The organism is Variovorax sp. HJSM1_2 (genome assembly GCF_049316285.1).
Classification (GTDB): Bacteria; Pseudomonadota; Gammaproteobacteria; order Burkholderiales; family Burkholderiaceae_C; genus Rhodoferax_B.
The window spans coordinates 57375-172717 of the sequence record NZ_JBMOXA010000010.1; the positions used below are offsets into that span (position 1 = coordinate 57375).

A 115343-nucleotide genomic window follows, 5' to 3' on the forward strand; every position below is an offset into this window, starting at 1 on the left:
AAAAGCGCACGCGCGAGGTGAATGCCATCCAGGACGTCACCATCCTGGCGATGGCGTCGCTGGCCGAAACACGCGACAACGAAACCGGCAACCACATCCGGCGCACACAGCACTATGTGCGGGTGCTGGCAAACGCCCTGAAAACCCACCCACGGTTTGAGAGCCATTTGTCGGACCACGTGATAGAGATGCTGTACAAGTCGGCGCCATTACACGACATCGGCAAGATTGGCATTCCGGACCGCATCCTGCTCAAGCCCGGCCGTTACGAGCCGCACGAATTCGAGATCATGAAGCGTCACCCGGCGCTGGGTCGCGACGCGATCCAGCATGCGGAAGACCAACTCGGCATGCCGGTGGAGTTTTTGCAGTACGCAAAGGAAATTGCCTACGGCCATCAGGAGAAATGGGACGGCAGCGGCTACCCGCAAGGGCTCGCGGGAGAGGCCATTCCGCTGTCGGCCCGCATCATGGCGGTGGCCGATGTGTATGACGCCTTGATCAGCCGCCGTGTCTACAAGGAAGGCATGCCGCACGAGAAGGCGGTCGGCATCATGCGCGAAGGCCGAGGCAGCCATTTCGACCCCGACATACTGGACACCTTTCTTGGCCTGGTGCAGGAGTTCGAGCGCATCGCGCAGCAGTTTGCCGACACCGACGCCGACATGGCGCAGAAGGCTGAAGACCTGGCGCTCGCCAGAGGTGACGACATTGTGCAGGGCTGAGCCCGCGCCGCCATCCGTTCGGGCGGCAGCCGAGCCGCCCAGTCAGAACAAGGACAGGCCTCATGATTGACCGTAGAAAGTTCCGCCAATGACGTCCCTGAAAAGGTATCTACAGGCCTCTTCGCTCAGCGCCAAACTGGCAGCGGCCTTTTCGGCGGTGTTGCTGCTCGCCATCGTTCTAGGGGGCTTGGGGATTCATGCCATCAACGCCGTCAACAACGAAATCCAGAACAAATATGGGAAGGAACTGCAGGGCATGTCAGATGCGCGCGCGGTGCAGTTCCACTATGCAAGTATCGGGCGCCACCTGCGCCAGTTGCTGTTGACCCGTGACGAATCCACGCGCAGCCAAGCATTGCGCCAACTCGAGCAGAACCAAACCGAGTTGAGCCGCGCGGTTGAAGATTTGCGCGTCCACATCTCTCGCGATGAAGACCGGCGCAACTTGCGCACCTTTGAGCAAGGTTATGCCAGTTACCTGCGGAATGTCGACGCGGTACTGCAACTGGCCCGCACGGGGAAGTTGGAGGAAGCACGGCTACGCGTGGCCAGCCCTGAGTTCGGTGTGATCGGTGAGGCCGTCGCCCAGGCCATGGAAGCCGTGGTCTCCACCAAAGAAGAAGGCGCACGCGAGTCCATCCGGACCGTGCAAAACATGGCGCAAGCCACCAAGCTGCGCGTCATCGCCCTGCTGTTGCTGGGGGGTGTGGGCTGCGGTGTTTTTTTCTGGCTGATTGCGCGTTCCATTCGTGTGCCGGCGGTTGAACTGCGCTCGGCTGTAGAGCGCATTGCCGCTGGCGATCTGCGGCAGGAAGTGCCCCATGTCGCCTACCAGAACGATGTGGGCGCATTGGCGCGTGCGGTGGCCGTGCTGCAGACCGGCGCGCGCGAGCTGGAGGACCAGCGTTGGGTCAAAAGCCACACGGCCGCGATTTCCGCCGAGCTGCAATCCACACGCACCTTTGTCGAGCTGGCCCAGCGTTTTTTCACCCTGACGGCAGCGCCTCTGGGCATTGGCCACGGCGTGCTCTACATCTATGAAAAGGATCAACAACGCCTGCGCCTGCTGACGGGGTTTGCCTACCGCGAGCGCAAGTCCCTGGACCAGTACATTGCATTGGGCCAAGGCCTGGTGGGCCAGTGTGCGCTTGAGCGCCACCCGATTACGCTGACCGAGCCGCCTGCAGACTATGTGCGCATTGGTTCGGCGCTGGGGGACGCCACGCCCAAAACCGTGAGTGTGCTGCCGGTATTGCGCGCCGACCAGTTGCTGGGTGTACTGGAGATCGCCAGCCTGGAGCAGATCACGCCCGCGCGCCAGGCCCTGCTCGACGCCTTGTTGCCGGTGCTGGCGGGCAATCTGGAAATTCTGGAGCGCAGCATGGCCACACACCGGCTGCTGGATGAAACCCGCGCCCAGGCCGAAACCCTGGAGACCCAGGCACACGCACTGGCTGCGCAGAAAGATGCCATACAGGCGACCGAGACCTGGTACCACAAGATCATTGAATCGTCGCCCGACGGCATGTTGATCCTCGACGTCAACGGCAAGATCATCCTGGCCAATCAGCAGACCGAATCCATCTTCGGCTACGAGCGCGGTGAGTTGCTGGGCCAATCGGTGGAAGTGTTGGTGCCGCAATCGGTGCGGCCACATCACGTCGGCTTGCGCAGCGGCTTCACGCGAGACAGCCGCGCGCGCCTGATGGGCTCCGGCAACGACAGGCTGCATGGCGTGCGCAAAGACGGCAGCGAATTCCCGGTAGAGGTGGGCTTGGCGCGTTTGCCCGATGTGGGCGGGCGTGGCGACTGTGTGTGTGCCGCCGTGCGCGACATCACCGAGCGGCGGCGTGCCGAAGACGAAGTGCGCCGCGCACGCGAGCTGGCCGAAGACGCCACGCGCGCCAAGAGCGAGTTCCTGGCCAATATGAGCCACGAGATCCGCACACCTATGAACGCCATCATCGGCATGTCCCACCTGGCATTGCAGACCACGCTGGACAAGAAGCAGCGCAACTACATCGAAAAGGTGAACCGCTCGGCCGAAAACCTGCTGGGCATCATCAACGACATTCTCGATTTCTCCAAGATCGAAGCCGGCAAGATGAGCATGGAGCAGATCGACTTCCGGCTCGAGGATGTGCTCGACCATGTGGCCAACCTCATAGGCATGAAGGCCGAGGACAAGAGCTTGGAGCTGCTGTTCAACTGCGCGCCCGAGGTGACAACCGCCTTGGTCGGCGACCCGCTGCGCCTGGGGCAGATCCTGGTGAACCTGTGCAGCAACGCAGTGAAATTTACCGAGCAAGGCGAGATCATCCTGGGCGTCGAACCCGTGCGCCAGGCCGGGACCGAAGTGGAACTGCACTTTTGGGTGCGCGACACCGGCATAGGCATGACGCCCGAGCAGTGTGCCAAGCTGTTCCAGTCGTTCAGCCAGGCGGACAGTTCCACCACGCGCAAGTACGGTGGCACCGGATTGGGTCTTGCCATTTCGCGCACGCTGGTGGAGTTGATGCAAGGCAACATCTGGGTGGAAAGCACACCAGGCGCTGGCTCTACCTTCCATTTCCACGCCAAATTCAAACCACAGGCAGAGCCCATGCCGCGCCGCATGTACCGTGCCGAAGAGCTGTTGGGCGTGCGTGTGCTGGTGGTCGACGACAACGGCGCAGCGCGCGAGATCCTGTCCACCATGGCGCGTCGTTTTGGGCTGGAGGTCGATGTCGCACGCGACGGCCAGGAGGGCCTGCGCATGGTGCAGGCCGCACACACGCAACAACTCCCCTATGAACTGGTGCTGATGGACTGGAAAATGCCGGTGATGGATGGTGTGGAGACCGTCAAGCGCCTGCAATCCATGCATGAGGGGCATGTGCCGGCGGTGATCATGGTGACCGCGTTTGGCCGCGACGAGGCCATGGGCGCGGCACAGAGCCGCGGTGCCCTGGTGAACGCGGTACTCACAAAACCGATAACTTCTTCGACTCTGCTCGAGGCCGTGGGCGAGGCCTTGGGCAAGACGCGTATTGCGCCCAGCCGCTCTGATTCAAAAGTGCAGGGGCAGCAGCAACACCTGGTGCGCTTGCGCGGAGCCCGTGTGCTGCTGGTGGAAGACAACGACCTGAACCAGGAACTGGCGCTGGAGTTGCTGCGCCAGGCCGGCATCGAAGCCGTGCTGGCCCAGAATGGCCAGGAAGCCCTGGACGTTTTGGCGCGTGATGCCGCCTTTGACGGTGTGCTGATGGATTGCCAGATGCCGGTGATGGACGGTTATGCCGCCACTCGCCACATTCGTGCCCAGCCGGCGTTACGCAAGCTGCCCATCCTCGCGATGACGGCCAATGCCATGGCCGGCGACCGCGAAAAGGTGCTGGAAGCCGGCATGAACGACCACATCGCCAAACCGCTACGCGTAGACGATATGTTTGCCTGTATGGCGAAGTGGATCACGCCGGCCAGGGCTTCAGGTGGCGGCGCTGCTGGTGCGGCCCCTGACCCCGAGTTGGCAGCGCCAGCACTTTCTACCGGATTGCCGCCTTTGCCTGGAATCGATGTGGACGCGGGTTTGGCCACGGCGCAGCACAACCAGGCGCTGTACCTGCGCCTGCTGGTCAAGTTTGCTGTTGGCCAAGCCCATTTCGGCGCGGACTTCACACAGGCGCAAGAAGATACCGATGAAACGGCCGCCACGCGTTGCGCCCACACGCTCAGAGGTGCGGCGGGCAACATAGGCGCCCATGGTGTGGCCTCGGCTGCTGCGGCGCTGGAACAGGCTTGTGCACAGAAAGCGCCATCCGCTGCGCTGCAGCCTCTGCTGGCGGCCACTCTGCAGGCCTTGCAACCGGTGATCACCGCCCTGCAGCAGCTCCTGCCGGCTGCAGCCTCAGCCCAGGCCGCAGCGTCCCCCGCGGGCGCGGTGCAGTCAATGCCGCTGTCGACCGAGGTCAGCGCCCTGCTGAGCCGGCTGCGCAAACTGCTGCAGAGCAACGACGCCGAAGCCGGTGATCTGCTTGACCTGGTGCAGGACAAGCTGACGGCCGAAGGCCATACGCTTGCCAAAGCCCTGGCGCCGGTTGCGCGCGCCATCGAAAACATCGACTTTGACGGCGCGCTGCAGAAATTGGATGCCGCCGTCGCCCCGCTGGCAGCCGCATGAAGCTCACCATGCACGCCTTTGGTCTTTTCGCGGGGTGCCTGGCGTTGTTGCTGAGCAGCATGGGCAGCGCCCAGGGCCGAACGCTGCAAGACATTCGCCGCGACGGCGAGCTGCGCATTTGTGTGGCCGGATCGAGTGCCCCGTTTTATCAAGTGAACGGCGAAGAGTTTGCGCGCCATCTTGGTGTGCGTGGCAAAACCACGTTGCTGCCGTCCTGGGACCACCAGTTCCACAATGCGCAGGGCGTGACACTGATGGATGCCCGCTACGAAGCCGCACTGCTGGCCAGCGGCCAATGCGACCTCTACCCCAACGACCTGCACATGACGGCCTGGCGCCTGAACAAGATGGCGCTGGTGCCTTACTTCACCACGCGCAACGTGGTGGTCGCCAGGCCGGAAATGCGTGACACGCTGCGTACGCCGCAAGACCTGGCGGGACATGTGGCCGCGGTGCAGGCCGGCACGGCGTACGAGAGCCTGCTGCGCGAACTGAATGCCAAAACGCTGGTCCAGCGCCCCATCACCATACAGACGGCCCCCACGGCGCAAAGCATGCGCCGCGTCGCCGAACACCAGGCGGACTTCACCGTGATTGCCGCAGAGTCGGCTTTCAAATGGGTGCGCGACGATTTGCAGAACCTGGATTTATTGTTCGCCCTGGGCGAAGGCACCGAGGTCGGCTGGGGTGTGGCGACAGACGCCGAGGACTTGCAGACGGCGTTGGCCGACTACCTGGCAGACAGCCGGCGTGTAGGCTCGCGCCTGGACCTTTCGTGGCGCAAGAACTACGACATCTCGCTGACAGAGTATCAATTGTTTTCCGCCACGTTCGACACCCGTGCCCAATTGCTGCAGTTATGGTCGCGCTGGGGGCTGCCGGCGGGCTTGGCGTTTGTGGGTGTCATGGGGGTGATGCTGTACTGGATGAGACGCTTGCGCCGTGAAGTCGCGCGACACAAGCTCGCCGCCGAGGCGCTGAGCAAAAGCCAGGAGGCGATGTCGTTGGAGGTGGGGCGACGCAAAGCGGTTTCCGAGTTGTTGCTGGCCTTGCAGCAGACCGTCACGCTAGAGGATTTCAGTCAAACCGTGCTGCAGCAGATCTCGCGGCATCTGCCACTGGGACAGGCCATTTTTGCGTGTGTCGATGCGCCCGATGGCGTCAAGGCGCAGGCCCACTATGCCGGCAGCGGCACCGATCCCATCGCCTCTTTGCGCGAGCTGCCCAGTACCATGCGCCTGATCGACCGCTGCGTGGCCACCAGAGAGCCGGTGCTGACGGTGCAACCCGGCGCCGACTACCTGCGCATCCGTTCCGGCCTGGGCCATGGCGCGCCGGCGGCCATCCTGGTCATGCCGATCCGCCACGCAGAGCATGTTCTAGGGGTGATTGAACTGGCGGTTCACCAGCCCTTCACGCCCAGCCAACGGCAATTGCTGGTCGAATTCGAGCCGATTGTGGCGGTCAGCCTGCGGCGTTTCTTGTCAGAGCCAGACTCCGAAATTCTGCAGGCGGGCAACACCGAGGCTGGCCACGCCACAACACACGAAAGGGCACAAGCATGAGCTATTTCAACAACCCAGATGGCCGTATGGTCGGCCGTGGCGTGTGTTGCCTGGTGGTCGACGACTATGACGCGATGCGCCGGGTCACCGTCAACCAGTTACGCCAACTTGGCGTCGACCAGATCCAAACGGCGAAGAATGGTGCAGAGGCGCTGCGCCTGCTCAAAGGCCAACGTTTTGATGTGGTGCTGTCGGACTGGAACATGCCGGTGATGACCGGGCTGGAGTTGCTCCAGGCCATGCGCGAAGACGAGGCACTTTTCAATATTCCGGTGATTTTGATCACCGCAGAGGCCGAGCGGACCAAGGTCGAAGAGGCCATCGCACAAGGCGTCACCTCGATGCTGCTCAAGCCTTATTCACCCAAGCAACTGATGACCCGGCTGGAGCGCGCCTTGCAGTGGAAACCGCGCGCACCGAGCATGCCAGGGTACGGCGAGCTACCGGCCCATGGTGGCGTGGGCGGCCGTGTGAAGCGCAGCAGATTGCCAGGCGAAGGGGCCGAGCAGCGGCAGACCATCCTCATCGTTGACGACACCCAGGACAATCTGCTTTTGCTTTCGGAGTTGTTCAAAGGCGAGTTTCGTGTGTGGTTGGCGCCGTCCGGTGCCAAAGCCCTGGAACTGGCAACGGCTGACGACCCGCCCGACCTCGTGTTACTCGACGTGATGATGCCGCAGCTCGATGGTTTCGAGGTGGCACGGCGTATGCGCGAGCATCCGGTTTCGCAGACCATACCCATCATCTTTGTCACCGCCATGACCTCGGCCGACGCGCGGCTGAAAGGGCTGGATCTCGGGGCCGTGGACTTCATCACCAAGCCCATAGACCCCGAGACGCTCAAGCTGCGGGTGCGCAACTTCATGCGTTACGTGAAGCTGCGCAAAGACCTGCAGGCCGAGTATGACGACATGGTCGCAGCGGCCGAGTTGCGCGCCGATGTCGAACGCATCACCCGGCATGACATCAAGGCACCGTTGGCCGGCGCGCTGGGCCTGATGCAGGTGCTGCTGGGCGACGACAACCTGGGGCGGCGGCAAACCGAGCACCTGCGGCTGATGGAAGAAAGTGTGATGCAGGTGCTCAACATCGTGAATCGCTCGTCTGAACTCTACAAAATCGAGACCGGGCGTTTTGAGCTGCATGCCGTGCCGGTCCCCGTGGGCGACCTGCTGCGGCGCATTGCGGAAATGGACCGCGTGACCTTTGTTGAAAAAAACTTGTCGATCTCGGTCGACGCCGACGTGCCGGTAGGCACAGAAATGCCGCAGGCGCTGGGTGACACGGCCTTGTGTTATTCGGTGTTCCACAATCTGCTGAAGAATGCTTGTGAAGCGGCCCCCGTAGGCTCCAAGGTGGCGATTCGGCTGCGCGACCAGAACCCGCTGTGCATAGAAATCCAAAACACCGGCACAGTCCCATCCACCATCCGTGGGCGCTTCTTTGATAAGTATGTGACCCTTGGCAAAAAGGGGGGCAGCGGCCTCGGCACCTACTCGGCCAAGTGTTTGGTGCAAGCGCAAGGCGGCGAAATACAACTCGCGGTTTCTGACGAAAACAATACAACGACGGTATCTGTGTTTCTGCCGCGGCATTCCCCCTGAGCGTCGGCTCCAGGGCGGTGCTGCAAAGCCAGCGACCAGCTTCAGCGTTTTCCACACCGCGCAGAGCACAAAGCCGCCAGGGCCGGTGAGCCAGGTCTGCGGGCGTGCAAGAATGATGCTGTCCTGGCCTACAAGAAAGCAGCATCGTGCCTCAGCAACCCAGCCATCCGCCGCGCATCTACCTTGCCGGACCGGACGTTTTCTTCCCGGAATGTGATGCTCTCTATACGCGCCTGAAAACGCTTTGCAGTCTGCTGGGCATGGTGGGTGTGGCGCCTACCGATAGCGAAGCCGCCAAGGGCTTCAGCGGCAGCGAAGATGCGCTGGCGCAACGCATCTACGAGGGCAATGTGGCCCTGATCGAGCAGGCCGATGGTGTGGCCGCCAACCTGGTGGCGTTCCGCGGGCTGGAGCCCGATTCGGGCACGGTGTTTGAGGTCGGTTATGCCATTGCCTTGCGCAAGCCCGTGGTGGCCTATGGCGTGCCCGCCGTGAGTTATGCCCAACGTGTGGCGGCGACGCTGGACTGCGCACCGGATGCCAGCGGCACACTGCGCGAAACGGCCACCGGCACCATGGTGGAAGGGCTTGGCCAGCGGCTGAATTTGATGCTGTCGCGCTCTGCACATCTGGCACCCAGTGCCGAAGCCGCCCTGGGCAAGCTGGCCGAGTTGCTGCTCCCCAAAGCTAGCTAATTTGATAGCTACTTACGCATATCCATATTGCTTGGCATGCCGATTTTCCTCATAGCTTTCAATCCACACCTTACACCCCACCTCTCACCACGATGAACCCGCTTTCTGAAGCCCAACAGCAATGCCAGGCCATGTATACAGCGCTGGCGGATCTACGCGGCGCGCCGCAGCAAACCCATGCCTTCTGCAACAGCGTACGCGGCTACTCCGTCCTGCTGGCGGCGTTGCCCGCGCGTTACGGCGAAGTGCTGCTCGGCTTGCTGGACCGGCTGGAGTCAAGCGCCATGTTCAGCGAGGAAAGCTGTTCGTTCAGCCAGCAGGATCTGCTGGCCAACCTGGCGCTGTGGCAGGAAAAAGCGCAAGCGCTTCTTCATCCGGAGATCACTGAATAGCGCCCGCCACCACGTTGATGCTCAGCGCCAGCACCACCATATTGAAGGCAAACGACAGCAGGCTGTGGCCCAGGGTGAGGCGGCGCATGGCGCGCGAAGTGACATCGACATCGGCCACCTGCGAGGTCATGCCCACCACCATGGCGTGGTACAGAAAGTCGAAGTAATCGGGCGCTTCTTTGCCGGGAAACGTCAGCCCCGGTCCCTCGCCTTTTTCCGGCCTGCCGCCCTTGGCCGGCTTTGCGCGGGCAGCGTCGTCGTCGTCAGCCGTCTGGTAATAGCGATGGGCGTAGCGAAACGCGAAACTGGTGTGGATCAACAGCCAGGAAGACGCCAGCGCCAGCATGGAGAGCGCGACGTAGACCGCACGGTCGGACAGCGACAAATCCTTCACGTGGTGCAGCATCTGCGCAATCGCCGCCACGCTTGCAAAACCGGTGACCAACAGCAGCACAAACAGCACCACACTTGAGGCATCTTGCTGCAGTGCACGAGCCCGGGTCTGCGCGGCGTCAAAGGTTTCGGCCAGCCACAGCGCCAAGCCGAGCAACACCCCCACGCCCACAACCCAGGCCAATAGCGCGCGGGCTTCAAAGCCAAAGGGCAGCGGCAACAGAAAAACCACCGTCCCCGCAAGCATGCCGTAGGCGATGCGCTGGGTGCTGGTGGTTTGTGAGAAGTGATGCGGCATGGACGGGCGCGTGGGTGCAAGAACCGGTGAAGGATCTCTTGGGTCCGCGCCCGCTGCAATGATCAGCCGCGCGCGTCGGCCTTGGTATCGGTGAAACGGCCGTAGCTTTGCAGGCGGTCGTAGCGTCGGTCGAGCAGTTCTTTCACCTTGAGGTCGGCCACCTGGCGGTAGGCATCACCCAAGGCGCGCTTCAGGAAAGCGGCCATTTGTTTGTGGTCGCGGTGCGCACCGCCCACCGGCTCGCTGACGATCTTGTCAACCAGGCCCAGCGCCTTCAGGCGGTGGGCGGTAATGCCCAGCGCGTCGGCCGCTTCCTGGGCTTTCTCGGAGGTCTTCCACAAAATGGAAGCGCAGCCTTCGGGGCTGATCACCGAGTAGATCGAATACTGCAGCATGACAACCTGGTCGGCCACCGAAATGGCCAACGCGCCACCGGAGCCGCCTTCACCGATGATGGTGGTGATGATGGGCACTTCCAACTGCGCCATCTCGAAGATGTTGCGGCCAATGGCCTCGGACTGGCCGCGTTCTTCGGCGTCGATACCAGGGTAGGCACCGGGTGTATCAACGAAGGTGAACACCGGCAGTTGGAACTTCTCGGCCAGCTTCATCAGGCGCAAGGCCTTGCGGTAACCCTCGGGTTTGCTCATGCCGAAGTTGCGCAGGCCACGCTCTTTGGTGTCGCGCCCCTTTTGATGGCCCAGCACCATACAGGCCGTGCCGTTGAAGCGCGCCAAGCCGCCCACGATGCTCAGGTCGTCGGCAAAATGACGGTCGCCGTGCAACTCAACGAAGTCTGTGAAGATTTCGCGCACATAGTCCAGCGTGTAGGGACGCTCGGGGTGGCGCGCAATCTTGGTGATCTTCCACGGCGTGAGATCGGCGTAGATGTCTTTGGTGAGTTGCTGGCTCTTCTTGCTCAGTTGGTCGATCTCTTCCGAAATATCGACAGCCGATTCGTTCTGCACATAACGCAGCTCTTCGATCTTGGCTTCAAGATCAGAAATAGGCTGCTCGAAGTCAAGAAATGTTCTTTTTGCCAACGTCATTCTCCTAGGATGGTCACACCCCATTGGGCTCGTGCGGTGCCGCGACGAACTCCAATGGCCGGACGCTCAAAAATTCAATACGGGGTCATCACCTGGCCGTCATCAGGCTAGTACGCCACCGGCAGGGGATCCAAAGAGCGCCAAATATACCAAGTTGCAACACTGCAATACGGCGCCCAGGCCGCAGCGACTTCGCGCGCGTCGCTTCGGCTGACCGGGTCGCCCGAAAAATAGCTCTGGCTGATGCCGCTGATCAGGCCCGCATCGTCCAGTGGCAGCACATTAGGCCGCATCATGTGAAAGATCAAGAACATTTCAGCCGTCCAACGGCCAATGCCACGAATCGCCACCAGCTCGGCGATGATGGATTCATCGTCCATCTCACCCCAGTTCTGCACGTGCAACGCACCCGACTGGAAGTGCAGCGCCAGGTCCACCAGATACTCAACCTTGCGTACGCTCAGGCCCGCGGCACGCATGTCGTCTACCTTGAGCTTTAGCACGTTGGCCGGCGTCATTTTGCGCGGCAGTTCAACAAAGCGTTCCCACACGGTTTGTGCGGCCTTGACCGAAACCTGCTGGCCCACAATGCTGCGCGCCAACGTGGTGAAGGCGTCGCCCCGGGTTTCCAGGCAGGCATCGCCAAACTGTGGAATCAGGCGGCGCATCACACGGTCTTTCTTGACCAGGTGTTTGCAGGCATCGGCCCAGTAGGCGGGGGTCCAGACCTGGACGGCGGCGTCAGCCGGGACAGGCTCTTCCACTATCTTTTTAGCAGCTGACATCGCATACCCCGTCTACACAAAACATTATTTTTATTACCATATTTTCAAGCCGCCGACGCCCAGGTGGTACCGCTGGGGCTGTCTTTCAGCACAATGCCCTGGGCCAGCAGATCCTGGCGAATGCGGTCAGCCTCGGCGAAGTTCTTGGCGGCTTTGGCGGCTGCGCGCTCGCCAATCAACACTTGAATGGCCGCATCGTCCAGCGCCACACCGGCACGCAAAAAGGCTTGTGGATCACCCTGCAAGATGCCCAGCGTGCCGCCCAGGGCTTTGAGCAGGCCAGCCAATTCGGCCGAGCGTGTGCGGTTGACTTCGCTGGCCAGGTCGAACAACACGGCGACAGCCTCGGGCGTGCCGAAGTCTTCGTCCATGGCGGCTTTGAAGCGTGCCGCGTAGGGCTGCGTCCAGTCGATTGCGGCCACAGCTGCGGGCCGGACCGCGTCCAACGTGGTGTACAAGCGGCGCAACGCGCCACGTGCGTCATCCAAATGGGCATCGCTGTAATTCAGCGGCGTGCGGTAATGCGTGCGCACCATGAAGTAGCGCAGGGTTTCGCGGTCAAACTTCTGCAGCACTTCGCGGATGGTGAAGAAGTTGCCCAGGCTCTTGGACATTTTTTCGTTGTCCACACGCACAAAACCGTTGTGCACCCAGAAACGCGCCAGGGGCTTGCCGGAAGCGCCTTCGCTTTGGGCAATTTCGTTCTCGTGGTGCGGGAACTGCAGGTCGGCGCCACCACCATGGATGTCAAAACTCTCGCCCAGGGTTTGGCAGCTCATGGCCGAGCACTCGATGTGCCAGCCCGGGCGACCGGCGCCGTAAGCGCTGTCCCACTTGGCTTCTGGCGGCTCTTCGGGCTTGGCCGACTTCCACAGCACAAAGTCCAGCGGGTCTTCCTTGCCGTCGAGCACGGCCACACGTTCACCGGCACGCAATTCGTCCAGCGACTTGCCCGACAACTTGCCGTAACCATTGAACTTGCGCACGGCGTAGTTCACGTCGCCATTGGGCGCACGATAGGCCAGGCCTTTTTGCTCCAGCGTCTGGATCATGTTGAGCATCTGCGGCACGTATTCGGTGGCGCGCGGCTCTATGGTCGGTGGTTCTATGCCCAGCGCGCCAATGTCCTGGTGCATGGCGGCGGTCATCTCGTCGGTCAGCGCACGGATGGTGATGCCACGCTCCAACGCCCGCTTGATGATCTTGTCATCAATATCGGTGATGTTGCGCACGTAAGTCACCTTGTAGCCACTGACCTTGAGCCAACGCTGCACCACATCGAACGCCATCATCATGCGCGCGTGCCCCACATGGCACAGGTCGTAGATGGTCATGCCGCAGACGTACATGCGCACATGGCCGGGTTCGATGGGAGCGAAAGACTCTAGGGCACGCGACAGCGTGTTGTAAATGCGAAGACTCATGAAAACTGTAGTTTGCCGTTCACACACACAGAAACGCGCAGCACGTTTCCGAAGCGGGTGCACCGGTCAATATTCGGTCAGGGGGTTGTTGCAGCCAAAGACTCCCAATTTGCCTCGACTTGGCACGTACGTCAATGCCAGTCGGGGTAAATATGGCGTGCAAAACCTTCAGGGAGGGGTTGCCGCTTTGGCAACACCAGGTGAGCCACGGGTCAGTTATGTCCCGTTTCACCCCAAACCCCTAGGCTACAATTCTTGGAAGTATATAGCCCCTGCCTGGGCCTGTTCTGGTAGACCTTAAGAGGCCTTATGACGCAAGTGACTTCCCGCCTTTTTTCTAGAGTTCGCCCGGTGGCTGCTGTTGCAGCGATGGGCTTGGCGCTGGCCTGCACACTCAGCACCCCGGCTCGTGCCGATGACTACACCGATGTTGGCCAATTGATCCGGTCGGGCAAGCTGGTTGAAGCCCAGGCCAAGGCCGATGCCTACCTTGCGGGCAAGCCGCGCGATCCTCAAATGCGTTTTCTCAAGGGCGTGATCCAGACCGAAGCCGGCAAGACCGATGACGCCATCGTCACGCTGAACGCGCTGACACAGGAGTACCCGGAGCTACCCGAGCCCTATAACAACCTGGCCGCGTTGTACGCCGGGCAAAATCAGTACGACAAAGCACGTACCGCGCTGGAGATGGCCATACGCATCAACCCGAGTTACGCGACAGCACACGAGAATCTGGGCGACGTGTACGCCAAGCTGGCCAGCCAGTCGTATAGCAAGGCCTTGCAATTGGATTCCAATAACAAATTGGCCGGGCAAAAGCTGGTGTTGCTGAAAGAAGTGCTGACACCCCCCGCAAAACCGACCAAGGGCGGAGCAGCCAAACCAGCCCCCGCTGCCAGCAAATAAAGTGCTCTCCCAGCCTTGGGGCTGGGAACTTCCGCCCACTCAAGTGCCTCAGGCACAACACGCGCCAATGACCTTGGCGTTATGGCGCGCCACCTTCTCTCTCAAGATCAAAGCTATGTTGCTTCAAAGCCCTTGCTCCCATGTACGGCGCGCTCTTCTGGCCGCCAGCCTCGTCGTCGTCGCCCTGCCCGCCTTGGCGACCACCGCGCCTCGCGTGAAGTTCTCCACCAGCGCCGGTGATTTCGTGGTCGAGGTCTATCCCGACAAGGCCCCCAAGACCGTTGAGAACTTTCTGCAATACGTCAAAGACAAACATTACGACGGCACGATCTTCCACCGCGTGATCGACAACTTCATGGTGCAGGGCGGTGGCTTCGACACCAAGTACAACCAGAAACCAACACGTGCGCCGGTCGAACACGAAGGCCAGGCCGCACTCGCCAAAGGCGGCGACCGCAACGTTGTTGGCACACTCGCCATGGCGCGCACCGGCGACCCCCAATCGGCGACGGCGCAGTTCTTCATCAATGTGAAAGACAATGCGTTTCTGGACCCCACGGTGATCCCGCCCGGCGACCCAGTCCCTAAATTTGAATACCAAGGCCGCGTGTACGAAAATACGCCACGCGACAAATTGGTAGGCGCCTCTCAGCTGTTCGGCTACACCGTTTTTGGCAAAGTCGTCAGTGGCATGGACGTCGTGAATAAAATGAAGTCCACGCCCACCGGCGCTGGCGGCCCCTTCCCCAGCGACGTTCCCAAGACACCTATCGTTATCAACTCGGCCACACTGGTCAAATAAAGCACATCATGAGCAATCCACAAGTTGAACTTCACATTGCCGACTTCGGCGTGATCACCCTCGAACTCGACGCCGAAAAAGCGCCCAAGTCGACCGCCAACTTCCTGACCTACGTCAACAGCGGCCACTACAACAACACCGTGTTCCACCGCGTGATCCCGGGCTTCATGGTGCAAGGCGGCGGTTTCGAGCCGGGCATGAAACAAAAGAGCACTGAAGCCCCGATCGACAACGAAGCCAACAACGGCTTGAAGAACAACAACTACACCGTTGCCATGGCACGCACGAATGATCCACATTCGGCAACCGCACAGTTCTTCATCAACGTGGCCGACAACAGCTTCCTGAACCACACCGCCATCTCCGCTCAAGGCTGGGGCTACGCCGTGTTCGGTAAAGTGGTTTCGGGCACCGAGGTGGTCGACAAGATCAAGGCCGTGAAAACGGGCCGCAAAGGCTTTCACGACGACGTGCCAAACGACGACGTGATCATCGAAAAAGCGGTTGCCCTTTAATTCCTTGAATCAAGGCCCGCGCCGGCTCCAGCACGGCCAGCGTGTGGCCTGAAGTCTGCGCCAGCGTGACAACACCCAAGATGTCGACCGTTCCCAACGTACAAGAGCTTGTAGCTTCCACCGCTTGGCAAACGGTCGAATTCATTTCCGACCTGCATCTGCAAGCCAGCGAACCCTTGACGTTTGCCGCGTGGCAGCAATATCTGGCGACCACCAAGGCAGATGCGGTGTTTATCCTTGGTGATTTGTTTGAGGTTTGGGTCGGTGACGATGCTGCGGCAGAACCCGGCTTCGAAGCTGATTGCCTCAAGGTACTGCGCACCGCAGCGCAACACACCGCGCTGTACTTCATGTGTGGCAATCGCGACTTCCTGATCAGTGATCAAATCATGCGGTCCTGCGGCGTCACGCTGCTCGAGGACCCCACCGCCCTCACCTTTCATGGCAAGCGCTGGCTGCTCAGCCACGGTGATGCCTTGTGTCTGGACGACATCGACTACCAAAAGTTTCGGCAGCAGGTGCGCAACCCACAATGGCAGCAAGCATTTTTGGCGCAACCGCTGAACGTGCGCCAGAACATCGCGCGGCAAGTTCGCACCCAAAGTGAGGCGCGTCACCAAACAGGTGGTCCGTATGCAGACCTGGATGACCAGGCCACCCGCGATTGGCTACGCAATGCCAACGCGCAGACGATGATTCATGGGCACACCCACAGGCCCGCGCAACACGCGTTAAGCGAAGGCTTCGAGCGTGTAGTCCTCAGCGACTGGGATTTGGCTGCAAGTTCGCCGCGCGCCGAAGTCTTGCAGTTGACGTCCAGTGGCCTTAGGCGCATTCCCTGGGCGCAATGGGCTTAAAACAACGATTGATCGATTGGGGGCGAAAACTAGGCGGCAGTCCCGAAGTTCCCGCTATACCTGACGCACTCTGGGACGGAGTTCTCGTCGATCTGCCGTTTTTGACCGAGCTCACTGAAGCTGAACAGCGGCGCCTGCGCGCCCTGACCGAAGTTTTCCTGAAACAAAAAGAATTCTTCGGCGCCAATGGTCAAGACATCACCGACGCGATCGCGGTTTCGATTGCGGCACAAGCCTGCTTGATCGTTCTGCACATGTGGCCGCTGGCGTCACCACCAGCCAAGGCCATGGCTGTTTTCCAGGATTTTGTCACCATCGTGCTTCACCCTGGGGAAGTACTGGCCCGTCGCGAATGGGTGGACGACATTGGCGTGGTGCACCGCGGCACCGAAGCCTTGACGGGCGAAGCCGCCGAAGACGGCCCCGTGACGCTGAGTTGGTCCGAAGTAAAGCGCGCAGGCAGCGCGGCAGCCGAAGGCACAAATGTGGTCATCCATGAGTTTGTCCACAAACTGGCCATGCAAGGTCCGCGTTTTGAGGGCGTACTCGCCGACTGTCCCAGACTCCCTCCCGGATTCATGGGCAGTCGATCTGCCGGTGAAGCGGTCGAGATCTGGTTCAGCGTTCTGCAACCGGCCTTTGAATCATTCCGAGACCAAGTGTCTCTGGCGGAGCGGTTTGGCCAACCACGGCCGTGGCTCGATCCCTACGGCGCCACTTCGATTGATGAGTTTTTTCCTGTCACCTGTGAAGCGTATTTCGTGAACAGGGAGCGTTTTCGGACGGCGTTTCCAACGCTGCTGAACTTGTATGACGCGCTGTTCCGCTCGGCAGTCCACTAGTTGTGTCTAGTCGTTTACTGCAGGCAGCAGCATTTCAAAGGGAAAATCTCGGAGTTGCTCACAGCATCAACTCAGACCGTTTTGAGGCCTGAGCCTGGGTTCCGCTTACGCGGCCTGCAGCACATGGCGCGCAACCGATGACGCTTGCGGCTGGAGACGGTCCCAGCCCGGTTCAGGGCCGAAACGGTTTTCCAAAAAGTCGAGCAAGGTGCGCATCGTGGCGGGTTGGTGGCGGCGCGATACATAAACGCCGTAAACCCCCAGGGGAAGCGGCTTCCACTCAGGCAATACTTCGACCAGTTCGCCGCTCTGCAACAAGTCGCCGACAGCATAAGTGGGCTGCACCGACAAACCTCCGCCGGCCCGCACGGCTTGCAGCAGGGCTGTCGCCTCATTCGCACTCAGGTTTCCCGAGACCTGAACCGAGGTCTCTTCATCTTGCCGCACGAAATGCCACTGACTTTTCTCGAAGCGCGAAGATGTCAAGCAGTTATGCCGAGCCAGATCTTGCACCGACTCAGGGGTTCCATGGCGGAGCAAATAACCGGGCGCCGCGCAAACAACTGAGCGGCAGGTGGACAACTTGCGCGAAATCATGTTGGGATCGAGTTCGTTCGTCACGCGTATGGCCAAGTCAATACGGTCTTCGATCAAATTGACCGGCTGATCGCCCAGCACAAGATCGACGCGCGTTCTTGGATAGCGCGCAAGGTAGTCCACCAGGGCTGCGCTCAGGTGCGATTGCCCAAAGGAGACGCTGGAGTAAACGCGAATCTGCCCATGGGGTTCGGTATCGCGCTGTCCCACCACTTGCTCCACATCATTGACCAATTCGAGCAATTGACGACTGCGTGCAATGCAGGCCTCACCCGCTTCGGTCAAAGACAAACGCCGCGTGGAACGCATCAATAAACGTGCACCCAGCCAACGTTCCAATTCAGCGATATGGCGGGTCACCATTGCTCGCGACATCCCCAGGGTGTTGGCTGCAGCCGTAAAACTGCCACGTGTCACAACTTCGCTGAACACACGCATTGCGGAAATTCGGTCCATGGCTTTGCTCCAAATTTGTTTGAATCAATACAAATGAATACTCATAAAGAATCTCATTTGATCATGAACAGTTAATTTAAAACAATATAAATGTGCACACTTATGGCAAAAATTATATTTTTGCATACACAAATACAAGCAACTTGGAAAATTCAGCCTATTCCGGGAGAAAACGGGCCATGCGCCCAGCAAAGAAACTTGGGAACGAAGCGTCGCGCAACCAAATTGGTGGCAACAACAAACCCTTTGCCAACTCAGCAAAGAAGAAGTTTTAGCCCATGAAAACACGCAGGAAATGCGTAGCACCGTCTTCCTGCGTTCCTGCGTAGTAGGAACACAGCTCGGCGACGAGAGGGGTTCGCCAGAAACTCGCCAGGTTTACAGCGGGATGTCGAGTGCGCTGATTTGCCGCTCGACCTGGTCCGCAGCATGTTGCGCCAGATGCGCAGAGAACCACGCGGTCTGAATGTCGCTGGGCATGGTCTTCTGAACCGCCGCCAGATTCGCATACATGCGGTCTGGGTCTACCCGCAAGCCTTCGCAAGCCTGGGCCATGGCGTGCACGCTGCCGTGTGTGGCCATCACCAGTTGTGGCCATTCGGCAAGCTCAACCTGCCAGTGGCCAAGCGAGCGCTCGTGCTCTCCGGCCATGGACTGCAATAGCGCCGCCACGCGTTGTGGCACGCGCTGCGCAGCGGCCAGCGCCACCATCGAACCAACCGGATTGCGCTTGTGCAACAGGGTGGAAGAACGGCCACGTTCCAAGTGGTCTGGCTCAGCCACTTCGGCGACTTCAAACTGGCTCATCAATGCAATGTCGCGAGCCAGTTTGCCCAGGCTCCCCGTCAGCAATCCTAGCTCGCAACCCAGCGCCACCCATTCATCTCGCTGCGACTGCCAGGATGACTCCGGCGTCAACAATCCGAGATCCTGTGCCATGTGTTGTGCCACGGCGCGACCATGCACGCCCATTTCAGCCAAAGTGCCTACCGCACCACCAAGCTGCAATTTCATGGCCTGCTGAGACAAGGTCAGCAGACGTCTCTGGCTGCGCACCAGCGGCGCAAGCCAGCCCACACATTTGAGGCCAAAACTCATGACCGAGGCCGGTTGCATCAAGGTGCGCGCCAGCATCGGTGTGCTGGCATAACGCCGCGCCAGAACCAGGAGAACCTGTACCACGCGCGCCAAATCGGTCTCGATCAACATCAGCGCCTGGCGCGTCACCAGCACCATGGCCGTATCAACCACGTCTTGTGCGATGCAGCCCACATGGGTGTGCTCCCGCGCCGCCGGATTGAACAGCCCGACGGCATCCTTGAGGCTCTTCACAAGCGGCACGGCAATGCTGCCCGCCGGACCACTTTCCCGCACCAATTTAGGCACATCAAACAATTCGACCTTGCAGGTGCGGATGATGGAGTCAGCCGAGCTTTGGGGGATCAGGCCTTGCGCCGCCTGCGCACTCGCGAGGGCGGCCTCAAAACGCAGCATCGCGCCAACGAACTGGCGATCGGCAAACGCATCCTGCGCCTCAGGTGTGGTCAAGAATCCGTCAAATATGAAACTCATGGTGGGGCATGCGGCGCGCTGCCAGCTTCAGACCCGGCGGAAGCTGGCCGCTGTTTCACACCGTCCGGTTTTGCTTCAAACGCATACGGTTGGGCAAGGGCACGGAGCGGCGCAGCACCTCTTCGCCCAGCCACAAGGCGGACTTGCGCGCGCGTTCCGCCACCACCGGCAGCGGTATCTGCTGATAGTCGTCATTAAAGACTTCAAAGCTGTAGTCGCCGCGGTAGCCCAAATCGTGCAGCGCCCGGACCAGCTTCGCCATGGCTTCGCTGTGCACACCCTCACCCGGAAACACCCGGAAATGCCGCGCCGTGGCAATCTTCTCCTCAACCGAGCGGACTTCGTTCCACATGAAATCGGCCAACTGCACCAGGAAAATTTTCGACGGATCGAGAATCTCCAACTCTTCCAGCGGTGTTTGGGTGGCCAGCAAATGGAAGGAATCGAAACCCAGCCCCAGATTCGGCGCGTCCGCGCGGCACACGATGTCCCAGGCGGTGGTGAATTCGTTGATGGTGCGGCCCCAGGACAAACCTTCGTAGGCCACACGGATGTTGCGTGGTACGGCCAGCATGGCCAGCTTGCGCAGGTCACGGGCGATCGCATCCAGGTCCGAAGTCGCATGCGTCGAGGTCGACGAACACACCAGCAGCAGGCGGCAATCCAGCGCGTGGCACATGTCCAGCATGGCCTTGGCGATGTCGATCTTGTATTCGTGCAAGTGGCCAGAGAGCCCTTCAAAATCACGCAACACCTGAAAACCGGTGACACGCAGCCCGCTGTTGCGCACCGCCGCGACCGCCGCATCCAGGCCATCGGCGTGGCCCACGATGTCGCGCGCGGACAGCATGATCTGGGTGAAACCGGCGCCCTTCACCGCGGCCAGCTTGGCCTCCAGCGGGCCGGCGAGCGAGATGGTGTCCATGCCGAAATCGTCGATGTTGCCGCCGACATGCTGCACGTCCTGCATGGACGGCGTTGAGCTGAAAGATGTGTGGTTCATAAAGCCGCCGTTCACACCAGCGCCCGTTTGTCGTGCACCAGTTCAAACATCACACCGCCCATGTAGGAACGCGTCAAAGCACCACGCGCCTCGGCCTGCGCACTCTTGGCTTCGACAAACTCCACACCACGTCGGCGCAGCTCGGCCACGGTTGCCGGCACGTCGGGGGTGCCCAGGCCTATGCGCTGCAGGCATTCGTCGTCTTCCACATCCAGCACACCGGGCTCAGGCTCGATCAGTTGCAAGTAAAAGCTAGCGCAGGGACTGCGCAGAATCCGGCCTTTGGGCAGGATGCCAAAACGTTCGCTGTTCGACAGCGCGGTAAAACCAAACAGTTCCTGGTAGAACTCGGTCCAATCGTCGGCCCGGTCGTTGCCGATGTACTGCACCACCCCGAAGAAATGCAAACCCGCCACCGCAGGTGGGCGTTGGTCCACCGTGGGAATGGGCGTGAAGTCCACGTCGTAGATGGAGAACTCTTTGTAGCGGTCGACAAAATAAATGCGGCTGGTGCCCACGCCGTGGATCGCCGGGATGTTCAGCTCCATGACTTCCACACGCGCCGGCACAGCCCAGGCGCCACGGTCGAGTGCCCGGCGGTAGGCTGCCGCAGCATCGCGCACACGCAGGGCCACGGCCACAATCACCGGGGTCTCGGTCAACGGCACGGTGTGGTCGCGGCCGCCCGAATGGGCGTTGACGATCACATTGATATCACCCTGCCGATACAGCAGCACTTCGCGCGAGCGGTGGCGCGCCACCGGCCGAAAACCCATGGTCTCCAACACCTGTCCCAACGCCTGTGGTTTGGAGGTCGCGTATTCGATGAACTCGATACCTTCCAGCCCCAGCGGGTTGGGGGTCACGCCGACCGCTTCGCGGTCTGCCAGTCCGGCGTGGTCGTATTGTGTGGATGCCATGTCGCTTACTCCTGAAAAAACCAATAATCAAATCGTGGCGGCATCCACCGGCGCTGCGGCCGTGTGCGCGCCACCCAAAAACAAGCGTTCAATGTGCGGGTCGGCCAGCAGTTCACTGGCGGGCCGCTGCAACACCAACCGGCCAGACTCCAGTGCAATCGCTTCATCTGAAATTTTCAGCGCGCTTTTGACGTTCTGCTCCACCATCAACACGGTGGTGCCGGCATCCGCCAGTTTACGCAACAACCTGAACACATCCTGCACCACGATAGGCGACAAACCAATCGACGGCTCGTCGATCAGGATCACCTTGGGTCTGAGCAGCAAGGCCCGGCCAATTTCCAGCTGCTTTTGCTCGCCGCCCGACAAGGCCGACGCCATCGAGTGCATGCGTTCTTTCACGCGCGGAAAGAACTCCAGCACCTCTGGGATACGCTCGTGGGTGGTCTTCATGCCCAGCGTGATGCCGCCCAGCTCCAGGTTCTGAAACACGGTCAGCTGGCCGAACAAATTGCGCCCCTGCGGCACAAAGGCAATGCCCTGGGCCAACAGCTGTTTCTGCGTGGCCCCGCCGACCTCGACACCATCGAGCAAGACCCGGCCCTGGCGCGGTTTCAGCAAACCAAAAAGTGTTTTCAGTACCGTGGACTTGCCCGCGCCGTTCGGCCCCAGCAACAAGGTGATGGAACCCCGGCGCGCCTTGAACGACAGGTTGTTCAGGATCATGAAGTCCTTGTAGCCCGCCACCACGTCGTCAAATTCGATGCAGGTATCGTGAAGATTGTTGGACATGGTCAGTTCCCCAGATAGGCGTCGAGTACCTGCTTGTTGCCGCGAATCTCCGCCGGCGTGCCTATGGCCATCACTTGGCCCTCCACCATCACCATGATGCGGTGGCACAGGTCCATCACGAAGTCCATATTGTGTTCAATCACCACAAAGCTGCGTTGCTTCGCGCCCGGCTGCTGGTTCAATTGCTTGAGCAATGTGGAGATGCCGCCCACCAGGCTGGGGTTGACACCGGCACACGGTTCATCGAGCAGCACCAGATCGGGCTCGCTCATGAAGGCCATGGCAATATCCACCAGCTTTTGCTGGCCGTAACTCAGCTCACCGGCCTTTTTGTCGGCCACGTGGCGGATGCGGAACTGGTCGATCAAGGCATCAGCCTTGGCGCCCAGGCCAGAATCACTGGGCGCGAACATGCGGCTGAACATGCTGCCCTTGTGCTCTTGCGCGGCCACCAGCAGGTTGTCGCGCACCGTCATCTTGCCAAACACCTGCAGCGTCTGGAACGTGCGGCCGACACCGCGCCGGTTCAACTCCAGCGGGCCCAGGCGGCTCACGTCCTCGCCGTTGAGCTCAATGCTGCCGCTGTCCGGGCGGATCTGGCCGAGCATGCTGTTGAACAGCGTGGTTTTGCCCGAACCATTGGGGCCAATCACACCGAAGATTTCGCCCGGCATGACTTCAAACGACACGCCGCCAACGGCCTGAATCGCGCCGTAGGCCTTTTTGAGATTGTTAACCCTTAGCAGTGACGCGCTCATGCTGCGGCCCCCTTGTTTGGTTGTTGGGCTTGCTGCGCGGCCAGGCCACTGGCCTGGCGTGCGGCGCTGGCTTCTTTCGCCAAGCGGCGGGCGCGCAGGCGTTCAGGAATGCTGAGCAAACCATCGGGCAGCCAGATCATCAGCAGCACCACCGCAGCGCCAAAGACGAACAAGTACCAGGCCTGGGCGAAACGCAGCCACTCGGGCAGCAGCACACCGACCGCCGAGCCCAGCACCGGCCCCAGGAAGTAGCCCGGGCCACCGACCACCACCATCAGGTACATCATGATCGACGCCCCGACCGTGAAAGGCGCCGGCTCAATGAACTGCACCAGGCTGGCAAACAGCGAACCCGCAATACCCGCATAAGCCGCACCGATGGCAAAACTCAACAGGGTGTAGCTGCGGGTGTCCACGCCCAGGCTTTCCGCCCGGATCGGGTTGTCGCGCAGAGCGGTGAAGGCTTTGCCCCAAGGGGAGCGCAACAAAGCCGCAAGCAGCCAGGCCAGCAGCACCGTACACAGCAGCACAAAGTAGTAGTAAGGCAGATTGCCTTCTAGCGAATAACCAAACAGGCTGGGCCGCGCAATATTGTTGATGCCAAAGGTGCCGCCGGTGAGCCATTCTTCGTTGCGCATCACCAGCCAGACGGCGGTGTTGAAGCCCAGCGTGGCGAACGCCAGGTAAATGGTCTGCACGCGCAGCGCCGGGAAGCCCAGGATCAGCCCGAGCACAAAACAGATCAGCGCCGCGGCCGGCAAACCGACCCAGAAGCTGATGCCGGCCTTCATCAGAATCGCCACCGTGTAGGCGCCGATGCCAAAAAACGCCGCCTGACCCAGCGACTTCTGCCCGGCATAACCCACCGTGAGATTCAGTCCCATGGTGGCTATGATGAACACCAGCCAGGTGGTGAGCAGGTAGACGCCGTAATTCTTCAGGAAGTTGGGCGCGATCAGCAGCAAGGCGGCGCTGACCAGGGTAACGATAAGCGTAGATTTTTTCATGATGTGTTCTCTGTGCAGGCAGGCCCGCTCAGACCTTTCGCTCAACTTTTTTGCCCAGCAGCCCCTGCGGCTTGAACAAAATCACCACCATGAAGATCACCAGCGCCACGGCATCCTTGTAGGCTGGCGAGATATAGGCGGCAGCCAGGTTCTCGCACACTCCCACGATCAGCCCGCCCAGCAAGGCGCCGCGTGAGTTGTTGAAGCCGCCTATGATGGCCGCGAAGAAGGCCTTGGTGCCCAGCGACTCACCCATGTCGAACTTGGCCAGGTAGGTCGGCGTGACCAACATCGCCGCCGCCACCGCCAGCACGGCATTGATGGCAAAGGTGTAGAAGATCATGCGCGGCACATTGATGCCGAGCACCGAAGCGCTTTCGGTGTTCTGCGCCACGGCTTGCATGGCGCGGCCGGTCACGGTCTTGGCAATGAAGGCCTGGGTCACCAGCACCAGCACCAGCGCAAAGGCAAAGGTGCCAACGTCGGACATGCTGATGGTCACGCCCGCGATGTTGAAAATCTTGTCCGGAAACAGACTGGGAAACGGATGCGCCTCGGCGCTGAAGCCGGCGCGCACGCCGTTGCGCATGGCGATAGACAAGCCTATGGTGGCCACCACGATGGGCATCATGCCGTACTTGAACAGCGGGTCGACCACGCCACGCTTGAACAGCCAGCCCAACACAACCACGGCCAACACCACACTCAGCGCAAAGCTCAGCAAAATCGGCGCGCCAAACGACATGAAGCCCAGCATCATGAACGCCGGCAGCATGACAAACTCACCCTGCGCGAAATTGATGGTGCCACTGGCCTGCCACAGCAGGGTAAAGCCCAACGCCGCCAGCGCATAGATGGCGCCAGTAGAGAGGCCACTGAAGAAAAGTTGAAGAAAGTCGGTCATGGTGTGCGGAGCTCGCGACGTTGACTGGGTGTGTCGTACCGGTTCGGTGCGCCCAAAGTCTGGAAAACAAAGAGTTCTATGCCAACTCAACCCGGCCTGGCAGCACCACGCATCGACGCCAACAACACCGCAGAACTGGCTTTGCCAGACCGCAGGTGTTGCCCCCAGCAAAGGGGGCTGACGAAAGCGACACGCCGTGCGCGCGGCCTGGGGTGAGCCAGTTACTTGCCCAAAGGTGGCACGACGGCGATCACCTCCTGCTTGCCGTTCTTCACTTCCACGATGAAGCTTTCGCGGTCCAGGTCGCCCTTTTCGTTGAAGCTCACGTCCATCAGCACACCGGCTTCTTGCGCGGTGGTGACCTTCAGGCTGTGCATCACCTTGGCCACGGCCTTGCGGTCGAGCTTGCCGGCCTTCTCAATCGCGGCCTTGAGCACGTACATGCCCGAGTAGCCCTTCATGCCGTTGTGGTCAGAGATCGACTTGTATTCCTTCTCGTACTTGGCACGGAAGGCGCGCACCGCGGGCAGCGGCGCGTCCACCGTCAGGCCAACGTGGGCGATGGCGCCGTTGGCCGCTTCACCGGCGAGTTCAATCACCTTCTGGCCGGTCAGCGTGGTCTCGCCGACCACCGGTTTGGTCCAGCCTTGTTTGCGCAGTTCGCGCAGCAGGCGGGCCGACTCTTCTTCATTGGTATAGGCAAAGATGCCGTCGGCATTGAGCTGCTTGGCTTTCAGCACGGCAGCCGAGAAATCGATCTGGCCCGAGTCGGTCGACACTTCGCCAATCACCTTGGTGCTCGATGGGGCCAGCGCCTTCTTGATGGAATCCAGACCACCCTTGCCGAAGTCGTTGTTCACGTAGATCACGGCCACGGTCTTGAGCTTCATGGTGTCGCTGATGTAGCGCGCCACCTTGGGCATGGCGGTGTCCTGCGTGAAGCTGGTGCGGAACACATAGGGGTTGCCCTGCTGTGTGATGGCGGCGGCTTCACCACCGGTGAAGTTGGGAATCTCGGCGCGGCGGCTTTCCGCCATGCTGACCATGATGGAGCCGGAAAACACCGGGCCGAAGATGGCAAACACATCCTGGTCCACGGCCTTTTGTGTCAAGCCCTTGGCCACGCCCGGATTGCTCTGGGTGTCGTTTGCGCTGTATTCGATCTTTTTGCCGAGAATGCCGCCGGCGGCATTGATTTCCTTCACGGCCAGCAAGGCACCGTTATTAAAAAACGTGCCCGACGTGGTGCCGGGGCCCGACAACTCAACGATGCCGGCAATCTTCACGGTTTGCTGCGCAAAACCAGTGATTGCGCTCACGGATAAAGCGCAAGCAGCTACTAATTTAAGAGCGAATCTTTTTTGCATTGAAGTCTCCTCAGGTGGTAAGAAAGTGTGACGAATGGAGTGGAACGTGTGCCTGGCGGTTTGGCTAGCGCGCAATCCCTGCCGTGGGCAGGTCGGGCGCCAGATCGCGGTAGATCTCGCCTGCCATCTCGACCGGGTAAATCGCTTCACGGATAAAGGTGGCGTCGCGCCGCACCAGCGTGGCGGCTTCGGTCAAACCAAAGAAATCAAGGTATAGATGGGCCTGCTGTATCAGCATTTCGAAGCCGGGCTGGGCATTCAGCCCGCGCGCCCGGCCAGCGCGCACCCAGGGCGTGGGCTGGTTCTTCATCAAGATGTCCATCAGCGCGGCCGTGGGTTTGACACGTGCAACATCACACGGCATGGGGTCGCCGCTTTGCAGGCCCAGTGGCGTGGCATTGACCACCAGGTCAAAACCCGCCGGGTCGTTGCTGGCGGCGGCAGACACCTGGGTCTGGCCCTGGCTGTATCTGGCCAGCCGCTGCGCGAGTTCTTGCGCCTTGCCCGGCATGGGGTCATAAAAAGCCAGTTCGGCCGCCGCCCCCAGCGCCACGGCCGAGCCCGCGCCTATCAGCGAGGCACCAATGGCCGCCGCGCCGCCGCCTGCGCCCAATACCAACACACGTTGGCCGGCGTAGGCCATGCCAAAGTAGTTCAGCGATGCCACCAGGCCTTCGCCGTCGAACAGGTCGCCCTCTAGCCCGCCGGCCGCGTCGCGGCGGACCGCGTTCACCGCACCCGCGACCTCGGCCAGCGCACCGCAACGCTGCAGCAGAGGCATCACCAGTGACTTGTGGGGAATCGTCAGCAACATGCTTTTGATGTTCTGACCGGTGAACGCCACCGGCACAAACCGGGTGACGTCGGCCGCCGCCACATGCACCGGCACCACCACGGCATTCATGCCCAGGGCAGCAAAAATCAGGTTGAAGGACTCCGGCGCCCGCACCTGCTCCACCGGATCGCCGAGGATCAGGTAGACCTGGGTTTTGCCGTCTACCAAAGGCATAGAAGCAGGCGCTGGGTGCATAAAATGATCGCTGATCGTTCGATAAAGGTGTATGCGGCTGGACTTTAGTCATGCAAAGCAGATATCAAAAGATTTTTCTGCGCACTATGATCAACAATCGCACAAATACGATCGATAAACGAACGCATCCAGGGTTAGCACCAAGTTCCCCCACCCGGCCCGCGTCGCAAGAATCACCCATGCCTGCCACCTCCCCCCCCGAAGGACTTGATAAACGCGACTGGATCGCCGGCCTGGAAAAAGGCCTGTCCATCATCGAAGCCTTCGACGAAGCCAACCCACGCCTCACCGCCAGCCAGACCGGCGTGCGCTGCGGGCTGACGCGCACGGCCGCCAGGCGTTATCTGTTGACGCTGGCGCATCTGGGTTATGTGCAGAGCGACGGCAAGCTGTTCTGGCTGACACCGCGCATCTTGCGGCTAGGCCAGTCGTATATGGAGTCGGCGCGGCTGCCACGCATCGTGCAGCCGTTTCTGCAACGCGTCACGGCCGGCACACAGGAGAACGCCTACCTGTCGGTGCTCGACGGCGACGAGATCGTCTACATCGCGCGCAACGGCACCAACCGCGCCATGAGCACCGGCTATGTGCTCGGTGCACGTGTGCAGGCCGAGGTGACCGCCGCCGGCCTGCTGCTGCTGGCCATGCGCGAACCCGCACAACTGGAAGCCTGGCTGGCCCAGCACACGCTGCGTTCGTTCACCTCCCACACCATCAATAGCAAGGAACGGCTGGCACTGGAGATGGCGCGCATCCGCGCCCAGGGCTGGGCCATCTCCGAGCAGCAACTGGAGCTGGGCACACGTGGCATCGCCGTACCGCTGCGCGACCGCCATGGCGTATTGGCCGGGGCCTTGAACGTCACCATGCCCATGGGCCATGAACCCACCGATGACGCGGTGAACCGCGTGCTGCCGGTGCTGCGCGAAACCGCACACGCCATGCGGCAACTGATTTGAGCCGTTACGATCTGGGCCCCAACATCCTCCGGGCATTATTTTGATTTCAGCCATCATTTTTGACTGCGACGGCACCCTCGTCGACAGCGAAACCATAGGCATCACCGCCGTCCACGCGCATGCGCAACCCTATGGCCTGTCTCTCGCCCTGGAAGAGATACTGGAAAAGTTTCGCGGCCGCAGCATGGCCGAAAACGTGGCCGAGTTGGGCCGCAACACCACACAGCCGCTGCCCGACACCTTCACCGCCAGCGCACGCGAAGCCATGGCGGTCGAGTTCAGCAAAGCTTTGCAACCCCTGCCCGGCGCGCTGGACCTAGTGCGCCAACTCAGCCTGCCCTGCTGCGTGGCCACCAACGGCCCGTTCGACAAAACCGAGTTCACGCTGGGCCTGACCGGCCTGCTGCCCTACTTCAAGGGCCGCATCTTCAGCGCCTATGACGTGGGCCACTGGAAGCCCGACCCGCAGCTGTTTTTGCATGCCGCCAAAACCCTGGGCGTGGCGCCAGCTGCATGTGCGGTGGTGGAAGACAGCCTGCCCGGCATCCGCGCCGGTTTGGCAGCGGGCATGCAGGTCTTCTCGCTGCACCCGGTCGAGCACACGCCGGAAGAACTGCTGCAGCAGATCCGCCCCATTCAACGCCTGGCCGACTTGGCGCCGGTATTGGGGCTGACGCTCTAATCCTCGTCATCCCCGTGGGCGCGCCAGACCGGCAGGCGTAAGTCGAAAGCCAACGCCACCAGCCGCAGCGCGGTGGCGATGATGGTGCCGGCGGCCAGCGCCAAACCCCCATAACCCGGCTGCGCCTCGACCAGCACCACCACCCAGCAACCGGCAAATGCGCAGGACGCGTAAGGCACGTGGTCATGGAAGGCGTGCGGAATCTGGTTGCACAACACGTCGCGCAACACACCGCCAAACACCGCACTGATCACCCCCATGATCACCGCCACCAGGCCAGGCATGCCGTTGGCCAGCGCAATCTGGGTGCCACTGGCCGCAAACAGGCCCAGGCCGATGGCATCCGGCACCTGCATGGCGCGCACCGTCAAGCGCAGCACGCGCTTGCGTAAAAACAGCATCGCCACGGCGCACAGGCCCAACAACAGCCACAGCCAATTGGCGTGGTCCACCCAGAAGAACGGGCGCCGGTCGAGCAGCACATCGCGCAGCGTGCCGCCACCAAAAGCGGTGACGCCGGCGACCACACAGACACCCACCACGTCGAGTTTTTTGCGCGCCGCTTCCATCATGCCGGACAGCGCAAACGCCAGCGTCGCCACGCCTTCGATGAGGGTGTGCGCCGTGGCCAAAGACGATTGTTCGAGCGGAATTTGCAACATGGGTGGCGGCGATTTAGCAAGGTTCGTGGCAAGGATACATGGGCTCACACACTCGCCCCCCATTCGTGTGCGCTGAACGCTCCACACGGCGGTGGTCTTACTACCATAGCGCTCTCAACTTGGAGGATTCATGAAACTTGCATTCACCACATTGGCGGCCACGGCAGCCGCCGTTCTGGCGGGTTGCGCCAGCAGCCCGGCCTCTTTCAACTACACGGTGCCCATCACACCCGAAGCCGCCTCGGGCTATACCGAAAAACCAGGTTGGGCCACCAAGACCTATGCCGTGGCCGCCGCCAACCCTTTGGCCACCGACGCGGGCCGGCAAATTCTGGCCGCCGGTGGCAGCGCGGTAGACGCCGCCATCGCCGTGCAAATGGTGTTGTCGCTGGTGGAGCCGCAGTCCAGCGGCGTGGCCGGCGGGGCTTTCCTGCTGCACTACAACGGAAAAACCGTGGAAGCCTTTGACGGCCGCGAAACCGCGCCCGCCGCAGCCGATGAAAAACTGTTTCTCGGCACCGATGGCAAACCCCTGCCCTTCATCGACGCCGTGGTCGGTGGCCGCTCGGTAGGCGTGCCCGGCGCCGTGCGTATGCTGGAGATGGCGCACAAGCAATATGGCAAGCTGCCCTGGGCGAGCCTGTTCCAGCCCGCCATCACGCTGGCCGAGCAAGGCTTCAAGGTCAGCCCGCGGCTGAACACCTTGCTCAATGGCGAGAAAAACCTCATCAAAGACCCGGTGGCCGCCGCCTATTTCTACAAACCCGATGGTTCGGCGGTAGACGTGGGCAGTGTGCTGCGCAACCCCGCCTTGGCCGATGTGCTCAAGCTCATCGCCAGCCAGGGCTCCAAAGGTTTGCTGGAGGGCGAAGTGGCCCAAGCCATTGTGCAAAAGGTGCAAAACCACCCCACCAACCCCGGCCGCCTGAGCCTGGCCGACCTGGCGGGCTACCAAGCCAAACAGCGCGGCGCCTTGTGCAGCGACTACAAGGTCGCGGCCAAGGAGTACCGCGTCTGCGGCTTTCCACCGCCGAGTTCGGGGGCCATCGCCGTGGGGCAGATTCTGGGCATGATGACCGTGGTCAACGCCGATAGATATCCACTGCAGAACGGCCTGCCATCAGCCGAGTGGCTGCACCTCTATACCGAAGCCTCGCGCCTGGCCTTTGCCGACCGTGCGCAGTACCTGGCCGACCCGGATTTCGTGCAGCCACCGGCCGGCAACTGGACCAGCCTGCTGGATCCGGCTTATCTGGCCGAACGTGCCGCCCTGATTCCGCAGGGCCCGGGCAGCATGTCGATGAAAACCGGCAAGCCCGGCACACCTGGCGGCGTGAAGATGGCCTACGCGCCCATGCCCGACCAAATCGAATATGGCACCAGCCACATCTCCATCGTCGACAAATATGGCAACGCGCTGGCCATGACCACCACCATTGAAGACGCGTTTGGTTCGCGCCAAATGGTCAAGGGTTTCCTGCTGAACAATGAACTCACCGACTTCAGCTTCGTGCCTGCCGACGCCAACGGGGTGCCCATTGCCAACCGCGTGCAACCCGGCAAACGGCCACGCTCTTCGATGGCCCCCACCCTGGTGTTCGACAAGGCCAGCGGCGAACTGGTCGCCAGCGGCGGCAGCCCGGGTGGCGCACTGATCATCCACTACACCGCCAAAACACTTTACGGCATGTTCAATTGGGGGCTGAACGCCCAGCAAGCCATCAACCTGCCGAACTTTGGTTCGCTCAATGGTCCCACGCTGCTGGAGCAGCAGCGCTTTCCGGCGGCCACGCTGGACGCACTCAAAGCGCGCGGCCACGAGGTGCGCGAGATGGACATGACCAGCGGGCTGCAGGCCATTCAAAAGACGCTAGGCGGCTTCTTTGGCGGCGCAGACCCGCGCCGCGAGGGTGTTGTGCTGGGCGATTAAATCTTACAAAAAAGAGAGCACCTTAGGCATTACTCATACGCTTGCAGTGCTCTTTTTTTGATCTTTATTAGTTCAAGGCCAAATGCAAGTAGTAACTATCGTTACTCGGAAACGAAGCACCTTTGGCAACAATTGAAACAAAAATAACTTGCCCGAAATGTGCCCGTAACAATGCGGCGGCATAGTCTGACGCGTCTCAACGTCAGCCCATCAGGAGAGTGTTGTGTCCAATTCGATCCCTAGCATGGAGCCGCGCGGGCCGGCCAGCGCAAACCATCTCCCCTTCTCCGATGCGGCCGAACAGCAACGCGAAGCACTTCACCACGGCGACCGACTGGCGCGCCGGCGCGGTCTGCGCGACTGGCTGCGTCAGCTTTGGCCCGGTGCTGGCCGAAGCCCTTCGACCCAAATGGCACGCATCCGCAACGCCATGCTGCAGGAGTTGGCGCAATTGCCTGTGGCCGAGACAGCAAGCGAAGCCGATGCGATCAAGGCAGCCCAGACCGCCAAATGGCGCTTCCTGGTGGCCCGACAGATTGCCGAAGCCAACGACGCCGAAATTCTCTGGCGCCTGCGTGGCAACCTCACACAGGCCATGGGCGCCTGCTACAGCCCAGTGGTTGTGCACCAGCGCATGGCCGAAATCAGCTTTATGTTCGCCGGCCTGCTGCACCGCCGTGCGCCTTGTGCCGGCGACAACGTGGTGCAGTTGCCCACCCGACCCAGCACCTACCACCTGCCGCCCGACAGGCCAACCTCGCCTTCCACGCGCCACCAGATCTAAACGCCTGACGATCCACCCTGTGCAGGGTTTTGTGCCAGGCACGGCCGGCCGTGGCGCAACTGCTACGACAATGGCCGGGTGAGCATCCCCAAAACATTCATCGACGAACTGATCGCCCGCGCCGACGTGGTGGAGATCGTGGGCCGCCATGTGCAACTGAAAAAAGGCGGCGCCAATTTCATGGGCCTGTGCCCATTCCATGGCGAAAAGTCGCCGTCGTTTTCGGTCAGCCCGACGAAACAGTTCTACCACTGCTTTGGCTGCGGCAAAAACGGCGATGCCATCCGTTTCTTGATGGAACACACAGGCGCCACCTTCGTCGAAGCGGTGACCGACCTGGCCCAGCAATACGGCATGCAGGTGCCTGAAGACGACACCTCGCCACAAGAGCGCGCACGCGCCGCCGAACAGCGCGAAAAACAGGCCACGCTCAACGATGTGCTGGAAAAAGCCAACCAGGCCTACCAAAAACAACTGCGGCAAAACACACGCCCGATCGACTATCTGAAGAACCGCGGGCTCTCCGGCCAGGTGGCCAAACAATACGGCCTGGGTTATGCGCCTGCGGGCTGGCGCGCGCTGGCAAGCGTGTTTCCCGAATACGACGACCCGCTGCTGGTCGAAAGCGGCCTGGTACTGCTGAACGCTGACGAAGACAGCGGCGAAGAAAAGCGCTACGACCGATTCCGCGACCGCGTGATGTTCCCCATACGCAATGTCAAAGGCGAATGTATTGGTTTTGGCGGGCGTGTGCTGGGGGACGAAAAGCCCAAATACCTCAACTCGCCCGAGACCCCGGTGTTCAGCAAGGGGCGCGAGCTGTATGGCTTGTTCGAGGCGCGCAACGCCGTGCACAACGCCGGTTTTGTGCTGGTCACCGAAGGTTATATGGACGTGGTGGCGCTGGCCCAACTGGGTTTCCCGAATGCGGTGGCGACCCTTGGCACGGCCTGCACCCCCGACCACGTGCAAAAGCTGTTTCGCTTCACCGATGCGGTGGTTTTCAGCTTTGACGGCGACAGCGCCGGCCGCCGCGCCGCGCGCAAGGCGCTCGACGGCGCCCTGCCCTATGCCACCGATGTGCGCAGCGTCAAATTCCTGTTCCTGCCCGCCGAACACGACCCCGACAGCTTCATACGCGCCCATGGCCGTGACGCCTTTGCCCAATACGTGGCCGAGGCCACACCTTTGAGCAAGTTTCTGATCGAGGCTGCGCGTGAAGGCTGCGACCTGTACACCGCCGAGGGCCGTGCCCACATGGCCAGCAACGCCAAGCCCTTGTGGAGCCTGCTGCCCGACGGCGCCCTGAAGCGCCAGATGTTGAGCGAGATTGCAGGCTTGGTGCAGTTGAGTTCTGCCGAACTCAACGACGTGTGGTTTGGCCGCGGCGCCACCGCGCCACGCTCTGCGTCTTCAGCAGAAGAAGCCCCCTCGGGCCAGCACCCGCCACAGTCGGGCTGGAAGAAGAACGACGACTGGAAGAAAAAGAAGGACACCTGGAAACCCAAGAAGGAATGGAGCAAGAAGTTCAGAAAGGATGAAGACGACGGCCCGCGCCAGACCGATCGCATCCAACCCGCCAGCCGTGCCGACCATGCCGTGCGCCTGCTGCTGGGCCACCCCGGCGTGTGGGACAAACTCACCGGCGAAGACCACACCATGCTGGCCGCTCTACCGGGCCAGTACGGTCCGCTGTTCAGTTGGCTCGAAGGCCAGTACCACGAGCACGGCCCGCAGCCTTGGGGTGTACTCAGCGAGCAACTTCAGGCACACAATCATTTTTTTGACGACCTGGCGATCCAGATCATGGCGCGCCCGGACGCAGCACCCGCGCCACCGCCCCAGCCAGATGCCGCAGGCATCACCCCCGACCCGGCCCACGAACTCGCCCTTGAGCTGCGCAATCTGCTCGACCTGATGCACATTGACTACTTGAACGAAGAGATGAATGCCCTGGTGCTGCTGATCCCCACGGACGCCGAAGCCCGTGCGCGCTACCACGCGTTGTCCGAGCGCCGCAACACGCTGCGCAGCAAAGGCAAAACCCTGCTTGAGTCGTAGTTTCTTGACAACCAAGGCCTGATCAGGCTTTTTCTACTTGAAATTTGAGCAAAAGGTTATAATCTGCGGTTAGCTTGCTCGGCAAGAGCGACAGCAACACCTCCGGACCCGGCCACACGGCGCCACCGCGCGCACAGCCACACCACCGCAAGGGTTGCATGCCAAATGTTCGCCCACACATCTTGCCAATGAGATTCATCTCCTAGAGATTCGTCTTGCCTAGCACCCGCGCCGGGAGTTGATGGCGCTTGGTTGCTGTTTCATCTGTCTTTGTCGTTCAAGGTTGATCCATGCCAGCACAAAAGTCCGAGAAGCTCGTCAAACCAGTTGCGGCCAAAACGTCCGCAGCCAAAGTTGCTCCCAAGTCTGCTCCCGCGCCTGTCGCCAAGTCCGCTTTGAAAGTCAAATCAGTGCCCGCATCGAAAAAAGAATCCGTTGAAGTTGTCGAGACTCCGGCCAAGAAAAAACCTGGTCGTCCGCCCAAGAGCGCAGCCGCCGACACCAAGGCCGTGGCCGTGAAGGTCAAGCCCCCGGGCGCCAAGCGCGGCCCCAAGCCCAAGGGTTCGATTTCGACCGAAGTCAACGAAGACGACCTGATTGACGTCGAAGAAGACGTGGCCGAAGAACCGGCCGTCACCCTCTCGCCCACGGGCGAGAAGGTCAAGCCGCTGCGCATGAAGATCAGCAAGGCCAAAGAACGCGCCTTGATGAAGGAATTCGGCCTCGACGAGACCGTGCTGTCCGAAGAAGACATGGCCAAGCGCCGCCTGCGCCTGAAGGCCCTGATCAAGCTGGGCAAGACGCGCGGCTACCTGACACACGGCGAAATCTCCGATCACTTGCCCGACAAGCTGATCGACGCTGAAACGCTAGAAGCCGTGATCAACACCCTGAACGACCTGGGTGTGGCGGTGTACGAGCAAACGCCCGATGCCGAATCGCTGATCCTGACCAACAACGCGCCCGCGGGCTCGACCGAAGAGGAAGCCGAAGAAGCCGCCGAAGCCGCCCTGTCCACCGTGGACAGCGAATTCGGCCGCACCACCGACCCGGTGCGCATGTACATGCGCGAAATGGGCACGGTGGAGCTGCTTACGCGTGAAGGCGAAATTGAAATCGCCAAGCGTATCGAAGGCGGCCTGATGCGCATGATGGAAGCCATCAGCGCCAGCCCCGCCACCTTGGCCGAGCTGTTCCGCCTGGGCGAAGACATCCGTGAAGGCAAGGTCGTCATCTCGACCATCGTCGACGGTTTCTCCAACCCCAACGAAGCCGACGATTACGTGGCCGAAGAAGACTTCGATGAATTCGACGAAGCCGATGACGACGACGGCAAGGGCGGCTCCAAAGCGCTGACCAAGAAGCTCGAAGAATTGAAGAACGAAGCGCTGACGCGTTTCGACAGCCTGCGCGACCTGTTCGAAAAGGTCCACAAGATCTACGACAAGGAAGGCTACGGCACGCCGCATTACGCCAAGGCGCAGGAAGCCCTCAGCACCGAGCTGATGACCATACGCTTCACGGCGAAGACGATTGAAAAGCTGTGCGATCTGCTGCGTGGCCAGGTCGACGACGTGCGCAAGAAAGAGCGTGAGCTGCGCCGCATCATCGTGGACAAGTGTGGCTACCCACAGGAAAGCTTCATCGCCGAGTTCAGCGGCCGCGACAAGATGGGCAACAAGATTGCATCGCAGTTGCTCAACCTGAGCTGGATCGAAAAACAATCCAACGCTGGCAAGCCTTGGAGCGCGATCATGGCGCGCAACATTCCGCCGGTGCAAGACCTGCAGCAAAAGCTGACCGACCTGCAAGCCCGCGTGGTGGTGCCACTCGACGAGCTGAAGGCCATCAACAAGCGCATGAACGAAGGCGAAGCCGCCTCGCGCGATGCCAAGAAGGAAATGATCGAGGCCAACTTGCGCCTGGTGATTTCCATCGCCAAGAAGTACACCAACCGTGGCCTGCAGTTCCTCGACCTGATCCAGGAAGGCAACATCGGTTTGATGAAGGCGGTCGATAAGTTCGAATACCGTCGCGGCTACAAGTTCTCGACCTACGCCACGTGGTGGATACGCCAGGCCATCACCCGCTCTATCGCCGACCAGGCGCGCACCATCCGTATTCCGGTGCACATGATAGAAACCATCAACAAGATGAACCGCATCAGCCGCCAGCACTTGCAAGAGTTTGGTTTCGAGCCCGATGCGTCCATCCTGGCCGAAAAGATGGAGATCCCGGAAGACAAGATCCGCAAGATCATGAAGATCGCCAAAGAGCCGATCTCCATGGAAACGCCTATCGGCGACGACGACGACAGCCACTTGGGCGACTTCATCGAAGACGGTGCCAACACCGCCCCGGTGGAAGCGGCCATGCAGGCCGGCCTGCGCGACGTGGTGAAAGACATTCTCGACAGCCTGACGCCACGCGAAGCCAAGGTGCTGCGTATGCGTTTTGGTATCGAAATGAGCACCGACCACACGCTGGAAGAAGTCGGCAAGCAGTTCGACGTGACCCGCGAGCGCATTCGCCAAATAGAAGCCAAGGCGCTGCGCAAGCTCAAGCACCCAAGCCGCTCGGACAAGCTGCGCAGCTTCATCGACACGCTGTAAGCGACTGCTTCTGGCTTAGCCACAATGCAAAAACGCCCCGGACGGGTTAACTGTCCGGGGCGTTTTTACTTCAAGAAAAATCAGGCTTCTGCGCTGGATGGCCATGCGCAGGCCGCTACGAAATCAGTAGTTCTTCACAGTAGTAGTTCAGCCTGCCGCAGACGCTGCCGTTTCACCCAGGTAAATACGTGCCAGCCCCTGGGTGATGGCCTGCACGATCTGCTCGCGGCGCAGGCTGATGTGTTCGGTCAAATGTTGATCAGCCGCCGCCGCATCGCGTGACTTCAGCGCATCCAGAATCATCTGGTGCTCGTGCTGCGTCGAGTCGCGGCCCACGTTTTCCATGTCGATCCAGCGGATGAAACGGATGCGCTCGTTCAAGCTGCCGAGCATGCGGCGTAGCTCACCATTACGCGCCATCGCGGCCAGTCGCATGTGGAATGCTTCGTCGAGTTCCACCAGCGAGCGCACCGGCGTGTCGGGCGGCACACTGCGGCTCTCTTCCAAAAACGCCAGCGCCTCGGCAATCTCTTCGTCGCTGCCGCGCTGCAGCGCCAGGCGCAGGCATTCGCGTTCCACGGCCACGCGGGCTTCGTATTGGTCCAGCGTTTCCTGTATGTCTAGCGGGCGGCGCACATAACCGCGCGTGGCGGGCAGCAAAAAGCCATCGGTCACCAGGCGGGTCAAGGCTTCGCGCACGGGGGTGCGGCTCACGCCAAGCTTCTCTGCCAATTCAATTTCACTCACACGTTCGCCGGGGCGCAACTCATAGGAGATCGCCATCTCGCGCAGCGTGTCGAACACACCCGAGCCACGCTCGCGCCGCACGGCAGAAATGGCCGGGGCATCAGCGGCAGCCTCGCTGTTTGCCGCGAGCAACGGCTTTAACGGTTTCAGCGCTTTCAATGGTTTAGAAATCACTTCTTGTCGCGGCATGATTTAAGTATACTTAATTGAATTCTTATTTTCCAGAGCCGATTTTCCAGCAGGAGCACTCGCACATGTCGAATCCAACACCCGCCCAACCCGCCACCACAACCGATACCTTCAACGGCGCCGACGCCATGGTGCGCATGCTGCAGCTCAACGGCGTGAAGCACATCTTCGGCCTGTGCGGCGATACCAGCCTGCCCTTCTACGACGCCATGGCCCGGCTCGACCACGGCATGGACCACATTCTCACCCGCGACGAACGCAGCGCTGCCTACATGGCCGACGGCTACGCGCGCGTCACCGGTCGCGTGGGGGTTTGCGAGGGCCCGAGCGGCGGCGGCGCCACGTATCTGTTGCCCGGCCTGGTCGAAGCCAACGAGTCGTCGATTCCGGTGCTGGGCATCACCTCGGACGTGTCGGTCGGCTCACGCGGAAAGTTCCCGCTGACCGAGCTGGACCAGCAAGCGCTCTACAAACCGCTGACCAAGTGGAACACCACCATTGACCGCGTCGACCAGATCCCCGGCGCCGTGCGCAGCGCTTTCCGCGCCATGACCACCGGCCGGCCCGGTGCCGCACATATCTGCCTGCCCTACGACGTGCAAAAACATAGCCTGGACCCGGCTGACGTCTGGGCCCAGCCCGGCCACGGCCACTTCCCGGCCTACCGCAGCGCACCCGATCCAGTCGAAGTGGAAAAGGCTGCCGAGCGCCTGGCCGCAGCCCGTGCGCCGGTCATCATCTGCGGCGGTGGTGTGGTGATTGCCGGCGCCTGTGAAGCCCTGGATGCACTCGCCACCCAGCTCAACGCGCCGGTGTGCACCACCGTCAGCGGCCAAGGCAGCCTGGCGGACAACCATCCATTAAACGCTGGCGTGGTCGGCACCAACGGCGGTGTGCCTTCCACCCGTGCCGTGGTGGCACAGGCCGACCTAGTGTTGTTCATAGGCTGCCGCGCCGGATCAACTACCACCGAACACTGGCACATGCCGGCGCGCAACGTGCAGATCCTGCACATCGATGTAGACGCCATGACCATAGGCACCAACTACCGCACCGATGTCGCCCTGGTCGGCGATGCACGTTTGGCCATAGAAGCGCTGAACACGGCCCTGCACGGCATGCTCAACCAGCCTGGCCACAAGCGCCCGGCCGAGCTCGCCGATGGCCGTGCCCTGGCGGCCCGCGCCCGCAGTGAAAAACAAGCCTTCTTCGCCCCGCTGGCCGCCTCGCTAGCCACGCCCATCAAGCCCGAACGTGTGGTCGATGCGCTGAACCGCCTGCTGCCCGCACGCGCCATCGTGGTGGCCGACCCCGGCACACCCTGCCCCTACTTCTCGGCCTACTTCAACGCGCCGCAATCGGGCCGCCACTTCATCACCAACCGTGCACATGGTGCACTGGGCTATTCGATGTCGGCCGCATTTGGCGCGGCCATAGGCCAGCCCGATTCGGTGGTGGTCTCGGTGATGGGCGACGGCAGCTTTGGCTTCACCTGTGGTGAGCTGGAAACCATTGTGCGCCGCAACGTGCCGCTGAAGATGATTGTGTTCTCCAACGCGGTCTACGGCTGGATCAAAGCCAGCCAAAAAACCGGCTACGACCAGCGCTACTTCTCGGTGGATTTCAACCGCACGCAGCACGCGCGTGTGGCCGAAGCCTTTGGCGTGAAGGCCTGGCGCGTAGAGAACCCCGCTGACCTGGACGCCGCACTCAAGGCCGCCCTGATGCACGACGGCCCGGCGCTGGTGGACGTGATCTCGCAAGAGCTGCAAGACACAGCCGTACCCGTGAGCCAGTGGATGGGTTAAATCCCTGCCATCGCTCCGATAAATCCATAAGCGCCCAAACAAGTTTCTCGCTTCGCGTTACCCTCCCCGTCGTCTCGTTCAGGAGTTGTTCATGCTGCATTCGCCCCGTCGCCGGCACGCCTTGTCTATGGCTGCTGCTACTGCCCTTGGTTTGGCTGCGCCCGCTTGGGCCGCCGACAACGATGCGCCCTTGCGCCTGGTCATCACCTTTCCGCCGGGGGGCAGCACCGACATCGCCGCGCGCATACTGCAAGATGAGCTTTCCAGGAAGGCCGGCCGCCCTGTCATCGTCGACAACCGGCCCGGTGCGGCCAGCCAGATCGCTACGCAATACGTGGCCAAATCAGCGCCCGATGGCAACACCGTGCTGGTGAGTTTTGACACCCACGCCATCAACCCCATCGCCAAAGCCAAGCTGCCGTATGACACGTTCAAGGACTTCGCCGGTGTCACCCTGGCACTGCGTTTCCCGCTGATCATTGCGGCATCGCCCAGCGTGCCCGGCAAAGACCTGCGCGGCTTCATTGACGCCGCCAAGGCCAACCCGGCCAAATACAGCTACGCCTCTACCGGCCTGGGTTCGATGAACCACCTGGTGATGGAAGACCTGAAGCGCCGCGCCAACATCGATGTCTTGCACGTGCCGTTCGGCGGCGGCGGCCCGGCCATACAGGCGGTGCTGGGCGACGTGGCCAGCCTCACACTGCTGAGCTACGCCGCCTTGCGCGGACAGATTGCGGCCGGCAAGCTCAAACCGATAGCCGTCACGGGCGCCAAGCGCCTGCCCGAGTTGCCAGATGTGCCCACCGTCATGGAGTCGGGCTTTCCTGGTTTTGAAGCCTATTCGTGGATTGGCATCTTTGCGCCGGCGGCCACACCGGCGGCCACGCTGCGCAAACTCACGGCCGATTTTCAGGCGACCTTGCAATCGCCCGACGTGCATAGCAAACTCACACAGGCTGGCTTTGAAGTCATGGCCACCGACGGTGCCGGCGTGGATCGCCACCTGCGCGAGGAATACGAGCGCTGGGGCAAGTTTGTGCGTAGCACCAACCTCAAGCTAGAAGAATAAAGGCTCGCCCAGCATGTCATTGCCGCTCGACCACATCGTCATCGCCGTGCACGACCTGGCGCAAGCCATGGCCGACTACCAAAAGCTCGGCTTCAACGTGTTGCCGGGTGGCCAGCATCCCGGGCGCACCTCGCACAATGCCCTGGTGGTGTTTGCCGATGGTGCCTACCTGGAACTCATCGCCTGGCAAGGCCCGGCCCCGCAGGAGCGCTGGTACAACACCTTGCAGGCACACGGCGAGGGCCTGGTGGACTTTGCGCTGCTGCCGCAGGACACGGCCATAGCGCTTGCCGAGGCCCAGGCACGTGGCCTGGACACGCTGCGCGGCCCAGTCGATGGCGGCCGTGTGCGCCCCGATGGTGAACGCCTGGCCTGGCAAAGCGCGCGCCATGACACACCGGACGTGCCGTTTCTCTGCGGCGACGTCACCCCACGCAAGCTGCGTGTGCCGGATGACGAGGCTGCGCACACCCATCCCAACGGTGCGACCGCTGTCACCAACCTGTGTGTGGCAGTGCACGACCTGGATGTCAGCCTCAGGCGTTACCAGGCCCTGCTGGGGCCCGATGCCAGCACCACCGCCCCCACCCTGCTCTCCGGCCTGGGCCTGCGCGTGGCCATCATCACACTGCAGGGTTTGCAGGTCGTGTTGATGTCTCCGGCCGAGCGCAAAGCCAGCCCGGCAAGTACCGACAGCCATTCCGCCCAGGCCTTGCGCCAACGGCTGTCCACCCGCGGCGAAGGCCCCTGCGCCTTCACGCTCGCAGGCCATGGCGGCACGGTATTGCGTGGCCTTGACGAAGACCTGAGCCATGGCGTCGCGCTGGAGCTCTGGGGCAAATAAGCCGTTCTGAGGCGGCTGTCGGCACGCAGTCTGACAGCGGCAAGAAACCTCAGCCCCTAAGCTAAGCCCCTAGGCTGTGCTTGAAAACACCGCGAGTGGCACCATTCTGGGTATTCGCCACAATTCTTTGGAGCCCCCATGAGCAAGGTTTACCGCAAAGACCCAGAGGCCATCGCGCGTTTGACACCCGACCAGCGCCGCATCACCCAGCAAAACGGCACCGAACGCGCCTTCACCGGCGAATACGACGATCTGTTCGAAGACGGCCTGTACGTCGACATCGTCTCCGGTGAGCCGCTGTTTTCGTCCAAAGACAAATACAACTCAGGCTGCGGCTGGCCGGCCTTCACCAAACCGGTGGACAACAACGTCAGCGAGTTGCGTGACCACAGCCATGGCATGGTGCGCACCGAAGTGCGCTCGGTGCATGGCGACAGCCACCTGGGCCATGTCTTTGAAGACGGCCCGCGCGAGGCCGGCGGTCTGCGCTACTGCATCAACTCGGCCTCGTTACGCTTCATTCCCAAGGCTGAACTCGAAGCCCAGGGTTACGGCAACTACCTCGTCAAAGTTTAAAAGGAGCACACCATGAGCAAGGAAACCGCAGTGCTGGCCGGAGGTTGTTTCTGGGGCATGCAAGACCTGATCCGCAAGCTGCCCGGCGTGCAAGACACCCGTGTCGGCTACGTCGGCGGCAGCAACGACCACCCAACCTACCGCAACCACCCGGGCCACGCCGAAGGTGTCGCCATCGTGTTCGACAACGAAGTCACCAGCTACCGCGACATTCTGGAATTCTTTTTCCAGATCCACGACCCTAGCACCAAAAACCGCCAGGGCAATGACGTCGGCACCAGCTACCGTTCGGCCATCTTCTATACCAGCGAGCAACAAAAGGCCGTGGCACAGGACACCATCCAGGACGTGGACGCTTCAGGTCTGTGGCCCGGCAAGGTCGTGACCGAAGTCGAGCCCGCGCCCACCTTCTGGGAAGCCGAGCCCGAACACCAGGACTACCTGGTGCAACACCCGAACGGCTACACCTGCCACTTTCCGCGTGCGGGCTGGACACTGCCCAAACGCGCTGCACTCTAAATCGAAGCTCACCAGCAAAAAGCGCCCCACGGTTGATTCAGTGGGGCGCTTTTTGTTTTGAGCATTGCATCCTGGCGAGTTGGCCAGCCGTGGAAGTCAAACTGAAACCGCTGGCCCAGCGCAGGCTGCGGCTCAGCCCTGCGTACGCACATGCAAACGCGTGCTTTGGCAGCGGTGCAGCGCGATGTAGTGTTCCAGCGTGCGGCCATTTGCCGCATAGGCGATCGACTCAATACGCAGCAACGGCTCGGTGCTGTCGATCTGCAGCAGCTCGCGCTCTTCTGCAGCTGGCAGCACGGCATCGATCCAGCGTTCGGCACGCGCCACCTGCAGGCCGTATTGGCGGCTCAGCACTTCGTAGAGCGACTTGTCTTCGAGCCGGATACGGTGCAGCTCGGGGGCCAGGTCGGCCGGCACCACGGTATCTACCAGCACGGAAATCGTGCCATCGACGCTGCGCAAGCGGCGCAGTGCCGTCACCTGTGTGCCGGCTTGCAAACTCAGCGCAGTGGCTTCGCGCGCGTCAGGCAGGCGCAGCGTCTGGTGCAACACCTGGGTACGCACGGCGCGGCCCTTGAGGCGCATTTCATCGGAGTGGGCCAGCAGCGTGGAGGCAAAATCATCCTCGCGTTTGGGTGCCGAAATAAAGGCTCCCTTGCCCTGGATCTTGTAGACCAGCCCGCTGCGCACCAGGTCGGCCAGGCATTCGCGCACCACGATACGCGAGACACCGTGGGCCGCGCCAAGTTCGGCTTCGGTGGGCAATTGCGCGTTCACGCCAAGCTGGCCGGCCACGATCTGCTGGCGCAGTTTGTCGCGCAATTGCTGCCACAGTGGGGTTTTGCTGTCGCGGTCAAGCATCGGTATGGATGAGGTTGTCATGCGGCGCGTTTCCAGGCGATGGGTGAAGTGTTGAGTCGCGCATGGTGCTTGCCGGTCAGCAAGGCCATGCAACGCGCGATTTCGTTTTGCTGCTGCTCCTCGCTCCAGTGCAGCGCTTGCGCAGCGGCCCGGGCCATCAGCGCGAGACTGTTTTCATCAAGGTTTCCAAGAAAGGCCAGCAGGCTGCGGTGCAGCACAAGGTCCGACAAATGCACCACTCCGGTTCGCTCGCAAAGTTGCTGCAGGGATTGTAGGTCGGTGCCATCAAACCCCAGGGGGGCAATAGCGCATCGCAGTCCGGCAGTGGCCTTCAAGCGCGGCTGCTTCAGCAGCCCCAGGACACTGTCCGTCGCTTCTTCGGCCAGGGCACGAAAGGTGGTCCATTTGCCCCCTACCAGGCTGATCACCGGCACCGCACGTGCACCCGCCGGCGGGTCCAGCACCACGCTGTGGTCACGCGAAATCTTGCCCGGCTGCTCGGCCCCCACGGGCCGGGCACTGGGAGCCGCCTGCGCCAGTGGCCGCACGCCCACGTAGGTGTAGACGATGTGTTCGCGCACAAACGGCAAACGCGGAAACACCTCGCGCAACACTGTCAGCAAATAATCGACCTCGTCGGCTTCGGTCACCGCCTCTTCAGGATCGGCAATTGGAATGTCGGTAGAGCCCACCAAGACACGCCCCAGAAAGGGGTAGACGATGCAGACGCGCCCATCGGCCGCCTCAAAATAAACCATGCGCCCATTCAGCGCGTCATGCAGCGCCTCGTGCGCCAGCACCAGATGTGAGCCCTTGGTGCCGGTGACGCGCCCCTTGGTCACCTGCAGCACATCGCTGAGTTGCTCGAGCCAGGCTCCCGTGGCGTTGACCACCACATCGGCCGTCACCTGCGCCTCGGCGCCCGTATCCACGTCGCACAGGGTCAGGGTGTTGCCCGCGCACGCGGTGAGCTGGCAGTAGTTGCTGACCAAGGATTGGGGCTGGTCGTGGTGCGCCTGCGCGATCAACTCGTGCATCAGCCGCTCCGGGTGGCTGATCCAGGCATCGAAGAAATGCGCGGTCCAACGCACATCCGGCGCCAGCAGTGCACGGTCTTCGGAACTCAACCGACGCAGCGCATGCTTGGGCAGCGTGCGCTGTGAACGCCCCATGAAGTCGTACAGGCACAAGCCCAATGCCACCGCCACCACGCCACGCGATTGCGCCGGTGGATGCCCCCCAAAAAAGCGCATGGCACTGCCAAACATGCCGCCAAACCACGAACGCAACGGAATCACGGTATGCAGCGGTTTCACCAGATGTGGAGCGATGGCGAGCAGGTTGTTGCGTTCGCTGGCGGCCTCGCGCACCAATGAAAACTCGGCGTTTTCCAGGTAACGCAGCCCGCCGTGGATCATGCGCGACGGCGCACTGCTGGCGCCGCTGCCCACGTCACCCTTGTCCACCAAAAGGCATTCCACACCCTGCAGGCACAGGTCGCGAAACACCCCCACGCCGTTGATGCCGGCGCCCACCACCACCACCGGAAAATGCCGGCTCGACAACGTTATGGGTCTTGTGAAGGGCGACTGTGTGGATTCGGTCATGGGTTTTGGGGGCATGGCAAAGGTTTCAGCGCTGATGAAGAAGATGGCCGACCACGGGTACAAGCTGCGCCAGCAGGTCGTCGAACTCCGCCAGAAAGCCCTGGTAAAAAGTGCGCGCTTGCGGCAATGGCTGCACCTTGTGGCAGCGGGCAAGCAAAACCTGTGTGGGCAGGCCCAAGGCCTGCGCGGCAAAGATGGCCGCACCGCGCGCGCCGGTTTCGTCGGCACCCGGGGTGTACACGGCTTCATTCAGCATGGTCGCCAGCAACCCGGGGATACGCACATCCGCCGCACCGCCGCCCAGCGCGAACAGTCGCGCACGCGGTAGCCCGGCATCACGCAATGCGTTCAGGTTTTTGGCGTGCAGCGCCACAACGGCTTCCAACACGGCACGCGCCATGTCAGCGCGGCTGTGAAAGGCGCGCAGGCCGACAAAGCCGGCACTCGCGTTACCCTGGCCGCCATTGATGAACGGCAGAAAACGCAAACCATTGGCACCCTGTGGCGCGGTGAAAGCGGCCGTCAACAAAGCTTCGCGTTCACCGCCAAAAACGGTCTCGGTCAACCACGCGAGATTCGCCATGGACGAAGCTCCGTTGTGCATGTACATGCGCGACAAGTCGGCGTTGAGCAGCACCGCATTGCTGATGCCCGGCTTGGGCAAAACCAACGAAGCCTCGCCTGCCTGGGGCGGGCCTGCGACGGTCGCGTTGACACACCAGGTGCCAAACACCGCCGCGGTGTCGCCGGGCTGTGTGCAACCGGCACCGGTCATGGCGGCAAACAAATCGATGGCCCCCATCACCACCGGCAGCCCCTCCGGCAGGCCCAGGCGTGTTGCCATGGCGGGCAATACCCGGCCCAGGCGCTGGCCGCTGTTGCGCAGTGGTGCCAGTGTCTCGGCGCTCCAGCCCGGCACCTCGCTCACTGCAAAGGCCAGGCTTGCGGGCCGCCCTGTGGCCGTGTCGAGCAGGCCTGCGGTGGTGGCATCGCTGTAGTCGGTGGCCATCTCGCCGCAAAGGCACCAGGCGAGATAGTCCTTGGCAAAAAACAAGGTAGGTGTGGCAGCAAGTGCAGCCGGCGTGCTTTGTGCGATGCCTGCGGCAATCATGGTGGGCTGGCCGGCCCAGGCACTGCAACCCACTTTCGCAGCCAGGTTGGCAGCCGCGCGCAGGTTCAGGCTCTGGGCAAGCGCGGCGGCACGCTGGTCGGTGGACGACACCGCCATACCGGCGGCCAGCGCACCATGGCCCGTCACCATATAAAGGCCGCCGCCGTGCCCGGCGCAGGCGATAGCCTGCACGTCACTAACCTGTGCCCCGAGTTGCGCCACCAGGGTTTGCAATACGGCTTGCAGCAATTGATCGAGCACCGCTTGCGGCACTTCGCAAGCACCCGTGGCACGGCGCTGCCACGGCACCAAACGGCCGGTCTGGGCCAACACCGCGCCATCTTCGGCACGGAAAACGGCGGCCTTGAAACTCGTGGAACCAAGATCCAAACCGATCAACAACGCACTCGACATGTCATTACATCTTTCGATTAAAAAATTATTGTTGTTATAACATCATAGGAGAAAATTCAAAACCACTAGGCACCACTTATTCTTTACCAAAGCTTCAATTTCGAGTCAATTTAGCTGCAAATTGACAAAATATGAAACCTAGGGTTTGCGATAGGCCAATTAAAACATCACCAACCTAGACTCCAACCTGTCATGACAACCATGGCAGCAAAACAGACTTGTCATGACTTCTTAAAAGGGAAGCAAGTGGTGAAGAAATCAACTTTGGGCGCGTCGGGATTGTTGTGTTCCCGCGTCGGGCTGGGCACGTGGGCGATGGGTGGATGGATGTGGGGCGGGACTGACGACACGGCAGCCATCGCCGCCATCCACGCCGCATTCGATGCGGGGAGCAACTTCATCGATACCGCGCCGGCCTACGGTCTGGGTCACGCCGAAGAGGTCGTGGGCCAGGCCCTGCAAGGGCGCCGCCACGAGGCCGTGGTGTCGACCAAATGCGGCTTGGTCTGGCACACCCAAAAAGGCACACATTTCTTCGACGAAGAGGGCCAGCAGGTCTACCGCTACCTCGGGCGCGACGCCATCGCTTTTGAAGTCGAGCAAAGCCTGCGCCGACTGCGCACCGACTACATCGACCTCTACTTCACCCATTGGCAAGACGCCACAACGCCCGTGGCCGAAACCATGGGCGCCCTCCTGGACCTCAAGGCACAAGGAAAGATCCGTGCCATTGGCATCAGCAACGCCGATGCCGCCACGCTCGGCGAATACCTGCGTCACGGCCCGGTGGATGCGGTGCAGGAACGCTACAGCCTGCTCGACCGCGGCATTGAGTCCGAACTGATGCCGCTGTGCCGCGCCCACGGCGTGGCCATACACGGCTACGGCTCGCTCGCCATGGGGGCTCTGGCTGGCCCGCAGGAAGCCAGGCGCGTTTTCACCGGAGACGACCAGCGACGCGACAACCCACGCTTTGCGGCCACAGGCCAGGCGCGGCTTGCCGCCTTCTTCCAGGACATCACCCCGCTCAAAGACGCCCATGGCTGCAGCTTCGGTCAACTGATGGTGGCGTGGGCCTTATCCAAGGTGGACGTGGCTCTGTGCGGCGCCCGCCAACCGGCACAAGCGATGGAAAACGCTGGCGCCGGCGACATCAAGCTCAACCCGACCGAGCTGCAGCAAATTGCCGCAGCCGCCAAACAACGTCTGGAGAACCTGTGAAAGACATTCGCCTACAACGCCTGTTCCAAAACGGCGGCTGCCTAGACATCGCTGTAGACCATGGCGTGTGCAACGAGCCCAGCTTTCTCGATGGCCTGGAAGACATGCCGGCCACCATTGACGCGCTGGTCCAGGCCGAACCCGATGCCATCCAGATGAACTTTGGCCAGGCCGATCTGCTGCAAAAGCGCCCCGGCCGCAGCAAACCCGCGCTGGTCATGCGCCTGGACATGGGCAACCCCTACAACGCCACCTTGCACCGCGTGATGTGGGCCGTGCTGCAAAACGAAAAAGACCCGGTGCTGCCGGCCGTGCAGATGGATGCGGCCTGCGTGGTGGTCAACCTGTTCATGCTGCCGGGCGAGCCCGACCTGTTTCGCCAATGTGTGGCCAACATCGCGCGTGTGCGCGCCGACTGCGACCGCTACGGCATGCCGTTGATGATAGAGCCGCTGGTGATGCGCCCGCATACCGAAAAAGGCGGCTACATGGTCGACGGCGATGCCGACAAGATCGTCACGCTGACACGCCTGGCGCGCGAGATGGGCGCCGACATTGTGAAAGCCGACCCCACCACGGCCGCCACAGACTTCCACCGCGTGGTGCAAGCCGCGCGTTGCCCGGTGCTGGTGCGCGGTGGTGGCCGTGAAGACCTGCGCCAAGTGTTTGCACGCTCGCGGGTACTGCTAGACCAGGGCGCCGTGGGCATGGTCTATGGGCGCAATGTTTATCAGCACCACAACCCGTCGGCGGTGGTGCGTGCTTTGATGGCGATGATCCACCAAGGCGCGAGTGCCGAGGCGGCGTGGGATCTTTATACCGGCGCCGAGGGGACTTGTTCAGCGTAGCCGCAGGCCAAATCGGTAAACGAGTTTGCCGAGCAAGGGTGAGTGATAGGTTTGGTGTGTTTCATGGGTTTCGTGAAGTTCTAATTTTTACAACGAAGGAGTCAACATGAGGCGTGATTTTCTGAAGTCGGCTGTCGCCGCCGGTGCCGGCATGGCATCTGTGGGCGCCATGGCGCAAGCCGCAGCCACCACGGCACCAGCCCCTGCAAAGGGCGCCGGCCTGCGCGGCAACGCCAACGATGTCTACGTCATGAACGTGATGGTCAGCGGCGTTGAATACTGGTTCCCGGTGTATGAAATGTTCAAGTCACTGGGCGCCACACTGGGCGTCAAGACACGCTACACCGGCACGCCCGAATACGACGTCAACAAACAGTTGGCCTCGTTCGAGCAGCAGCTCGCACGCAACCCGGCGGGCATCTTTCTGCACCCGATGAACCCCGATCCGTTCATCGAGCCCATCAACCGCGCGGCGGCCATGGGCATACCGGTCGTGACCTTCGCCGCCGACTCGCCCAATTCCAAGCGGGTGTCGTTCATCACCTCGGACAACACCCGTGAAGGTGTGGCCGCAGCAGACGCAATTGCGGCCGCACTCAACGGCAAGGGAGACTACGCCGTGCTGGAAAACCCCGGCCAGGACAACCACGACCGGCGCATCTCGGCCTTTGTCGACCGCATGAAAACAAAGCACCCCGGTATGAAGCTGGTGGGCCGCGCAGCCACCAACCAAGATGCCAACAAAGCCTATCAGGCAGTGCTGAGCCTGATCCAGGCCAATCCGAATCTGGGCGCCCTGTTCATGCCCGAGGCCAACACCGCGCTGGGTGCGGCGCAGGCCAAGGTCGAGTCGAAGAAAGACATCAAGGTGATGTGCTGCGACGTCAACGCCAAGATCCTGGACATGATCAAGTCGGGCGACGTGTTTGGCTCCATCAACCCCAACCAGGGCATGCAGGGTTTCGCCGGCATGATGGCCTTGTTCATGGCCAAGAACCCACAGCTCATCGACCCGATGAACGACGCCAAACGCGCTGGCCGCAACCCCATGGGCATTCCATTCCTGGACAACGGTCTGTCGGTGGTCAGCAAGGCCAATGCCGACGACTTCTACTGGGACAAATACCTTAAGCGCCGCGGCACCCGCGGGATAGACGAATAAGCCCGCGGATGCTGCTCGAACTAAAAGGCATACAGAAGTCATTCGGCGCCACCCATGCGCTGGTGGGCGTGGATTTTGCACTCGCCAGAGGGCAGATCCACGCAGTGTGTGGCGAAAACGGCGCCGGCAAGTCCACCCTGATGAAGGTCATCGATGGCATCATCCAAGCCGATGCGGGCAGCATCGCCATCGAAGGAGAAACGGTCTACATCCAAGACCCGGGCCACGCCGCCCGACTCGGCATCTCGCTGGTGCACCAGGAGATCTCGCTGTGCGGCAGCGCCTCGGTGGCCGAGAACATCTTCATGTACGAGGTCAACACCTCGCCGCATCGGTTGATGCGCTACGGCGAGCTGCAGCGCCGCGCCGCCGCCATTCTGCAAAAGCTCGACAAGGACATAGACACCTCGATGTGTGTGGACCAGCTCAGTTTGTCGAACCAGCAGTTGGTGGAGATCGCCAAGGCCTTGGCGCTGGAGTGCAAGATCCTGATCCTTGACGAGCCCACAGCGGCGTTGACCGAGATCGAGTCGCAAGCGCTGTTCCGGGTGTTGAAGCAGTTGGCCCAGAGCGGCATTGGCATCGTCTACATCAGCCACCGAATGGCAGAGATTTTTGAGCACTGCAGCCACGTCACCGTGCTCAAAGACGGCGCCAATGTGTTCACCGCCGAGATTGGCCAGACCACACCGGACGAGCTGATCCGCAAGATGGTGGGGCGCGAGATGGGCTGCTTTTATCCGCCCAAAGCACACAGCCCGGGCCATGTTGCGCTGCTCGAAGTGGACAAGCTCAGCGACGACGAAGCGGTGCACGGTGTCACGTTCACGCTGCGCCAAGGCGAGATTCTCGGCATCGCCGGGCTCATGGGCGCGGGCCGTTCGGAGATCGCCAAGGTGATTTGCGGCCTGACGCACCGCACCCAGGGCAGCGTGTCGCTTCACGGTTCACCGGTCGAGGCCAGGTCATACCAACAAGCGCTGGCCGCTGGCATCGCCTACTTGAGCGAAGACCGCAAAGCCGAGGGTGTGTTTCTGGAAATGCCAATCCAGGCCAACGTCTCTTCTATGGCCCTGCACCGCGTGAGCACACGCTGGGGCACGGTAGACCCGGCGCGTGAGGCCGCGCTGGCGACCGAGTTGGGCCAAAAGCTGAACCTCAAATCCAATGGTGTCGCCATCGCTGCCAGCAGCCTGTCGGGCGGCAACCAACAAAAGGTGGCGATCGCCAAGCTCCTGGCCACACGGCCGAAGATCGTGTTCATGGACGAGCCCACGCGTGGAGTAGACGTAGGTGCCAAAGCCGAGATTCACCAAATATTGCGCCAGCTTGCCAACGAGGGCGTAGGCGTGGTGGTGATCTCGTCGGAACTGCCGGAAATCATAGGCCTGTGTGACCGCACGCTGGTGGTGCGGCACGGCACGGTGGTCGGTGAACTGGGCACAGAGGAAATGAACGAAGAGTCGATTTTGAGAATGGCCTCGGGACTGGAGCAGGAATCACGATGAAATTGAAATTCAAGAACTTGAGAGAAGCCGGACTGATCGCCATCATCTTGATGATTTGTATAGCGATGTCATTTGCCTCGGAATACTTTCTCACCTGGGAGAACATGCGCGCGATGCTGCTGTCGTTCTCGATCGAAGGCATTGTGGTGGTGGGCATGGCCGTGTTGCTGATCGTGGGCGGTATCGACCTCTCGGTCGGCTCGGTGGTGTGCCTGGCGATGGTGATTGTCGGCAAGCTTTTTTTGCTGGGCTTGAACCCCTGGGCGGCCAGCCTGGTGGCGATTGTGGCCAGCGCCGGCATAGGCCTGTGTATTGGCCTGTGCGTGACCAAGATCGGCCTGAGCCACTTCATCGCCTCACTGGCCTTCATGGTCATTGCGCGGGGCTTGAGCCTGGCGATGACGCAGGGCACACCGCAGTCGCTGTTCACCTTGCCGGCCGATTTCAAGTTCATCGGCCAGGGCACCATCGCCGGCATACCGGCGGTGATCCTGATCTTTCTGGCGATTGTGGTGGTCAGCGACTTTGTGCTGCGCAAGTCAACGCTGTTGCGCAAGGTGTTCTACACCGGCAGCAATGAGAAGGCCGCGCGTTATGCCGGTATCAACGTCGACAGCGTGAAGCTTTGGGTGACGGTGTTGTGCGCCACCATGGCGGGTGTGGCCGGGGTCATTTTCACGGCGCGCTTTGGAGCGGCCACGCCCACCTTTGGTGTGGGCATGGAGCTGAACGTGATTGCAGCAGCCGTCATCGGCGGGGCAAGCTTGAAGGGCGGCTCGGGCACGATCTACGGCGCGGTGCTGGGCTTGGCCTTGTTATCGGTGGTCACCAGCTCGCTGATCTTGCTCGACGTATCGGTCTACTGGCAGGACGTGATCAAGGGCGGCATCTTGCTGGCGGCGGTATCGCTCGACCATTGGCTGAGCCACTCGAAGAAAGCGGCTTGACGCGGCTCAGCCAGCCTCGGCCTCACCCGGCCAGCGGTAGCCCAGCAAGCTCGCTGCGTCATACGAATGTTCGCGCACCTGGCCCAACTGGTTGCCGCCCAGCAGCCAGATCTGCCCGGCCTCTTCGCGCAGATAAAAACCTACGTGGCCGCGCCAGCCCTGAGGGTCTTCACGCGTGAGCACGGTGACACAGCCGACGCGGGGCGCCGTGAGCGGCTGGCCCCATTCGAGCCAGGCACGCGCCAAAGCCGAGTTGGTCGCGGGCAAACCGGCCTGCAGAAAACACCAGTTGACGAACGAACCACACCAGGAGACCTGGTCGTCCCAGCCTTTGTTGTTGACGCTGGCGTGGTAGGCCTCGATACGTGGGTTGGACGCACCCGGGGCGCCCTGGGTCACGCCGATTTCGGCGCGTGCAATGTCCAACCACGGCCAAGCGGTTTTGCCATGCGGGGTGTTGTTCATGGCTTGGCGTTTGTGTTGGAAGCCATCTCATCCGCCAGCCAGCCACCACCCAGCGCCTGGATCAAGGCCACGGCGCTGGTCTGGCGGTTGACCTGCAACTGCACCAGGCTGCGCCGTGCGCTCAGGGCCGAGGCTTGTGCGGTGACCACGTCCGAATAACTGACCTGCCCCGCGCGGTAGCGGTTGAGCATTTGCTGCTCGGTCTTGTCGGCGTTGGCCGAGGCGGCGCGGCGCAGGCCTTCCTGCTGGGCCAGGCTGGCACTGGCGCTCAACTGGTCTTCCACGTCCTGGAAAGCGGTGAGCACGGTTTGCCGGTAACGCGCCACGGCGGCGGCGTGGCCGGCACGCGCACTGGCCACCCTGGCGTCGGTGGCGCCGCCGTCAAAAATGGTCTGGGCCAGTGTGGCGCCCACGGCCCAGGCCAGGGCCGAGAAATCGAACAACTTGCCTACATCGGCGGCGACGTTGCCGGCCGAGGCGCTGAGGCTGATGTCGGGGTAATAACCGGCGATGGCGATGCCTATGGAAGCGTTCGCCTGCGCCACGGCGCGCTCGGATGCGGCAATGTCCGGGCGGCGCTGCAGCAGCGTCGACGGCACACCCGTGGGCACGGCGGGCACATACGGCGTCCAGGAGGCGGGCGTGATGCGGAACTCGGCTGGCGCCAGCCCCACCAGCACGGCAATGGCGTGCTGCAGCACGGCGCGGCTGCGGACCAGGCTTTCGCGTTCGGCGCGGGTGTTGAGCAACTGGGTCTCGGCTTGCAGCACATCGCTTGAGGTGGCCAGCCCGGCGTTGTAGCGGTTGCGCGCGATGGTCTGGGCGCGTTCGTAGCCTTCAATGGTGTCGTCGAGCAGCGCGATTTCGGTGTCGGCCTCGCGCAGCGAGAAGTAGTTGCTGGCGAGCGCGCCCAGGGCCGACAGGCGCGCCGAGGCCAGGTCGGCGGCGCTGGCTTGGGCGGCAGCCTCGGCGCTGTTGGCCGTGGCACGCAGGCGGCCCCAGAGGTCGGGCGCCCAGTCGGCACCCAGCGTCAGTGAATGGCTGCTGGCGGCAAAGTCATTACGTGTACCGGCGCGGCGGCTGCCGGCACTGAGCGACAAGCTGGGCAACAAGGCCGCGCCCTGTTCGCGCACCAGCGCTTGCGCCTGGCTGTAGCTGGCCACGGCGGCGGCGATGTTCTGGTTGGAGATCTGCACCCGCTCGGCCAGGGTATTCAACTCGGGGTCGTTGAAGCGTTGCCACCACGGGCCTTTGTCCAGCGTATCGCCGGGCGTGGCGGGCAGCCAGCCTTGCATCGCCGGGGCTTCCTGCCAGGCCGTGGGACTGCTGATGGTGGGTTGTTCATAACGCGGACCGACCGCACAACCCGCCAGCAGCACGGCCACGGCACACACCGTGGCGCGCGCCGAAAATTGAGATAAATAAGGGCTCTTTAGCACTATGGACATGCGAGAGAAGCTATCTTTTCGATAGTATTTAAAGGGCAGCAAAAAAGACTTCATCACGCAACCGCCCGCGCCAGTTGGCGCTCATTTGCCGGGCGGCGGCGCAGCTTGTCGAGCAAGACATACACCACGGGCACGGTCAGCAGTGTGAGCAACTGGCTGGCGATGAGCCCGCCTATGATGGTCACACCCAGGGGCTGGCGCAGCTCCGCGCCCTGGCCAAAGCCTATGGCCAGCGGCAATGCCCCCAGACCGGCGGCGAGTGTGGTCATCAGGATGGGACGAAAGCGCAGCAGGCAGGCTTCGCGCACCGCCGCTTCGGCGCTGAGGCCACGCGAGCGCTCGGCCTCCAATGCAAAGTCGATGATCATGATGGCGTTTTTCTTGACGATGCCAATCAGCAAAAACAGGCCAATGAGCGCAATCACCGACAGCTCCATGCGAAACAACAGCAAGGCCAGCACCGCGCCCACCCCGGCCGAGGGCAGCGTGGTCAACACGGTGATGGGGTGCACCAGGCTTTCGTACAGGATGCCCAGCACCAGGTAGATGACGATGATGGCCGCGAGTATCAGCATGGCCTGCTGGCTGCCGCTGTCCTGCGCCGCACGCGCCGTACCCTCAAAGCTGCCGCGCACGTTGATGGGCATGGCGATATCGGCCTCGGCCTGTTTCACCAGCGCCTGCGCTTCGGCCAGGGTCACACCCTCGGCCAGGTTGAACGACACCGTGCTGGCCAGTTCAGTGTCCTGGTGGCTGACCGAGCTGGCCACGGCGCGTTCGCTGAACTTGGCAAACGCCGCCAGCGGCACCATGGTGGTGCTGCTGCTGGCCAGCGCCTGGCCGGTGGACGCGCCACGCAAGGCCGGGTTGGCCGAGGTGGTGGTCGACGTGCCGGTGCTGGCGTCGGTGGTGTTTTTCAGCGAACTGGTGCTGGTGCTGCCGCTGCTCGAGGTGCTGCTGCTGAGTGTGGACGGCACATACACATCCTGCAGCACGATGGGGCTGCGCTGGTAGCGCGGCGCCCACTCCATGATCACCGAATACTGGTTCAGGTCGTTGTAGATGGTGGCCACCGAGCGTTGGCCGAAGGCGTTGTAGAGCGCACTGTCCACCGCACTCGACGTGATGCCCAGGCGCGCGGCCGCATCGCGGTCTACATCAACAAAGGTTTCAATGCCGTTGTCGGCCGACTCGCCGTCCACATCGGTCAACTGCGGCAACTCGCGCAAGCGGTTTGCCAGTTTCTCAGACCATTTGGACAGGTCGGCCGCGTTGTCGCTTTTCAGCGTGTATTGGTTGTTCGAGTTGGCCGAGCGCCCGCCCATGCGCAACTCCTGCACCGGGCCCAAAAACACCCGCAGCCCGGTGATCTGGTTCAACTGCGGACGCAGGCGGTTGACCACATCGGTGGTGCTCTCGGTGCGTTGGCCCAGCGGCTTCAGGTTGACAAACATGAAGCCGCCACCCGCACGCGAGCCGCCGCCAAAGCCCACCACGGTGTCCACCGCCGGGTCTTTGTGGATGATGTCCACGGCCTGCTGCAGCTTGAGTGTGAAGTCGGCCGCCGAGATGCTGCGGTCGGCGCGCAGGCCGGCGTTCAGTTGGCCGTTGTCCTGCTGCGGAAAGTAGCCCTTGGGCACGTGCGCAAACAGGTAGACGTTGAGCCCCACCACGGCCACGAGCGAGAACATCACCGCCGCCTTGCTGGCCAGGGCCCAATCGAGGCTGTGGCCATACAGGCGCAGCACCCGCTGCCAGCCACGCTCGCCCCACCCGGCCAGCCTGCCGGGTTTCCTGGACGGGTCTTCGGCCTCGGAGCGCAGCAACATGGCACACATCATGGGGGTGGTGGTGAGCGAGATCACCAGCGAGATCAACACCGCCACCGACAGCGTGACCGCAAACTCGCGGAACAGCCGCCCCACCTGGCCGCCCATGAACAACAGCGGAATAAACACCGCCACCAGCGACAGGCTGATGGACAACACGGTAAAGCCGACCTCGCGCGCCCCACGCAGGGCCGCCTGCATGCGGTCCATGCCGGCCTCGATGTGGCGCGTGGTGTTTTCCAGCACCACAATCGCATCGTCCACCACAAAGCCGGTGGCCACGGTCAACGCCATCAGGCTCAGGTTGTTGAGCGAATAGCCCAGCAGGTACATCACGCCGAATGTGCCCGCCAACGACACCACGGTGGCCACGGCCGGGATGATGGTGGCGCGCGCGCGGCGCAGGAACAGCCCCACCACCAGCACCACCAGCACCACGGCGATCATCAGCGTGACCTCCACCTCGCGCAGCGACGCACGGATGGAGTTGGTGCGGTCGGAAGCCACGGCCACTTCGATGTCGGGCGGCAACTGGGCGCGCAACTCGGGCAACAGGTCGCGCACGCCGTCCACGGTCTCGATGATGTTGGCACCGGCCTCCTGGGTGATGAGCACAATCACCGCCGGCTCGCCATTAAACAGGCCCACGGTGCGGGTGTTCTCCACGCTGTCGCTCACATTCGCCACATCGCGCAGGCGCACAGCGGCGTCATTGCGCCAGGCGATCACCAGGTCGCGGTAGTCGGCGGCGCGCAGGCCGGGCGCGGGGGTGTAGATCTGCAGCCGGCGGTCGCTGTTCTCGATCACACCCTTTGGGCGGTTGGCGTTGTTGGCCTGTATGGCGGCACGCACGTCCTCGGAGCTGATGCCCATCTTGTTGAGTGCATACGGTGTCAGCTCCACGCGCACCGCCGGCAACGAGGCGCCGCCCAGCTCCACGTCGCCCACACCCTCTACCTGCGACAGGCGCTGGCTGACCACGTTGGACACCGCGTCATAGATCTGCCCCGGTGTGCGGCTCTTGGAGGTGAGCGCCAGAATGATGGCCGGCGCCGCCGAGGGGTTGGCTTTACGGTAAGTGGGATTGCGGCGCAGCGAGGCCGGCAGATCGGCCCGGGCGGCGTTGATGGCGGCCTGCACCTCGCGCGCCGCCGAATCGATGTTGCGCGACAGCTCGAACTGCAGCGTCACACGCGTCGAGCCGCTGCCGCTGTTCGACGTGAGCTCGGTCACACCGGGGATCACGCCCAGGCGCCGCTCCAGCGGTGTGGCCACACTCGAGGCCATGGTGCTGGGGCTGGCTCCGGCCATGCTGGCCGAGACCGAAATCGTCGGGTAATCCACCTGCGGCAGCGGCGCCACCGGCAGGAAGAAAAACGCCATCACCCCGGCCAGTGCAATGCCAATGGTCAGCAGCACCGTGGCAATCGGCCGCTCGACGAACGGGCGCGAGAGGTTCATCGCAGCGTGCTCCCGGCGTGTGATGCGGTGGAGCCGTGGCCCGTAAGGCGCCGGCCCAGCCGGTCAAACGCCAGGTAGATCACTGGCGTGGTGAACAGAGTGAGCACCTGGCTGAGCACCAGGCCGCCAAAAATCGCCAGTCCCAACGGGCGGCGCAACTCTGCGCCCTCGCCCCAACCCAGCATCAGCGGCACGGCGGCGAACAAGGCGGCCAGCGTGGTCATCAAGATCGGCCGGAAGCGCAACAACGCCGCCTGGTGGATGGCCTCTTGCGGTGATTTGCCTTCGTTGCGCTCGGCATCGATGGCGAAGTCGATCATCATGATGGCGTTTTTCTTGACGATGCCGATCAGCAGGATGATGCCTATGATGCCGATCACCCCCAGGTCGTTGCCCGTGACCATCAGCGCCAGCAAGGCGCCGACCCCGGCCGAGGGCAGCGTGGACAGAATCGTCAGCGGGTGCACATAACTCTCGTACAACACACCGAGCACGATGTAGACACACACCACAGCCGCCAGGATCAGCCAGAGCTGGTTGGTCAGCGACTTCTCGTAGGCACCAGCGGCGCCCAGGAAGGTCATGCTGACACTCGCGGGCATGCCTATGTCTTGCGCGGCCGCGCGAATGGCGGCCACCGATTTGCCCAAGGCCACGCCAGGCGCGGTATCAAACCCCACGGTAGCCGCCGGGTACTGCGCCACACGCGTGACCTGCAGCGGCGCACCTTGTTCACGCACCGTGGCAAAAGCCGACAGTGGTGTGGCCGTGCCGCCGCCGGTTTTCAACTGCAGGTTGCCCAGGCCCTGGGGCGAGTCGAGGCCGGTGCGCTGCGCCTCCAGGATCACGCGGTACTGGTTGGTCTCGGTGAAGATGGTAGAGACGATGCGTTGGCCGAAGGCGCTGTAGAGCGCGTCATCGACCGCGCTGGCGGTGACGGACAAACGCGAGGCGGTGTTGCGGTCTATGTCCACATAGGCGGCCAAGCCTTGCGCGCCCGCGTCGGTCGTGGGGTTGCGCACCTGGGCCACGGTTTGCAGCCGCTGCACCAGTTTTTTCGCCCAGTCATTCACGGTGGCGGTGTCGGCACCTTCCAGCGACAGGCGGAACTCGGTGGGGCCGGTTTCGGCATCGATGGTCAGGTCCTGTGTGGGCTGCAAGAACAGCGTGACGCCGGCCACCTGGCTGTGCACGGCCTGGCGTATACGCGCCATCACATCGGCTTGCGCACCACGGTCGGATCGCAAGTTGATCAGCATGCTGCCGGTGTTGAGCATGGTGTTGTTGGCCGCATCCACACCCACCACCGAGCTCAGGCTCAACACATCGGGGTCGGCCAGCACCACGTTGGCGGCGGCTTGTTGCAACTCGGCCATGCGCAGGTAGGACACGTCTTGCGAGGCTTCGATGCGCGCCTTCAACTGGCCCGTGTCCTGTGTCGGGAACAGCCCCTTGGAGATGAACACATACATCAGCGCCGTGAGCACCAGCGTGGCCAGCGCCACCAGCATGGTCAACGCCTGGTGGCGCAGCACCCATTGCAGTTGAATGTCGTAGCGCGCAATCACGCGCTCAAAAAAGCGCTGCACACCTTGGCCCATGCGCCCCATGAGGCCGTCTTGGCGATGCCCGGTTTCGGCCGTCAACCAGCGTGCCGACATCATGGGCACCAGGGTGAGCGACACCACGGCCGAGATCAGGATGGTGATGGCCAGCGTGACCGCAAATTCGCGGAACAAACGCCCCACCACGTCGCCCATGAACAGCAGCGGAATCAACACCGCCACCAGCGACACCGTGAGCGAGATGATGGTGAAACCCATTTGCGTGGCGCCCTTAAGGGCGGCGGCAAACGGCTCTTCGCCCTTCTCCAGATAACGCGCGATGTTCTCTATCATCACAATCGCATCGTCCACCACAAAGCCGGTGGCAATGGTCAGCGCCATCATGCTCAGGTTGTTGAGCGAGTAGCCCAGCATGTACATCAGCCCGCAGGTGCCGATGAGCGAGATCGGCACGGCAATGCTGGCGATCACCGTGGCGCGCAGGTTGTGCAGGAAGAAAAAGATCACCAGCACCACCAGCACCACGGCCAGCACCAGTTCCAGCTGCACATGGTGCACCGAGGCACGGATGCCGGTGGTGCGGTCGGACAGGATCTCCAGCTTCAGCGCGCTGGGCAGCGAGGCCGACAGCTCGGGCAACTCTTTCTTGATGGCATCGACCGTGGCGATGACGTTGGCGCCGGGTTGGCGCTGCACGTTGAGGATGATGGCGGGGTGTACTTGGTGAGCCGCCACGCCAGGCACTGGCGTGTCCTCGCGGCCCGGCGCGGCGCGGTGCTCGTCTTCTGCCGCAGCCTTGAGCCCGGCCCAGGCGCCGAGTTGTGTGTTCTCCGCGCTATCCACCACCTTGGCCACTTCGCGCATACGTACCGGCGCGCCGTTCTTCCACGCCACCACCAGGTTGCTGTAGTCGGCCGCCGTGACCAGTTGGTCGTTGGAGTTGATGGTGTAGGCGCGTTTCGGGCCGTCGAAGCTGCCCTTGGCGCTGTTGGCGTTGGCGGCGGTGATGGCGCTGCGCAGGGTGTCCAGGCCAATGCCCACCGATGCCAGCGCCTGGGTGTCGGCCTGTATACGCACCGCCGGCCGTTGCCCGCCGGAGAGTGTGACCAGTCCCACGCCGCTGACCTGGCTGATCTTCTGCGCCAGCCGGGTGTTGACCAGGTTTTGCACCTCGGTCAGCGGCAGGGTGTCGGAGCGCACGGCCAGCGTGAGTATGGGCGAATCGGCCGGGTTCACCTTGGCGTAAACCGGCGGCGCAGGCAGGTCGGCCGGCAACAGCGAGTTGCCGGCGTTGATGGCGGCCTGTACCTGTTGCTCGGCCACATCCAGGGTCTGGTCCAGCGCAAACTGCAGCGTGACGATGGAGACACCGGCTGCGCTGGTGGAGCTCATGCGGTTCAGCCCGGCCATCTGGCCGAACTGGCGCTCCAGCGGCGCACTCACGGTGCGGCTCATGACTTCGGGGCTGGCCCCGGGGTACAGCGTCTGCACCTGGATGGTGGGGTAATCCACCTCGGGCAACGCCGCCAGCGGCAGGAACTTGAAGCCCAGCAAACCGGCCAGCACAATTGCCACCATCAGCAGGGCCGTGGCCACCGGCCTTTCAATAAACGGGCGCGAGGGACTCATGCCAGCCCCCCACAAACCTCAAGAGAAAAAGGCCATTCAGGCAACGGCAGAATGCGCAATAAGCTCTTCATTTGATAGCAAACTCGCATGCCATCAACGGGCCGGGGCCGAGGCTGCCGCGGCTGGCGCCGAGGCGGCGGCTTCGGCGGGTGCAGCGCCCGCGCCAGCACCGGGCCGGCGGCCACTGCGCGGACCTGAAGCACCATTGCGCGGCCCCATGGCACGCGGCTTCTCGCCCTGCAGCGTCACCATGGAACCTTCGCTCAAGCGGTCGCCGCCCTCGGTGACGACAATTTCACCGGCCTTCAGGCCTTCGGTGATCTCGGTCTCGTTGACTGTGGAGATACCACGTTTGACCTGGCGCACTTCCACACGCCGGTCGGCCTGCACCACGTAGACAAAGCTGCCCGTGGGGCCGTTGCGCACGGCGGTCACGGGCACCACCAGCGCGTCCACGGTGCGCAAGGTCATGCGCACGTTGACAAACTGGTTCGGGAACAAGTTGCCCTGGGTGTTGGCAAAGCGGGCCTTGGCCTTCACCGTGCCGGTGGTGGTGTCTATCAGGTTGTCCAGCGTGGAGAAGCTGCCGGTGTCGAGTGTGTCGCGGCGGTTGCGGTCGATGGCGACCACGGCCATCTGCCCCTTGGCGTTCTTGCCACCCGCAGTTTTGCTGCCAAGCACCTGGCGCTGTATGTCCGGCACCTGGTCCTGCGGCACGGCAAACTGCACATCGATGGGCGTCATCTGGGTGATCACCGCAATACCGGTGGTGGCATTGGCCGTGACGGTGTTGCCCGCGTCCACGCTACGCAGGCCAATGCGGCCCGACACCGGGGCGGTGATGCGTGTGTAGTCGAGGTTCACGCGGGCCGTGGCTTCAGAGGCTTTGTCGGACAGCACCGTGCCCTCCAGCTGCTTCACCAACGCGGCCTGGCTATCCACGTCCTGCCGGGCGATGGAGTCCTGGCCCAGCAGCGTGTTGTAGCGCGCCAAGGTCACGCGTGCGGCCTCCAGCTGCGCTTCGTCACGTTGGCGTGTGCCCTGGGCCTGCATCAGCGCCTGCTCGTAGGTGCGCGGATCGATGCGCGCCAGCAGTTGGCCCTTTTGCACCATCTGCCCTTCTTCAAACAGGACTTCGGCCAGCACACCGCCAACCTGCGCCTTGAGTGTCACCGTGGCCACCGGTGTCACCGTGCCCAGCGCATCCAGCGTCACGGGCAATGCCGTCTGGCGCACCGTGGCGCTGCCCACCGTGACGGTGAACGAGCCGGCACCTGGGCCTGGGCCTCCAGGCCCACCCGGCCGCCCCGGCCCGCCCATGCCCGTGGGGCCGGCGGCGGGACGGTGTGTCAAATACCAGGCCAAGCCCGCCAAAGCCAGCACCAGCAAAAGCGACAGGCTCCAACCTACCCAGCGCCGGCGACGCATGGGCGCCTGTGCGGCGGGCACAGCGAGTGCGTGGGATTCAGAAGCGGTGGCAGGCGATACGGGCACAGGATGGTCCATGAAGCAGAGGTGAAAGCGTCAAGAAATAAAGACGAAACCGAACATTCAGCATGTCCGAGTAAAACAGTTGTTTGTTGCAGTGTTGCCCGGCTGATCGTAAACCAGCAGTAAAGGCTGCGCCCCTGGACTGGTGCAGGGGAAACCCGGCGCCACGGACGCTAGACGATCAGCGCAGACAAGGCCGTCTTCAAGGCCTCGGGCAAAGGCGTGGGGCGGCGGCTTTGGCGGTCCACATAAACGTGGATGAAATGCCCACGCGCGGCCGTCCACTCCGCGCCCTCGGCGAACAGGCCGATCTCATAACGCACACTGCTGCTGCCCAGTCGGGCCACACGCAGACCGGCCTCGACTTTTTGCGGAAACGCCAACGAAGCGAAATAGTGGCACTGCGTTTCCACCACCAGGCCTATGGTGCTGCCGTGTTCGATGTCCAGCGCACCCTGGGCGATCAGGTAGGCGTTGACCGCCGTGTCGAACCAGCTGTAGTAGACAACGTTGTTCACGTGGCCGTAGGCATCGTTGTCCGCCCAGCGTGTCTGTATGGGTGAGAACACGCGGTAGGCGCAGCGTGCTTCGGCAACGGCTTTCGCCGGAACCGGGCTATGGGCGGGGGTTTGGGAACTCATGTTTCCATTTTGCCCGCGCCTTGTGTCTACGCAAAAAAGACCGGGATTAGAACGCTGCCCCTAATCATGTTGCATTGCAGCAAAAAAGCTTGCACCGAAAAAATGCATCCCTATAATTCAACCTATGCTGCACTGCAACATAGCTTTAAAGCTCAAGACGGCGCAGTAAGTGAAGATGTTTTTCTAACTTAACTGGAGATTTTTGATATGTTGACCGCAGAACAAGTTTTGGCCGCACAAAAAGCAAACATTGAAACCTTGTTTGGCTTGACCACCAAGGCCTTTGAAGGCGTTGAAAAACTGGTCGAACTGAACGTGACGGCCTCCAAGGCTGCCCTGGGCGAAGCCGCTTCGCACACCCAAGCCGTTCTGAGCGTGAAAGACGCACAAGAACTGCTGGCCCTGCAAGCCAGCCTGATGCAACCTCTGGCCGAAAAGACTGCCGCCTACAGCCGTCATCTGTATGACATCGCCCAAGGCGCCGGTGCCGAGTTCACCAAGGCTTTCGAAGGCCAAACTGCTGACGCACAAAAGAAGTTCGCCAGCCTGGTGGACAACGCTGTGAAGAACGCTCCTGCCGGCTCCGAATCCGCCGTTGCACTGATGAAGACCGCCGTGGCCACCGCCAACAACGCTTATGAGTCCGTGCAAAAGGCCGTGAAGCAAGCCAGCGACGTTGCCGAAGCCAACTTCAAGGCGGCCGCTGCTACCGCAACGACCGCTGCCAAGAAGCGTTAATTCAGGCGTCGCACGGCTGCTGATCAGTTGAAGAGGGCTGCGGGCCTGCATCTGCCACCAGATGTCAGGCCAGCACCGCGGAGTTTGAAGTCAGCCCTCTTGGGTTTCGTTCAAGTTGTCTCCTCGGGTCTTTCAGAGCTTCAGGCTCAGGGCCCCTTCAAGACCCCATCACTTGCCGTGGTGGGGTTTTTTTTCGCCTACTCGCTGACGCCCGGCTCCGCCTGCAGCCGCCGAAAAGTCTGACCCACCGCAGCCGCCAGATCGTCGTCATGCGTCACCAGCAGCAGTGCCGCGCCGCACTCGTCCACCGCGTCCAGTAGCACCGCCATGGCCTCCTGCTGCGACACCGGGTCCAGGCGCGAGGTCGGTTCGTCGGCAAACAACAGCGCCGGCCGGGCGGTCAACACCCGTGCCAGCGCCACCCGTTGCAACTCGCCACCCGACACCTCGCTTGGCCGGCGCGCCAACAATGCCTCGGGCACCCCCAAACGATTCAGGCGCTGCAATACCGTAGACCAAGGGCAAACATGGCGCTTGGCCACGTCGCGCAATGTCCGCTCCAAACTGACGCGCGCGGCGAACGAGGCGACCGGATCTTGGTAGAGCTTTTGAAACGCCGTGGGCGCCAAGCCAGCCACGCGCCGCACCTGGCCACGGTCGGCCGGCAGCAAACCGAGCAATACCTTGCCCAAAGTGCTTTTGCCCGTGCCGCTGGGGCCTTGCAACACCATGCGTTCACCGGCGCGCAGGTGCAGGTCGACGCCGTCGAACAAACGGTTTTCACCGTAAGACTTGGCCAGGTCTCGCCCGTGCAACAAGGTGGCGCCCGGCAAACGCGGCGCGCGCTTGGACCAGCGAGCCGGGTCGGCGGCCACAAGCTGCCGCGTGAAAACATGCTGCGGATGGGCCAGGATGGTGCGCGCGTCGCCCTCCTCGACCACCTCGCCAGCGCGCAACACCATCAGTTTCCCTCCCAAGGCTTGCGCCACACGCAGGTCGTGCGTGATCACCACCACACAGCCACCGTCGCGCTGCACGGCCTGCAGCATGGCCACGGTTTGGTTGCGCCAGTGGGCGTCCAGGCCCTTGGTGGGCTCATCGGCCAACAAGATGCGCGCCCCACCCGCACAGGCCACGGTGGCCGCCGCACGTTGTGCCATGCCGCCCGACAGCTGCCATGGGTATTGGCGTGCCGCGTCCGCCAGCCCAGCTGCGGCCAGGCCCACACGCGCTTGCTGCTCCGCCGCTTTCACATCCAGCCTACGCACCAATTCGTGTGTCTCTGCCAGTTGCGGCGCAATGCGCATCAATGGGTCTAGCGCCAGCGAAGGCTCTTGCGGCAACAGCGCCAGGCTGCGGCCCCAACGCGGGCGGCGCGCGCGCGCATCGTCCGCCCGACTCACCGCGCCGAGCAGCGAGACTTCGCCACCGGCACGCAGCACATCCGGCAGGTTGCCCATCACCGCTTGCGCCAGCAGCGATTTGCCGGCGCCGCTTTCACCCAGCAGCGTCAACACCTCGCCGGGGCGCAAGCTGAACGACACGTCGCGCAACAAAGGGCGCGAGCCGATGTGCACCGAAAGGCCCTTTACGGCCAACAAAACCTCTGAGCTCATGCGCCCTCCTCGTCCGCACCGAGCAGCATCATGCCCAGCACCAGCAGCATCAACAGCGCCACCGGTGCGGCGATCAGCCACGGCGCTTCTTCGTAGTGCGGTAGAAATTCAATCATCATCAATCCCAGTTCCGGCGTGGGCGGCTGCAGGCCCACACCAATAAAGCCAAGCGCGGCCAAGGCCAGCACCGCTTGTGCAGCACTGAAGGCCAACAGCGTGCCGAGCACCGGCGCCAAGGCCGGCAGCAGGTGGCGGCGCAAGAGGTAAAGCGAGCCAAAGCCCAGCAGGCGCGAGGCCTGTACCGCGTCACCCGCCAGCACCGGCCGGCTGGTGGCGCGGCTCACGCGGAAGTACTCCACCCACAAAGACAACGACAAGCCCAGGTACAGCGCCCAATGCTGGCCCGGTGCCAGCGCCGCAAACAGCAGCACCAGCAGCAGCCCGGGCACGGACATCACCGCATCGGCCAACATCACCAGCGCACGCTCCCACTTGCCACCAAGCCAACTGGCGGTGACACCCAACAGCACACCCGGCACAGCCGCCGTGACCGCTGCCAACAACGCCAGGCCAAGCGACAACTGCGCTGCATACACCAAGCGCGCCAACACGCTGCGGCCCAGCACATCCGTACCCAGCCAATGCGCCGCACCGGGCGGCAACAGGCTGTCGGCCAGAGATTGCTGCGCCGGGTCGATGCCGACCAGCACCGGCCCCAGTCCAGCAAACGCGGCCACCGCCAGCAGAACGGCCATGCCCACACGCCTGCGCCAAACACCACGTGTGCTGGCTGCATTGATGAAGGTTTGTAGAGACGTAACACCGTTCATGCTGCACCTCCGGCGCGCGGCTGCGCCACACGTTGACGTGGGTCCAACACCAGGCAGGCCGCATCGACCAACAGGTTGAACACCACAAACAGGCAGCCCATACACAGCGCCGCGCCCTGGATCATCGGCACATCGCGGCCAAACACCGCGTGCACCAGAGCGTGGCCAATGCCGGGCCAGGCAAACAAGCTTTCCACCACCACAGCACCCTCCACCAGGAACACCGCTTGCACGCCCAGGTAGGCCACCACCGGCACAGCGGCTTGGCGTATGCCGTGCAGCATCAGGGCTTGCCTGTCCGACAAACCTTTGGTGCGCGCAAACTCATATGACGGCGACGCCGCCGCCTCGCGCATGGCACTGCGCGCGACGCGCGCCAAACCGGCAGCCAGGCCCAGGCCCAGCGTCAGCGCGGGCAGCAACACGCTGCCGTGGTGGTCGTCTCCGGCCACCGGCAACACACCCATCTGCACCGCCACCAGCACCATCAACAACAGTGCCAACAAGAACGGCGGCAAGGCGCGCAGCACCACGGCCAGCGCCAGCGTGAGCCTATCCACCCAGCCGCCCACATGCAGGCCCGACCAGATGCCCAGCGGCAAACCCACCACCGCTGCCACCAGCAACGCAGCAGCCGCCAAGTCCAGGGTGGCACCCAGTTGGTGGGTGATTTCCGACCACACACTTTGGCCCGTGACCAAAGACGTGCCCAGGTCGAACCGCGCCATCTCGCCCCACCATTGCAGCAAGGCCAGCCAAACCGGCCGGTCCAGCCCGAGCTCGATGCGCACGGCATCGGCGGCGGCGTTGCTGACCAGGTCGTAGCCGTAACGGCCGGCGGCAATCCGCGTGGCCATGTCGCCGGGCAACGCCCGGGCCATGAAAAAACACACGGTGCCCACCAGCAGCCCCAGCGCCAATACCTGGGTCACGCGGCGCAGCAAGACTGCCGCCCATGGCGAGGTGGAACCCCTTCTGGTTGCAGCGGCCGAACTCATACGCTCCACCCCATTTGCGTGAGGCGGTACGAGCGCTCCAGCGGATCCAGGCTGACGCCGCTGAGGCGGCGGCTCACGGCCACTTGCTGGCGGTACCAGGTGATGGGAATCACCGGCAACTCGGCCTGCAGCACACGCGCCACCTCGGCCCGCAGCAACTGCACCCGCTCGGGCGAAGCGCCACCACGCGAAAGCTCAGACAAAGCCTTCAACAGGGCCTCGCTTTTCCAGCCCATGGCGCCCCAGTCACCACCTTCTGCGCCAAAGTCCTGCAGCAAAGTGCCCGTGGGATCGGGCACCGTGGCGTAGTTGCGCGCGGCCAGCGCCAGTTGCAGGCTGCCGTCGCGGTGACCCAGCGGGATGTCACCCGAATTGCCCACGTTGACCTGCACCGCAATACCGGCCTGGCGCCACTGCTCCTGCAATGCCGAGGCGATGATGGGCAGTTCCGGCCGGTCAGGAAAGGTGCGCAAACTCAAACGCAAGGCTTGGCCCGCAGCGTCACGCAAACCATCAACAGAGCGTTGCCAACCGGCCTCCGTCAGCAACTTTGCTGCGGCGACCGGGTCGTGCTGCAGCGGGGCCACAGCCGCGTTGTGCCAGCCTTTCAAACTCGGCGGAAACAGTTGGCTGGCGGCGAGCTCGGGGTCACGCAGCAAGGCTTTGGCAATGCCCGCGCGGTCGACGGCCAGGCTCAAGGCTTGGCGCACGCGCAGGTCTTGCAGCGCTGGCAAACCGGCGTTCACTTTCAGAATCACGGTGCGCGGCAGCGTGACCGATTCAATGCGCAACTGGCGCCGTGTGCGCAAGCGGGTCAGGCTGGCGGGGTCAAGGCCAAAAGCCAGATCGGCCTGCCCGCCCTCGGCCATCAATGCGCGGGTTTCGGCCCGGCCAGCCGCCAGATAACGCACCCGTTCAATCAGCGGCCTGGCACCATCAAAGCCCTCGAACACCGCCACTTCCACACTTTGCGGCGGCGTCAGCGCCACCACCTTGTACGGCCCGCTGCCAATGACGGTACGCACACTGCCATCGGCCGCAAAGCTGGCCGGCGCCAATATCTGTGTGCTGCTATGGGCCAGCAACGCTGGCAACCCGCCATAGGGCGAGGCCAACTGCAGCAGCACCACACCCGGGCCATCGGCTGCAATCGATTGGATGGGCGCCTGGCTCAGCAACGCGGGCGCCACACGCGCCGCCTGCAGGCAACGCACCACGGCCGCAGCGGTGACGGCTGTGCCGTCGTGAAACCGCGCCTTGCTGCGCAATACAAAACGCCAGCGCAGGCCGTCGGCAGACACGCTCCAGCGCTCGGCCAGGGCCGCAGTGGCTGTGCCGTCGTCGCGCGCATCGACCAGGGTTTCGGCCACCTGCAAGCGCGTGAAAACATAGCCGCTGCTGGCGGGCGCCAGGCCTGAGATTTCCCAGGGGCCGACAATTTGCAGCGGGCCACGCGCAGGCTCGGCGGCCAAGGCTTTGGGCGCGGCGGCCAGCGCCGAACCGGCCGCAGCCAACTGCAGCGCCTGACGCCGTGTGACGGCGCAGCTGCGGAGAGATGAAAGATTTTTGGCGAAAACAGCCATGGTCAACCCAATACAAGATGTGTCCGGCCCGGTGAGGGACAACAACACGCGCCAGGCGCACACAGGCGCACACAGGCGCACATAGGCGCCCACGCCCAGTCCCAGCTGCGGGCCATCAAAAAGAAGGAACGAAATCAACGGCGCGGCCAGAAGGGCGCGCGCCGGATGCGCTTCAAGCGCAGATCAAGCGTTGCTCAAACGCTGCTTTGCGGCGGATCGCGGGCCGCAAAAGGCCAATGCCTGGGGCCGGGCACAAAGGCCACGGCAGCAGGCCGTTGCGGCTGGGCCGCGGGGGCGATTGCAGCAGACCAGGCAACACCGGTCGCGGGCAGGTCTGCGGCTTGCGCAAAAGCTAGGCACCAGGCGCACAGGCCGTGGTTCTCGGCGGTCTCGGCAGGCTCGGCGGGATCAGCGCCATCGCTGACCACAGCCTGCGCCACACCGCCCAGCGCCTGCTGCAAATGCCCGGCTTCGTGCAGCGGCAAACCCAGGGCCGTGTTGAAAAACACGGCCAGCAACAGCAGCTGGAGCAGGAGGCGGCGAATCGACATGGGGGCCAGGATCTTACCCGCTAGGGATGCAAAGCATTGTTAAACCCTGAGGCATGGGTGGCCACAGACCGTTCAGTGCGCTTCGGCTTGGCGCTTGGCCAGCAACTCGGCCTTCAGCTTGGGCAACTGCGCCAACATGGCTTTGCGTCCGGCTTCAATCGAGCGCAGCCGGGCCTGGAAGTTGGCGCTGCCTACATCGTTCAAACGCGGGCGCACCACCACGTTGGCGTCCTGCAATTCAAAGTGGTTGATGCTTTTGCCCATGATGGCGGTGGTCTGCAACAGGATTTGCAGGCTGTCGCTGGCGAGGTTGCCTTCCGGGTCGGCCGAAATATCGACCGCCAGCACCACTTCGGCCCCCATCTGCCGCGCGTAACGCACGGGTACGGGCGACACCAGGCCACCGTCTACATACTCGCGCGCACCAATCTTCACCGGCATAAACACCGCCGGGACCGCGCTCGAGGCGCGCACCGCGGTCGCCGTATCACCACGTTGGAACAACACCCCTTCGCCGCTGTTCAGATCGGTGGCGACAATGCCCAGCGGCATGGGCAGATCCTGGATCTTGCGCGCACCCAATTGCGCCGACACATAACGCGCCAGCGCCTCGCCACGGAACATGCCACGGCTGACGAAGGGCAGCGTCCAGTCGGTGAAGGCTGCCTCTTCCATGGTCTTGGCCACGGTGAGCAGCTGCGCGCCGTTTTTACCGCTGGCGTAGAGCGCGCCAACCAAACTTCCGGCCGATGTGCCCACCACCAGGTCGGGCTTGATGCCCGCCTCTTCCAACACCTGGATCACGCCCACATGTGCAAAGCCGCGCGCTGCCCCACCACCTAGGGCCAGGCCAAGGCGTGGCGGCCGGGTCGCGGTCGCGATGACTGGCGGCGGGGTGATGACGGGCGGCAAACTCGGCGCCGCCGTCTCCACCGGCACCGTGCTGCAACCGGCCAGCAGGGCGGCCACGCCCAGCAACAGGCGCCGTCGGCCCATGGTCGAAACCTGCAAACCCTGAGAAACCTCTGAAGGCACTGTGTGCCCAAACCCGCGCGTCACCATTCCACCAACCTTGCAAAAACCAACCCGCCGACTGCGGGCAACCGGCGATTGTCGCCGCAGCGCGTAAAGGCCACGCAAACCGACTTGGCCACATCACCCACAAAGGCCCAATGCCCAATGGCATTCCCCGGATAAATCAGGGTTGCCCTCCATGCACAGTGCATCGCGTTTTATAGTTGGGGGCTGTTCAGCACAACTCCCCAACACCTATGAAAACCAAAGCCGCTGTCGCCTGGAAATCCGGCGCTCCCCTGACCATAGAAACCGTGGACCTGGAAGGCCCGAAATTCGGTGAGGTTTTGGTCGAGATCAAAGCCACCGGCATCTGCCACACCGACTACTACACCTTGAGCGGCGCCGACCCCGAAGGCATCTTCCCCGCCATCCTGGGCCATGAAGGCGCGGGCATTGTGGTCGACGTGGGCCCCGGCGTGACCACGCTGAAAAAAGGCGACCACGTCATTCCGCTCTACACCCCCGAGTGCCGCCAGTGCAAGTTCTGCCTGAGCCGCAAAACCAATCTGTGCCAACTGATTCGTGGCACACAAGGCAAGGGCCTGATGCCCGACGCCACCAGCCGCTTCAGCCTCGATGGCAAGCCTATCTTCCACTACATGGGCACGTCGACCTTCAGCAACTACACCGTGGCGCCTGAAATCTCGCTGGCCAAGATCCGCGAAGACGCACCGTTCGACAAGGTCTGCTACATCGGCTGCGGCGTGACCACCGGCATAGGTGCCGTGTTGTTCACCGCCAAGGTCGAGGCCGGCGCCAACGTGGTGGTGTTTGGCCTGGGTGGTATTGGCCTGAACGTGATCCAGGGCGCGAAGATGGTGGGCGCAGACAAGATCATCGGTGTCGACCTCAACCCCGAGCGCGAAGCCATGGCGCGCAGCTTTGGCATGACCCACTTCCTCAACCCCAAGGACATTGAAGCCGCTGGCGGCAACATCGTCGACGCCATCGTGCAACTGACCGACGGCGGCGCCGACTACAGCTTCGAGTGCATTGGCAACACCAAGGTGATGCGCCAGGCTTTGGAATGCACACACAAGGGCTGGGGCCGCAGCATCATCATCGGTGTGGCCGAAGCCGGTGCCGAAATCAGCACCCGCCCGTTCCAGTTGGTGACCGGCCGCAAATGGGAAGGCTCGGCCTTCGGCGGCGCACGTGGCCGCACCGACGTGCCAAAGATCGTCGACTGGTACATGGAAGGCAAGATCAGCATAGATCCGCTGATCACCCACACCATGCCGCTGGAAGACATCAACAAGGGCTTCGATTTGATGAAGAGCGGCCAATCGATTCGCGGTGTGGTCTTGTTCTGATGGAAGCACTGGAACTGTTGAGCCAGCACGCCTGCTTTGGCGGCGTGCAGCGCTTCTACAAACATGGCTCCACGCAGATCGGCTTGCCGATGCGCTTCTCGGTCTATCTGCCGCCGCAAGCCGAGCAAGGCCCGGTGCCAGCGGTGATGTTCCTCGCTGGCCTCACCTGCACCGAAGAGACCTTCATGGTCAAAGCCGGTGCGCAGCGCCTGGCGGCCGAGTTGGGCCTGGCGTTGATCTGCCCCGATACCAGCCCGCGCGGCGCCAACGTGCCGGGCGAGGCCGATGCCTGGGACTTCGGCGTGGGTGCGGGCTTCTACCTCGACGCCACCCAGGCGCCGTGGCAAGCCCACTGGCGCATGGAAAGTTATCTGCTCAAGGAGTTGCTGCCCCTGGTCGGCAGCGCTTTGCCCATAGACCTGCAACGCCTGGGCTTGTTCGGCCATTCCATGGGCGGGCACGGCGCGTTGACGCTGGCACTGCGCCACCCAGGCGTGTTCCGTTCGCTGTCGGCGTTTGCACCGATCTGCGCGCCTAGCCAATGCCCATGGGGAGTGAAGGCGTTCAGCGGCTACCTGGGCGACGACCGCCAAGCCTGGGCCGCACACGATGCCACGGCCTTGATGCAAAGCCAAAAGCAGGCACCTTACCCCGGCGGCATCTTGATCGACCAAGGCCTGGACGACAAGTTCTTGGCCGAACAATTACACCCGCATTTGTTTGAAGCCGCGTGTACCGACGTGGGCCAACCGCTGACGCTGCGCCGCCACGCAGGCTACGACCACGGCTACTACTTCATCGCCACCTTCATGGCCGACCACCTGGCACACCACCAGCACGCGCTGGCGGCATAGGCCTAGGCAGGTTTAGAAAAGCGAGTCCTGGCCGTGCAACGCGGCCGGGCGAAAACGGCTCAGGTCCGTCTCGCTACGCTGCCGGTTCAGTCCCAGCTTGGCACAGGTTTTCTCGAAACGCTGGCGGATCAGGTCAGCCCACAGGCCTTTGCCCTTCATGCGCGAGGCAAAGTCGGCTGCGTAGTCTTTGCCATTGGCGCGTTGTGCATCGCTCAAATCATGCAGATCCTGCACCCGCGCCATGATGCGTTCGGCGCGCTGCGGGTAATGCAGCGACAACCACTCGCGGAACAGGGGCGCCAATTCCCAGGGCAGGCGCAGCACGGTGTAGAAGGCGCTGCGCGCACCGGCCTCATAGGCAGCGGCCAGCACCTGCTCCATGTCGTCGTTCACAAACGGAATCTGCGGCGCCACACTCACACCCACCGGTATGCCCGCCTCGGCCAGGGTGCGAATGGTGCGCAGCCTTCTATGTGGTGCGGCAGCGCGCGGCTCCAGCTTGCGCGCCAGGTCGGCATCCAGCGTGGTGATGGTCATGTAGACCGCCGCCAAATGCTGCGCCGCCATGGGCGCGAGCAAGTCCAGATCACGCTCCACGCCACTGCCCTTGGTGACAATGGCCAGCGGGTGCTGGCAGCGCTGCAGCAATTCGACCGCGCCGCGCGTCAGCCGCAGTTCGCGTTCTATAGGCTGGTAGCCATCGGTCACGGTGCCGATGGCGATCATGCGCGGCAGGTAACGCGGCGAGGCCAGCTCACAGCCCAGCACCTCCACCAGGTTGCGTTTGGCGATGAGCCGGGTTTCAAAGTCCAGCCCGGGCGACAGGTTCAGGTAACTGTGGCTAGGCCTTGCGTAGCAATAAATACAGCCATGCTCGCATCCACGGTAGGGGTTGAGGCCGTAGTCGAAATAAATGTCGGGTGAGCTGTTGCGGGTGATGACGCTTTTGGCATCTTCAAACCTCACCTGCGTGGCCGGGCGCGCTGCCTCTTCGCCGTCCGCCGTTTGCACGGCTTCTTCCAGCGTGCCCCAGCCGTCGTCGAAATCGGCACGAGCATCGGACGAAAAACGGTGCGCGATGGCAGACGCGGCACCACGCCCCTTGATGGCGTGCAGTGGCAAACGAACATCAGCCATGCGGCCCCCTGGAAGATTGATAACTGTAATTTTATACAGTAATTTAAAAACTTCCAGGAAATTGCCGCCCTTGGCCTATCGCCTACAACACCATCAAGCCGTCAGCCGCGCCATGCCAGGTACCACGCCATCCACGCGGAACACTGCCACCGATTGCACCAACTGCGCCGCTTGGGATTCAAGCGAACCCGTGGCGGCTGCGGCCTCTTCCACCAACGCGGCGTTTTGCTGGGTCACACGATCCATTTGAGAAATGGCTTCATTCACCTGCTCCAAACCTTGGGTCTGCTCTTGGCTGGCGACACTGATTTCACCCACGATATCCGACACGCGGCTCACACCCGCCACCACCTCGCGTATCACCACACCGGCCTCTTCCACCAGGCGATTGCCTTCGTTCACACGCTGCACCGAGTCCGCAATCAGCACCTTGATCTCTTTGGCCGCCGTGGCGCTGCGCTGCGCCAGGGTGCGCACTTCGCTGGCCACCACGGCAAAACCGCGCCCTTGTTCACCGGCACGGGCGGCTTCTACCGCAGCGTTCAGCGCCAGGATGTTGGTCTGGAACGCAATGCCGTCGATCACGCTGATGATGTCGACAATCTTGCGCGAGGCCGCGTCTATGCCGCCCATGGTGGCCACCACATTGCCGACCACCTCACCGCCGCGCGCGGCCATGTCGGACGAAGACCGTGCCAGTTGATTTGCCTGGCGGGCGTTGTCGGCGTTCTGCCGCACGGCCGAAGTCATTTGCTCCATCGAAGCCGCCGTTTGCTGCAGCGCGCTGGCTTGTTCTTCGGTGCGGCCAGACAGGTCGAGGTTGCCGCTGGCGATTTCGCTAGATGCCAGCGCAATGCCCTCGGCGCCTCGGCGCACCTGGCCCACGGTGGTGCGCAGTTGTTCACCCATCAAGCCCAGGGCGCGCAGCAGTTGGCCGGTTTCGTCTTGGGCGTTGCTGTCGGCACGCACGGTCAGATCGCCTGCGGCCACGGTTTCGGCCACGTTCACCGCCCGGTTCAGGGGGCGGGTGATGCTGCGCGTGATGAAAACCGCCAGCGTCGCTGCGGCCAACAAAGCAACGATGCCCAGGGAGATCATCTGCGTGCGGCCACGTTCATAGCCGCTGCGCACATTCGCTGCCGCCGCGTTGATGCTGGCGCGTTGCTGATCCAGCAGGGCCTGCAGGTTCTCCAGGTAACGCACACTCGCAGGGCGAAAATCGGTATTGAACAAACGGTCTGCTTCTTCGGCCTGGCCTGCGGCTTTGGCCTTGCTGACCGCGTCGCGCGCCACGATGTATTGCTGGCGCGCCTGCGACAAGGTGGCAAACAACGCTTTTTCCTCAGGCGTTTCGAGCAAGGCTTCGATTTGTTTTTGCTGCTCGGTCGACATGCGCGAGCCTTCGGCGTTTTCAGCGGCAAAGAAGGTGGCCAAGCTGGGGTCGGCACTCTTGGCCACCGCCGTGGTGCGGCGCACGCTGGTGTGTATGGTGCGGTACCAGTCGGACACCAAACGTTCCTTGGTCAGCGGACGTTCCATCATGGCGTCGGTTTCGCTGGCGACACTTTGCAGCCGCCAGACACCTATTGCGAGGATGGCGGCGGTCAGCACAATCAAGGCGGAAAAAGCCAAGGCCAAGCGGCGGCCGATAGAGAATTTGGTGTGGGAGGTGGGTGTTTTCATGACCGATGACGCCTATGGATTACCCTAATACAAAGAGAGACCGTTACAGCATCACACCAAAGGCAGCCGCCTCAACAGGGGCACTACCCTAAGCCCACCGCCTCATACCCGCTTGCAATCCCGCCCTGCGGCGCCCAGCGGCAGATGGAGGTCGCCGGTTACCAGGCCAGCGTCACCTGCAGGGTGTCCACATAGGTGCCGGAGGTCATGCCGTTGGTGCTGGTCTTGTTGATGCGGCCATAAACCGGCAGTGTCACGGCCGCACCGGTGCCGGGCAGCGTCACGCCCAAAGCCGTGGCGTTGGCGGGATAGGCGGTGGTCAAGGCGGCGTCGCTGTACACCTCGTACGGCAGGTAGCTGGAGCCCAGCTTCATGGCGCGTGAGCCCGTGCCTACGCTGCCGCCCTGGCCGGCGTTGTTGCCGCCGCTGACCGACACGGTGAGTGCGGTCACATCCGGCGAACAAACGATTTGTGTGGCACCTGCACCGCCCACACCGCCGGTGGCGTTGGCCGTCAACACGCCGGTGAAGGTGCTGGGCTGGGAGCCGAAGTCCAGCGTACCCAGGTTCACACCGCTGCTGCCGGCATTCGATGCACCGCTGATGTAGCAACCGGCTTGCAGCACCATTTGCGCGTTCAGCTGGCCGGCCATGTTGCCTGCGGCCTGGGCGCCAAAAGAGGTCATGCCCAGAACAAGCGCCATTGCTGCAGAGGTAGCGGCGGCGGAAATCTTGGTGCTGATCTTCATGTCCATCTTTCGGTGTGTGTTGCGATGGAATGAATTGTGGTTTTGGGCGCCCAAAACATCGTGACGCAAACGTGAACTCATGGTGGGCCTGGCGTGCCCTTCCCGCCCAGCGCTACACCAACCCGCCACCACATCTGGTGCATGGCGCACCAGGCCCTACACCTGGTCCTGCACCAGTTTGCGACGCGCGCCATGCGGCAGATCGGCGCAACGCGCGGCAAAAAACCCCAGCCTGTGGCCGCAAACCGTGTTCAGCGAGCGCATCGAAAGCTCCAGATTTCCGTGGTTTTTACAGGGCTTTGAGAGGGAAAAACGCTAGGCCAGGCGCATGGCCGCTGGTCCGGTTCAGCCCCGCCCCCGCAGCGGCCATGACAGGCGTAACCAGAGGTGCGAACGCCATGGCATAGCTTTTGCTCATGACTCAGCAGACGTAACGCCGCGTCACACAGTTCATCCCAGCATCCCGGGTCCAGCGCATAAAGGCGTGCGCAATGGTGTACCTCAGTCCCTGATCCTCAGGAGAGACATCATGCATTTTTCCAGCCTCCTCCTGTTTGCCATTTTGTCGGCATGGCTGTACGCATGCCATGTGGCTAATCGCGCTCTGTCCAACGCAGCCATGCGGCCGGACGTTCGCACCAAGCCCCCTCAAGCCGATACGCGCAATCGCTGAACAACGCTGGCCCGTCCTGCTCCGGTCGCAGTTTTTGATTTTCTGTTCTTAAACCTCGTTGACGAAAGCCCCCACCATGCTGTTCGCCTCACCTGCCATCAACGCCACCGGCCCCAAGGCCACCCGCATCGACATGTTCTCCGTGTCGACCCCGCAAATGCGCGCCTTCCACATCACCTGGCTGGCGTTTTTTGTCTGCTTCTTTGCGTGGTTTGCCGCTGCGCCCTTGATGCCGCTGATCCGCGCCGAGTTCGGCCTGACCAAGGACCAGGTGGCCAACATCAACATCGCCTCGGTGGCGGTGACGATTCTGATCCGCTTGATCGTCGGCCCGCTGTGCGACCGTTATGGCCCACGCCGCACCTACACCTGGCTGCTGCTGCTAGGCGCCATTCCAGTGTTTGGCCTGGCATTCGCCAAGTCGTATGAAATCTTCCTGTTCTTCCGCCTGTGCATAGGCGCGATTGGTGCATCGTTTGTCATCACGCAATACCACACCAGCGTGATGTTCGCCCCCAACGTGGTGGGCACGGCCAACGCCACCGTCGGCGGCTGGGGCAATGCCGGCGGCGGTGCCGCCCAAAGCCTGATGCCGCTGGTGGTCGCCGCTTTGCTGAGCCTGGGCGTAGAACAGGCTTGGGGCTGGCGCGCCGCGATGTTTGTGCCCGGTGTGGCCATGGTCATCATGGCCTTTGTCTACGCCCGCTATACCCAGGACACGCCCCAAGGCGACATCGTCGATTTGCGCGCCCAGGGCATTGCCTTGGAATCGGGCAAGGCCGGTGGCATGGCGATCTTTCTGCGTGCCTGCAGCAACTACCGCGTGTGGATGCTGGCCATCGTCTACGGTGCCTGTTTTGGTGTGGAAATTTTCATCCACAACATTGCCGCGACTTACTACGTTGACCAGTTTGGTCTGTCTATCGCCAGCGCCGGCATGGCCGCAGGCATCTTCGGTGGCTTGGCGCTGTTTGCGCGTGCGCTGGGCGGCCTTGTGAGCGACCGCATCGCCACCAAGAAAGGACTCGATGGCCGCTCGCTGCTGCTGTTTGGTTTGATGCTGGGCGAAGGCATTGGCCTGGTGTTGTTCAGCAAGGCCGAGAGTGTGGGTTTCGCCATTCTCGCGATGTCGCTGTTTGGCCTGTTCACCCACATGGCTTGCGGCGCCACCTATGCGCTGATGCCCTTTGTCGACCGCAAGGCCCTGGGCGGCGTGGCCGGTTTGATTGGTGCGGGCGGCAATATTGGCGCCGTGGCCGCAGGATTCTTGAACAAGGCCGTGGCGACACCACAGCAAACCCTGTTCATCCTGGGTGTGGTGGTGGCCGCCAGCTCGCTGTGCGCCATTGCCGTGCGTTTCTCGTCGCAACACAAGTCGGCCGAGCAAAAGCTGCTGGACGAAGCCGTGGCCGCACGCAACGCTGGCGCCTCGGGTGTGCCGGGTTCAATGATCACGGCCAACTAAACAGCCCCACGCTTGATGCATCGGAACAGCACTATGAACAAGCCCAAACTGGTGCTCATCGGCAACGGCATGGCCGGTGTGCGCACGATTGAAGAGTTGCTGAAGATCGCGCCGGACATGTACGACATCACCGTCTTCGGCGCCGAACCGCATCCCAACTACAACCGCATCATGTTGTCGCCGGTATTGGCCGGTGAGCAGACGCTGGACGAAATCGTGCTCAACAGTTGGGAGTGGTATGCCGAGAACGGCATCACCCTGCACGCCGGCAAAAAAGTGGTGGACGTGGACCGCGTGAAACGCGTGGTGCGCGCGGTCGACGCCGATGGCAACGTCACCGAGGCCGACTACGACCGCCTGCTGATGTGCACCGGCTCCAACCCCTTCATGCTGCCCGTGCCGGGCAAGGACCTGAAGGGTGTGATCGCCTACCGCGACATCGCCGATACCACCGAGATGATCGAGTCCGCCAAACGCTACAAGAACGCCGTGGTGATTGGCGGCGGCCTGCTTGGCCTGGAGGCCGCGAATGGCTTGATGCTGCGTGGCATGCAGGTCACGGTGGTGCATGTGAACGCCTGGCTGATGGAGCGCCAACTCGACAAAGCGGCCAGCCAGTTGCTGCAGAAGACACTGGAAGAGCGTGGCCTGCAATTTCGCCTGGGCACCCACACGCAAGAACTCATCGGCGGTGACGATGGCGAAAATAGCGGCCGCGTCAAAAGCATTCGCTTCAAAGACGGCAGCGAAGTCGCCGCCGACCTGGTGGTGATGGCCGTGGGTGTGCGCCCGAATGTGGAACTGGCCGCCAAGATGCGCCTGCACATCGAGCGCGGCATTGTGGTCACCGACACCATGCAAACCGTGACCGACGCACGCATCTACTCGGTCGGTGAATGTGCAGCGCACCGCGGCATTGCCTACGGTTTGGTGGCGCCGCTGTTCGAGCAGGGCAAGGTGGCGGCCAACCATTTGGCGCAGTCTGGCATCGGCCGTTATGTGGGTTCACAAACCTCGACCAAACTCAAGGTCACGGGCATTGACTTGTTCAGTGCGGGTGAGTTCCAGGGCGGCGAAGGCACGGAAGAAATTGTCATGAGCGACACCTTTGGCGGTGTCTACAAAAAGCTGGTGCTGCGCGACAACAAACTCGTGGGCGCCTGCCTGTACGGCGACACGGTGGACGGCAGTTGGTACTTCAAGCTGCTGCGTGAAGGCATGTCCATAGACGAGATCCGCGACCAGCTGATGTTTGGCGAACCCGCCACCAATGATGCCTGACACAGGTTGCCTGTTTTTTCTCTCTCCACACGATGAGCACATTGCCCCCGTCCGGCGTGACCACAGCGACTGAAACCAAATCCACCTGCCCTTATTGCGGTGTGGGCTGCGGCGTCATCATCGAGGCGCAAGGCCAGCAGATTACCGGCGTGCGTGGCGACCCGACCCACCCTGCCAACTTCGGCCGCTTGTGCAGCAAGGGTTCGACCCTGCACCACACCGCCAGCGCCAGTGTGACGCTGCAAACGCGCCTGCTGCAACCCATGCAGCGCCTGCAACGCGGCCAGGCGCCGCTGCCGGTGACGTGGGACAACGCACTCGACACTGCCGTCACAAAATTCGCCAGTGTCATCAACCAGTATGGCCCGGACGCCGTGGCCTTCTACATCTCGGGCCAGTTGCTCACCGAAGACTATTACGTCTTCAACAAACTCGCCAAGGGCCTGATTGGCACCAACAACATAGACACCAATTCGCGCCTGTGCATGAGCAGCGCCGTGGCCGGCTACAAGGCCACGTTGGGGGCCGATGCACCGCCCGCCTGTTATGACGATTTCAAACACGCGCAGTGCCTGTTCATCACCGGCAGCAACACCGCCTGGGCCCACCCTATCCTGTTTCGCCGCATAGAAGACGCACGCGCCGCCAACCCCAAGATGAAGGTGATCGTGGTCGACCCACGCCGCACCGACACGGCCGAGACCGCCGACCTGTTTCTGCCCATACAGCCCGGCACCGATGTGCTGCTGTGCAACGGCATGCTGCACATCATGCTGGCCGAGGGCTGGACCAAGCCCGACTACATCGCCGCACACACCAACGGCTTTGAAGCGCTGCAGGCCACCGTGGCCGAATACACCCCCGAGCGCGTGGCGGCCGAATGTGGCATCAGCCAGGAGCAGTTGCGCACCGCAGCGCAGTGGTTTGCCACCTCGGGCGCCACGCTCAGCCTGTATTGCCAGGGGCTCAACCAGTCGAGCAGCGGCACCGACAAAAACGCCGCGCTGATCAACCTGCACCTGGCCACGGCGCAGATCGGCCGCGCCGGTGCCGGGCCGTTCTCTCTCACCGGCCAACCCAATGCCATGGGTGGGCGCGAGGTTGGCGGTTTGTCCAACCTGCTGAGCGCGCACCGCGACATGGCCAACCCTGCGCACCGTGCCGAAGTGGCCGCGTTGTGGGGCGTGAGCGATGTGCCCGCCAAACCCGGCAAGTCGGCCATAGACATGTTCCAGGCCGTGGCCGACGGCGAGATCAAGGCCCTGTGGATAGCCTGCACCAACCCCGCGCAAAGCATGCCCGACCAGGCCACCGTGCGCCGCGCGCTGCAGCGCGCCGAACTGGTCATCGTGCAGGAAGCCTTTGCCACCACCGCCACCTGCGCCTATGCCGACCTGCTGTTGCCCGCCACCACCTGGGGCGAAAAAGTAGGCACGGTCACCAACTCCGAGCGCCGCATCAGCCGCGTGCGCCCTGCCGTGATCGCTCCCGGCGCCACACGCCATGACTGGTCGATTGCCACCGACTTTGCGCAACGGCTGGAAAAGAAACTCCGCCCGGGTGCGCCCAGCCTGTTCCCCTACGCCGACCCAGAATCGGTATGGAACGAACACCGCGCCAGCACCCAGGGCCGCGACCTGGACATCACCGGCCTGAGCTATGAGCTGCTGGACAGCGCAGGGCCGCAGCAATGGCCCATGCCGGCCGGCGCCACCGAGGGCCGCGCACGTTTGTACGCAGACGGCATCTTCCCCACGCCAGACGGCCGCGCGCGTTTTGTCAACACCGTTTACCGCCCCGTGGCCGAGCCGCGCGAGGTGCGTTTCCCGTTCTCGCTCAACACCGGCCGCCTGCGCGACCAGTGGCACGGCATGAGCCGCACCGGCACGCTGGGCCGCCTGTTCGGCCACGTCGCCGAGCCGGTGGTGCAACTGCATGCACAAGACATGGCGCAACGCGATCTGCGCGATGGTGACCTGGTGCACATCACCTCGCGCCGTGGCTCCATCATGCTGCCCGCGCAAGCCAGCACCGAGGTGACGCCACACCAGGCCTTTGTGGCCATGCACTGGGGCGAAGAGTGTGTGAGCGGCCAGGGCAACAACGGTGAACGCCTGGCAGGCATCAATGCACTCACCACACCGGCCTATTGCCCCACATCGAAACAACCCGAGCTGAAACACACGGCGGTGAAGATCTTGAAGGCCGCCATGCCCTGGTCGCTGCTGGGTGTGGCCTGGCTGCCCGACGACCAGGTGCTGGCCGCACGCGAAGCCCTGCGCGCGCTGATGCCGCGTTTTGCGTTCGCCAGCTGTGTGCCTTTTGGCCGCGAGCGCAGCGGTCTGTTGTTCCGCGCCGCCAACTACGAGGCCGCACCCGATGACCTGGTCGAACGCATCGAACAATTGCTCGGCCTGAGCGGCGCCGACCTGCTGCGTTACGCCGACCGCAAAAAAGGCCAGCGCCGCACCATGCGCCGCGCACGCGAGGGCGACAACACCAAGCTCACCGGCTTTGTGCTGGCCGGCGACACCAGTGCCGAGAGCTGGATCAAGCCGCTGCTGCAAGACGAGTTGCCCGCCCAAGCCTATGGCCGGCTGCTGCTGGTGCCCGGTGCCAAAGCACCTGTGGCGGTGCAGGCCAAGGGGCGCCAAGTATGCACTTGCCTGAACGTATCCGAGCCCGCCATCACCTGCGCGCTGGCCCAAATGGGCGGCAGTGAGGAACAACGTTTGCAGGCGCTGCAGAAGTCGCTGAAGTGCGGCACCAACTGTGGTTCGTGCCTGCCGGAAGTGCGGCGGCTGGTGCGCTCCATCACACCGTTGCGCCAGGTGGCTTGAGCCTAGACGGCTCAATTCAGTACATAACCAAAAGTCATCAGGCATCCGCGACAATCAGGCCCCATGGGAATCAGCCAATACATCAAGGAAATCGGCCGTGGCAAAGACGGTGCGCGCCCGCTCACGCGTGAGCAGGCCACGGACCTGTTCGGCCAAGTGCTGGACGGCAGCGTCACCGATCTGGAAATCGGCGGTTTCTGTCTGGCCATGCGCATCAAGGGCGAAACGGCCACCGAGATGGCCGGTTTTCTGGATGCCACAGCCGTGCGCCTCAACGCCGTGCCGCCCACCGACCGCCCCTTGGTGGTGCTGCCCAGCTACAACGGCGCACGCAAGCTGCCAGTGCTGACACCACTGCTGGGCCTGCTGTTGGCGCGTGAAGGTTTGCCCGTGCTGATCCACGGCACGGCCACCGAGTCGAGCCGCATTTCAGTGCCCAATGTGCTTGAGGCGCTTGGCAGACCTGCGGCGACAGCTATCAAGCCAATAGCAAACGGTGAACTGGTGTTTGCCGCCACCGAGCTGCTATGCCCCGGCCTGAAGCGCCTGCTGGACGTGCGCCGCGTGGTCGGCCTGCGCAACCCGGCGCACAGTCTGGTGAAGCTGATGGCGCCGACCACCGGCGCCAGCCTGGTCGTCAGCAGCTATACCCACCCCGAATACGCCATCAGCATGGCGGCCACGTTTGAACTGATGCAAAGCAACGCCCTGCTGCTGCGCGGCACCGAAGGCGAAGTGGTGGCCGACCCACGCCGCACACCGCAGATGACCGGCTTTGTACGCGGCCAGGCCACACTGCTGCAAGAGGCCCAGGCCGGCTCGCTGGCCAGCGTGCCCGACCTGCCCAAAGAGATCGATGCAGACAGCACGGCGCGCTACATCCGCGCCGTGCTGGCGGGCAGCCTGCCCGTGCCCACGCCCATCGCCCGACAAGTGGCGCACATCGTGCATCTAAGCCAACAAATCGCGGCCCACGAAGCCCAAGCCGCGTGAGCCGTTGAAAAGCCCCACCATGAACAGTCTGTCCTTTCTGCAAACCCCCTCTTCCCTGGCCCAGCCCGGCACCGTGACCCTGGTGGGCGCGGGCCCTGGCGACCCGGAGTTGTTGACTCTCAAAGCGCTCAAGGCGATTCAAGCCGCGACGGTGCTGTTGGTGGACGACCTGGTCAGCGACGAGATCGCCGCCTTGGCCGCGCCCAGCGCGCGCATCGTGCACGTGGGCAAACGTGGTGGCTGCAAGTCCACGCCGCAAGCCTTCATTGAAAAACTGATGGTCACGGCCGCCAAGGAGGGCGAAACCGTGGTGCGCCTCAAAGGCGGCGATCCGTTCATCTTTGGCCGTGGTGGTGAAGAAGTCCAGACCCTGCGCGCAGCCGGCATCGTGGTGCACGTGGTCAACGGCGTCACCTCGGGCCTGGCGGCGGTCACCTCCATCGGTGTGCCCCTGACCCACCGCGACCACGCGCACGGCGTGGTGTTTGTCACCGGCCACGCCAAGCCCGGCGACGAAGGCACAGACTGGCGCGCCCTGTCCGCCACCGCACACAGCGCACGCCTCACACTGGTGATCTACATGGGGGTCAGCGGCGCCCAACGCATTCAGCAGGAACTGCTGACCGGCCTGCCCGCGCAAACGCCTGTGGCCATCATCCAGAATGCGTCGCTGCCAACACAACGCCACGCCGTCGCCACATTGCAGACCTTGCAGCAGACGATTCAGTCCGAAGGCCTGGCCAGCCCCTCGGTGATTGTGGTGGGCGACGTGTTGCGCGGCATAGGCGCGCTGCAGCAGACTGAGCCACTCGCGCGCTCCGCCTGAAGTCAGCTGCAGACGCCGCTCTAGGCGTCTTCGCGGCCCGACTTCTCCATCCACGAGACCAGCTTGGGCACCAGCGCAAACACCACCAAAGCCAGCAAGGTGCTGAGCACTGCCGTGGCCTCGCGGCCCATGCCGGCGGCCACGCCTATGGCGGCGGTCAGCCAGATGCCGGCGGCGGTGGTCAGGCCTTTGACTTTTTCTTCGCCGTCCAGTTTCAGTATCGCCCCGGCACCGAGAAAGCCGACGCCGGCGATCACACCCTGCACCACGCGGCTCAGATCGGCCTCGGGCATGCCCGCCTGCTGGGACACCAGCACGAACAACGCCGCCCCCATGGCGACCAACATGTGGGTGCGCACGCCAGCCGCCTTGCCATGCGACTCGCGCTCAATGCCCAGCAAACCGCCCAGAATGGCCGCCAGCAGCAGCCGCACCATCACCCGTGTGGCCTGCTCCGCATCGGGCAGATCGGAGAACTCGGCCGCAATGGTGTCGCCAATTTTTTGCAGTGTGCTGGACATGGCGGTCGTGGCTCCAAAAAATTAGGAAAAGCGCGCTGGATAAAGGCCGCTCAGCGCCCGCGAGGCTTGGCGCTGGCATAGAGCCACACGCCAAACAACACCATGGGCACACAAAGCCATTGGCCCATGCTCATGTTGAAAGCCAGCAGACCGAGGAAGTCGTCCGGCTGGCGGAAATACTCGGCGATGAAACGCATCACGCCGTAACCGATGGAGAACACCGCCGCCACGCGGCGCTCTGGCCGGTCTTTGCGCGCATAAAGCCACAGGATCACGAACAGCAACAGGCCTTCGAGCAGGAACTGATAGACCTGCGACGGGTGGCGCGGCAGCATGGAGCCGCTTTGCGGAAACACCATGCCCCAAGGCAGGTCGGGGCTGGCGAAGCGGCCCCACAACTCACCATTGATGTAGTTGCCCACGCGCCCCGCCGCCAGCCCCGTGGGCACACACGGTGCCACAAAGTCCATCACCTGCCAGAAAGGCTTTCGGCGCGAATGGGCAAACCAGCACATGGCCGCGATCACGCCCAGAAAGCCGCCATGAAAACTCATGCCGCCTTGCCACACGTACAAGATTTCCAGCGGGTGCGACAGGTAGTAGCCCGGTTTGTAGAACAGGCAATAACCCAGGCGCCCACCCAGAACCACCCCCATAACCCCCAGGAACAAGATGTCTTCCACATCTTTGCGCGACCAGGCGCCCGGCCCGGTAATCGACGCAAACGGCTGATGGCGCAACCGCAAGTTGCCCAGCAGCATGAACAAACCAAAGGCGGCGAGATAGGTCAGCCCGTACCAGTGCACGGCGATGGGCCCGATCTGCAAGGCGATCGGGTCGATTTGGGTATAAGTCAGCATGCCCTTATTGTGCCCGCCGAATGTGTCGCGCCGCAGTGAAGGCCAGGTCGGGCGCCGGACATTCAGCCGCTGCAGTCAAATCCTCGGACTTGTCACGCTGCGGCGCTGCAGCGGCCCCGCATGAACGGCTGGCAACGCACAGCAACGCAAATGCAACTGATTGCAGCTTCCATACCCATACGCAGGCAGAGCGCTGGTACGGGGGCATTGGCGCTACAAGGCGACGAAATGGAGCGACTGAACGATACTCGCGCCCAATCCAAAACCTAGAAGAATGGCACACCATGCAAGGCAACCCACAAGTCGTCGACTATTTCATTGATCTGCTGCGTGGCGAACTCGCCGCGCGCGACCAGTATTTTGTGCATTCGCGCGCCTACGAAGACTTGGGCATGGCCAAGCTTTATGAACGCATAGACCACGAGATGCAGGAAGAAACCCAGCACGCCGACGCGCTACTGCGCCGCATCCTGTTCCTCGGCGGCAAGCCGAATATGAGCCCCAAGGCATTCACGCCAGGCGCCGATGTGCCGGAGATGCTGCAAAAGGATCTGGATACCGAATACGCCGTGCGCAAGGCGTTGCGGGACGGCATGGCGCTGTGTGAAAGTGTCGGCGACTACGTGAGCCGCGACGTGCTGCTGGCCCAGTTGCGCGACACCGAAGAAGACCACACCTACTGGCTGGAAAAACAACTGCGCCTGATCCAGATGGTCGGCCTGCCCAACTACCTGCAATCACAAATGGGCACAGCGGCTTAAACGCCCTGCTGCCCAAACGTAAAAAGCCCCGTGTCGCAAAACACGGGGCTTTTTGTTTGGCGGCGCGTCAGATCGCCAATCGTCAATGGGCCCAGGTCCAGGGCTCTACTGCTTGGGCGTTTTAGGCGAAATCTTGGCTTCGATGTTCGGATCGAACAAGTCGAACTCGATCAGATTGCTGTCCACCGGCGGTGCCGCCGGAAAGCCTGTGACATCGCCAGCCGATGCGTCACGTGGCGGCAAGGTCACCGGCACGTCCTCCAGCAATGGCAGATCCAGATCCAGATCTGCTGGCTTCTCGCGATTCGCCATGACCTGCAATTCAGAATTCGTGAAGTCCAGGTTGAGGTCCAGGTCGATATCCAGTGGCTCGTTGTTTTGTCCGCCGGCCGGCTTGGGCGGCGCTGCCGTATCGTCGATTTTGGCCATTTCCGACATCAACAACATGGGTTGTGTGTGGCTGTTCTGCCCCACAGCAGATGCTGGCTCTGGTGAATTCCCCGCCGAAACTGCGGCCGCCAGACCCGCAGCCGTGATGCTTGGTGGAACGGGCTCAACAGGCAAAGCCGCAGGCCGCCGTGCGGACTTGCCAGAGACATCCTTGGCCAACAGCGTCATGGGGCTTTCCAGAGGACGTTCAGCACCAGCGCTTTTGGCGGCAGCGTACAACATCAACAGGTCGCGATAAGCCGCCAGATCGAACTGTGGCGTGCCGCTATTGCCCGGCACCCTGAACAGCATGGCCTCCAGCGTCTCCAGCCCTTCGGGCGTGCCCCAGGTGTTCTGAATCTTGAACATGGCCGATGGATGCTCTTGCAGCCTGTGTCCCTCGTCGAGGAAGGACGCCATCGGTGGCACGCGGCCATTAAAGACGTGGTTGAAGTCGTCTCGCAGACGCTCATAAGCCTCTTCATGCCCCTGCTTTTGATAGAGCCCCAACAGCTCCAAATAAGCCAGCGGGTTGAGCTCAATGCTCTCGTCTATGGTTTTCTTCAGCAGGTCAATTGCCTGGTCATACTGGCCCAGGGAAACAAAAAACTCTGCATGCTGGCGAACATCGGCAAACCCGTCCACCACGACGTTTCGCGGCTGACCCGGCAAGGCTTGGCGTAGCCTCGAGCTCGGCACAGACGACGGCGTCATGGCCATGGCGGCAGCGCCGGCGGCCGAGACATTTTTTGGTGCCGTCACGGCACTGAGCGCCTGCAGATCGTCAAACACCGAATCCTTGAAGCCCGGTGGGTGCTCCACCACCTCAGGCAATTCCACTGCCATCACCGGCTTGGCCACAGGGGTCGGTGCGGGCGGCTTTGCCGGCTCGGCAAACTCATCTTCATCCACCGGCAACGGCAGATCGACGCTGGAAATGCGGCCAGCGTGTAATTCGGACTCGGCCAAGTCCGACGCACTATGGCGCGACCAATCGGCCACGCTGGCGCTGCTTTTGCGCACGCGGTCCCACCAGTAGGCGGCCACTGCCAGGGCCGCCAGCAGCAGCCCCAGCAAGCCATACACCACGCTGCTGCTGTAGCGGCTGTTTTCCAGCCTGTCCAGACGCGCCTGGAACTCTTCGTCACGCTTGGCCAGTTGGGCTTTGAGCGCCTTGGCTTCGGCCTCCAGCGTCATCAGACGCTTTTTCTCTTCAGGATTTTCAGCGGGCAGAAGATTCAAAGCACGCCAGGCGGCCGCCGCGTCGGCACGTTGCGGGCTATCTTCAGACGGCGCGCTGAGCATCTCGATCGAAGGCTTGAGCACCACTTGCCTGTCATCCGGCGTCGGCGCCACATCCAGTTGCAGACGCGGTTTACCGGAACTTGGCTCGGCCTTGGGCGGTGCCGGCACTGGCGCGGGCGCGTTGGCCACCACGGCAGGTTTCGGTTTACTCGGGGCTGGTGGGCGGCGCACCGGTGCCTGCGCGGATGTGGCAGCTGCGGCGGGCCGGGGCGCGCGCGCAACCGGTGGCCGCGGTGCTGGTGGCGGCACGTCTTGTACGCCCGGGGCATCGGCCGCGGCCGAGGCCACTGGCGGCGTGGCCACGGCAGGAGGAGGAACAAAGGGTGCGGGCGCAGGCGCCGCCGCCGCGGGAATCACCGTCGGCACCGGTGCCGAGCGCATCTCCACCGGAAACTCGGTCAGGAAATCGTATCGACGTGAAGCATTTTGGCCACACCGCGAGCGCAATACCACACTCACGACCGGTTCGTTCACATTGGAGAAAGTACGCACCCGCAACCGAGCATCCAGCGAGGGCGGCGAGTTGTAAACCGACACCTGGACGCGGCCAACGTCAATACTGCTGTCGCCCAGAAACACTTCAGCGGTGAAACACTGCGGACCAGCATCGTCGGTCTGGTCGAGCCGCACGTCGAACTGCAGATCAAGTGGCTGCCCTAAAACTGCGGCCCCCCTCGCCCGGCCCAGTGACAACGCTGAACTGCCGACGGCAGCCACCAAAAGAGTCGAGCCTAGGAGAGTGGTTCGTAATTTCACTGCAAGGTTGTGGTTACATTTTGTCCTGATTCTGGCACACCATCGCGCCAGCACTAGCAGGTGATAATTCTGAGTATGAATATTTTGTATCCATGTATCGGCATTGTGGGCACAGGCGCCATGGGCCGAGGTATCGCCCAAATTGCAGCACAAGCGGGCAGTACCGTCAAACTGTTTGATACCCAGGCCGATGCAGCGCGCAAAGCCCAGGCCGCGTTGTTCGATCAGTGGGACAAGCTGGCCGGAAAAGGCCGCATGACCGCAGAGCAAGTGACCGCAGCCCAACAACGGGTGCAGATTGCCAGTGTGTTGACCGATCTCCGCGACTGTGATCTGGTGGTCGAAGCCGCTGTAGAACGCCTAGACATCAAGCGCGCCATCTTTGCCGAACTCGAGGCCGTGGTGCAAGCGCACGCGGTGCTGGCCACCAATACATCGTCCCTGTCGGTCACGGCGATTGCCGCTGGCCTGCAGCGCCCCGAGCAGTGCGCAGGCTTCCACTTCTTCAACCCGGTGCCGCTGATGAAGGTGGTGGAGGTGGTTGCGGGCCTGAAGACCAGCGCCGCCGTATGCGCCGACCTGGCGGCCTATGCCAAACAAATGGGCCACACCCCGGTCGCCGCACAGGACACGCCGGGCTTCATCGTGAACCATGCCGGGCGTGGGTTTGGCACTGAAGCGCTGCGCATCGCCAGTGAAAATGTGGCCGACTTCGCCACCATCGACCGCATTCTCAAAGACCAGTTGGGCTTCAAGCTCGGTCCCTTTGAACTGATGGACCTGACAGCGTTGGACGTTTCCCATCCGGTGATGGAATCCGTTTACCGCCAGTACTTCGAAGAGCCACGTTACCGCCCTAGTGTCATCACCGCACAACGCCTGGCGGGTGGCTTGCTGGGCAAGAAGACCGGTGAAGGCTTCTACCGCTACGTCGATGGTGTGGCCCAAGTTCCCGCCGAAGCGCCGCCCCCGGTCGTCGCCAGCATCCCTCCAGTGTGGGTGTCGCCGCGCGCCACGCGCCGGCTGGAGCTGCTGCAACTGCTGAAGGATTTGGGGGCCACCATTGAAACCGGCGCGGCGCCCTCCTCTTTGGCCTTGACGCTGGTGGCGCCGCTTGGCTTTGACGTCACCACGGTGGCGGTGGTCGAGCGCCTGGACCCGGCGCGCACCATCGGTATCGACATGCTGGTCGAGGCCAAGACGCAAAAACGCCGCGTGTTGGCCACCAACCCTGCCACCCGTACCGATATGCGTGATGCCGCCCATGCCCTGTTTGCGCGCGACGGTTCGCCGGTCAGTGTGGTGCGCGACAGCGGAGGCTTCATCAGCCAGCGTGTGGTGGCCACCATCGTCAACATTGCCTCCGACATGTGCCAGCAAGGCGTCTGCACGCCGGCCGACCTGGAAACCGCCGTGACGCTGGGCCTGGGTTACCCGCAAGGCCCGCTGGCCATGGGCAACCTCTACGGCCCCACCAACGTGCTGGAAATCCTGTTCAACATGCAAACGGTTTACGGCGACCCGCGTTACCGTCCCAGCCCCTGGCTGCGCCGCCGCGGCGCCATCGGCCTCAGCCTGTTGCACGTCGAAGAGTAAACAAACTACCTGAGCCTTCACGTCCATGCCCGCAGAACTCAAAAGCACCAGCCATGGCATGACCATGGTGCTCACACTCAGCAACCCCGAGCAACACAATGCACTCGGCCCGGCGATTTACGCCGCCGGTGTAGAGGCCCTGGGTGTAGCCGAAGGCAACCCCGAGATTCGCAGCGTGGTGATTGTGGGAGAAGGCAGGCTTTTCAGTGCTGGCGGCGACCTGCATCGTCTGCGAGCCAACCGCCAGGAACCGGCCGCTGTGCAGTCGGCCAACGTAGAAGCGCTGCACAGCTGGATAGACGACATTCGCACCTTCCCCAAGCCAGTGATCGCCGTAGTGGAAGGCGCTGCAGCCGGTGCCGGTTTCTCGCTGGCCCTGGCCTGCGACATGGTGGTGGCGGCGCGTAACGCCGTTTTCAGCATGGCCTACAGCAACATCGGCCTGTCGCCGGACGGCGGCGCCAGTTGGAGTCTGGCGCAAAACCTGCCACGCCCATTGGCCACCGAGATGTTGATGCTGGGCGATCGCCTCCCCGCCGATAGGCTGCACGCGCTGGGCCTGGTCAACCGTCTGGCGGAACCGGGGCAAGCCCTGGAAGAGGCCCTGGCACTGGCTGAGCGCCTCAACGCCATGGCGCCAAATGCACTCACCAGCATCAAGGAGCTGCTGGGGGAAGCAATGCAAAACTCCCTGCACCGGCAACTCGCTGCAGAACATGGCCATTTCCTGAAGAACCTTTTCCACGAAAATGCCGGACTTGGCATCAACGCTTTTCTGGAAAAGAAGACGCCAAAATTTGTTTAACCAGACCCAGAACGTGGCGACGTTTTGAAGAAACGCGCTCATTTTGAATCACCGTCCCTGGGCGTCACCGCCTAGGGATACACCCGAAGAAGTCACCCAAAAGACACGTCATGGACGAGCCCATTCTTAACATGGAAGAACGCGCAGCGATCAATTCTGGTCGCTGGTTCGCGTCGTTATCGCCCTCGTTGCGGCACGATATTCTTCGATGTACCTACGTCAAACGCTTCAAAGATGGAGAACTGATTGCCGCGCGCGGCGACCCTCCGGAAGAATGGGTGGCCTGCGCCAAAGGTGCCGTTCGAGTGGGTTCCACCTCGGTCTCCGGCAAGCAGATCACGCTCACCTATGTGGAGCCCGGCATCTGGTTTGGCGATGTGGCCATCTTCGACGGCGACCGGCGCACACACGACGCCTATGCCCACGGCGAGACCACGATTGTCTGTGTCGCGCGCGCGGATTTCCGCAAGATTCTGGACAGCCACACCGAGCTGTACGAAGCGCTGTTGGCACTGCAGTCCCGCCGCATCCGTCTGCTGTTTGGTTTGGTCGAAGACCTCAACACCCTGCCGCTACGCGCGCGGCTGGCCAAACAACTGATTCACCTGGGCCGCAGCTACGGCGTGCAAAGCCTGGCCGATCCGGACGAGATCCGCATCAGCCTGCAATTGGCACAGGAAGAACTGGCACAGTTGCTCGGTGCTTCGCGCCAGCGCGTGAACCAGGAACTGAAGCAAATGGAGCGCGAGGGCGCGATCCGCGTCGAACCCGCCGGGCTGACCATTCGAGACCGCACTGCACTGCTGCGCGTCGTCAACGCCGACGCCTGACAGCCGAGAAAGGTGCAGGCGTTCATTTCCCCGTGACCATGAAGCCTGCACCATGACCGATCTCTCCCAATTTGTCGGAACCCGCAGCGCCACGGGCGCACAGGCCCTGGATGCCGAAGCGCTCAGTGCGTGGCTGAGGCAACACCTGGACGGCTTCGCAGGGCCACTCAGCATAGAGCTGTTCAAAGGCGGCCAATCCAACCCCACCTACAAACTCATCACCCCCAGCCGCACCTATGTGATGCGCGCCAAGCCCGGGCCGGTGGCAAAACTGCTGCCCTCGGCCCACGCCATCGAACGTGAATACGCGGTGATGCGCGGCTTGCATGGCACCGAGGTGCCCGTGCCGCAGATGCTTTGTTTGTGCGAAGACGAGTCTGTGCTGGGCCGGGCCTTCTACATCATGGAATTCATGCAGGGCCGTGTGTTGTGGGACCAGTCGCTGCCCGACATGAACAACACCGAGCGTGGCGCCATCTACAACGAGATGAACCGCGTGATGGCGGCGCTGCACCAGGTGCCGTTCGCCCAGCAGGGCCTGGCCGGCTACGGCAAACCCGGCAACTATTTCGAGCGGCAGATTGGCCGCTGGAGCAAGCAATACCTGGCTTCGCAGACGCAGCCGATTCCAGCGATGGATCAGTTGATCGCCTGGCTGCCCGCACACATTCCCGCAGGCGCACGTGACGAGAGCAAAACCAGCATCGTGCACGGCGACTACCGGCTCGACAACCTGATGTTCCACCCTACCGAGCCCCGGGTATTGGCCGTGCTCGACTGGGAACTGTCGACCCTGGGCCACCCGCTGGCCGACTTCAGCTACCACTGCATGGCCTGGCACATTCCGCCGGGTGCGTTTCGCGGCATTGGCGGGCTGGACCTCGCCGCCTTGGGCATCCCCAGCGAAGAGGCCTACATACGGCTTTACTGCGAACGCACCGGCCTGGCCAGTTTCGAATCGCTGAAGGCCGACTGGAATTTCTACCTGGCCTACAACCTGTTCCGCCTGGCCGCCATTCTGCAAGGCATTGCCAAGCGTGTGGAAGCCGGCACGGCCTCGAGCGAACAGGCCAAGGCCTCGGCCGCTGGCGCGCGCCCGCTGGCCGAAATGGCCTGGCAGTTCGCCCAGAAAACCTGAACAACAACACCCCGAGCCCCAAGGAGACCCGCATGGATTTCGACTACTCACCCAAGACCAAAGAACTGCAGGGCAAGCTGCAGCGCTTCATGGACGAGCACATCTACCCCGCCGAGGCCAGCTATGCCCAGGAGTTGGCCGCCAACACCGCAGCAGGCAAACGTTGGACGCCGCTGCAAACCATAGAAGCGCTGAAGACCAAGGCACGCTCCGCTGGTTTGTGGAATCTGTTCCTGCCGGTAGACAGCGCTGCCGCATCGGGCTACGAAGGCGCCGGCCTCACCAACCAGGAATATGCCCCCTTGGCCGAAATCATGGGTCGCGTGGTCTGGGCCAGCGAGGTGTTTAATTGCTCGGCACCCGACACCGGCAACATGGAAACCATTGCGCGCTACGGCTCAGAAGAAAACAAGGCGCGCTGGCTGAAGCCACTGCTAGAAGGCCAAATCCGCTCGGCCTTTGCGATGACCGAACCCGACGTGGCCTCAAGCGACGCCACCAACATCGCCACACGCATCGAGCGCCAGGGCGACGACTACGTGATCAACGGCCGCAAATGGTGGATCTCGGGCGCGGGCGACCCGCGCTGCGCCATCTACATCACCATGGGCAAAAGCGACCCCGAGGCGCCACGCCACTCGCAGCAAAGCATGATACTGGTGCCTGCCGATACCCCCGGCGTCAAAGTCATCCGTCCACTCTCGGTGATGGGCTATGACGATGCGCCGCACGGCCACATGGAGATGACATTTGAGAATGTGCGCGTGCCCGCCAGCAATATGCTGCTGGGTGAAGGTCGTGGCTTCGAGATCGCCCAGGGCCGGCTGGGCCCGGGCCGCATCCACCATTGCATGCGCCTCATAGGGTTGGCCGAACGTGCGCTCGAGCTGATGTGCAAACGGGCCTCCAGCCGCGTGGCCTTTGGCAAACCGGTCGCGGCCCAGACCGTCACACAAGAACGCATTGCCGAAGCGCGCTGCAAGATCGACATGGCACGCCTGCTCACGCTGAAGACGGCCTGGCTGATGGACGTGGCCGGCAACAAGGTGGCCAAGAACGACATCGCCATGATCAAGGTGGTGGCCCCCAGCATGGCCTGCCAGGTGATCGACTGGGCCATGCAAGTACACGGCGGCGGCGGCATGAGCGACGACTTTCCACTGGCCAACGCCTATGCCCACGCGCGCACACTGCGTTTTGCCGACGGCCCGGACGAAGTGCACCGCAACGCCATTGCCAAGATGGAACTCGGCAAATACGCGGTCAGGACCTGATCTCACGCGGCTCTTGAGCGCGGCCTCTGCGGGCGTGCGGGTAGCGCAAATACCGCCGCCTGCAGAGTCCAAACATTTGGCCTACAGTCGGCGACGGCCCTTCACCATGGGCCGGCCCATTGCCAACCACCGACTTGTAGGACGCTGCTCATGATTGAAGTTTTCTCCTGGCCCACACCCAATGGCCACAAAGTGCACATCATGCTGGAGGAGTGCAAGCTCCCCTACACCGTGAAGGCGGTGAACATCGGCAAGGGGGACCAGTTTGACCCGGCGTTTTTGAAGATCAGCCCGAACAACAAAATCCCGGCCATGGTCGACCCCAATGGCCCGGACGGCAAACCCATAGCGCTGTTTGAATCCGGCGCCATCCTGCTCTACCTGGCGAGCAAGACCGGCAAGTTTTTGCCCAAGAGCGACCGCGCCAAATTTGACGTATTGCAATGGCTGATGTTCCAGATGGGCGGCGTGGGGCCCATGCTCGGCCAGGCGCACCACTTTCGTATGTACGCCCCCGAAAAACTGCCCTATGCCATCGACCGCTACACCAACGAAGCCAAGCGTTTGTACGGCGTGATGGACACCCAGTTGGCCAACCGCAAATTCATTTCAGGCAACAGCTACACCATTGCCGACATCGCCATCTTCCCGTGGCTGCGCAGTTGGCAGAACCAGGGCATAGACTGGGCCGATTTCCCGCACCTCAAAGACTGGTTTGACCGCATCGCCGCACGCCCGGCGGTGCAGCGTGGCGTCAAGGTGCTGGCCGATCAGCGCAAACCGATCACCGACGACAAGTCGCGCGACATTTTGTTCGGCGCCACCCAGCATCAGCGGCACAAGGCCAGCTAAGCCTCTCCGGGCGACTCATGTCATGTGGTCTGGCACAGTGTCCACCGGCTGGTTTTTGCCATGGGCATGGGCCAACAGCCAGACCATCAATTCGTCCAGATGCAGGGGCCGGCAGAAGTATTGCCCTTGACCAAACGGGCAACCCAGTCGGCGTAACGCCGCCAGTTGTTCGGCCGATTCAATGCCCTCGGCCGTCACGCCGAGGCCGACGCTTCGCGCGACCGCCATCACCGCACGCATAAACGATTCACTGGCGGCATTGGATGCCAGGTCGGACACCAGACTGCGGTCAACCTTGAGCATGCCAACCTTGAAGCGGTGCAGATGGATCAGGCTCGCGTGGCCGGTGCCGAAGTCATCTATCGTCAGGCGTACACCGCGGGACTGAAGTTCGCGCTGCAACTCCCCGACAAAGGGGGTTTCGTCGAACAGCACTTCCTCAGTCACATCCAACTCAAGCAACTCGGGCTGCAATCCAGAACTGGCCAAGGCGGCGTCCACGATAGGCAACAGATTGTTGTGACGGAACTGGCGTGGCGACAAATTCACGGCGATGGGCAAGGCCACGCCGAAGTGCTGCTGCAACTGCACCGCCGCCGCACAAGCCTGCGCCAGCACCCACTCGCCCATGGCCACAATGCAGCCGGTTTCTTCGGCCAAGGCGAGAAACTGCTCGGGGTACAACATGTCCAGCCCTGGCAGGTTCCAGCGCAACAAAGCCTCTATGCCGCAAACATCACCGCTCAGCAAATCGAGCCGCGGTTGGTAATGCAGCACCAATTGATGTTTACCGAGGGCAGCCCGCAAATGCTCTTCCAGGCCTCGGCGATGCAGCGACTCGGACTGCATTTGCGCGACAAAAACACGGTAGGCATCGCGTCCGTGTTTTTTGGCCTCATACATCGCGATGTCGGCGTTTTGCAGCAGTGCGGCCAGATCGGCACCGTCCCCGGGATAGAGGGCAATGCCCACGCTGACCGTCACATTCAACTCACGCTCGCCGGCGTGAATCGCCGGTTGCACGGCCTCGACAATTTTTTGCGCCACCATGGTGGATTCATTGCGCCCGTCGACATCGCTGAGCACCACACAGAATTCGTCGCCCCCCATGCGCGCCACGGTATCCGACTGGCGCACCGTAGCACGCAAACGCGCGGCCACTTCCTTGAGCACCACATCACCCACGCTATGGCCCAGGGAATCGTTGATCTGCTTGAAGTGGTCCAGATCCAGCAACATCACAGCCATGGTGCGGTTGTTGCGTTTGGCGTGTTCAATGGCCACGGCCACGCGGTCATGCAACAAGGCGCGGTTCGGCAGGTCGGTCAAGGTGTCGTGGTGGGCCAGGTGACGGATGCGGCTCTCCGAACGTTTGCGTTCGCTGATGTCATAGGCAATGCCCACAAAGCCGGTGGCTTTGCCATCTACGCCGCGCATCACCGCCAAGGCCATGTTGACCGCCAGATGTGAACCGTCTTTACGCCTGAAGAGCCACTCACGCTCTTCGGTGAGACCCCGTAAGACGCGGGCCCCCACCGCACCGGTGGGCACCGCCAGCCCCAGTTCCATCGATGCTTGCTCGGCATGGGCCTTCAGTTCCTCCGCAGTCATGAGGGTCTCGGCCGCTGGTCGCCCCACCAGTTCGTCGCGTCCGTACCAAAGCATGCGTTCGGTGGCCGCGTTGGCCGCGCGAATGCGGCCATGCGTGTCCGTCACGATGACCATGAAGGGTGCACTTTGCAGTATGGCCGCGTTTAATTGCGCCATCTCCCGCGTGTATTGGTCGGCGCGTTTTTGCTCGGTCACATCGCTGAGCATGACGACGAAGCCACGCTGGCCCTCCAGCCGCATGACACTGGCCGCCGTGCGCACCTCGATGTCGCGTGCGTCGACGGTGCGTACCGCAGACTCCATGCGCCACGGGGCTTCCATCGGGTCGTCGAGCATTTGCTGCAGTGGCAGCGGTAGCAGCGCACTCAAAGGCAAACCCTCCATCCCGCGCGCCGGATACCCCAGCACCGCCTCGGCGGCGGCATTCGCCCCCAGCACCCGCCCCATGGCGTCGGCCGTGACAATGCCCTCGGCCGAATGCGCCACGATGGCTTGCGCCCAGGCCTCGCTGCGCCTGTAGGCCTGGCCCAGGGTGTCGGCGCGGGTTTCGGCCCGCGTGCGCAACAGAATCAACAGCCCCAGCAAACTGCTGAGCAGCAGAGTCAGAATGCTGCCGATGATCAGCACCGAAGTGGAATGGCGCCACGGCTCGCCACTCTGCTCGGGCAGAGACGTGAACTGCAGCGTCCAAGTGCGCTGGCCATACTCCATGGGCACCAGGCGCTGCAATGGCTCCAGCCCCTTCTCCGGCGCGATCTGGTTGGTGCGCAGGCTGAAGATTTCAGCGTCCGCCGCATTGCGCTGGCCCGCGTAGAGCTGCACGGCCAAACGGTCCCCTTCGGTGCGCAACACGGCGGACATGAAGTCATCAACGCGGATCAACGCGAACAGATACCACTGGATGGCGCCACGCCGGTCCAGCACCGACTCCAGCGCAACCCCCTTGCGGTAGACCGGCATGATGAGCATGGTCTGCGCCACATCCGCACCGAACTCAACCGGCAACACGGTTTTGTCAGAAAGCGCAACGTCTGCGCTATCACGCGCCTGTTGCACGGCCTCCACCACCGCAGGCTGGGCCAAGAGATCCAGGCCCAGCAGCGGATGTATCAGCAGTGGATCGGTGGGTGTGGCGGCGGGCAATGCTGGCCGGGCGCCTCTCTGCGTCGGCTCGGCATAAAAAACCGGCGCATACACGGCACGTTCGCCAATCGGCCGGATGCTAAAAGACCGGAATGCCGCAGACTCGCCGCGCACCCGTCTCTCCAACGCCGCTGATTCACCCCCGCGGACCACTTGTGCCACCCCCAGAACCTGCAGTCCCGGGTATTGGGCATCCAGGCTCATCTGCTGGCCGAACACATGCCATTCGGCACGGCTGACGTCGTCGGAGGCGGAGAAAAGACCGGCACCAGCGCGTAGCAACTGCTCGTTGGCGGCCAAACGCGCGCGCATCGTGCCCACCAGTTGCTCAACCTGCTGGTCGAACTGCTGCACACGCCGCACCCGCTCCAACTGCAGGCTGCGCGTCCACTCGTGCCAGGTCAGCGCGGCGCCGCCAATCAACACCAGAACCAGCATCAGCCACGACCATGACACCACTGCACGACCTCGCGTGAACAGTAAGCTGCGCAGCAAATGGGGCTTCATCTTCGGCGGCGGGCAGGGGCAGATCTAATCTAGAACAGCATCCTACCCGCAAGCGTCTCGAATCCCAAGGCGAAGCGTTGATGCGGCCCCAGGCCCAAAGACAAAAAGGAGATCAGAAGAAGATGGCCTGCCCGACAGGGATCGAACCTGTGACCCTCAGCTTAGAAGGCTGATGCTCTATCCAACTGAGCTACGGACAGTTTTGCTGCAAACGTGCGGCCAGCGCACGTTTCAGCTGGTCGGCAATTTTAGCGTCTTATCGACCGGCCCCGTCACAACTGCACGGCTCGGCCAATAAATTGGATGGGGCCGGTGGGCCGCCCCGTCGGCGAGCCGTTGGCGGGCTCCAGTGTCAACTCGAACAACTGGTTGGGCTGCAGCGGCGGCAACTTGTCGAGCGGGATCTGCAGCGTTTGCCCGGGCTGCACCAGCCCCAGCGAAACCGGGCCGCTCCAGCCGTCGGCCTTGGTCCAGAACTGCAGCGACTTTTCGGCTGGCACCGCCGCACGGCCGGGCTCGCCCAGCGGCACCAGCTTGATTTGCTGCCTAGCGCCGCCGCCCGCTGTTCCACCCTGCACCGCCTGCACCACCCAACCGGGGGCCTGGCTCTGCGGCGCCACCAGCACCACAAGGTAACCCGGTGCGGCCGGCCCCGCCATTTCGCGCTGCAGCAGCACAGAGGCCATGATGGCCGCTGCCGCAAAACCGGTGGCCGCCAGGCCGCGCCAGAGGTTCAGGCTTTGCCACCAGCCAACGGGCTTGGGCCGTTGCGCCACGGCCTGCACGGGGTCAAGGCTCAATTCAATGCGCCGCCACAATCCGGGCGAAGGTTCCACCGGCTCGGCCAACGCAGCCAATGGCAATAGCCGTTCTTGCCATGCGGTGATGGCAGCGCGCAAAGCGGCATCGGTAGATAGACGTTGCGCCACCTCGCTGCGTTGCGCAGCCGACAAGGTGCCCAGCACGTACTCGCTGGCCAGGTCTTGAATCTCTTCAGGGGTCGTCATACCGCAACACCCCCCATACAAGTGCGCAGGCTGTTCATGCCGCGTTTGATCCAGGCCTTCACGGTGCCCAGCGGTGTCTTGGTGCGCTGCGCAATTTCGCCGTGCGAACAGCCATCGACATAGGCAAACAGAATGCAGTTGCGCCGCGCCGGCTCCAGCTGCGCCAGGCAGTCGTTCAACTGGCCCAGGTTGGCGCGCAAGGCAAAGGCATCTTCCACGTCCGCATGGGCATCCAGGGCCTGGCGGCTTTCGACGGCGGCCGTGGTTTCTTCGTCTACCGTCACCTGGCGCGCCCCGTTGCGCACGGCGTTCAGCGCCAGGTTGCGTACCACGCTGTAGATCCAGCCACGGCCCGAGCCGAGTTGTGCATCAAACCGGCTGGCCTGGTTCCAGATGTTCAGGAACGCGTCGTGCACCACGTCTTCGGCCAACTGGCGCTGCCGCACGATGCGCAGCGCCACGCCCAGCAGGTAACGGCTCTCGGTCTGGTAGATGTGTTGCAGCGCCATGCGGTCTCCCCCGGCGCAAGCCTGCAAGGCGCGCTCGTAGTCGAAAGTGTTGGGGGAATCTGCGGCGTTGGGCACGTGGCTTGAGGTGTGTCCGGTGGGCGGCTGGTGCCACCACCCTCGCCTCGTTCGCCGCAGTTTAGGCGAAGCGCCCACGTCTATCCTCGAATGCCCCTAGCTTATGCCGCCTTCCAGAAAATGTAGTCGGCCTGGTACTTCACCACTTCGCGCGCACCCTTGTTGGCTGCGGTGCAGGCGGCGGCGGGCGCTACGCCGCCCTTGGTGGCCACGCGCTGGATGTGTGTCACGCCACTCATCGCCCCCATGCCCATGGCGGGGTTGGCCTTCACCAGTTGGTAGGGGATATTGCCTGCACCGGCTGGGGCCACGGCCAATTGTGTGGCGGTAATCTTGGAGCCGTCCATAGACTCCCAAGTGGCTGGCGGGCCGTAATATTTGCCGACCTGTTTGCCCGCGCGGTTGTTCAGCGCGGCATCGGGCCCGACAAAAAACCACTCCATGGCGCCGGGCGTGCCGGCCTTGTCGCGGCATTCATAAGTGATCTGGCCCACACCCACGGTTTCCATGACCACCTTGTTGCCAGCGGGTACTTTCACGGCATCGGGCAGGCTGTCCTGGCTGAACATGGGTTGCATCGACATGCTGCCGCAAGCGGTCAGCAAAGCGGTGGCGGAGATGGCGGCGGCGACCAGCGTGAGGTTTCGAATCGACATGGTGTGCTCCTGTTAGCAGTTGGAAAAACCGCAGCCTGGTTGGCTGCTACAGGTACTACACGCGAGGGACGTTTTTGGATGCAGTGGGGCAAAAAATATTTTGAGGCCGCATTTCGCGGCTCACCGCTAAAGCGTTTTTGCCAAAATAAGCGCATGCCCAACACCAACCGCCCCGCCCACTTCTGGCTGATGAAGTCAGAACCCGAAGACTGCTCCATAGACGACGCCCTGGCCGCGCCCAACGCCACGGTGCCGTGGACGGGTGTGCGCAACTACCAGGCGCGCAACTTCATGCGGGACGGCATGCAGGTGGGCGACGGCGTGTTGTTCTACCACTCGAGTTGCGCCGAGCCGGGCATTGTGGGCCTGGCGCGTGTGGCGTCTGGGACGCGAGTCGACCCTACGCAGTTTGACCCGGCCTCGCCCTACTTCGATGCCAAGTCGCCGACAGACAAACCACGCTGGTTGCTGCTGGACGTTCAGGCCCTGCGCAAGACGCGGCTGCTGAGTTTGGCAACATTGCGCGAGCAGCCGGCTCTGGCCGACATGCGGGTGCTGCAAAAGGGCAGCCGCCTGTCCATCACCCCGGTGGAGCCGGAGGAATGGCGCGTGATCACCGAAGAGTTGCTGGGCGGCTGATTAAGGCGCCTGGTAAACCAGCACCTTGAGCGACTTGTCTTCCGACACGTCGGCAAACACCGCCGGGTTGGCCACGCGCTGCACAAACGTCAACGCAGGCACCAGTTCTTGCATCTGCTCCTGCAGAAAGGCCACGCCAAGTTCCGGCGCGTTCAGGCACAACATGGCATGGCCGCCGCTCTGCAGCAGCTCGGGCAGGCGGCGCATCAGCCGGGCATAGTCTTTGGTGGCGACAAAGCTGCCCTTCTGAAAACTCGGCGGGTCCACAATCACCAGGTCGTAAGGGCCACCGCGTGTGATCTTGCCCCAGGTCTTGAAGATGTCGTGCGGCAGAAAACTCGCGCCCGCCGTGCCTTCGTTGGCCAAGCCGTTGAGCCTGTGGTTCTGCTGCCCGGTGGCGATGGCACCCTGCCCCATGTCGACATTGACCACATGGTGCGCACCGGCCTGCAGCGCCACCACCGAAAAGGCACAGGTGTAGGCAAACAGGTTCAGCACCTTGAAGCGCAAGCGCCCCGTGGCGTCGGCATGGCCAGCCACGTGTTCGCGCACCCAGCGGCGCCCCTCGGCCATGTCGAGAAACAGGCCGTGGTTTTGCCCCTTGAGCAACTGCACCTTGAAGCGCGCGCCCTGCTCGGTCACCACATGCGGGTCGGGCACACTGCCGGCCAGCAGCCGGGTGTCGCTGCCCCCGGCTTGCCGGCATTGGTACACCCAGTTCAGCGGCTGGTCCGGTGCGAGCTGTTGCCAGCGCCCGGCCAAGGCCGCGCCAATGGTGGCGAGATCTTCTTCCGCCAGCGGCTGAAAACTCGTCAACAGCCACACCGGCGCAAAGTAGTCCAAGGCCAGGTGTTCGCAGCCCGGATACAAGCCACCTCGGCCATGGAAGATACGCTGGGCATCGGTGGAGAGGGCCATCTGGGCGATGGCGTTGAGCAAGGCTTGCATGGGTTTGATGACTGGAAAAATAAGAAAGACGGGGCGCCGCGCTTGGCGGTTGCAGTCCAGGAACCGGCCAGCACAACCAACAGGCGCCTAGAACTGAGAATGCTTTGGACTGTAGCGCAGGCAATACAAGCACTGGCTGCCTGCAGAACAAAAGTAATCTGCGTCTTCCGCCCGAGACGGCGATCACACAGATTGCACTCCGCTTCTACCGGCCACCCGGGCGATCAGTTCGCCGGTCAACCAGCAAAAGCCGTATCGGGCAGGCCGCGCACGCCCGGCAGGCGCAGTGAAAACAGCGCCCCCGACAACGGCGCCGCCTTCAGTGCCGCTTCGTTGAGTCGCACCGAGGCACTGGTGATGTAGAGCGTGTCCAGGTTCGCGCCACCGAAGCAACAACTCGTGGGCCGTGGCACCGGCATGCGGATACGTTGCATCTCGCGACCATCGGGCGCATATCGCACAATGCGCCACGCGTCCCACACGGCAATCCACAGGCAACCTTCTTCGTCAACGGTCAGTCCGTCGGGCACACCGTCGTCAGCGGCGAAGGTGATCAGCGCGCGGCGGTTGGCGATGGTGCCTGCGCGCAGATCAAAGTCGTACACATACACCGTGCGCCGGAAGGTGTCGGTGAAATACATCTTGGTGTTGTCGGGACTCCATCCCAGGCCGTTGGCAATAGTGAACCCGCTGTCCATCTTCTTCCATTGGCCGTCCGGGTCGACGCGGAACAGGTTGCCGCGGTTGGCCGCAGTGCCCATATCGAGCGAGCCGACCCAGAGCCGCCCCATGCGGTCACACTTGCCGTCGTTGTAGCGGTTGCCGGGTCGGTCGGCCTCGGGGTGGCATAACGGCGCAAGCACCTTGGTCTCGGGGCTGTAAGTCATCAAGCCGCCAGGCGTAGCCACCAGCAAGCCGCCCGTTGCCTTGGGAATAGCCAGGCTGACCATGGTGCCCAGCTTGACTTCGGTATCCGTGCCGCTGAGTGTGTCGTAGCGGTGGATGGCCGGCGTGAGGATGTCCACCCAATACAGCGCCCCGTCGCGCGGCGACCAGGTCGGGCACTCGCCCAGCAGCGCGCGCGCGTCCACCAAGCATTCGGCCACAAAGGCGTCCGCGCTTTGTGGCACATCGACCGGCTGCAATGACATGAACTGGCCGCCCGCATTGTGTGAAATGGTGCGTGCTGCGCCAATCACCAAGGTGGACAAATGGTGTGCCCGCGCGCCCGTCAGGCGTTCGGGCCGGGCGGAAATGCTCACCGCGCCTATGGGGCGGCCTTCAATGTCGAAAATCGGGGCCGCGAGGGCTGCGCCCTCCGCTTCGAACTCGCGCATCTCAATCGCGTAGCCGCGCGCGCGTACCAGGTCGAGTTCGCCGCGCAACAACTCCTGCGTGGTCAAGGTTTCCGGGGTAAAGGCCTCAAGCGGCAGCGAGGCCAGCAACTCGCGCTGGCGCACCGGCTCCAGATAAGCCAGGATTGCCTTGCCAGCGGCGGTTGCGTGCAGCGGCAATCGCAAGCCGACCCGCGAGGTGCGGCCCATGTCGCGGTTGGCGTCTTCGGAGGCCACCAGCACGATGCTGCCGCCGTCGGGCACGACGAGGTGCACGTTCTCCTTCACCGCATTGCGCAGGCCGACCATTTCATCCTTGGCGGCCAGCCGCAGATCGAAATCGCTCCACACCTCATGCGCCAGTTCCAGCAAACGAAACCCAAGCCGGTAGGTCTTGGTGTACGCGTCGTAGCGCAGCAGGTTCTCGCGCATCAAGGTCGCCAGGATGCGATGCAGCGTGGCCTTAGGCAGGCTTGCCACCTGCAGCAACTCGGTGAAGGTCATCGGAGCCGATGCCAGCGAGACCAGGTTGAGCAGGCCCATGGCTTTTTCCAGCACGCCGATACCGCCGGGACCAGCGGGAGACGTCGGCAAGCCTGGCCCTGCTTGCGTGGTGTCGGGGGTTGGCGGGCCGGGCTGCGGCGTGGGGGGCAAAGGCGGTGGTACCGGCATGTTTCCAGTCGTTGGCGAAGACGGCGTGCTGCATCCATGCCAGCCCGCAATGGCGTCGATTCTACGGATGGAGACCAAAGGTTCTCCCACACACCCAAAGGGAAATCCCCAATAGTTGAAACCAATAAACGCCAGAACAATCTGCCAAACCGATAAAGTTCCATTCAATGAAACAAATACCCAACATTGATCCATTACAAATCGTCGCCTGCCGGCACTGGAAAGTCAGCATGCCGTTCAGCGAGGCCTTGCATTGGGGTTCCGGCCGGCGCCCGGCGGCGACCCGCTTGCTTGTCGAGCTGACCCTGGCCAACGGCACCAAGGGCTACGGCGAAACCATCTGCCTGCTCGAATTCATAGAACCCGTACTGGTTAACACCATCTTTCCCGTGGCGTTGCAGCACCGTGCGGCCGACGTAGAGCGCTTCACCCGCCATGTGCTGGGCGCAGGCTTCTACCATCACAAACGTGCTGCGGTCATGGCCATGGCGGCGGTGGAAATGGCGATGTGGGATGCACAAGCGCGTACCGTCGCGCAGCCGCTCTCTGCTTTGTGGGGCGGTGTTTACCGTGACAAGGTCGAGGTCGCGGCCTACCTGTTCGGCACCGACGCGGCCGCGCTGCAGACCTCGGCGCAACGCTTCGCCGATGCCGGCTACCGCAGCTTCAAGGTCAAGATCGGTATGGATGCGGCCTCGGACATTTCGAATGTGGAAGCCGTGAAACGGGTCACCGGCGAGTTGCCGCTGCGCGCCGACGTCAACGGCGCCTGGACACCCGGCACGGCCAAGCGGCTACTGGAGCGCCTGCGCGGCTACGACCTGCAGTACATCGAGCAGCCGCTTGAGCTGGACGATCTGTTAGGCCATGCCGAGCTGCGCCGCATGCAGCCGGTGCCGGTCGCGCTGGATGAATCGGCTTACACCCTCGCTGATGTGGGCAACATCGTGCGCGCCTCGGCGGCCGACGTGATTCTGCTCGATCCGCATGAAATCGGCGGCCTGTGGCAAGTCATCAAGGCCGCAGCCATCGCCGAAGCGGTAGGCATTCCGGTCGGGCTGCACAGCGGTGGCGAACTGGGCTTTTCGCAATCTGCCTACGTACATCTGGCCGCGAGCATCCCCAACATGTCGATCTCCATCGATTCGGAACGCTCCTACCTCGCGGATGACGTGGTGACCCACCCGCCGCGCATTGAAGGCGGCTGCTTTGCCGTGCCTACAGAACCCGGTCTCGGCGTGGAGCCCGATTTCACCCAGATAGAGCGCTACGCCACCAACAGCATCCGTGGCGCCTACCTCGACTCCAGCCGTCCGGGCTGGTTTTCCACCAAGCCGGCCTACTGACCCAATGCCGAAGTTTGCGATCTTTCCACCCCCTCCCTACAACATAACGCCTCTTACACCCCGCAAGATGGAGACAACCATGCTGCCCACTCTCAAGAAACTCATGCTTGGTGCCACGTTGGCGCTGTCGCTGAGCGCCACCATCACCGGCACAGCCATGGCCCAGGCTTGGCCGCAAAAACCAATCAAGATCATCGTGCCCTACACCGTAGGCGGAGCCTCCGACATCACGGCCCGGCTGATCGCAGACCGGCTCTCGGTCAAGTTCGGCCAGCCCGTGACGGTGGACAACCGCCCTGGTGCAAGCGGCATCATCGGTACCGACGCCGTGGCCAAAGCCGCCCCCGACGGATACACCCTGGCCTTCGTCGCCAGTTCGCATGTGGTCAACAAAGCGCTGTTTAGCTCGATCCCATTCGATCCGATCAAGGATTTCGCCCCCATCACGCAGACCGCCAACGTGCAATTGGTCATGGTGGTACCGGCCACGCTGGGGGCCAAGTCGGTGGCCGACTTTATCGCCATGGCCAAGGCCAAGCCTGGGCAGTTGAGCTATGCCTCCTCGGGTGCAGGCAGCAACCCGCAGTTCTTCGCCGAAATGTTCAAGCAGGCCGCCGGCATCGATCTGCTTCACGTGCCCTACAAAGGCAGCACCGCAGCACACACCGACCTGCTGGCTGGCCGCACGCAACTCATGTTCGACGCCTTGGCGTCCGTCGGGCCTCACATCAAGAGCGGCAAGCTGGTGCTGTTGGCCGTGGCCGGCCCGACACGCTCGTCGCTGCTGCCGGACGTGCCCACCGTGGCTGAGGCGGGCATGGCCGGATTTGGTGCGACATCCTGGGGGGCGCTACTTGCACCGGCCGGTACACCAAAGGTGGTGATTGACCAACTGCAGCGCGAAACCTCGGTCATTCTGCACTCGCCAGAAGTCAAGGAGCGGCTGGGTGCATTGGGCGCCGAGGTGGTGGCATCAACACCCGAGCAACTAGGCGAATTGATGAAGAAGGAAGAAGCCCGGTACACCAAGATGGTGAAGGATTTACACATCACGCCGGAGTGATGCAGCACCGCTGGCTACAGCACCGATAGCAGATAAGCGTTGCGGCACGGCCATCGTGCATGGCTGGGACCGGGTCAGCAGGTCCACGTAAAACGCAAAGAAGCGTGCGTTGTCAAACCCCTACGCCACCGTCATTTTCTGCAGGCCTGCACCGGATACCGGAGCCGCACTGTAGCCAATGATCTGACCGTCACTCGCTGCATTGGGGTATCGATCACCGTGGCGACCAGCATGCCGCCGAGCCATAGACGTTTCGAAGCGCCATGCCGCCGGCGTTGGTGGTTTGAAAGCACTCCATGACCTGGCCAGGCTCGCACGCGGAGGCGTGAGGTTCTCAGTGCCGTTGGTAACGCAGCAGCCGCCCACGGTAAAGCGGTTCGTCGCCTACCGCCTCCTCGCGCAAAAGAGTGGTCTCTTCCAGCACGTAGCCCAGCTGTTGCAGCCGCCGTGTGAAGGCCGCACGGTTGCCGCGCTCGGGATCAACAATCAAAACCTCGCTCACCGGCATGGCGTGGCGCTCGATGAAGAGAGACAGGGCACCACCCTCGTCGCGTTCATACAGCACGTCGCTGCCCATGATCAGGTCAAAACGCCCTTGCACGGTGGGCGCAAGGTCTTGCCCCGGCTGCTGCGTGGGCACATGTGACCAGTCGCCGTGGCAATAACGCATGGGCGCCAAACCATTGAGACGCAGGTTCTCCAGAAGAAAGCTGCCGGCCAGCGGATGGCAGTCGCTGGCCGTGACCAGGGCGCCGCGCCGGTGGCAAACCAGGCTGGCCAGTGCCAGGCCGCAGCCAATCTCCAGAATGTTTTCGCCCGCTTTGAGCGGCCGCTGTGCCACTGCTGCCGCCAGATGTATGCCCGAGGGCCAGACCATGCCAAACAACGGCCAGTTACCCGAAGAAATGCCCACCGCCAAGGCGTGGCCCAGCGGGTCGCTGAACTGCTGACGGTCCAGCAGGCTGCGGATCTGCAGCGCGGCAACGCCACCTACGGGAATGAGTTCTTGCTTGAGCGCATAGCCCGGCATATCGACTTTCGTGAGCGAATTTGCTGGGGATGCCAGGACGGCATCAAGAGCGCAGGCGCGGATGGGAGTGGGCAGTATGCAGCAGCTTGGGCTGTGAGCAAGCGCCACGCCCATAAAAGGCCGCGCAAAGCTCGGGGCAATGGATCATCAGTGCAGCGCGCGCACCGCCCAGCGCAGCTTGGCAGAGGTGGAGCGTGGATTGCTGCGCTGCTCGTCATATGAGGCGCGAATCGGATCGGCGGCCACGCTGCTGAAGGTGCCGTTGCGCTCGCCGGTTTGAAAGCATTTCTTCACGCGCCGGTCTTCCCCGGAATGAAAGCTCAGAATCGCCACGCGTCCCCCTGGCTTCAGGCAGGCGGGCAGGTTCAGCAGCATCGCGTCCAGCACACCAAACTCGTCGTTCACCTCGATGCGCAGCGCCTGGAACGTGCGCTGCAGCACCTTCTTGGTCTCGGCCAAACGCTCCTCCGCAGGCATGCTGCGTTTGTAGACCAGCTCCATGGTGGCGCGCACCAGGTCGGCCAACTGCACGGTGGTCTGCAGATACTGGCCTTGCAGCGCGGCGGCCAAGGGGATGGCAAAGGGTTCGTCGGAGTTGTCGGTCAGCAGGTCGCGCAGCCGGTGGCGCGTCACACACAGTAGCAGCTCGCTGGCCGACTGGCCGCTGGTCGGGTTCAGACGCAAGTCCAGCGGGCCATCGGCGCGGAAGCTGAAGCCGCGTGCCGGGTTGTCGATTTGCATGGACGACACCCCCAGGTCGGCCAACGCAAAGTCGAAGCCCCCGCCGGCCTGCGGCAGCAAGCTCACCAGTTCGCTGAAGTTCGCACGGTGCACGCTGAGCGCTTCTTCGCCATAACCCAAGGCACGCAGCCGCGCGGTGGTGCGCGGCAACTCGATCGGGTCCACATCCATGCCAAACATGCGCCCACCGGGCTGCACCAGCGGCAGCATGGCCAGTGTGTGGCCGCCAAAGCCAAGGGTCAGGTCCAGGCCGGTTTCACCCGGCAGCGGTTTCAGAATGGCCAGGATTTCATCGACGCAAATCGAGCGGTGCATGCCCGCAGGTGTTTGCCCGCGCTGCATGACTTTTTCGACCTCGGCCGCATGGCGCGTGGGGTCTAGCTCCTTGTACTTTTCTTCAAACTGGCGCGGATGGGTGCCAGCGTAACGTACGCGGCGCTTGTGGGGAGGTGTGGGCTCTGTCATCGGCCATTATGTGGCCGCGCTGGGGCCAATAGCAGCCGGTGATCAGGCCATTCTTCAAATTCAAAAAGAAAAGCCGCGCAGAGCTTGATACATCTGCGCGGCTAGCTACTGAATCAGTAGCAACCAGGCGTCAACCCATCACTTGCGCTGCGGCGGCACGTCGGTGCAGCTGCCGTGCGCGATTTCTGCCGCCATGCCGATGGACTCGCCCAGCGTGGGGTGGGGGTGTATGGTCTTGCCGATGTCGACCGCGTCCGCGCCCATTTCGATCGCCAGGGCGATTTCGCCAATCATGTCGCCGGCGTGGGTGCCGACCATGCCGCCGCCCAGGATCTTGCCGTGGCCATGCGCTTCAGGGGAGTCGTCAAACAGCAGCTTGGTGACACCTTCGTCGCGGCCATTGGCGATGGCGCGGCCCGAGGCGTTCCAAGGGAACAGGCCTTTCTTGACCTTGATGCCTTGTGCCTTGGCCTGGTCTTCGGTCAGCCCAACCCAGGCGACTTCGGGATCGGTGTAGGCCACGCTAGGAATGACACGGGCGTTGAACGCAGCCGCGGCCAGTTCCTTGTTGCCCTGCAGTTCACCGGCAATCACTTCTGCGGCCACATGGCCTTCGTGCACCGCCTTGTGCGCCAACATGGGCTGGCCCACGATGTCGCCGATGGCGAAGATGTGTGGCACGTTGGTGCGCATCTGGATGTCCACGGGGATGAAACCACGGTCGGTCACGGCCACGCCAGCCTTTTCGGCGGCGAGCTTCTTGCCGTTCGGTGTGCGGCCCACGGCTTGCAGCACCAGGTCGTAGGTTTGTGGCTCGGGCACGGTCACACCGTCTTCTGCGGGCGCAAACGTCACCTTGATGCCTTCGGGCGTGGCTTCGGCGCCCACGGTCTTGGTCTTGAGCATGATGTTGTCAAAACGTGGCGCATTCATTTTTTGCCAGATCTTGACCAGGTCGCGGTCTGCGCCCTGCATCAGGCCGTCCATCATTTCCACCACGTCCAGGCGTGCGCCCAGCGTGCTGTAAACCGTGCCCATTTCCAGGCCGATGATGCCGCCGCCCAGGATCAGCATGCGCTTGGGCACTTGCGTGAGTTCCAGCGCGCCGGTGCTGTCGACCACGCGTGGGTCTTGTGGCATGAAAGGCAGGCGCACGGCTTGTGAACCTGCGGCGATGATGGCGCGCTTGAACGCGATGGTCTGGGTTTTGCCCGACTTTTCCTGGCCTTTGGCGCCGGTGGTTTCTTCCACTTGCAGGTGGTTGGCTCCGACAAACTGGCCCGTGCCGCGCAGGATGGTGACCTTGCGCATCTTGGCCATGGCCGCCAGGCCGCCGGTCAGCTTGCCAATGACTTTTTCCTTGTGAGTGCGCAGCTTGCCGATGTCCACCGTGGGCGCACCAAAGTCCACGCCCAGCGCGGCCATGTGGCTCACTTCGTCCATCACGGCGGCCACGTGCAGCAGCGCCTTGGAGGGGATGCAACCAACGTTCAAACACACGCCGCCAAGCGTGGCGTAGCGTTCCACGATCACCACCTTCAAGCCGAGGTCGGCCGCGCGGAAGGCGGCGGAGTAGCCACCGGGGCCACCGCCAAGCACCAACACGTCGAACTCCTGGTCGGCCGTGCCGGCAAAGCTGGCGGCAGGAGGCGCGGCAACTGCAGCGGCAGCAGGCGCTGCAGCAGCCGGAGCGGCGGCAGGAGCAGCTGCGGGCGCAGCAGAAGCAGCAGCGGCCTCACCTTCGACCAACAACACCAACGAGCCTTCCTTGACCTTGTCGCCAAGCGCGACCTTGAGCTCTTTGACCACGCCGCCTTGCGAGGCCGGGATTTCCATCGAGGCCTTGTCGCTTTCGACGGTGATGAGCGACTGCTCGGGCTTGATGGTGTCGCCGACCTTGACCAGCAATTCGATCACCGTGACTTCGGCGAAATCGCCAATGTCTGGAACCTTGATTTCTACGACTGCCATTTCTTTATCTCCACAAGTTTTGCCTGCACCCCATGTGGTGGCGCGGGCCTATTTGTCTGTTTGCTGTGCCTATGCCTTGAGCTTCAACGTGAACACATCCACCGGGCCGGCCGAGTTCTTGTCGAACTCACACGCTGCCTGCACACCCTGCACGGCCAGCTCGCGCGCGGTTTTGGCCGAAGCCCAGCCCGCGTGCATCGCACCGAGCGCAAAACTGCGGCCCGAACCAATGCCCCAGAACTCCTTGAACTCGAACACTTCGCGGTAGCTGTACAAGCCGTAAATGCCGGTGGCATTGGCCACCACCACGCTGAACTGGCTCGATTCGTAAGGGTCGTTGTCGTCTTCCTTGGTCTGCAAGAAAAACGACTCCTTGAGCAGCGGGTGCAGCTTGACGAAGGTATCAAACACCTCGTCTTTGCTGCCCATGCGCAACTGGTCCTTGGGCAAGGCCACCATGGCCTTGCGCAGCACCGGAAAGTGCGCCACCGTGCCGGCCATGCCCACATAGCTGATGCCGGTGGGCGTGTCGACCTTGAAGATCTTGCTGTTGTCTTCAAAACGGTGGCCCAGGCGGGTTTCGCCAAAGGTCACCAGCGTGTCGGCGGCTATCGCCACCTGACCGCCTTTTTTAACAACAACAACGGTCGTCATGTCAGAGCAGAACTCGACGGAAATCGGCGAGCACTTGGCCCAGATACGCGTTGAAACGCGCAGCAGAGGCGCCGTCGATCACGCGGTGGTCGTAAGACAGCGACAGTGGCAGCGTCAGGCGCGGCACAAACTGCTTGCCGTCCCACACCGGTTTCATGGCGCTCTTGGACAAGCCCAGGATGGCGACTTCAGGCGCGTTGATGATGGGCGTGAAGTGGGTGCCGCCAATGCCACCCAGCGAGCTGATGGAGAAGCAGCCGCCGGTCATGTCGGCCGCACCCAGCTTGCCGTCGCGTGCCTTCTTGGCCAGCTCACCCATCTCTTGGCTGATCTGCAGCACGCCCTTCTTGTCGGCGTCGCGCAGCACGGGCACCACCAGGCCATTGGGCGTGTCAGCCGCAAAACCGATGTGGTAGTACTGCTTGTAGACCAGTTGGTCGCCGTCGAGGCTGGTGTTGAACTCGGGGAACTTCTTCAGTGCCGAGACCACGGCCTTGATGACAAACGCCAGCATCGTGACCTTGACGCCAGACTTCTCGTTCTCTTTGTTGGTCGAGACGCGGAAGGCTTCGAGTTCGGTGATGTCGGCATCGTCGTTGTTGGTGACGTGCGGGATCATCACCCAGTTGCGGTGCAGGTTGGCGCCGCTGATCTTCTTGATGCGCGACAAGTCCTTGCGTTCCACCGTGCCGAACTTGGTGAAGTCGACCTTGGGCCATGGGATCAGGCCCAGTGCCGCACCATCGCCACCACCAGCAGGTGCCTTGGCCGCTTGCGCCTTGGTCTGCACGGCGCCGGCCATGACCGACTTGGTGAACGACTGCACGTCGCCCTCAAGGATGCGGCCCTTGGGGCCAGAACCCTTGACTTCCTCGAGTGGTACACCGAGTTCGCGGGCGAACTTGCGCACCGATGGTGATGCATGGGGCAACGCGCCCGTGGGGGCCACGGTGGGATTGTGTGCGGGCACGGCCACCGCAGCCGTTGCGGCAGGAGCCGCTACAGCGGCGGCGGCAGGTGCCGCCGTTGCTGCAGGCGCGGCCGCAGCGGGCGCAGCAGCAGGAGCTGGGGCGGCAGAAGCCACACCGTCCAGAATCGCCAGCAGGTCACCGATGTTCACGGTGTCGCCGAGCTTGACCTTCAATTCTTTGAGCGTGCCAGCGGCCGACGATGGAATCTCCATCGAGGCCTTGTCGCTTTCCACGGTGATCAGCGATTGCTCGATCTTGATGGCGTCACCGGGCTTGACCATGACTTCAATCACGGTCACGTCCTTGAAGTCGCCAATGTCGGGCACACGCACTTCGACCGGGCCGGCGGCCACAGGTGCAGCAGCGGCGGGAGCGGCCGCCACGGGTGCGGGAGCAGGCGCCGCAGGTGCCGGGGCAGGAGCCGCAGCGGCTGGGGCAGCAGCGCCCTCGCCTTCGAGCGAAATCACGATGGAGCCTTGCTTGACCTTGTCGCCCAGCTTGACCTTGAGCTCCTTGACCACACCCGCGTGGCTGCTTGGAATTTCCATGGAGGCCTTGTCGCTCTCCACGGTGATGAGCGATTGCTCAGCCTTGACGGTGTCGCCGGGTTTGACCAGCAACTCGATCACCGTCACTTCGTCGAAGTCCCCAATATCGGGAACCTGAATCTCAATCAATGCCATGTGTTGTCTCCAAAAACAGTGCCGAACCACGCTGCACGCGTGCAGCGGGGCTCAGCAAGGTGCGTCCATCAAGCGTAGAGCGGGTTGATCTTGTCGGCATTGATGCCGTACTTGGTGATGGCTTCTGCCACCTTGGCCACTGGCACTGTGCCGTCTTCAGCCAAAGCCTTCAAGGTGGCCAGCACGATGTAGTGGCGGTTGACTTCGAAGTGCTCGCGCAGCTTGCTGCGGAAATCGCTGCGGCCAAAACCGTCGGTGCCCAACACCTTGTAGGTACGGCCCTTGGGGATGAACGGGCGGATCTGCTCGGCGTAGGCCTTCATGTAGTCGGTCGACGCAATCACCGGACCGGTGGACTTGGACAGTTGCTCGGTCACGAACGGCACGCGCGGGGTTTCCAGCGGGTGCAGCAAGGCGTAGCGCTCAGCGTCCTGGCCGTCGCGGGTCAACTCATTGAAGCTTGGGCAGCTCCAGACGTCGGCCGAAATACCCCAGTCTTTTTCCAGCAGCTCTTGTGCGGCAAACGACTCACGCAAGATCGTGCCCGAACCCAGCAGTTGCACACGTGTGGCTTGCGTGCCACCGGCCTTGCTGAGGTACATACCCTTGATGATCTGCTCTTCGGTGCCGGGCGTGAGGCCAGGCATGGCGTAGTTTTCGTTCAGCAGCGTGAGGTAGTAGAAGACGTTGTCCTGCTTCTCAACCATGCGCTTCAGGCCGTGGTGCAGGATCACGCCGACTTCGTGAGCGAAGGTCGGGTCGTAGCTCACGCAGTTGGGGATGGTGTTGGCCAGGATGTGGCTGTGACCGTCTTCGTGCTGCAGGCCTTCGCCGTTCAGCGTGGTACGGCCCGAGGTGCCGCCCAGCAAGAAGCCACGTGCTTGCATGTCGCCCGCTGCCCAGGCCAGATCGCCAATGCGCTGGAAGCCGAACATCGAGTAGTACACGTAGAACGGCACCATGATGCGGTTGCTGGTGCTATAGCTGGTGGCGGCGGCAATCCAGCTCGACATGCCGCCGGCTTCGTTGATGCCTTCCTGCAGGATCTGCCCGGCCTTGTCTTCCTTGTAGTACATGACCTGGTCTTTGTCGACCGGGGTGTACTGCTGGCCTGCGGGGTTGTAGATACCCACTTGGCGGAACAGACCTTCCATACCAAAGGTACGCGCTTCGTCCACCAGAATCGGCACCACGCGTGGGCCCAGGGCCTGGTCGCGCAGCAATTGCGTCAAGAAACGCACATAGGCTTGGGTGGTGGAGATCTCACGGCCTTCTGGCGTGGGGTCCATCACCGACTTGAACACATCCAGCGACGGCACGGTGAAGCTCTCGTCGGCCTTCACGCGGCGGTGTGGCAGGTAGCCGCCCAAGGCCTTGCGGCGCTCGTGCAGGTACTTCATTTCTGGCGTGTCGTCGGCCGGCTTGTAGAACGGAATGTCGGCGATCTGGCTGTCTGGGATCGGGATGTTGAAGCGATCGCGGAAGGCCTTGATGTCTTCGTCCGCCAGCTTTTTGGTCTGGTGCACGTTGTTCTTGCCTTCGCCAATTTTGCCCATGCCAAAACCCTTGACGGTTTTGATCAGCAACACGGTCGGCTGGTCTTTGTGCTTCACGGCGGCGTCAAAAGCGGCGTAGACCTTTTGCGGGTCGTGGCCACCACGGCGCAAGGCCCAGATTTCGTCGTCGCTCATCTTGGCGACCATTTCGGCGGTACGTGGATCGCGGCCGAAGAAGTGCTTGCGCACGTAGGCGCCGTCGTTGGCCTTGAAGGACTGGTAATCACCGTCCAGCGTGTCCATCATCAGTTTGCGCAGGGCGCCGTCTTTGTCGCGCGCCAGCAGCGGATCCCAGTCACTACCCCAGATCAGCTTGATGACGTTCCAGCCTGCGCCGCGGAACTCGCCTTCGAGTTCC

Annotated in this window: 94 protein-coding genes, 1 tRNA gene and 1 pseudogene (2 of these 96 cut by a window edge); 46 read left to right on the top strand and 50 right to left on the bottom strand. The window is 62.6% G+C overall.

Annotated features, from left to right (window positions below; all coding sequences use genetic code 11):
* From ACFQ95_RS13080 to ACFQ95_RS13105, 6 genes are all read left to right on the top strand, one after another.
* Positions 1-725, top strand: the 3' portion of a protein-coding gene (locus ACFQ95_RS13080) for a response regulator (protein ID WP_422831563.1). The gene continues 448 nt to the left of window position 1, outside the view; only the last 725 of its 1173 coding nucleotides appear in the window; its start codon lies beyond the left edge, outside the window; the stop codon is at positions 723-725.
* Between the two features lie 88 nt (positions 726-813).
* Positions 814-4884 (top strand): response regulator, encoded by a 4071-nt coding sequence (locus ACFQ95_RS13085; RefSeq protein ID WP_422831564.1) that lies wholly within the window; start codon positions 814-816, stop codon positions 4882-4884.
* Positions 4881-6449 carry a GAF domain-containing protein gene (locus ACFQ95_RS13090; RefSeq protein ID WP_422831565.1) on the top strand — a complete coding sequence of 523 codons (1569 nt, stop codon included), beginning with the start codon at positions 4881-4883 and terminating at the stop codon, positions 6447-6449. Before ACFQ95_RS13085 ends, ACFQ95_RS13090 begins: the two co-directional genes overlap by 4 nt.
* Positions 6446-8053 (top strand): response regulator, encoded by a 1608-nt coding sequence (locus ACFQ95_RS13095; protein ID WP_422831567.1) that lies wholly within the window; start codon positions 6446-6448, stop codon positions 8051-8053. Before ACFQ95_RS13090 ends, ACFQ95_RS13095 begins: the two co-directional genes overlap by 4 nt.
* Positions 8054-8199: 146 nt before the next feature.
* On the top strand, positions 8200-8748 hold the full coding sequence (locus ACFQ95_RS13100) for a nucleoside 2-deoxyribosyltransferase (protein ID WP_422831569.1): 549 nt from the start codon (positions 8200-8202) through the stop codon (positions 8746-8748).
* A gap of 92 nt (positions 8749-8840) precedes the next feature.
* Positions 8841-9140, top strand: a complete 300-nt coding sequence (locus tag ACFQ95_RS13105) for a hypothetical protein (protein WP_422831571.1) — start codon at positions 8841-8843, stop codon at positions 9138-9140.
* On the opposite strand, the gene ACFQ95_RS13110 is transcribed toward ACFQ95_RS13105, so the two are convergent.
* The 4 genes from ACFQ95_RS13110 to cysS form a co-directional block, all read right to left on the bottom strand.
* Positions 9130-9831: a DUF1345 domain-containing protein gene (locus ACFQ95_RS13110; RefSeq protein WP_422831572.1), complete on the bottom strand. Its 702-nt coding sequence runs from the start codon at positions 9829-9831 to the stop codon at positions 9130-9132. The genes ACFQ95_RS13105 and ACFQ95_RS13110 overlap by 11 nt on opposite strands.
* Positions 9832-9893: 62 nt before the next feature.
* Positions 9894-10874, bottom strand: coding sequence for an acetyl-CoA carboxylase carboxyltransferase subunit alpha (locus ACFQ95_RS13115; RefSeq protein WP_422831574.1), 981 nt, complete (start codon positions 10872-10874; stop codon positions 9894-9896).
* Positions 10875-10987: 113 nt separating this feature from the next.
* Positions 10988-11665: a DNA-3-methyladenine glycosylase family protein gene (locus ACFQ95_RS13120; protein WP_422831576.1), complete on the bottom strand. Its 678-nt coding sequence runs from the start codon at positions 11663-11665 to the stop codon at positions 10988-10990.
* 44 nt (positions 11666-11709) lie between these two features.
* Positions 11710-13089 (bottom strand): cysteine--tRNA ligase, encoded by a 1380-nt coding sequence (gene cysS / locus ACFQ95_RS13125; protein WP_422831578.1) that lies wholly within the window; start codon positions 13087-13089, stop codon positions 11710-11712.
* Positions 13090-13440: 351 nt separating this feature from the next.
* Here cysS and ACFQ95_RS13130 point away from each other — a divergent pair, with 351 nt between their 5' ends.
* The 5 genes from ACFQ95_RS13130 to ACFQ95_RS13150 all read left to right on the top strand — a co-directional run bounded on the left by ACFQ95_RS13130 (position 13441) and on the right by ACFQ95_RS13150 (position 17011).
* Entirely contained in the window at positions 13441-13995 is a 555-nt protein-coding gene (locus tag ACFQ95_RS13130; protein ID WP_422831580.1) for a tetratricopeptide repeat protein, read from the top strand.
* 115 nt (positions 13996-14110) lie between these two features.
* The gene (locus tag ACFQ95_RS13135; RefSeq protein WP_422831582.1) at positions 14111-14797 is read left to right on the top strand and encodes a peptidylprolyl isomerase; all 687 of its coding nucleotides are present in this window, start codon (positions 14111-14113) and stop codon (positions 14795-14797) included.
* A gap of 8 nt (positions 14798-14805) precedes the next feature.
* Positions 14806-15312 (top strand): peptidylprolyl isomerase, encoded by a 507-nt coding sequence (locus tag ACFQ95_RS13140; protein WP_422831584.1) that lies wholly within the window; start codon positions 14806-14808, stop codon positions 15310-15312.
* Between the two features lie 80 nt (positions 15313-15392).
* Complete coding sequence (locus tag ACFQ95_RS13145) at positions 15393-16169, top strand: UDP-2,3-diacylglucosamine diphosphatase (protein WP_422831586.1); 777 nt, start codon at positions 15393-15395, stop codon at positions 16167-16169.
* Positions 16160-17011 (top strand): zinc-dependent peptidase, encoded by an 852-nt coding sequence (locus ACFQ95_RS13150; RefSeq protein ID WP_422831588.1) that lies wholly within the window; start codon positions 16160-16162, stop codon positions 17009-17011. The genes ACFQ95_RS13145 and ACFQ95_RS13150 overlap by 10 nt, the downstream gene beginning before the upstream one ends.
* A 105-nt stretch (positions 17012-17116) precedes the next feature.
* Here the strand turns inward: ACFQ95_RS13150 and ACFQ95_RS13155 are convergent, their stop codons facing one another.
* From ACFQ95_RS13155 to ACFQ95_RS13200, 10 genes are all read right to left on the bottom strand, one after another.
* Positions 17117-18064, bottom strand: coding sequence for a LysR family transcriptional regulator (locus ACFQ95_RS13155; protein ID WP_422831589.1), 948 nt, complete (start codon positions 18062-18064; stop codon positions 17117-17119).
* 378 nt (positions 18065-18442) lie between these two features.
* Entirely contained in the window at positions 18443-19636 is a 1194-nt protein-coding gene (locus ACFQ95_RS13160; protein WP_422831590.1) for a lyase family protein, read from the bottom strand.
* Between the two features lie 55 nt (positions 19637-19691).
* Positions 19692-20639, bottom strand: a complete 948-nt coding sequence (locus ACFQ95_RS13165; protein WP_422831592.1) for a sugar phosphate isomerase/epimerase family protein — start codon at positions 20637-20639, stop codon at positions 19692-19694.
* An 11-nt stretch (positions 20640-20650) separates the two neighbouring features.
* On the bottom strand, positions 20651-21559 hold the full coding sequence (locus ACFQ95_RS13170) for a 4-hydroxyphenylpyruvate dioxygenase (protein ID WP_422831594.1): 909 nt from the start codon (positions 21557-21559) through the stop codon (positions 20651-20653).
* A 27-nt stretch (positions 21560-21586) separates the two neighbouring features.
* On the bottom strand, positions 21587-22351 hold the full coding sequence (locus ACFQ95_RS13175; RefSeq protein ID WP_422831596.1) for an ABC transporter ATP-binding protein: 765 nt from the start codon (positions 22349-22351) through the stop codon (positions 21587-21589).
* A 2-nt stretch (positions 22352-22353) separates the two neighbouring features.
* Positions 22354-23109, bottom strand: a complete 756-nt coding sequence (locus ACFQ95_RS13180) for an ABC transporter ATP-binding protein (protein WP_422831597.1) — start codon at positions 23107-23109, stop codon at positions 22354-22356.
* On the bottom strand, positions 23106-24116 hold the full coding sequence (locus tag ACFQ95_RS13185; RefSeq protein ID WP_422831599.1) for a branched-chain amino acid ABC transporter permease: 1011 nt from the start codon (positions 24114-24116) through the stop codon (positions 23106-23108). The genes ACFQ95_RS13180 and ACFQ95_RS13185 overlap by 4 nt, the downstream gene beginning before the upstream one ends.
* Before the next feature lie 28 nt (positions 24117-24144).
* Entirely contained in the window at positions 24145-25020 is an 876-nt protein-coding gene (locus ACFQ95_RS13190; protein ID WP_422831601.1) for a branched-chain amino acid ABC transporter permease, read from the bottom strand.
* Positions 25021-25241: 221 nt separating this feature from the next.
* Positions 25242-26387 (bottom strand): ABC transporter substrate-binding protein, encoded by a 1146-nt coding sequence (locus ACFQ95_RS13195; protein WP_422831603.1) that lies wholly within the window; start codon positions 26385-26387, stop codon positions 25242-25244.
* Positions 26388-26451: 64 nt separating this feature from the next.
* The gene (locus ACFQ95_RS13200; protein ID WP_422831605.1) at positions 26452-27396 is read right to left on the bottom strand and encodes a shikimate dehydrogenase family protein; all 945 of its coding nucleotides are present in this window, start codon (positions 27394-27396) and stop codon (positions 26452-26454) included.
* A 200-nt stretch (positions 27397-27596) separates the two neighbouring features.
* On the opposite strand from ACFQ95_RS13200, the gene ACFQ95_RS13205 reads away from it, so the two are divergent.
* Complete coding sequence (locus ACFQ95_RS13205) at positions 27597-28376, top strand: IclR family transcriptional regulator domain-containing protein (RefSeq protein WP_422831607.1); 780 nt, start codon at positions 27597-27599, stop codon at positions 28374-28376.
* 40 nt (positions 28377-28416) lie between these two features.
* Positions 28417-29058, top strand: a complete 642-nt coding sequence (locus ACFQ95_RS13210; protein WP_422831609.1) for an HAD family hydrolase — start codon at positions 28417-28419, stop codon at positions 29056-29058.
* On the opposite strand, the gene ACFQ95_RS13215 is transcribed toward ACFQ95_RS13210, so the two are convergent.
* Positions 29055-29720, bottom strand: a complete 666-nt coding sequence (locus ACFQ95_RS13215; protein ID WP_422831612.1) for a trimeric intracellular cation channel family protein — start codon at positions 29718-29720, stop codon at positions 29055-29057. The two genes, ACFQ95_RS13210 and ACFQ95_RS13215, sit on opposite strands and share 4 nt — an antisense overlap.
* A 130-nt stretch (positions 29721-29850) precedes the next feature.
* Here ACFQ95_RS13215 and ACFQ95_RS13220 point away from each other — a divergent pair, with 130 nt between their 5' ends.
* The 4 genes from ACFQ95_RS13220 (at position 29851) to rpoD (ending at position 37107) form a co-directional block, all read left to right on the top strand.
* Entirely contained in the window at positions 29851-31650 is a 1800-nt protein-coding gene (locus ACFQ95_RS13220; protein ID WP_422831614.1) for a gamma-glutamyltransferase family protein, read from the top strand.
* Positions 31651-31873: 223 nt separating this feature from the next.
* Positions 31874-32434, top strand: coding sequence for a hypothetical protein (locus tag ACFQ95_RS13225; protein ID WP_422831616.1), 561 nt, complete (start codon positions 31874-31876; stop codon positions 32432-32434).
* A 78-nt stretch (positions 32435-32512) separates the two neighbouring features.
* The gene (gene dnaG / locus ACFQ95_RS13230) at positions 32513-34495 is read left to right on the top strand and encodes a DNA primase (RefSeq protein ID WP_422831618.1); all 1983 of its coding nucleotides are present in this window, start codon (positions 32513-32515) and stop codon (positions 34493-34495) included.
* Positions 34496-34785: 290 nt separating this feature from the next.
* Positions 34786-37107 (top strand): RNA polymerase sigma factor RpoD, encoded by a 2322-nt coding sequence (gene rpoD, locus ACFQ95_RS13235; RefSeq protein WP_422831620.1) that lies wholly within the window; start codon positions 34786-34788, stop codon positions 37105-37107.
* Positions 37108-37254: 147 nt separating this feature from the next.
* Here rpoD and ACFQ95_RS13240 read toward each other — a convergent pair whose 3' ends face one another.
* Complete coding sequence (locus ACFQ95_RS13240; RefSeq protein ID WP_422831622.1) at positions 37255-38043, bottom strand: GntR family transcriptional regulator; 789 nt, start codon at positions 38041-38043, stop codon at positions 37255-37257.
* Positions 38044-38108: 65 nt separating this feature from the next.
* Between ACFQ95_RS13240 and ACFQ95_RS13245 the strand changes: the two genes are divergently transcribed.
* The 5 genes from ACFQ95_RS13245 (at position 38109) to msrA (ending at position 42862) form a co-directional block, all read left to right on the top strand.
* Entirely contained in the window at positions 38109-39851 is a 1743-nt protein-coding gene (locus ACFQ95_RS13245; RefSeq protein ID WP_422831624.1) for a thiamine pyrophosphate-binding protein, read from the top strand.
* 91 nt (positions 39852-39942) lie between these two features.
* Entirely contained in the window at positions 39943-40923 is a 981-nt protein-coding gene (locus ACFQ95_RS13250) for a tripartite tricarboxylate transporter substrate binding protein (protein WP_422831626.1), read from the top strand.
* Positions 40924-40936: 13 nt separating this feature from the next.
* Positions 40937-41767: a VOC family protein gene (locus tag ACFQ95_RS13255; RefSeq protein WP_422831628.1), complete on the top strand. Its 831-nt coding sequence runs from the start codon at positions 40937-40939 to the stop codon at positions 41765-41767.
* Positions 41768-41905: 138 nt separating this feature from the next.
* Positions 41906-42343, top strand: coding sequence for a peptide-methionine (R)-S-oxide reductase MsrB (gene msrB / locus ACFQ95_RS13260; RefSeq protein WP_422831630.1), 438 nt, complete (start codon positions 41906-41908; stop codon positions 42341-42343).
* A gap of 12 nt (positions 42344-42355) precedes the next feature.
* A complete protein-coding gene (gene msrA, locus ACFQ95_RS13265) occupies positions 42356-42862 on the top strand; it encodes a peptide-methionine (S)-S-oxide reductase MsrA (protein WP_422831632.1) in 507 nt (168 codons plus the stop codon).
* Between the two features lie 132 nt (positions 42863-42994).
* Here the strand turns inward: msrA and ACFQ95_RS13270 are convergent, their stop codons facing one another.
* Genes ACFQ95_RS13270 through ACFQ95_RS13280 form a run of 3 tightly spaced genes read right to left on the bottom strand, consistent with a single transcriptional unit; the run spans position 42995 to position 46855 of the window.
* Positions 42995-43744 carry a GntR family transcriptional regulator gene (locus tag ACFQ95_RS13270; protein ID WP_422831634.1) on the bottom strand — a complete coding sequence of 250 codons (750 nt, stop codon included), beginning with the start codon at positions 43742-43744 and terminating at the stop codon, positions 42995-42997.
* Positions 43741-45345, bottom strand: coding sequence for a glycerol-3-phosphate dehydrogenase/oxidase (locus ACFQ95_RS13275; protein WP_422831636.1), 1605 nt, complete (start codon positions 45343-45345; stop codon positions 43741-43743). Before ACFQ95_RS13275 ends, ACFQ95_RS13270 begins: the two co-directional genes overlap by 4 nt.
* 10 nt (positions 45346-45355) lie before the next feature.
* Positions 45356-46855: an FGGY family carbohydrate kinase gene (locus tag ACFQ95_RS13280; RefSeq protein WP_422831638.1), complete on the bottom strand. Its 1500-nt coding sequence runs from the start codon at positions 46853-46855 to the stop codon at positions 45356-45358.
* Positions 46856-47104: 249 nt separating this feature from the next.
* Here ACFQ95_RS13280 and ACFQ95_RS13285 point away from each other — a divergent pair, with 249 nt between their 5' ends.
* From ACFQ95_RS13285 to ACFQ95_RS13305, 5 genes are all read left to right on the top strand, one after another.
* Positions 47105-48076, top strand: a complete 972-nt coding sequence (locus tag ACFQ95_RS13285) for an aldo/keto reductase (RefSeq protein ID WP_422831640.1) — start codon at positions 47105-47107, stop codon at positions 48074-48076.
* Complete coding sequence (locus tag ACFQ95_RS13290) at positions 48073-48924, top strand: class I fructose-bisphosphate aldolase (protein ID WP_422831642.1); 852 nt, start codon at positions 48073-48075, stop codon at positions 48922-48924. Before ACFQ95_RS13285 ends, ACFQ95_RS13290 begins: the two co-directional genes overlap by 4 nt.
* Before the next feature lie 106 nt (positions 48925-49030).
* Positions 49031-50086, top strand: a complete 1056-nt coding sequence (locus tag ACFQ95_RS13295; protein ID WP_422831644.1) for a substrate-binding domain-containing protein — start codon at positions 49031-49033, stop codon at positions 50084-50086.
* An 8-nt stretch (positions 50087-50094) separates the two neighbouring features.
* Entirely contained in the window at positions 50095-51594 is a 1500-nt protein-coding gene (locus ACFQ95_RS13300) for a sugar ABC transporter ATP-binding protein (RefSeq protein ID WP_422831646.1), read from the top strand.
* A complete protein-coding gene (locus tag ACFQ95_RS13305; protein ID WP_422831648.1) occupies positions 51591-52541 on the top strand; it encodes an ABC transporter permease in 951 nt (316 codons plus the stop codon). The genes ACFQ95_RS13300 and ACFQ95_RS13305 overlap by 4 nt, the downstream gene beginning before the upstream one ends.
* Positions 52542-52547: 6 nt before the next feature.
* Here the strand turns inward: ACFQ95_RS13305 and ACFQ95_RS13310 are convergent, their stop codons facing one another.
* From ACFQ95_RS13310 to ACFQ95_RS13335, 6 genes are all read right to left on the bottom strand, one after another.
* Positions 52548-53006, bottom strand: a complete 459-nt coding sequence (locus ACFQ95_RS13310; protein WP_422831650.1) for a TIGR02594 family protein — start codon at positions 53004-53006, stop codon at positions 52548-52550.
* Entirely contained in the window at positions 53003-54454 is a 1452-nt protein-coding gene (locus tag ACFQ95_RS13315) for an efflux transporter outer membrane subunit (RefSeq protein WP_422831652.1), read from the bottom strand. Before ACFQ95_RS13315 ends, ACFQ95_RS13310 begins: the two co-directional genes overlap by 4 nt.
* 53 nt (positions 54455-54507) lie before the next feature.
* On the bottom strand, positions 54508-57744 hold the full coding sequence (locus ACFQ95_RS13320; protein WP_422831654.1) for an efflux RND transporter permease subunit: 3237 nt from the start codon (positions 57742-57744) through the stop codon (positions 54508-54510).
* Positions 57741-60938 carry an efflux RND transporter permease subunit gene (locus ACFQ95_RS13325; protein ID WP_422831656.1) on the bottom strand — a complete coding sequence of 1066 codons (3198 nt, stop codon included), beginning with the start codon at positions 60936-60938 and terminating at the stop codon, positions 57741-57743. The genes ACFQ95_RS13320 and ACFQ95_RS13325 overlap by 4 nt, the downstream gene beginning before the upstream one ends.
* A gap of 93 nt (positions 60939-61031) precedes the next feature.
* Complete coding sequence (locus tag ACFQ95_RS13330; protein ID WP_422831658.1) at positions 61032-62444, bottom strand: efflux RND transporter periplasmic adaptor subunit; 1413 nt, start codon at positions 62442-62444, stop codon at positions 61032-61034.
* A 158-nt stretch (positions 62445-62602) separates the two neighbouring features.
* Entirely contained in the window at positions 62603-63070 is a 468-nt protein-coding gene (locus ACFQ95_RS13335; protein ID WP_422831660.1) for an acyl-CoA thioesterase, read from the bottom strand.
* A gap of 207 nt (positions 63071-63277) precedes the next feature.
* Between ACFQ95_RS13335 and ACFQ95_RS13340 the strand changes: the two genes are divergently transcribed.
* On the top strand, positions 63278-63808 hold the full coding sequence (locus ACFQ95_RS13340) for a phasin family protein (protein WP_422831662.1): 531 nt from the start codon (positions 63278-63280) through the stop codon (positions 63806-63808).
* A gap of 197 nt (positions 63809-64005) precedes the next feature.
* On the opposite strand, the gene ACFQ95_RS13345 is transcribed toward ACFQ95_RS13340, so the two are convergent.
* From ACFQ95_RS13345 to ACFQ95_RS13370, 6 genes are all read right to left on the bottom strand, one after another.
* Complete coding sequence (locus tag ACFQ95_RS13345) at positions 64006-65424, bottom strand: ABC transporter ATP-binding protein (protein ID WP_422831664.1); 1419 nt, start codon at positions 65422-65424, stop codon at positions 64006-64008.
* Complete coding sequence (locus ACFQ95_RS13350; RefSeq protein WP_422831666.1) at positions 65421-66254, bottom strand: ABC transporter permease; 834 nt, start codon at positions 66252-66254, stop codon at positions 65421-65423. The genes ACFQ95_RS13345 and ACFQ95_RS13350 overlap by 4 nt, the downstream gene beginning before the upstream one ends.
* A complete protein-coding gene (locus ACFQ95_RS13355; RefSeq protein WP_422831668.1) occupies positions 66251-67252 on the bottom strand; it encodes an ABC transporter permease in 1002 nt (333 codons plus the stop codon). The genes ACFQ95_RS13350 and ACFQ95_RS13355 overlap by 4 nt, the downstream gene beginning before the upstream one ends.
* Complete coding sequence (locus tag ACFQ95_RS13360; protein ID WP_422831670.1) at positions 67249-68835, bottom strand: ABC transporter substrate-binding protein; 1587 nt, start codon at positions 68833-68835, stop codon at positions 67249-67251. The genes ACFQ95_RS13355 and ACFQ95_RS13360 overlap by 4 nt, the downstream gene beginning before the upstream one ends.
* A 194-nt stretch (positions 68836-69029) precedes the next feature.
* Entirely contained in the window at positions 69030-69386 is a 357-nt protein-coding gene (locus ACFQ95_RS13365; protein WP_422831672.1) for a DUF2946 family protein, read from the bottom strand.
* A gap of 72 nt (positions 69387-69458) precedes the next feature.
* On the bottom strand, positions 69459-70382 hold the full coding sequence (locus ACFQ95_RS13370; protein WP_422831674.1) for a patatin-like phospholipase family protein: 924 nt from the start codon (positions 70380-70382) through the stop codon (positions 69459-69461).
* A 275-nt stretch (positions 70383-70657) separates the two neighbouring features.
* Between ACFQ95_RS13370 and ACFQ95_RS13375 the strand changes: the two genes are divergently transcribed.
* Both ACFQ95_RS13375 and fghA read left to right on the top strand, forming a co-directional pair.
* Entirely contained in the window at positions 70658-71776 is a 1119-nt protein-coding gene (locus tag ACFQ95_RS13375) for an S-(hydroxymethyl)glutathione dehydrogenase/class III alcohol dehydrogenase (RefSeq protein WP_422831676.1), read from the top strand.
* Positions 71776-72630 carry an S-formylglutathione hydrolase gene (gene fghA, locus ACFQ95_RS13380; RefSeq protein ID WP_422831678.1) on the top strand — a complete coding sequence of 285 codons (855 nt, stop codon included), beginning with the start codon at positions 71776-71778 and terminating at the stop codon, positions 72628-72630. Before ACFQ95_RS13375 ends, fghA begins: the two co-directional genes overlap by 1 nt.
* A gap of 12 nt (positions 72631-72642) precedes the next feature.
* Here the strand turns inward: fghA and ACFQ95_RS13385 are convergent, their stop codons facing one another.
* The 3 genes from ACFQ95_RS13385 to ACFQ95_RS13395 form a co-directional block, all read right to left on the bottom strand.
* Positions 72643-73767, bottom strand: a complete 1125-nt coding sequence (locus ACFQ95_RS13385) for a PA0069 family radical SAM protein (protein ID WP_422831680.1) — start codon at positions 73765-73767, stop codon at positions 72643-72645.
* 93 nt (positions 73768-73860) lie between these two features.
* Positions 73861-75450, bottom strand: a complete 1590-nt coding sequence (locus ACFQ95_RS13390; RefSeq protein WP_422831682.1) for a methyl-accepting chemotaxis protein — start codon at positions 75448-75450, stop codon at positions 73861-73863.
* A gap of 158 nt (positions 75451-75608) precedes the next feature.
* Positions 75609-76199 (bottom strand): Csu type fimbrial protein, encoded by a 591-nt coding sequence (locus ACFQ95_RS13395; protein ID WP_422828740.1) that lies wholly within the window; start codon positions 76197-76199, stop codon positions 75609-75611.
* 529 nt (positions 76200-76728) lie between these two features.
* Between ACFQ95_RS13395 and ACFQ95_RS13400 the strand changes: the two genes are divergently transcribed.
* From ACFQ95_RS13400 to cobA, 6 genes and pseudogenes are all read left to right on the top strand, one after another.
* A complete protein-coding gene (locus ACFQ95_RS13400) occupies positions 76729-76872 on the top strand; it encodes a hypothetical protein (protein ID WP_422831684.1) in 144 nt (47 codons plus the stop codon).
* A gap of 76 nt (positions 76873-76948) precedes the next feature.
* Positions 76949-78337, top strand: coding sequence for an MFS transporter (locus ACFQ95_RS13405; protein ID WP_422831686.1), 1389 nt, complete (start codon positions 76949-76951; stop codon positions 78335-78337).
* A 33-nt stretch (positions 78338-78370) separates the two neighbouring features.
* Positions 78371-79612, top strand: a pseudogene (locus ACFQ95_RS13410) (NAD(P)/FAD-dependent oxidoreductase); the annotation flags it as partial.
* Positions 79613-79650: 38 nt separating this feature from the next.
* Complete coding sequence (locus ACFQ95_RS13415) at positions 79651-82458, top strand: molybdopterin-dependent oxidoreductase (protein ID WP_422831688.1); 2808 nt, start codon at positions 79651-79653, stop codon at positions 82456-82458.
* Between the two features lie 63 nt (positions 82459-82521).
* On the top strand, positions 82522-83451 hold the full coding sequence (ybiB, locus tag ACFQ95_RS13420; RefSeq protein ID WP_422831690.1) for a DNA-binding protein YbiB: 930 nt from the start codon (positions 82522-82524) through the stop codon (positions 83449-83451).
* Between the two features lie 19 nt (positions 83452-83470).
* Complete coding sequence (gene cobA / locus ACFQ95_RS13425) at positions 83471-84277, top strand: uroporphyrinogen-III C-methyltransferase (protein ID WP_422831692.1); 807 nt, start codon at positions 83471-83473, stop codon at positions 84275-84277.
* Positions 84278-84297: 20 nt separating this feature from the next.
* On the opposite strand, the gene ACFQ95_RS13430 is transcribed toward cobA, so the two are convergent.
* The gene (locus ACFQ95_RS13430; RefSeq protein WP_422831694.1) at positions 84298-84798 is read right to left on the bottom strand and encodes an MgtC/SapB family protein; all 501 of its coding nucleotides are present in this window, start codon (positions 84796-84798) and stop codon (positions 84298-84300) included.
* A 50-nt stretch (positions 84799-84848) separates the two neighbouring features.
* Positions 84849-85658: a prolipoprotein diacylglyceryl transferase gene (gene lgt, locus ACFQ95_RS13435; RefSeq protein ID WP_422831696.1), complete on the bottom strand. Its 810-nt coding sequence runs from the start codon at positions 85656-85658 to the stop codon at positions 84849-84851.
* Positions 85659-85942: 284 nt separating this feature from the next.
* Between lgt and bfr the strand changes: the two genes are divergently transcribed.
* Positions 85943-86419 carry a bacterioferritin gene (gene bfr / locus ACFQ95_RS13440; protein ID WP_422831697.1) on the top strand — a complete coding sequence of 159 codons (477 nt, stop codon included), beginning with the start codon at positions 85943-85945 and terminating at the stop codon, positions 86417-86419.
* Between the two features lie 105 nt (positions 86420-86524).
* Here bfr and ACFQ95_RS13445 read toward each other — a convergent pair whose 3' ends face one another.
* Positions 86525-88783: a hypothetical protein gene (locus ACFQ95_RS13445; protein WP_422831699.1), complete on the bottom strand. Its 2259-nt coding sequence runs from the start codon at positions 88781-88783 to the stop codon at positions 86525-86527.
* Between the two features lie 201 nt (positions 88784-88984).
* Between ACFQ95_RS13445 and ACFQ95_RS13450 the strand changes: the two genes are divergently transcribed.
* From ACFQ95_RS13450 to ACFQ95_RS13475, 6 genes are all read left to right on the top strand, one after another.
* Positions 88985-90505 carry a 3-hydroxyacyl-CoA dehydrogenase gene (locus tag ACFQ95_RS13450; protein WP_422831701.1) on the top strand — a complete coding sequence of 507 codons (1521 nt, stop codon included), beginning with the start codon at positions 88985-88987 and terminating at the stop codon, positions 90503-90505.
* 25 nt (positions 90506-90530) lie between these two features.
* A complete protein-coding gene (locus ACFQ95_RS13455; RefSeq protein WP_422831703.1) occupies positions 90531-91310 on the top strand; it encodes an oxepin-CoA hydrolase, alternative type in 780 nt (259 codons plus the stop codon).
* Positions 91311-91420: 110 nt separating this feature from the next.
* A complete protein-coding gene (locus tag ACFQ95_RS13460; RefSeq protein WP_422831705.1) occupies positions 91421-92140 on the top strand; it encodes a Crp/Fnr family transcriptional regulator in 720 nt (239 codons plus the stop codon).
* 52 nt (positions 92141-92192) lie between these two features.
* Positions 92193-93278, top strand: coding sequence for a phosphotransferase family protein (locus ACFQ95_RS13465; protein ID WP_422831707.1), 1086 nt, complete (start codon positions 92193-92195; stop codon positions 93276-93278).
* Between the two features lie 32 nt (positions 93279-93310).
* The gene (locus ACFQ95_RS13470; RefSeq protein WP_422831709.1) at positions 93311-94552 is read left to right on the top strand and encodes an acyl-CoA dehydrogenase family protein; all 1242 of its coding nucleotides are present in this window, start codon (positions 93311-93313) and stop codon (positions 94550-94552) included.
* A 150-nt stretch (positions 94553-94702) separates the two neighbouring features.
* Positions 94703-95404, top strand: coding sequence for a glutathione S-transferase family protein (locus tag ACFQ95_RS13475; protein WP_422831711.1), 702 nt, complete (start codon positions 94703-94705; stop codon positions 95402-95404).
* A gap of 15 nt (positions 95405-95419) precedes the next feature.
* On the opposite strand, the gene ACFQ95_RS13480 is transcribed toward ACFQ95_RS13475, so the two are convergent.
* The 5 genes from ACFQ95_RS13480 to ACFQ95_RS13500 form a co-directional block, all read right to left on the bottom strand.
* Positions 95420-98665 carry a bifunctional diguanylate cyclase/phosphodiesterase gene (locus tag ACFQ95_RS13480; RefSeq protein WP_422831713.1) on the bottom strand — a complete coding sequence of 1082 codons (3246 nt, stop codon included), beginning with the start codon at positions 98663-98665 and terminating at the stop codon, positions 95420-95422.
* 123 nt (positions 98666-98788) lie between these two features.
* Positions 98789-98865 (bottom strand) — tRNA-Arg (locus ACFQ95_RS13485).
* Positions 98866-98937: 72 nt separating this feature from the next.
* A complete protein-coding gene (locus ACFQ95_RS13490; protein ID WP_422831714.1) occupies positions 98938-99672 on the bottom strand; it encodes an anti-sigma factor in 735 nt (244 codons plus the stop codon).
* Positions 99669-100256 (bottom strand): sigma-70 family RNA polymerase sigma factor, encoded by a 588-nt coding sequence (locus ACFQ95_RS13495; protein WP_422831716.1) that lies wholly within the window; start codon positions 100254-100256, stop codon positions 99669-99671. The genes ACFQ95_RS13490 and ACFQ95_RS13495 overlap by 4 nt, the downstream gene beginning before the upstream one ends.
* Before the next feature lie 101 nt (positions 100257-100357).
* Entirely contained in the window at positions 100358-100912 is a 555-nt protein-coding gene (locus ACFQ95_RS13500; RefSeq protein ID WP_422831718.1) for a DUF3455 domain-containing protein, read from the bottom strand.
* A 153-nt stretch (positions 100913-101065) separates the two neighbouring features.
* Between ACFQ95_RS13500 and ACFQ95_RS13505 the strand changes: the two genes are divergently transcribed.
* Positions 101066-101551 carry an EVE domain-containing protein gene (locus ACFQ95_RS13505; RefSeq protein ID WP_422831720.1) on the top strand — a complete coding sequence of 162 codons (486 nt, stop codon included), beginning with the start codon at positions 101066-101068 and terminating at the stop codon, positions 101549-101551.
* Here ACFQ95_RS13505 and ACFQ95_RS13510 read toward each other — a convergent pair whose 3' ends face one another.
* Both ACFQ95_RS13510 and ACFQ95_RS13515 read right to left on the bottom strand, forming a co-directional pair.
* Positions 101552-102499: a class I SAM-dependent methyltransferase gene (locus tag ACFQ95_RS13510; RefSeq protein ID WP_422831722.1), complete on the bottom strand. Its 948-nt coding sequence runs from the start codon at positions 102497-102499 to the stop codon at positions 101552-101554.
* A gap of 236 nt (positions 102500-102735) precedes the next feature.
* Positions 102736-104505 carry an SMP-30/gluconolactonase/LRE family protein gene (locus ACFQ95_RS13515; RefSeq protein ID WP_422831724.1) on the bottom strand — a complete coding sequence of 590 codons (1770 nt, stop codon included), beginning with the start codon at positions 104503-104505 and terminating at the stop codon, positions 102736-102738.
* Positions 104506-104672: 167 nt separating this feature from the next.
* Between ACFQ95_RS13515 and ACFQ95_RS13520 the strand changes: the two genes are divergently transcribed.
* Positions 104673-105851, top strand: coding sequence for a mandelate racemase/muconate lactonizing enzyme family protein (locus ACFQ95_RS13520; protein ID WP_422831726.1), 1179 nt, complete (start codon positions 104673-104675; stop codon positions 105849-105851).
* A gap of 79 nt (positions 105852-105930) precedes the next feature.
* Positions 105931-106914 carry a Bug family tripartite tricarboxylate transporter substrate binding protein gene (locus ACFQ95_RS13525; protein WP_422831728.1) on the top strand — a complete coding sequence of 328 codons (984 nt, stop codon included), beginning with the start codon at positions 105931-105933 and terminating at the stop codon, positions 106912-106914.
* Between the two features lie 334 nt (positions 106915-107248).
* Here ACFQ95_RS13525 and ACFQ95_RS13530 read toward each other — a convergent pair whose 3' ends face one another.
* The 6 genes from ACFQ95_RS13530 to aceE all read right to left on the bottom strand — a co-directional run.
* Positions 107249-107944, bottom strand: a complete 696-nt coding sequence (locus tag ACFQ95_RS13530) for a class I SAM-dependent methyltransferase (protein ID WP_422831730.1) — start codon at positions 107942-107944, stop codon at positions 107249-107251.
* A gap of 147 nt (positions 107945-108091) precedes the next feature.
* Positions 108092-109150 (bottom strand): 16S rRNA (cytosine(1402)-N(4))-methyltransferase RsmH, encoded by a 1059-nt coding sequence (gene rsmH / locus ACFQ95_RS13535; protein WP_422831732.1) that lies wholly within the window; start codon positions 109148-109150, stop codon positions 108092-108094.
* Between the two features lie 138 nt (positions 109151-109288).
* On the bottom strand, positions 109289-111121 hold the full coding sequence (gene lpdA / locus ACFQ95_RS13540; protein WP_422831734.1) for a dihydrolipoyl dehydrogenase: 1833 nt from the start codon (positions 111119-111121) through the stop codon (positions 109289-109291).
* Positions 111122-111190: 69 nt separating this feature from the next.
* Positions 111191-111775: an MFS transporter gene (locus ACFQ95_RS13545; RefSeq protein ID WP_422831736.1), complete on the bottom strand. Its 585-nt coding sequence runs from the start codon at positions 111773-111775 to the stop codon at positions 111191-111193.
* Between the two features lies 1 nt (position 111776).
* Positions 111777-113429, bottom strand: coding sequence for a dihydrolipoyllysine-residue acetyltransferase (gene aceF / locus ACFQ95_RS13550; protein WP_422831737.1), 1653 nt, complete (start codon positions 113427-113429; stop codon positions 111777-111779).
* A 68-nt stretch (positions 113430-113497) separates the two neighbouring features.
* On the bottom strand, positions 113498-115343 hold the 3' portion of the coding sequence (aceE, locus tag ACFQ95_RS13555) for a pyruvate dehydrogenase (acetyl-transferring), homodimeric type (RefSeq protein WP_422831739.1). It continues 860 nt past the right edge of the window; the window shows 1846 of its 2706 coding nt (coding positions 861-2706); its start codon lies beyond the right edge, outside the window; its stop codon occupies positions 113498-113500.

Bases quoted from the DNA above. Each gene is read 5' to 3' on its own strand.
- ACFQ95_RS13085 (WP_422831564.1), top strand. From the start codon at position 814: ATGACGTCCCTGAAAAGGTATCTACAGGCCTCTTCGCTCAGCGCCAAA.
- ACFQ95_RS13090 (WP_422831565.1), top strand. From the start codon at position 4,881: ATGAAGCTCACCATGCACGCCTTTGGTCTTTTCGCGGGGTGCCTGGCG.
- ACFQ95_RS13095 (WP_422831567.1), top strand. From the start codon at position 6,446: ATGAGCTATTTCAACAACCCAGATGGCCGTATGGTCGGCCGTGGCGTG.
- ACFQ95_RS13105 (WP_422831571.1), top strand. From the start codon at position 8,841: ATGAACCCGCTTTCTGAAGCCCAACAGCAATGCCAGGCCATGTATACA.
- ACFQ95_RS13110 (WP_422831572.1), bottom strand. From the start codon at position 9,831: ATGCCGCATCACTTCTCACAAACCACCAGCACCCAGCGCATCGCCTAC.
- ACFQ95_RS13120 (WP_422831576.1), bottom strand. From the start codon at position 11,665: ATGTCAGCTGCTAAAAAGATAGTGGAAGAGCCTGTCCCGGCTGACGCC.
- cysS (WP_422831578.1), bottom strand. From the start codon at position 13,089: ATGAGTCTTCGCATTTACAACACGCTGTCGCGTGCCCTAGAGTCTTTC.
- ACFQ95_RS13135 (WP_422831582.1), top strand. From the start codon at position 14,111: ATGTTGCTTCAAAGCCCTTGCTCCCATGTACGGCGCGCTCTTCTGGCC.
- ACFQ95_RS13140 (WP_422831584.1), top strand. From the start codon at position 14,806: ATGAGCAATCCACAAGTTGAACTTCACATTGCCGACTTCGGCGTGATC.
- ACFQ95_RS13145 (WP_422831586.1), top strand. From the start codon at position 15,393: ATGTCGACCGTTCCCAACGTACAAGAGCTTGTAGCTTCCACCGCTTGG.
- ACFQ95_RS13150 (WP_422831588.1), top strand. From the start codon at position 16,160: ATGGGCTTAAAACAACGATTGATCGATTGGGGGCGAAAACTAGGCGGC.
- ACFQ95_RS13155 (WP_422831589.1), bottom strand. From the start codon at position 18,064: ATGGACCGAATTTCCGCAATGCGTGTGTTCAGCGAAGTTGTGACACGT.
- ACFQ95_RS13160 (WP_422831590.1), bottom strand. From the start codon at position 19,636: ATGAGTTTCATATTTGACGGATTCTTGACCACACCTGAGGCGCAGGAT.
- ACFQ95_RS13165 (WP_422831592.1), bottom strand. From the start codon at position 20,639: ATGAACCACACATCTTTCAGCTCAACGCCGTCCATGCAGGACGTGCAG.
- ACFQ95_RS13170 (WP_422831594.1), bottom strand. From the start codon at position 21,559: ATGGCATCCACACAATACGACCACGCCGGACTGGCAGACCGCGAAGCG.
- ACFQ95_RS13175 (WP_422831596.1), bottom strand. From the start codon at position 22,351: ATGTCCAACAATCTTCACGATACCTGCATCGAATTTGACGACGTGGTG.
- ACFQ95_RS13180 (WP_422831597.1), bottom strand. From the start codon at position 23,109: ATGAGCGCGTCACTGCTAAGGGTTAACAATCTCAAAAAGGCCTACGGC.
- ACFQ95_RS13185 (WP_422831599.1), bottom strand. From the start codon at position 24,116: ATGAAAAAATCTACGCTTATCGTTACCCTGGTCAGCGCCGCCTTGCTG.
- ACFQ95_RS13190 (WP_422831601.1), bottom strand. From the start codon at position 25,020: ATGACCGACTTTCTTCAACTTTTCTTCAGTGGCCTCTCTACTGGCGCC.
- ACFQ95_RS13195 (WP_422831603.1), bottom strand. From the start codon at position 26,387: ATGCAAAAAAGATTCGCTCTTAAATTAGTAGCTGCTTGCGCTTTATCC.
- ACFQ95_RS13200 (WP_422831605.1), bottom strand. From the start codon at position 27,396: ATGCCTTTGGTAGACGGCAAAACCCAGGTCTACCTGATCCTCGGCGAT.
- ACFQ95_RS13205 (WP_422831607.1), top strand. From the start codon at position 27,597: ATGCCTGCCACCTCCCCCCCCGAAGGACTTGATAAACGCGACTGGATC.
- ACFQ95_RS13215 (WP_422831612.1), bottom strand. From the start codon at position 29,720: ATGTTGCAAATTCCGCTCGAACAATCGTCTTTGGCCACGGCGCACACC.
- ACFQ95_RS13220 (WP_422831614.1), top strand. From the start codon at position 29,851: ATGAAACTTGCATTCACCACATTGGCGGCCACGGCAGCCGCCGTTCTG.
- rpoD (WP_422831620.1), top strand. From the start codon at position 34,786: ATGCCAGCACAAAAGTCCGAGAAGCTCGTCAAACCAGTTGCGGCCAAA.
- ACFQ95_RS13240 (WP_422831622.1), bottom strand. From the start codon at position 38,043: ATGCCGCGACAAGAAGTGATTTCTAAACCATTGAAAGCGCTGAAACCG.
- ACFQ95_RS13245 (WP_422831624.1), top strand. From the start codon at position 38,109: ATGTCGAATCCAACACCCGCCCAACCCGCCACCACAACCGATACCTTC.
- ACFQ95_RS13250 (WP_422831626.1), top strand. From the start codon at position 39,943: ATGCTGCATTCGCCCCGTCGCCGGCACGCCTTGTCTATGGCTGCTGCT.
- ACFQ95_RS13255 (WP_422831628.1), top strand. From the start codon at position 40,937: ATGTCATTGCCGCTCGACCACATCGTCATCGCCGTGCACGACCTGGCG.
- msrB (WP_422831630.1), top strand. From the start codon at position 41,906: ATGAGCAAGGTTTACCGCAAAGACCCAGAGGCCATCGCGCGTTTGACA.
- msrA (WP_422831632.1), top strand. From the start codon at position 42,356: ATGAGCAAGGAAACCGCAGTGCTGGCCGGAGGTTGTTTCTGGGGCATG.
- ACFQ95_RS13270 (WP_422831634.1), bottom strand. From the start codon at position 43,744: ATGACAACCTCATCCATACCGATGCTTGACCGCGACAGCAAAACCCCA.
- ACFQ95_RS13275 (WP_422831636.1), bottom strand. From the start codon at position 45,345: ATGCCCCCAAAACCCATGACCGAATCCACACAGTCGCCCTTCACAAGA.
- ACFQ95_RS13280 (WP_422831638.1), bottom strand. From the start codon at position 46,855: ATGTCGAGTGCGTTGTTGATCGGTTTGGATCTTGGTTCCACGAGTTTC.
- ACFQ95_RS13295 (WP_422831644.1), top strand. From the start codon at position 49,031: ATGAGGCGTGATTTTCTGAAGTCGGCTGTCGCCGCCGGTGCCGGCATG.
- ACFQ95_RS13300 (WP_422831646.1), top strand. From the start codon at position 50,095: ATGCTGCTCGAACTAAAAGGCATACAGAAGTCATTCGGCGCCACCCAT.
- ACFQ95_RS13305 (WP_422831648.1), top strand. From the start codon at position 51,591: ATGAAATTGAAATTCAAGAACTTGAGAGAAGCCGGACTGATCGCCATC.
- ACFQ95_RS13310 (WP_422831650.1), bottom strand. From the start codon at position 53,006: ATGAACAACACCCCGCATGGCAAAACCGCTTGGCCGTGGTTGGACATT.
- ACFQ95_RS13315 (WP_422831652.1), bottom strand. From the start codon at position 54,454: ATGTCCATAGTGCTAAAGAGCCCTTATTTATCTCAATTTTCGGCGCGC.
- ACFQ95_RS13320 (WP_422831654.1), bottom strand. From the start codon at position 57,744: ATGAACCTCTCGCGCCCGTTCGTCGAGCGGCCGATTGCCACGGTGCTG.
- ACFQ95_RS13325 (WP_422831656.1), bottom strand. From the start codon at position 60,938: ATGAGTCCCTCGCGCCCGTTTATTGAAAGGCCGGTGGCCACGGCCCTG.
- ACFQ95_RS13330 (WP_422831658.1), bottom strand. From the start codon at position 62,444: ATGGACCATCCTGTGCCCGTATCGCCTGCCACCGCTTCTGAATCCCAC.
- ACFQ95_RS13335 (WP_422831660.1), bottom strand. From the start codon at position 63,070: ATGAGTTCCCAAACCCCCGCCCATAGCCCGGTTCCGGCGAAAGCCGTT.
- ACFQ95_RS13340 (WP_422831662.1), top strand. From the start codon at position 63,278: ATGTTGACCGCAGAACAAGTTTTGGCCGCACAAAAAGCAAACATTGAA.
- ACFQ95_RS13345 (WP_422831664.1), bottom strand. From the start codon at position 65,424: ATGAGCTCAGAGGTTTTGTTGGCCGTAAAGGGCCTTTCGGTGCACATC.
- ACFQ95_RS13350 (WP_422831666.1), bottom strand. From the start codon at position 66,254: ATGAACGGTGTTACGTCTCTACAAACCTTCATCAATGCAGCCAGCACA.
- ACFQ95_RS13355 (WP_422831668.1), bottom strand. From the start codon at position 67,252: ATGAGTTCGGCCGCTGCAACCAGAAGGGGTTCCACCTCGCCATGGGCG.
- ACFQ95_RS13360 (WP_422831670.1), bottom strand. From the start codon at position 68,835: ATGGCTGTTTTCGCCAAAAATCTTTCATCTCTCCGCAGCTGCGCCGTC.
- ACFQ95_RS13365 (WP_422831672.1), bottom strand. From the start codon at position 69,386: ATGTCGATTCGCCGCCTCCTGCTCCAGCTGCTGTTGCTGGCCGTGTTT.
- ACFQ95_RS13370 (WP_422831674.1), bottom strand. From the start codon at position 70,382: ATGGGCCGACGGCGCCTGTTGCTGGGCGTGGCCGCCCTGCTGGCCGGT.
- ACFQ95_RS13375 (WP_422831676.1), top strand. From the start codon at position 70,658: ATGAAAACCAAAGCCGCTGTCGCCTGGAAATCCGGCGCTCCCCTGACC.
- fghA (WP_422831678.1), top strand. From the start codon at position 71,776: ATGGAAGCACTGGAACTGTTGAGCCAGCACGCCTGCTTTGGCGGCGTG.
- ACFQ95_RS13385 (WP_422831680.1), bottom strand. From the start codon at position 73,767: ATGGCTGATGTTCGTTTGCCACTGCACGCCATCAAGGGGCGTGGTGCC.
- ACFQ95_RS13390 (WP_422831682.1), bottom strand. From the start codon at position 75,450: ATGAAAACACCCACCTCCCACACCAAATTCTCTATCGGCCGCCGCTTG.
- ACFQ95_RS13395 (WP_422828740.1), bottom strand. From the start codon at position 76,199: ATGAAGATCAGCACCAAGATTTCCGCCGCCGCTACCTCTGCAGCAATG.
- ACFQ95_RS13400 (WP_422831684.1), top strand. From the start codon at position 76,729: ATGCATTTTTCCAGCCTCCTCCTGTTTGCCATTTTGTCGGCATGGCTG.
- ACFQ95_RS13405 (WP_422831686.1), top strand. From the start codon at position 76,949: ATGCTGTTCGCCTCACCTGCCATCAACGCCACCGGCCCCAAGGCCACC.
- ACFQ95_RS13415 (WP_422831688.1), top strand. From the start codon at position 79,651: ATGAGCACATTGCCCCCGTCCGGCGTGACCACAGCGACTGAAACCAAA.
- ybiB (WP_422831690.1), top strand. From the start codon at position 82,522: ATGGGAATCAGCCAATACATCAAGGAAATCGGCCGTGGCAAAGACGGT.
- cobA (WP_422831692.1), top strand. From the start codon at position 83,471: ATGAACAGTCTGTCCTTTCTGCAAACCCCCTCTTCCCTGGCCCAGCCC.
- ACFQ95_RS13430 (WP_422831694.1), bottom strand. From the start codon at position 84,798: ATGTCCAGCACACTGCAAAAAATTGGCGACACCATTGCGGCCGAGTTC.
- lgt (WP_422831696.1), bottom strand. From the start codon at position 85,658: ATGCTGACTTATACCCAAATCGACCCGATCGCCTTGCAGATCGGGCCC.
- bfr (WP_422831697.1), top strand. From the start codon at position 85,943: ATGCAAGGCAACCCACAAGTCGTCGACTATTTCATTGATCTGCTGCGT.
- ACFQ95_RS13450 (WP_422831701.1), top strand. From the start codon at position 88,985: ATGAATATTTTGTATCCATGTATCGGCATTGTGGGCACAGGCGCCATG.
- ACFQ95_RS13455 (WP_422831703.1), top strand. From the start codon at position 90,531: ATGCCCGCAGAACTCAAAAGCACCAGCCATGGCATGACCATGGTGCTC.
- ACFQ95_RS13460 (WP_422831705.1), top strand. From the start codon at position 91,421: ATGGACGAGCCCATTCTTAACATGGAAGAACGCGCAGCGATCAATTCT.
- ACFQ95_RS13465 (WP_422831707.1), top strand. From the start codon at position 92,193: ATGACCGATCTCTCCCAATTTGTCGGAACCCGCAGCGCCACGGGCGCA.
- ACFQ95_RS13470 (WP_422831709.1), top strand. From the start codon at position 93,311: ATGGATTTCGACTACTCACCCAAGACCAAAGAACTGCAGGGCAAGCTG.
- ACFQ95_RS13475 (WP_422831711.1), top strand. From the start codon at position 94,703: ATGATTGAAGTTTTCTCCTGGCCCACACCCAATGGCCACAAAGTGCAC.
- ACFQ95_RS13480 (WP_422831713.1), bottom strand. From the start codon at position 98,665: ATGAAGCCCCATTTGCTGCGCAGCTTACTGTTCACGCGAGGTCGTGCA.
- ACFQ95_RS13490 (WP_422831714.1), bottom strand. From the start codon at position 99,672: ATGACGACCCCTGAAGAGATTCAAGACCTGGCCAGCGAGTACGTGCTG.
- ACFQ95_RS13500 (WP_422831718.1), bottom strand. From the start codon at position 100,912: ATGTCGATTCGAAACCTCACGCTGGTCGCCGCCGCCATCTCCGCCACC.
- ACFQ95_RS13505 (WP_422831720.1), top strand. From the start codon at position 101,066: ATGCCCAACACCAACCGCCCCGCCCACTTCTGGCTGATGAAGTCAGAA.
- ACFQ95_RS13510 (WP_422831722.1), bottom strand. From the start codon at position 102,499: ATGCAAGCCTTGCTCAACGCCATCGCCCAGATGGCCCTCTCCACCGAT.
- ACFQ95_RS13515 (WP_422831724.1), bottom strand. From the start codon at position 104,505: ATGCCGGTACCACCGCCTTTGCCCCCCACGCCGCAGCCCGGCCCGCCA.
- ACFQ95_RS13520 (WP_422831726.1), top strand. From the start codon at position 104,673: ATGAAACAAATACCCAACATTGATCCATTACAAATCGTCGCCTGCCGG.
- ACFQ95_RS13525 (WP_422831728.1), top strand. From the start codon at position 105,931: ATGCTGCCCACTCTCAAGAAACTCATGCTTGGTGCCACGTTGGCGCTG.
- ACFQ95_RS13530 (WP_422831730.1), bottom strand. From the start codon at position 107,944: ATGCCGGGCTATGCGCTCAAGCAAGAACTCATTCCCGTAGGTGGCGTT.
- rsmH (WP_422831732.1), bottom strand. From the start codon at position 109,150: ATGACAGAGCCCACACCTCCCCACAAGCGCCGCGTACGTTACGCTGGC.
- lpdA (WP_422831734.1), bottom strand. From the start codon at position 111,121: ATGGCAGTCGTAGAAATCAAGGTTCCAGACATTGGCGATTTCGCCGAA.
- ACFQ95_RS13545 (WP_422831736.1), bottom strand. From the start codon at position 111,775: ATGACGACCGTTGTTGTTGTTAAAAAAGGCGGTCAGGTGGCGATAGCC.
- aceF (WP_422831737.1), bottom strand. From the start codon at position 113,429: ATGGCATTGATTGAGATTCAGGTTCCCGATATTGGGGACTTCGACGAA.